Source organism: Psychrobacter sp. PL19, assembly GCF_017875835.1.
Classification (GTDB): Bacteria; Pseudomonadota; Gammaproteobacteria; order Pseudomonadales; family Moraxellaceae; genus Psychrobacter.
This window is the reverse complement of sequence record NZ_JAGING010000001.1, coordinates 1384110-1499452: the sequence shown is the minus strand read 5'-3', so window position 1 is coordinate 1499452 and position 115343 is coordinate 1384110. Positions and strand designations below refer to the sequence as shown.

Genomic DNA, 115343 nt, shown 5'->3' with positions numbered 1-115343 from the left:
GGCATTCTCATCGAGCTCTGGCCACTCAAACTCGTCAGACTGCTCGTCAACAATGTCATCATAAAAGATCACATTAGGCAGCTGCGCTCTAACTTCTTCATCAGGCGGAGTCATACAGACGAAATGCTTGACGGTGGTTAGATGGTCTTTGACACCCATCACCAATGGTAAGAAAGTTTTTTCGAAGAACAGCACTTGATCTTGGGCGTCATTGATGACGTAGATGATCTGTTGCGGAAACAAACGTGGATTAATTGTATGGCAAACCATACCACTACCAGAGACCCCATACCAAATCTCAAGGTGACGACGGTTGTTCCAGGCAATGGTAGCCAAGCGGTCACCCTGCTCTATACCGAGCTTAGTCAATGCATTAGCAAGGCGTTTGCTGTTGCTGTGCAAGGTTGCCCAGTCAGAATGAGTAGTAGTGCCATCAGTCTCTCGCGAGATAATTGGGGTGTCGCCATGGTATCTGGCGGCATGTTGGATTAGATGGCTAATCAATAACGGGCGGTGCATCATTTTACCGAGCATAACTTCTTCCTTGAAATAGACGTTCTGAATGATTGAGATGAGACGGAATGATTATTAGACTGCAAGATACCAAATCTACAAGTTTGATTGTTTTTTGCCCCAAGTTTTATCGCTGTCATTCCTATGACGTTGTATAAGCATTAGAATGATAGCAGCCTGATGCTTAATACAGCGACACCTCACACCTGTATTAAACAACTTAAAAACCAATATGACCACTATCAGCCATACTTACAAACATATTACCAAACGACAAGCCTTTAAAACTAACCTAGTTTCACACTAGGTTCAAGCCTTTTGACTGACCATTTGCATCTATCTTAGTGACTTGCCTGTCACAAACTTAGAATTGACTAATGTTCTTAGTGCACCTGTTCTTCTGCTTTTAAGCGTAACAAATGATTTGCACACTATAGTCAATTGAAACTGCGCTCATCAATCACGTTAATAGAAGAAAAAATATCGGAAAATACACCTTCCAGTGGCAGTGAGGGATTAGTCTTGGTGGTAGAGTGCACTAACGATATCATGTGCTACAGGTTTAATAGTATACTGCTTTTCAAAAGACTCAAATGGTACCGATGGGCAAAAGTAAGATTTATTATTGCAATATGAGGTAGGAAGACTGAATAATTAAAATTAAGTGAGGATTTATAGTGAGCATATTAGTAACTGTCGCCTGTGATTAGTGACAGACAACTCAATATTTGTTTGATAAATTTTTAATTATTTGGTAGGTTATGCTATCTTGAATATAGCTCATGCTTACTGTACATAATGTGACTCAACGTTATAAAATTGCTTCATAATCACAGATTATTAGCATTACCTTAAAACGGGTAAGACCCATCACTTTCAAATACAATTTTCGAAAATTACTGACTAACATTGAAGGATCGACCATGAAAAAAATCTTAACCTTGACTACCTTGCTTGCTACGTTTGCTCTAGCGGGATGCGCGACGCCAGGATCAAATACAAACTCAGGCAGTTCTGTTGGTACTGCCTCCGGTATTGGTATGAATGTATTCAAGGCCGCTGTTAATAACCAATGTCGTATCGAGCTTGAACAGCAAAGTGCTTGGCGCGTTGCTCGTACTGCCATGACAGTGGAACAAGAGTCAGCAATACAAAATAGAATTTGTAGTTGCGTTAGTGAGCAAGCCCCACAGCAAGTCACCATCGTTGATATGACCAATGCAGCCATAGATTCAGAATATCGCACACAACTGGTCACTAAAGTAGCGGTTAGGTCGCTACAAAGTTGCTACGGAAGCTTCATTAAGTCATAAGTTAGGTTATAAGTGATAGGTTTGCTTAAAAAATGACATAGGGTGCGCCAGTTAACCATGACGCACCCCACTTTTGATATTCAGAAATTCAACTCATATATATAGTTAAAATACCTTAAAAACGCGACGGTACTGCTGGTTTAAGCTTTTTGCAGCCTCTGTCTGCGTAGGCACAGCAAGCAAAAAAACTTATGCCAACAGTAGGTTATGTATCGATATTACTTTTCATTGACTATAGATAATATGCAGCTGTCCGTTCAGTATGAAATAAAAGCATCTCAAGCAGAAATATTAGCCTTCACTTATGGTAGCTAGTTATGGCTCTGAAGATGCTGTCAAAGGCAAAGGCCCTGTTGAAGGTAAGACCATATTGCGAAAGTATTTGGACTCACTATCAAGAATCTTGTTGACTTCTTTGACTAAATCGTCGATAACATCATCATAAATCCCGTGATTCAACTCTTTGTCAAAAGAGGTGAATGGATGTTTACGAGCCGCTGCTCTGACATCAGTCACCCCTTGCTTGGTATAAAAAATATTGACTCGACCATCACTATTCAATACACACTTTAGATCACCCTCTTCAACCACCATTGCCACACTCTCGGGCATGAAAATATAATCATCCACATCAAGCAGTTCTTTTTCTATTCCTCGTTTTAAAAACGATTTGATATCAAACATAGATACACTCCTAAAATTTGCAAACTTAGTCAATTCAAAATAACTTTTACATCAGCTATCCTTTATCAATCTATCCTACATAAGCCAGCTGTCTTTTTTAAGTTGTAAAATGTAAAGCTACGTGTGACATTGGCAATCATACAGAAACCGTAACCTGGGTTAGCAGAAGCGTAACCCACGGTTTTTTATGCCTTATAATTTGAGTTTTATCGCACTGCATCCACTCTGAACTTGGCGATAGAAAACCTTAACAAGGTACAAAGATAAAACTATAGGCTTAATTTCTTTAACTGTTCTCTTATTCTGCCTAACTCTTCTACAATCAGATCCTTAAAACCGTCACTTAATTCATAAGCTCTTAGGTCTATAAGATTGGTTGCTATTATTTCACGACTCCCAAAACTATAATGAGCGGTGATTGAGAATTGCTTAGATAATTTGCTATCAGAGTCACCAAATATAAGAAAAATCCGAGCTAATGCAAAAATTGATTGCTGATTAAAATTCAATAACGCTAGTTACTGTACCAAATGTGCCTTTAGTTCCAACACTTTATCACGGGTTTTGGCGGCATCCTCGAACTTTAAGTCACGCGACATCTGCTTCATTAACTTTTCGAGACGATTGATTTCTTTAACTAGCAAATCAGGACTGCGTAAGATACTAATATCGACATCGGGCAGGTTGCTCTTGACTGGAATCGCTTGGTTATCATTGGCATCGAGGTCTTCACCCGTATCGATTTTGTCGGTGACGTTCCGGCGTGCGCCCCTTGGGGTAATATTATGCTCGAGGTTAAAGGCCACTTGTTTTTCGCGGCGACGATCGGTCTCTTCAATCGCTCGCTCCATACTGGGCGTGATGCGGTCAGCATAGAGGATAGCCTTACCATTAATATGACGGGCAGCGCGACCAATAGTCTGAATCAAGGCACGCTCAGAACGCAAGAAGCCCTCTTTGTCCGCGTCAAATATCGCTACCAGTGACACTTCGGGCATATCGAGACCCTCACGCAGCAAGTTAATACCGACCAATACATCATGCACGCCTGTCCGCAGCTCATGAATGATTTGCATGCGCTCGAGGGTATCAATATCTGAATGTAAATAAGCGACTTTGACATCGTATTCTTTCAGATAACTGGTCAAATCTTCTGACATGCGCTTGGTCAAAGTCGTAATTAAGACCCGCTCATCTTTTTCGCGGCGCTTGCTAATTTCTGATAGTACATCATCGACTTGAGTCAATACCGGACGAATCTCAATCTCGGGGTCAATCAAGCCCGTTGGGCGCACCAATTGCTCGACTACTTGCTCGCTATGCTCCAACTCATATACTGCAGGCGTTGCACTGACGTAAATAGTGGTTGGCTTGATACGCTCCCACTCTTCAAACTTCATCGGCCGATTATTCATCGCACTTGGCAGGCGAAAACCGTAATTGACCAAGTTTTCTTTACGTGATCTATCGCCTTTATACATCGCGCCAATCTGCGATACCGTTACGTGTGATTCATCAAGGAACAGTAAGGCATCCTCTGGAATATAATCAAACAAGGTTGGTGGCGCCTCCCCTGAGGGACGACCAGATAAATGCTGTGAGTAGTTCTCAATACCGTTACAGTAGCCGAGCTGTTGAATCATCTCTAGGTCATACTGAGTACGCTCTTTGAGACGCTGCGCTTCAATCAATTTATTATTATCACGGAAATATTCAAGACGCGGCTCAAGCTCAGCTCGGATAGTGTGAGTTGCCGCTTCTAGCTTATTACGCGGGGTCACATAATGCGACTTGGGATAAATGGTAATACGCGGCACACTGCGTACTGTTTTGCCGGTTAATGGATCAAACCAGGTGATTTTTTCTACTTCATTATCGAACAGATGCACGCGTACAGCCAGCTGCTCAGACTCTGCTGGATAAATGTCTAGTAGCTCACCACGCAAACGATAAGTACCACGACCAAAGTCTAATTCATTACGCATATATTGCATTTCGACCAAACGCTTAATGGTCGCGGTGCGGTCAATGCGGTCACCGACTACGATATGTAGTAGCATTTTGAGATAACTTTCTGGATCACCCAAACCATAAATGCACGATACTGAGGCGATAATGATGGCATCACGGCGCTCTAATAGCGCACGGGTAGCAGAGAGGCGCATTTGGTCAATATGATCATTAATCGCACTGTCTTTTTCGATAAAAGTATCGCTGGCTGCCATATAAGCTTCAGGCTGATAGTAGTCATAATAACTAACGAAGTACTCAACCGCATTATTCGGAAAAAACGCTTTAAACTCACCATACAACTGCGCAGCAAGGGTTTTGTTATGCGCCATAATGATGGTTGGTTTTTGACATTCGCTAATAACTTTTGCCATAGTAAACGTCTTGCCGGAACCAGTAACTCCTAGCAATAGCTGCTCATCCATGCCAGCGTTAATGCCATTAACCAACTTTTCAATCGCCTGCGGTTGATCCCCTGCTGGCTCAAAGTCAGTGATCATCTCAAAGGCGCGGCTCGATATTTGCGTTCCTGACGCATTAACACCACTAATTTCAGCTTCGCCTTGTAGCTGAGTGGCTAATTGGTTTAACTGACGCGATGAGCGCGGTTCGGGCATACGCATAATGGCTTTCTTCTTCTTAAGGTTTATAACAATGTGGGGGCTGAGCGGCTATTTTTAAAGGACAATCGAGTGCTTTATCCTTACGTAAGTGGATGATTTTTATGATGGATAAATCCAGTTACCGAGGTGCTCTGGTAAGGGCAGCCCCTAAAGACAGTCCCTTTAACATCTGTGTTCCTGTTCATAAGCAACCAATACAAACCTAACTTAATAAATCATCAGGACCTTTCCAATCTGCAACCTAAAACCTTCTAAACAATACAATATAGTGAAATATGTATCTAGAGACTCGCGTATAGTCGAGTTATATTCAATCAAGGAAAAACTTATGAAAGGCAATTGTCTGTGCGGTAACGTAACGATTGAAGTAGAAGATATCAATACCTTTGAGGCCTGCCACTGCACGATGTGTCGGCGCTGGGGTAGCGGTCCGCTGATGGCTGTCCATTGCAACTCGAAAATAGATATTACTGGCCGAGAGTCCATGACCGTCTATCAGTCATCAGCATGGGCGGAGCGCGCATTTTGTCATAAATGCGGCACCAATTTATACTATCATCAGCTTGGCTTTGATACCTATGTTTTATCTCTTGGACTGTTTCAAGACCACACCAACTTTAAATTTGAAAGCCAAATTTTCATCGACAAAAAACCAAGCTATTACGAATTTGCTAATGACACTACCAATTTGACTCAGCAGCAATTGTTTGACAAATTTGAAGAAAAAGGCATCACACCAGCTGAATGATCGTCACAAGGGATAGTAGGATAGTGATTTATTGATCAAGTATTATCAAACACCCCTTTATTCCTGATTCGCTTTACAAAGCTTTTCACGTTTAACAAAGTCGTTACACGACCACTCAATAAAGCCTAACGCATAGGGGTTCCATCATTGACATAAGCTGTTATTATCGATACTGAATTAACCATTAACAGCACTTACTTACTTATTACTAGTTACTAGCACCGCGCTTAATATACATTGTAGACGGCAATGCTAACTATAATAATAAAGTGTGAGAAGGTGCTTCGTAGATTCACAACACTGCATTTACAAGCACTATATTTAGATTCGATATAACACTTTTAGCCCACTAATAATTAGATAATGGAGCAACCTATGAGAGAACGTTACGCAAGTGGAATAGACGATGCTACTGCAGCAAAAATGATAGATTTATTGAATGCCAATCTAGCCAACGTCATTGATTTGACGTTAGATGGCAAACAGTGCCATTGGAATTTACAGGGTACTGGCTTCATTGGTGTGCATCAGTTACTAGATGATACTGCAGAGCGTATTCGCGAAGTATCAGATGCGATTGCAGAGCGTATTGTTATTTTAGGTGGTCAGCCTAATGGCATCGCTAGCCGAGTAGTCAAAGATTCTATTCTAGAAGACTACCCGACTGATATCACTGAAGTTGATGAGCATGTCCGTGAGATTACTAACCGCTATAAAAAAATAGCTGTTAAATTGCGTGAAGCTATTGATGCTGCTGGCGATGCTGGCGATGAAGATACTGCTGATTTATTTACTGAAGCCAGCCGAGTCATTGATAAAGATGCTTGGTTCATTGGTGCCAATGCGCCAAAGAACTAATAACACTAAAAAATTAAATTAGAACAAGTTTAACTTATCTGCTGAATAGAAAAAGGTCGCCGCTATGGTGACCTTTTTTATGAACTATAAATTTTATGAGCTATAAACTTCGAAATTTGACAATAAATCCTAGTGCTTGTTCGTTAAGCGGGTAGTATTTTAGAGCCTATATAACTCTTCTTAGCCATATTCCACCAACTGACCTACTCTATAAAATGCCACGCGTAATTATTGGGCTACTTACTGACCTTCTAAGCTTAAGGTTTCAGCGTTAGGAATCGACAAGGTCAAAATAGCCTCTTGGAATAACGGGTTAGCACGGAACTGATTTTCGATATCTTCAAATTTGTGGGCGATGCTGTTTTCTGGCTGATTGCCGACAATATCTACCGCAGCCACCATAAATATCTTGGTAGGCCCTACCCATTCTAGATGTAGATACGACACACTATCGATATCCGGGTGATCTAGCAGCTCTGCCAAAATATAATGATGTATTTTGTCTGTGACTTTATAACCCACTAAAAAGTCACGGTTACGGCTGATTAAAAATATCGCCACCACCCCTAATAACAACCCCACAATGATAGAACCCAGCGCATCCCAAAATGGCTGGCCGGTATACGCGTGCATACCCATAGCGGCAGCCGCAATAACCAGACCCACTACGGCAGCCAAATCTTCAAAAAATACCCCGCGCAGGGTCGCGTTGGAAGTATCGACCACATAATCAATAGCACTAATATTGAGCGCCTTACCATGCTTTTTACTTTGCCGATAGGCTTGTAGTAATGATGCACCCTCAAGTACAAAAGCAACCGCCAAGACAATAAAACCAATGGTGTAGTTGGTCTCAGATTCAGCAGCATTCCATTCTGTAATTCCGGTATAAATAGAGACAATAGAGCCTGCCATGAATACACCAAAAGCCGCAATCATCGACCAGACATAAGATTCTTTGCCATAGCCTAGTGGGTGGCTTTTGTCAGCAGGTTTGACTGCCTTTTTTTCCGCAACGATTAGTAACGTGCCATTACCTGTGTCCGCCCAGGAGTGTGCCGCCTCTGCAATCATAGAGGCTGAGCCGGTCATAAAAGCAGCAACCGTTTTGGCGATAGCGATGATCAGGTTGGCACCAACTGCAATCAATACTGTAATCAATGAGCTAGAGTGCTTATCATCACCAGGTACAGAATTAGAATTATTATTAGACCCAGAACTGGCATCATCATTTGCATCGAAGATAACATGACCAGCACCACGGGCACGACCGTTCGGCGTAGGCACGGGATGCTTGAGATCAGGCGGCGGATTGGCAACAGACGGCTTTAAACTCATGCTAAGCTCAATAAAATGACCAAAAACATCCTGATGTTTAGGATGTTAATATTTAGATTAAAAGATAGCTTAGCCTAAAATAAGTTGCTTATAGTATCAATAGCTTTTTAGTGAGTCGCTGTTTAGTTTGTTAGTACTTTGAACAGTTGGTTGTTACTGTATTTATTGCCGCACTAAAGCGTGTTTCCTGGCTCACCAACCATGGTGGAGATTTCACAGCTTGGGCGATTTGAACCTTCCGTATGCAAACGCTTGCGCTCTAGGGCGGCGTCAAAACGGCATTGCTGCATCGGGGTGTCTACTTTGAGTGGTGGAATGAGTGTTGGTTTACCATTGTCATCAATAGCGACCATGGTAAAATAACAGCTATTAGTATGACGAATGGTGCGCGCTCGCACGTCTTCCGCCTCAACGCGGATACCAATTTCCATCGAGGTTCTACCAACGTAGTTGACACTGGCTGCAAAAGTGACCAACTCGCCCACATAAATGGGCTTACGGAACATCACTTGATCCACTGATAATGTCACGACGTAATTACCGCTATAACGACTGGCACAGGCATAGGCAACTTGGTCAAGCATCTTGAGTAAATCGCCACCATGGACATTACCGATAAAGTTAGCCATATCGGGAGTCATGAGCACCGACATATATAACTCATGGTTTAAAGGTGCTTTTTTGGCAGTTGAAGTGGTGTTAGCTTGAGGCATAGCATTCCTTACGAGCATTTGAGATTTGTTTATTTGGAGGCATATTTATACAGCAGCACGCATGATAGCGCAACTTAATAGCGATTGGATAAACGCCTCGTATACCAAGTGGTCTTTTCATAGTGGTTTTGATTTATGACTCAGTAAGAGTTTTTATTTAAGAATAATCATGGGTTTGAGTTGACGGGACTAAATTAACAGGGCTGAATTGACAGGGCTATATATGAACTACCCACTACCTAAGAGGTAGGGGTTTCTTGGGTAATACCCATACTTAGTACGATGTTCTGCACCAGCGGTTAGGTAAATTTACCAAGCTAACACCCTTGAACCAAGGGTTTTTTGAGCGTTTGCAAGCATCGCAACCCTTCATTTAGGATATTGATGCTGGCGTTAATGTCGCGATCATTTTTGATTTTACAGCTTGGACAACACCACGCTCTATCACTTAGCTTAAGCTCACCTTTGCCAAGGATATGACCACAGCAAGAGCAGGTTTTAGACGAAGGATACCATCTATCAACCTTGATAACGGTCTTGCCGTACCAGTCCGCTTTATAGGTCAGCATATTAGTAAAGGTTGACCATGAACTGTCAGCGATTGCTTTAGCAAGCTTATGGTTTTTGAGCAACCCTTTGACGTTCAAATCCTCAATCGCAATAATGTCGTGGTTTTTGACGATATTGAATGAGGTTTTATGTAAGAAGTCAGTGCGGGTGTTTCTGATCCGCTCATGAATTTTAGCGACGTTGGTATTCTGCTTTTGGTAATTGCAACTTTCGGATAATTTACGATTGGCAGCCTTTGCCACCCGCGCCCGCTTGGATAAAATACGTTGCGCCTTGGCAAGCTTGCCTTGAAGTCTCGCTAGAAACTTAGGATTAGCAACTTTTGTGCCGTCCGATAAGACGATAAAGTCTGTTAATCCTAAATCAATACCGATATTTGATTGGGTTTTAGGTAGATCGACGGCTACCGTTTCAACCAAAATACTGACAAAGTATTTACCAGTCGCGGTCTTGGTAATGGTGGCGCTTTTAACCAGCCCTGTAGTTTTTCTCTCAATGTTCGCTTTGATATGACCGATTTTTGGCAACTTAATACGGTTCAAGCCAACCGCAATCGTGCCTTTTTGATTGTTGGTGGTATAACTGTCTTTTTTACCTTTGTGTTTGAAGTTTGGGAAGCCGAAAGTAGGTGATTTGAAGAAGCTTTGGAAGGCTCTTTGCAGGTTAATTTGCACATTGGCCAATGCCAAGCTATCCACTTCTTTTAGCCATTCAAACTCTTTTTTATACTGAGCGGGTGTGTTTTTTAAGCTTTCTTTATGACAGTCATAATGTTTTATTTTATCAGCAAGCATTCTATTCCATATAAAACGAGCGCAGCCGAATGACTTAGCAAAGTACACTTGCTGGTCATCAGTCGGGTACAGCCTGAATTTGTAGGCTTTAAGAATGGGTTTGCTCATTTTGAACCTTGCTCAGTAATATATTTTTTAATAACCTCTAATGGCGCACCGCCTGTCGTAATCAAACAAAAAGACTGCGCCCAAAACTTATCTTTCCAGAGTTTTTGTCTGATCTGAGGAAATTCTTTTTTAAGTAGTCGGCTGCTTGCTGATTTATAGCTGTTAATAAACTTGCTTATCTCGGTTTTTGGGTGCGCTTTGAATAAAATATGCACATGGTCTTTATCGTGATTCCATTCAATACACTCAATCTTATAATTAGGGGAAATAGCATCAAAAATAGCGTTGGCTCTATTTGACACCTCGTCATCAAACACCTCTCTTCGATACTTAGTAACCAGTATTAAGTGGTAGCTGAGCAAAAAGACTGAATGAGAATTTGTGTCTAAGACCATTTTATTGCAATACCTTTGTCTTTTTAGACTGAGTTGATATTACCATAGTGATTTATGTCGTCATAGTCAATAATGCATTCATCCCGCTACTTTAGAAGTAGGGGATTTCTGCGGAACTTTTGTTAAATATAAGCCAGCTGATTTAAGTTAGCTGAGCCAATGGAAGCGATAAGCCAACCATGCCACAATGGCACTGACAGAACCAGTCAATAACCCACCCCATACAAAGTCGACTAGTGCCGTATCTAGGGTAAAGCCTTTGTACAATGCTAAGTTAGTAAAATCATACGTTCCATACGCCATCAGCCCAATTAGTCCACCTAATAAGAAAATATATCCAACTGAGTTACCAGCTTTGATTTGTGGGTACAATACCAGTATGCATAGCGCCAATACATAGAACATATAAAAAACGCCAGCTGCGAGCATATTTGGTTCATCAGCAAGCAAGTGTCCGATACGCTCCTCATAAAATGCGCCTTTCATGGTCGTCAGCCAGACCGCATCGACACCTAAAAATATGACAACAGCTGCAAGATAAATAAATACGTAAGCCATGATAATGTCCTTTTATAATGACATGCTTTAAGCATGATGCTTTTTTGTAGCGTTGGTTGTGATGATAGCGCTTCATCATAACAATGTTTGCCTACTCTTTCTATGCTCCCCCACTCAACCGACTATTATGCTGCTGGCAAGTCGGAAAAGTGTAGCGTATCTATATTGTCGGGTTTCACCGCAGTGACCTGTACCACACCAATAGTACGCTCCAAAAACCCCCCTTCACAATAACAGAAATAAAACTCCCATAGGCGAACAAAGGCCTCATCATAGCCAAGCGCTTTAATCTCTGCACGCTGCGCCATAAAGGTCGCACGCCAATCCCGCAAAGTATAAGCATAATCAAAACCATAATCATGTAACTGCTTGACGACCATATCCGTTTGCTTGGCAAATTGTGTGGTCAGTTCCTGGTTGGACAATAAGCAACCACCAGGGAAGATATGAGTCTGAATAAAGTCGACAGATTTTACATAATCGCTATAATTTTGATCATTAAAAGTAATGGCTTGTAGCACCATCAACCCAGTTGGCTTGAGGAGATCATTACATTTGGCAAAAAAAGTAGGTAAATACTCGTGTCCAACCGCCTCAATCATCTCAATACTGACCAGTTTATCATAATGCCCGGTCAGCTCACGATAGTCCTGTTTTAGCAGAGTAATGTTATCAGAAAGCCCAGCTTCCTCGACACGGCGGCGTGCTTCTTGGTACTGCGCGTCAGAGATAGTGGTGCTGGTCACCTTGCAGCCATAATGTTGCGCCGCATAAATCGCAAACCCACCCCAGCCTGTGCCGATTTCAATCACATGATCCTCAGCTTTGAGTTGTAATCGCTGACAGATGAGCGCCAGCTTGTGCTGCTGCGCCTGTGCCAGTGACATATCAGGCGTAGGATATACCGCTGATGAATACATCATGGTTGGGTCTAAAAACCGCTGATACATCGCATTGCCTAAATCGTAGTGTGCCAAGACATTTGACTTTGCACCCGTCTGATCATTACTACGTAACTGATGCTTGGCTTTTTCAAAAGTCTTACTAATGCTGGCAAAGCGATTCTCTAAATTATCAATTACCGCTAGGTTGCGCGCTGATAGACGTATGAGCCCCGTTAGATCATTAGTGTCCCACTCCCCATTAATATAACTATCGGCCAAGGCAATAGAACCCCCAAACAACAGTTGACGATAGACATTGCTATCATGAATATTCATGGTGATATGTAAGGGATGTCGACCAACCGCCGAGCTACTACGCACTTTTGAATGATTGGAAACTGAATTTTTGGTAGGGTCGCCAAAGGTCTGAACGACAGGTGTCACTTCGTCAGAGTCCTCAATGATAGTGATACTGCCAAACTGAATATGCTGCAGTGCACGAAATATAGCCTTTCTTGCCAGATAGTTCACACTATTATTTACAGGTTGCAAGACTGCGCTGTTATTAACGGCTTGGCTTAATCGTGCCGTAATTTTTCCAACAGTTGAAGATGGTGTACGATCGGTTGGGCGTGCTGGCATGGTCTCGTTATCCTTGTCTATATATTTTGTATTCTGTGACTGGACTCCTGAAGCATCCAGAGTGGTCTTTTGAGAGTGACTGTTTTTGTCATCATATTTATTGATATCGACTGCTTGCTGTTGGCTATCTGCTAACTTTTGATCATAACTAATGTAGGGCACTTTTTTAATGGCATACAGTTTAAATGCGTGCCAATAAATGCGGGTCAATGAACTGATATTCATCAACGGATTTTGACGTAAGCTTTGTTGGACACTGTCAGCAGTCATCGGAATGCCGGTCATTTTTACCCCAGTTTTTAATACCTCACCGCGCACATCGCTGATATTGATTGCGATACGAACCTGCAAGCAATCACCTTTCCCATCATTTATGCCGGTAGTTTTAGGCTCTTCGATGGACTGATTTTTTACCGAAACCTGCCATTGGTACCGTTGATCGATAGGATTAAAAGGTGAAACATGAAAATCCTTATCATGACAAAACTCAGTATTCGCACCCGTCAATAAAAATCCATAATAATGGCGTTTATTCCACGGGGTGTTAGAGACTTCTGCCAACAAATGAGTAGGCGTCTGCTCACTATCGAACCCCAAATAAAAATTTACCGGGCTAAAATATATTCCTGCATTACGGCAGACTACCAAGCCGATCATGTCACCGGTCGGCACGCTACCTGCATACTGGTTAAACGCCTGATGTAGACGCTGTGTCAGATTTTGCGCTGAAGTTTGCGCTGACAGTGGCACTGATGACGCTGGTTGTTCGACCTTACTGCCATGAGCAACATCAACACCAATGTCAGTATCATTGTTGTCGTCATCGACGCTATCCCTGACTTTTGCATCATCATTTAGACAATCGGCATGTAGAGAATCAGCAGGTAGAGAAGGATTATTTAAATAATTGCCCTTTAAATAATTGCCCTTTAAATAATCTTCAGCGTAAAACTGCTGCAAAGCGCTATGCTGTGCTGAAAATAACGGTAGCCCTTTCAGACCTTTATGCTGACTAAATGTTGGTGTCGCTACTTCTGGCAGGCACTGGCCTGCTGCTAATGCGCTAATATTCACACCCCAATAACGATAAGGATAAGTGAATTTGTGCACGCTTGGTAATAGGCGACTGTGCCAAGTCGTACCCTCAAATAACTGATGAGGATAGCTTGGCGTCGAAGCCGATTCGGACGGATGAGCAGTTGTGGACATAAGGCTCTCTTTAAGTGTTGCAGCTAGCAAATGTTGCAGCAATATTAATTATCTTAGATACCACTATTAAAATATAAACTATTGTTGAACTATAAGTTGTCGTTACTAATTAGCCAGTATCGACATCCTATTGTGCTTTACGACGTCTACCAAACAAGCCCCGTTTTTTCTTGCCACTGAATTCATGAATGGTTGGTTGTAGAGTGGCAATATAGTCAACCAACTCTTGGTTAGTAGTCGCGGTAACCACCTGACGTTTTTTAAGTTTCCGCGGCTGCTTGTCTGCCTTTACTGGCAAATCTTGATAACGAAATGGCGTATGGGCCGTTTGGGCATCAGGTAAATGGCTAGGGTCAACCTCATCTTTAATCTCAATATCACGACCCAACGCTTGGCAAACGCGCAGCCCACTTCGCACGCCGTCTTCATGGAAGCCATTGAACCAATACGCCCCACAAAAGTGCGTATGTAAGCCATTACCAGAGATGCTGGTCCACTTTGTTTGAGCGGCAACCATCGCTTGATCAAACACTGGGTGACTATAATACATACGCTTTATAACCTGAGCGGGATCTATATCATGATTTAAAGTGACCAGATAATTATGTTGCTTCGTCAGCCGCTGCAAAATATTCATATGATACGTGAGTGCTGGTTTGACCGGCTGTTGCTCACTCTTATTTTCAACATCATTTTTTCGATTGGGCTTTTTATTTGCCTTATTATCAATAAGGTAATTCCAACTTGCCCATGCCAATGGTTTTTTGGGTAACACGCTAGTATCAGTATGTAGGACAGCGGTATTTTTGGTAAAGTGGAAATGGCTTAGCACTTCGGTCTCATCTTCGCTGGCATCGCTTAATAGACGCAAAGCGGTATCGGCATGGCAAGCAAAGATCACTTCATCAAATATTAAAGTTTGCGAGTCACCGCTAGTTTTAACATTTGCATCAGTATTCGCATTGGTATTTATATCAGTACTCACACTGGTATTTGCACTAGTAGTTACAAAACTTATGGACACCTTGCCATCATGACGTTCAATAGACTGTACTGGGCTATTAACTCGCACGGTGCCGCCCGCTTTGACAAAACGGGGCACCAGTTTATTAACATATTGCTTAGAGCCGCCCTTGATAGTAAACCACTGCGGACGATTAACAACCTCAAGTAAACCATGGTTATCAAAGAACTGAGCAAAGAACACCAGTGGAAATCCTTGCACTTCTTTCAGATTAGTTGACCAAATCGCGGACACCATTGGTAATAAATAATTATCAGTGAACAACTTACCATAGCGCTTACTGGCTAGATAACTACCCAATGTTTGTTCTGTAAAGGCACTGACATCTTGTCCTTGCTCGCGTGCAGTATCGTAGTCTTTTCGGATCTGCAAGATATGCTTGTTAAACTGCAAAATATCTTTGATAAATTGCCAAAACTTGGGGCTGAGTATGTTTTTGCGTTGCGACAATAAGGTGTTGAGCGTATGACCGTTGTACTCGAAATTACGCGCGGTATTTTTAACCGAAAAGCTCATGTCCGTTGCCTGAAACGGTACTTGTAAATCGTGAAGTAAACGAAAAAAGTTAGGATAAGTACGTTCATTAAACACGATGAAACCGGTATCTATCGCACTGCTTTCTGTTTTGCTGGCTTTTGATTTTTTGCCATCTTGTAATGCCACATCGATAGTATTAACGTGCCCACCGATATAGTCATTGGCCTCAAATACTGTCACCTCATATTGCTTCGCCAAATAGTGCGCGCAAGTGAGACCTGATACCCCTGAGCCGATAATGGCCACTCGTTTCTTAGCTTGAGAATTAATGGCATTAGAATCAATGGCATTAGAATCGACGCTTGTTTCAAGTTCAGATTTAGACTTCGTTGATTGCGATATTGATTGCAACTTTACAGATTGAGCTGGTGCAGGCTCACGCTTGCGGCGGATAAACGACATAAACACTTTCCTTTGTACTCTATGTAGATATTCTATTTGGTGGTGTATTACTGACTATTTTTTATTCATTTTTTTGCTGACTTGCTGCCAGATCATATCGGGTAACGCCCCCAAAGTCTTTAGTGGTAAGGTCAGCTTTTTGGGAAATTCAATGACCTTATTGCCATTCTCAATCCCAGCACGGATAGCGCGACTGGCTTGCTCTGTAGTCTGAAGGAAGGGCATTGAGAAGTCGTTTTGCTTGGTCATTGGGGTTTCCACAAATCCGGGCACCACTAAACTCACCGCAACACCCTGAGGCGCTAAGCTAATTTGTAAGGTTTTCATTAGATAGTGAATCGCCGCTTTTGAGCTACCATAAGCTTCTGCTCGTGCAAAAGGCACATAAGCAGAGGCTGAACCAATACCAACTAATCGGCCTTTGGATTCAATCAGTTTTGGTAACACGCCTTCAATAGCATGCGATAAAGTGCCCATATTGACTGACAATACCTTCATAAACACACTGCTATCAAAGTCTGGCATATCTAAATATTCGCACATGCCAGCACCACAAATCGCTAGGTCAACCTGACTTATTTTATCAAAGGCCTCAATCACCTTATCGCGGTCCATCAAGTCCAGATTAATCGTCTCTGCTCCCAATTCTTTGAGCGCAGCTAATGCCTGATCATCACGTCCAACGGCATAGACTTTGTGGCCTGCTAACAGATAATCTTTAGTCAATTGGTTACCAATACCAGAGGTCGCACCAGTGATGAGAATATGAAGTTTTTTAGGAGAACTGGTCATCGTGAACATCCTTCTTTTGATCGTTATTTATTGGGATTCATTATAGTTTATCACTAAAAATTGCTGTATTTACCGCATAAGTGATTAATTCTTTATGTTCTTTTAGAACCTGTTTCTAACAGACATATTATTAACCCTCTTTTAATAATTTAGGTTTTCTATTTAGAGCATCTAACCAATTATAGTATAAGGTAAGACAACTGTTGTTGTAACTTCGCAAACCATTGCTTAATTGTAGATTTTCATTGAGTGTTTTTCTCAGATTAATTTAGCAATTGGTGTAATCAACCCCTATATATTTAGGGCAGGACAATAAATATAGGTTGTTGCTTTTCTGTTGCTAGCCACCTAAGACAGCCTGATAGCAGCATGCTACAATACTAAAACGGAACCTGTTTACTGAACCTATTGATAGTGACCATTAAAAGAATATTAGGCAAACTCATAAGTAGAACTATAGATTTTTATTTAATCGTTTCATAATGATCGAATAACTGTTAACAAATTTGATGTAAAACGCTATGAAAACTATCAAAGCATGATGAAAACCATTAAAACGTTATATAATCGGTATTCAATTTTTCCAAGCCCCACTCACAGATAAAAAGGATCTCTCATGAGCGAACTGCAACTGTCTGACCGCGTCAATAATATTAAGCCGTCACCGACCCTTGCCATCACCAACAAAGCCAAAGAGCTTAAAGCGGCTGGCAAAGACATTATCGGTCTGGGTGCAGGTGAGCCTGACTTTGATACCCCAGAACATGTTAAGCAAGCAGCAATCAAAGCAATCAATGATGGCTTCACTAAGTATACTGCCGTTGATGGTACCCCAGAGCTCAAAAAAGCAATTATCGAAAAGTTCAAGCGTGATAATGACCTCAGCTATGAACTCAATGAAATCTTAGTATCAGTCGGTGGCAAGCAGTCATTCTTTAATCTTGCCCAAGCTTTTATGAACCCCGGTGATGAAGTCATCATTCCAGCCCCATACTGGGTCAGCTACCCTGACATGGTTATCATCGCTGAAGGCGTGCCGGTCATCGTAAAATGCCCTGCTGAGCAGGACTTCAAAATCACCCCGGAGCAATTAGAAGCCGCCATTACTGACAAAACCAAAATGTTAGTGTTGAACAGCCCTTCTAACCCTACCGGTATGATTTATACTTTAGATGAACTAAAAGCACTGGCCGAAGTACTCAAAAAGCATCCACAAGTCTATGTTGTTTCAGATGATATGTACGAGCACATTCGCTGGACCGGTGATAAATTTTATAACATCTTGAACGCTGCCCCTGAATTAAAAGAGCGGGCGATCATCTTAAATGGGGTATCAAAAGCCTATGCGATGACCGGCTGGCGTATCGGCTATGCCGGTGGTCCAGCTAAATTGATTGGCGCGATGAAAAAAGTACAGTCGCAGTCAACCTCATGCCCAACGTCAATCAGCCAAGTGGCTGCCGAAGTGGCTATCAGTGGTGATCAAAGCGTCCTTGTGCCGATGGTAGAGGCCTTTGAGAAACGTTGTGACCTAGTAGTTGATGGCTTAAATGCTATTAAAGGTATCACCTGCTTACGTCCTGATGGTGCGTTCTATGTTTATCCTAATATCGTACCGTTAATTAAAGCTGCTGGCTTGTCTTCTTGTACCGAATTCTCAGAATGGTTGCTAGAGAAAGTTGGTGTTGCGGTCGTTCCTGGCGATGCATTCGGCCTCGGTGGTCATATGCGTATCTCATACGCGACTGATGAAGCAACGCTAAAAGATGCGCTAGCACGTATCGAAAAAGCAGTCGCTGATTTAGACGTTGTCGAATAAGTGTTAAAAACCAGCTGTTTTAGGAACTGGTTTTAAAAAACAGTCGCAAAAACGAGCTTAGCAGAGAGTGTTTAAACTAAAAAAGACGTCCTATCCTAGGCGTCTTTTTTGTCATAACTTTATAGACACTTTATTTTTATAGACACTTTATTCTTGTAGATGCTTTATTGGAATTTTAGAGATATTTTATCTTTGCTGTTATTAGCGCTGTCATTGATGAAACCTAACCTTAAAATAGTGTATTCACGCGAAAATAACGCTAATGGTTATTAAAAATAAAAAAAAGGCTTGACCTATTTTTTATCTTTGCTAGAATACGCACCTCTTAGCAAGAACTCGTTAGAGTCTGCGCTAAGCTAATTGTGAAAATGTTAACTTTCACAACTTATTCCTCAATAGCTCAGTTGGTAGAGCAACGGACTGTTAATCCGTGTGTCCCTGGTTCGAGCCCAGGTTGAGGAGCCAAATTTTAGTAATAGCTAGTAAATAACTTGAGTCACCTTTGATTCGATTATGGCATATGCCAAGACCCTCATCACTTTGATGGGGGTTTTTTTATAGCTGTCTCTTTATAGCTGTTTAGAATCACTTGAGCCCTGCTATAAACCGCTGTGCAACTATAGTTAAAATACCTTAAAAACGCGACGGCACTGCTGGTATAAGCTTTGTGCAGCCTCTGTCTGCGTAGGCACAGCAAGCAAGAAAAACTTATGCCAGCCGTAGGCTATGTATCGATATTACTTTTCATTGACTATACTGGCGTCAGAGGACTGTTACTAAACATGATTAGAGATAATAATGTTGCACAGAAATTATTTATTTAGCAACTGAATGGATATTTTTACACGATACAAACTTCATATTAAGCTTAGTAATGGGCTTTTATCTGCTCTTAAAGAAGAATCTCATAAAGTTACTGATAAATGACATCTTAAGGTTGACAGCTAATCGCTACTTGGCTAGAATATGCACCACATAACGCGAACTGGCTCAGCATTTATGCTCAGTAAGTCCGTGGTTATCACCGTTTATTCCTCAATAGCTCAGTTGGTAGAGCAACGGACTGTTAATCCGTGTGTCCCTGGTTCGAGCCCAGGTTGAGGAGCCATATTGTAAGAAACCTTCATCACTATCCGATGAAGGTTTTTTTATGGATGCTGTTTTGGCGTGGCCATAGTGTTCTTTTGGGCCGTTTTGTTGTATGGTAGGTACTACTGCTCACGTTTGGTCAGTAGCGTCTATCTTCAGCATTGTCGGACGTTGTCAGCGCTTTTAACAAATAGCCTAACCGCTATTTATATAAGACCTATCTATAGTTTTCGTTCAAGTTCTTTATTCCTACTCACTACTAGTAATGGTTTATTATGATACCTGCACGCATAAAAAATAAATTTTCTGATCATCCGCAAAAAATCATGCGCCCGATTAGTATTCGTCTCTCTGAGGAGATGATTGAGCTGTTAGGGGCGACTTCATCAGAGCTTGGCTTTAAACGTATTCAAGGGCTGATTCGTTTGTATATTCGCCAGGGTCTTGATCGTGATCATCAAGATTATACCTTAGCACATGACGAGGTCTTCATTGAAACGCTACGTAAGCGTGGTGTCAGTCAGCATATTATTGATGAGGCTATTGTCGTCACTCATAACAATAATACTACCCACCCATTATCTGAGCTTCAAGATGATGATTAGCCTTCCTGCTCATATTCTCGTTGTTATTAACAATCGCATTACTGTGAAAAATCACTGATAAAAACAGCTGTTGATAAAAAATACGTCAAGGTTAAGCTTACCAAGTAATGCTTAACCTTGACGTATTTTATTTTCTGATACGCTTACCTGCCTCTTGTTTACTTTAAATCCTTGTTTTTTCAGTCAGCCATTATGGTTTCTTAGCCCTTATCTTGCAAAATTTAACACAATATTCAGCGATAGTTGAGCGCACTAACCCGTGAAACACAGTATATTAAGACTAATGGTCTACTTATAGATCATAGTATATTTTCGCTCGGACCAATTAATTGATCGCATTGCTAACACTGTTAAATGATATAAGAATATCTTAGTCCAATCGTAAAAATCTATAATGACGCACTGACCGTAAGCATATACTTAGCTGAGTGTTGACCTAGATAGACGCTCACAATAGCTAGACACTCGCAAAGACTCAGTACTTGTAATGGCTCATTACTTGCGTAGTGACCTATACCTAGATGCTGATGAGGAGGCATATGATGGTAAATTTCTCAAGTAAGCAGTTAATAAATCGCTGTCACGCGGTAATACACTGCCTTGATATATTGCGCCCAGCGCTAGCCGGTAAGGGTATCCCTAAGCGTATGAGCAGCGTTATGCTGCTGTTGCTGTCTTTGGGTATGGCACCGGTCTTCAGTGGCTGCACTATGCCCCAATCTGATCCCAGTAAGCAAGTCATTCCTACTGACTCTGATCAATGGCAAAAAAAGCTAGGTGATAGCTTTGAGCAATTACCTGAGAACGATCGTCAGCTTCTCAGCCGCTATATGCTGCGTATGAAACTTAGTGATGCTTACAAATCAGGAGCCAATACACGTACGTCTATTAAGCAGGCTCTAGTACAGCAACGTGAGTATGAACGCCTCCACCCTAATAATCCAACGGGCAAAAAAAGCCCAATCGTCGCTAGTAGACAAATGGGAGCTGTTAATGCCCAAACTTATCCAGTTGCCCTACTGCCAGTCAAGACTAGCGATAGTGACAGCCTAAACCAAGTTAAACTACCGTTTATGCTTTCCAATCATGGCACTGTACCTATTAAGAGCTTTAAAGGCTCGCTACTAATGAAAGATGCTAGGCTAACTAAGGGGAAACGCTTTAACGTGCCGCTTACTCAGTTCGTACCACCCATCTTGCCTGAGCAGTCGGGTAAAGTAGTTATTGAGAGTAGTATTGAAGACCTCAACGTCATGCGCGCCATTAAAAACACGCAAGACGTAACCATAGAGATTAGTGAGGGCACACTGATGCTTGCCGATGGACAAAAAATTGAGTTTACCGATATCCTAGAAAAATGATGGTGGATATTAATCTTTGGTATTTACTAATCATAAGGTTAAAGCATAAAACTAAACCATAAAAAAGCCCCAATCAATGAATGATTGGGGCTTTTTGAATTTGGAGGAGACGGAGAGATTCGAACTCTCGAAGGGCTACGAACCCTTGTCGGTTTTCAAGACCGGTGCATTCAACCACTCTGCCACGTCTCCATTTGTGCATCATTATAACGATCTGAAATGAGAATGCAAGGGCTAATGTAAAAAACCCAAACTATTTTGCCACTAACCGCTGTTTGCTGGCCTGTTGTTTACTAGAAGCGAGATGCAAGCACATATCGAGCAGCCGGTTGGCATAACCCCACTCGTTATCATACCAGGCAAAGACCTTATATTGATTGCCGATTTGCATCAGCTGCTGACCATCAATAATCAGCGACTCAGGCTGGTGAATAAAGTCGCTTGAAACCAATGGCTCATCAGTATAGGCCATAATGTTGGTCAAATTATCGTCGCTAGCAGATTTGAGCGCCTTACGCAGCGCTTCTACACTGACATCCGGCGTACTAAATACAAAGGTCACATCAATCGCCGCGACGTTAATCGTCGGTACTCGGATCGAGTGGCCGTTTATCTTCCCTACCATTTTCGGTAACACGCGCTCGGTCGCCGCAATGCTACTAGAGGTAGTAGGAATAATATTGTATCCCGATGCACGCGCCCGTCTCGGATCTCGATGTGCTTGATCAAGCACAGTTTGGTCAGCAGTAACCGCATGAATCTCGGTCATCATCGCCGACTCCACTCCAAAGGCTTTATCAAGGGTAGCGATTAGTGGCACTAGTGCTTGAGTCGTACAAGATACGCTGGAAATAATTGGTAGATCATTGGTCAGTTCGTCACTATTAACCCCCATAACGATACAGGCATCGACATCATCAAAGGGTGCTGCACCAATGATAACTTGGCGTGCACCCGCTTCAATGTGTAGATATGATTGCGCATAGGAGCGAAAATGGCCAGTGCATTCTAGTACCACGTCTACCTGCAAATCTTTCCATGGCAATGTTGCTGGATCAGATCTTGATAATAGACGGATGCAGTAAGTAAGATTGTTTTTGGTCAAGCACAGCTGAATGTCATTCTTTGCTGTCGCACAGGGTTTTTGCTGACGATCGGTGATGCCTTCTTGTACTATATCAGCAGTAACGCCCAATCGGCTCAAGCGTCCATGCGTGCTATCGAACCTGAGTAGATGCAATAAGGTCTCAGCCGGCGCTAAATCATTAATAGCAACCACATGAATGGCACGACCAAGCACCTCAAAGCGCTCCAGTAGCGCGCGTAGTACGTTACGCCCTATACGACCAAAACCATTAATAGCAATTCTGAGCGGCTGGGTATGCTCGCTGGTCGCATGAAGCGCCGCTGCTATCGCGGGGTCAGACGTCAGACGATAAGTGGCACTAGAAAAATCAGGCATAAAAAGTTATCGCTATAGATATAGGAGCAGGGAGATTTAGGCGTTGTAAGGACCACAACAAAATGATGTCAGAATACTAGTACGCAGGCTTAGGAACGCGAGCTTCTAGGATAGTAAGCACTTATAGTGTAAAAAAACCAGTATCTTACGGTGTGATAAAAATTAGGGCCAAACGGATAATGTTATAATCGATGCTCTGCTTGAGGTGCTCAAAAACGGGGCGCAATTTCACATTGCCATCGTCATGAAAATCATTAGGATTGTTGGCCACTTTAATAGCCACATAGGCATTACCGACCGCCGTCATCACCTCATCTTCAGGGCGCAGATGATCACAAGCAAGGCTTGAATCTTGGCGTTTAAGATCACTAATATGGCGCATAATCGTCGATTGTGCAAGCCCGCGTGTCTGTGCAATTTCAGCTATGCTGAAACTTTCTTCCAATAGTAGCCGTGTTGCGAGTAAAGTACTCTCTGATTTGTCGGCAACTTGATTGCCTAATTTTTGCTTTTTATCTTGCTGTGCTTGCTGCTGTTCCCGGCGCTTCTTTTGCAGATTAGCGTAAGCATCAATCACTGCTTGGTTGAGAGTACCACCCGTTTTTAGAATGAACTTCTCATGTGCTTGTTGCATGCTTTTTTCGTCAAGCATCGCATAGTTGGCATCCGCTTCATCAGAAAGTACTAAGAACCGTTTATCTGCCCCGCGCGCTAGAGGGTCTAGCTGTAAGCTCATATCGTTCATGCCAAGCAGCTGTAGGCCTGCCAGAGACTTTAGCCGCGATAATGCTACATATCCCTGCCCAAGCTCAAAGGTACGGGATAAATCGATTTCAGCGGCATCTAGGGTCATCCCTTGCGATTTATGAATAGTAATCGCCCACGCTAGACATAGGGGTACTTGTAAATAGCTGGCCAGCACTTCACCACTTTCATCCTCAATCATCCACTCTTCAGGCTCAGCGACCACTTCACGTCCTGTATTAAGCCGGACCACTGGCATTTTTTGCGGTGCAGGTTTCTTGGTTTTAGCTTTAGCTTTTTCTTTTGTTTTAGTGCCCGCCTTAACATTAGTGCTATCGTTAGCGCTTAGTTCCTCGCTATCTTCATTAATTAAAGCATCGTTTTTATCTTTGCTACTATCATCAACTTTTACGGCTGCAAAACCAATCAACTCGCCCATCGTACCATTAGAGACCCCAAGCTCAGTGTTGTTTTTGATAAACATCACTTTCGCACCGACTTTCAAAATAAGCTCGTCTTGGGTACGCACAGTTTTCTTTAGGGTATCTACTAGTTTATCGTCGCCAGTCGAGGTCGCGTCGAAACGCATCATCTCGCCAGATAAGTCTGCCAGCTCTTTATCATTAATTTTATTAACGTTGAGATTATGGGTGTATAGACGAGTACGTTTGATGTCGACATCTTGATCGTAGGTAGCTTCTAGAGCCGTAATTGCCTCAAAGGTCACATGCTGACGGCGAATTTGGTTCAAGATATCGTCCAAATCGATACCACCATTTGCCGCTTCACTGACCTGCCGATGCTGCTCACTCAAATAGCAAACATGAAACTTAGCATCCAACCACGCCTCAGACATAAAGGCAAACTTTTCTCTATTACTCTCGCCCTTACTACCAATGGGTGGCAACTGAAAAAAGTCCCCTGCGACCACCACCTGAATCCCGCCAAATGCGGTGTCATTTTTACGGACGTGCTTGAGCACTTGACTGACTAAATTCAGCTGCTTGGCATGCAGCATGGATATCTCATCAATGATAAGTACTGCAGTGTCTTTCAGTCTATCCGCTAAAAACTGTTTGCGAGATAAATTGGTCAAATCGCGTTCGCTCAGTTCATCCTTAATGCCAATCCCTGACCAACTATGAATCGTAGTGCCATTCATGTGGGTAGCAGCAATGCCAGTACTGGCAGTCACTGCGACTGGCACTCGGCGGGCACGCAAATAATTGATGTACTGGTTAAGGGTATAGGTCTTACCTGAACCTGCCGAGCCCGTCAAAAAGACGTTTTGACCTGTTTTTAAGATATCGAGAGCAGAAGATTGACGCATAGATCCAAACCAACCAATAATATGAGAAAAGAAGAGAGCTGCTATTGAAAACATTCAATGGGTAGCGGCCTAAACATGGTAAAAAGTAGAACTGTCTGACTGTCTATTGAACAAGTAGACTGTTAAGCCCACAATTATAGCAGCTGTGCGAACTTTGCGAACCTCTTTAAGCACCTAACAACTAATAACTTAAAGTTATTATTAAACTAAATTATTATTATTAAAAGTAACTATAAGTCAGAGCGAAAGATTAGTAGGATAGAGTGGTAACACAAGTCAGGCAGATCAGGAAGATCAGAAAACCAAGCAGTCAAATATATGTAATTTCGACACCAGCGAACCGAGCGCGAGCGATACACAGTTATGGCAAGCTCGACTAAGACCGTTGCGAAACTATAAGTATTTGGCTATATATACAACCAAGGAGTCTTTAATGTTATACGCCAATCCCAATACCGAAAGCAGCCCCGTACAATTCCGCAAAAAATACGACAACTTTATCAATGGTGAATGGACCGCACCAATTGATGGCGAGTATTTTGACAATACCAGTCCTATCAATGGCCAAACTATTTGTCAAGTTGCCCGCTCTAAAGCCGCCGACATTGAAAAAGCCTTAGACGCCGCCCATGCTGCCAAGGATGCTTGGGGTAAAACCAGTGTCACTGAACGCTCAAATTTGTTACTCAAGCTCGCCGATAGCATCGAAGCCAACCTTGAACATATCGCTATCGCCGAATGCTATGAAAATGGTAAACCCGTCCGCGAAACCCTGGCTGCTGATATTCCATTAGCGATCGATCATCTCCGTTATTTTGCCGGTGTCATTCGCGCCCAAGAAGGTGGCATCAGCCAAATTGATGACGATACCGTTGCTTATCATTTCCATGAGCCCCTTGGCGTGGTGGGTCAAATTATTCCATGGAACTTCCCAATTTTAATGGCCATATGGAAGATTGCTCCGGCACTTGCTGCGGGTAACTGTGTCATTCTCAAACCTGCCGAACAAACACCTGCCTCTATTATGTATTTACTTGACGTCATTGGTATCGCTGATATTTTACCCAAAGGCGTACTCAACGTGGTTAATGGTTTCGGTGTCGAAGCCGGTAAACCTCTCGCCTCAAGCCCGCGTATCAATAAGGTGTCCTTCACTGGGGAGACCACAACGGGTCGCCTGATTATGCAATATGCTAGTGAAAACATCATTCCAGTTACCTTGGAGCTGGGTGGCAAAAGTCCCAACGTATTCTTCGCCGATATTATGGATGAGGACGATGACTTCCTAGATAAAGCAGTTGAAGGTCTCGTACTGTTTGCCTTTAACCAAGGTGAGGTTTGTACTTCTCCCTCACGTGCTCTAGTACACGAAAGTATCTATGATGAATTTATCAAGCGCTGCGTTGCACGGGTAGAGGCCATTAAACTGGGCAATCCGCTAGATACGGACACGATGGTAGGCGCTCAAGCGAGCTCTGATCAGCTAGAAAAAATCCTCTCTTATCTCGATATTGGTAAGAAAGAAGGGGCTAAAGTTCTGGTGGGCGGCGAACGCGCTCATCACGATGGCGATATGGCAGACGGTTATTATGTGCAGCCGACTATCTTTGAAGGCACTAACGACATGCGGGTGTTCCAAGAAGAGATCTTTGGTCCTGTGCTGGCTGTGACGACCTTTAAAGATGATGAAGAAGCCATGACCATCGCCAACGACACCCTATATGGGCTTGGTGCTGGCGTATGGACGCGTAACGGTAATCGTGCTTATCGCTTCGGTCGTGGTATCAAAGCGGGTCGCGTCTGGACCAACTGCTATCACCATTATCCTGCTCATGCAGCCTTTGGTGGTTACAAGCAATCAGGTATGGGCCGTGAGAATCATTTGATGATGCTCGCTCACTATCAACAAACTAAAAATATGCTGGTTTCTTATAGTAATAAAGCGATGGGGTTTTTCTAAGTCATTCACTCACAACATTTTATATATCGAATCATAATCGTAAAACCATAGCATAAATATTTTTTGACCCTTTAAATCAAATTAATATAACTAGGAAACATTATCATGAGTAATAAAATGAAAGCGGCTGTCTTACATGAGTTTGGACAACCTTTACAGATTGAACAAGTTGACATACCGACACCAGGTGCTGGCGAGATTGTCGTCAAGATGCAAGCGTCTGGCGTTTGCCACACAGACTTGCACGCCATTGAAGGGGATTGGCCTGTTAAGCCCAGTCCACCGTTCATTCCTGGGCACGAAGGTGTCGGCCTAATAACCGCAGTTGGCGACGGCGTCACCCATGTCAAAGAAGGCGACCGTGTTGGGGTTGCTTGGCTGTACTCTGCCTGTGGTCACTGTACCCATTGTTTAGGCGGTTGGGAGACTTTATGCGAGAGTCAACAAAACTCTGGCTATTCAGTTAATGGCAGTTTTGCAGAATACGTGCTAGCCAATGCCAACTATGTCGGTATTATCCCTGATAGTGTTGACTCTATTGAGATTGCACCGGTTCTATGTGCAGGTGTCACTGTATATAAAGGTCTTAAAATGACCGACACCAAGCCAGGCGATTGGGTCGTTATTTCAGGTATCGGCGGATTGGGTCATATGGGCGTACAGTACGCGATTGCCATGGGTCTTAACGTGGCCGCTGTCGATATTGATGATGACAAGCTTGAATTTGCCAAAAAGCTAGGCGCCACTGTCACTGTTAATGCTAAAAATACCGATCCTGGTGAGTATCTAAAAAAAGAGATTGGTGGTGCTCATGGCGTGCTAGTGACCGCTGTGTCCTCTAAAGCGTTTGATCAAGCACTAAGCATGGTAAGACGTGGTGGTACCGTGGTCTTTAATGGTCTACCAACAGGTGATTTCCCAGTATCGATTTTCGATACCGTTCTGAACGGTATCACCATTCGTGGCTCAATCGTCGGTACACGTCTTGACTTGCAAGAGTCATTAAATATGGCAGCAGCAGGAAAAGTAAAAGCGACCGTCGCTGCTGAACCGTTAGAGAATATCAATGATATCTTTGAGCGTATGCGTGCTGGAAAAATCGAAGGGCGTATTGTCATCGATTACACTATGTAGCTGTATCATAGCTCGATGTGGCTATAGAGTTTAATATAGTTGCATCGTTTAATATAGTTACATTGTTTAATATAGTTACATTGTTTAATATAGCTACATTGTTTAATAGTTAATACGCTTGGTCATAAATAATGGGTTGTATTATCTCCAGTCACATACTACTAGTCATGTGACCGGATGTGATACGACCTTTTATGTTTTTACACGGAGCGCTTATCTCTAATAAAATGCACGTTTTAATGATAAGGAGTACGATATGAAACTCGAAGCTACAGAATCCTGTAAGGAGCTAATCGAATTACTGAAATCTAAACATGGCGAGCTGATGTTTCATTTATCAGGCGGCTGCTGTGATGGCAGCTCTCCGATGTGTTATCCATTAGGTGAGTTTAAGGTGGGTGGTCAAGATGTGCTGATCGGTGAACTTGCTGGCTGTCCATTTTATATGGGTAAGCCGCAATATAACTTATGGCAACATACAGACTTAACCATCGATGTAGTCAACGGTCGCGGTGCGAGCTTTTCGCTAGAAATACCAGAAGGCAAACGCTTTATGGTGCGTTCAGAAGTGTGTGCGGTTGAAAGTGATACTGAATCTGCTAAATAATTAAACTATTATATAGCAACTTGTTATTAGCTGATATTCACCACTCCACGACACTTTGGAAACTGTGCAGCCAGTAGCAAATGCTTTATCAATTATTAACTAGCTATTTCCCAATTTTGGTAATGCTAATTATTTTCACAACATATAACTTTAATAATACACGACAATCAAATAGGTGTAGTACGCTATCGACTCGTTACTCGCTGTAAAAAGCTGGCCAAATTTTCATATAATTTCGTGAAGATTGCCCTTTGGATTATAAGAATGAATGCACCTAATACTTCTTTACTTAAAATAACCCTGACTGCCTGTTTGTTAATATCAGTACCGGTAATGGGTTTAGCCTCCACCAACACCCCGCAAAAGTGGAAGATGGATGTACCAAAAACCAACGTAGACTTTAAAGTGGCCTATTTAGGAAATGGCACTATTGACGGTCAGTTTAATAAAGTTAACGGTTCAATCAATTATGATATGAAGAATCCAACGGCTACTACGATAAATTTTACCGTGCATACCCATAGTGTCGATGCAGGGGGCAATCTACGGAATGCTTTGTTGCGCCGAAAAGAGCTACTTAACATTGCGCAATATCCTACTATGACCTTTGTATCAAAAAAAGTTAATATGATTAATGCTAAAGAAGCGAACGTAACGGGTGATTTTACCGTTTTGGGTCAAACCAAACCTTTAACCGTTAGAGTGACGCTAGCAAATATGAAAAATGATCCCGTGACTCAAAAACCTATTTTAAAGTTTCGGGCAACGGGCATGATTGATAGGTTTACTTATGGGGTAACGGCTTTTCCAAGCATCGTCGGCAATATGATACCCCTTGATATAACGGGTAGCCTCGTGGCTGCTAACTAAGAGTGACAAGCATAAAAAAAAGAGTTGCTAGAATATTCTAGCAACTCTTTTTTAATTCAAACTATTAGAACCTCTTAAACCAAACTATTCACCGCATCAACGACCGCTTCAGTGGTAATACCAAACTCTTTATACAAGTCTGTCGCAGGGGCTGACTCGCCATAAGTGGTCATACCTATTACCTTGCCATCTAAGCCAGCGAACTTGTACCAGTAGTCCACATGTGCCGCTTCTACTGCGACACGTGCGCGGATATTAGCTGGCAATACCGCTTCACGATAGCTGGCATCTTGCTCGCTGAATATTTCAGCACATGGCATAGAGATTACACGAACGCTAACGCCATTTTCACTTAAGGTCTTATACGCTTGCATGGCAAGACCGACTTCTGAGCCAGTAGCAATAATGATAGCTTGTAATCCTTTATCACCAGCCCCCTGCTCTTTTGCTAATACATAGCCGCCTTTAGTGATGTTTGCCACCTGTTCGCTATCACGCTGCTGATGCGGCAAGCTCTGGCGACTAAAGATCAATGCTGATGGATTATTTTCTGATTTGATGGCTTCAACCCAAGCGCTAGCAGATTCTGTCGCATCACACGGACGCCATGTACGTAGATTAGGCGTGGTACGTAGGCTAGTCAATTGCTCAACTGGCTGATGGGTAGGACCATCTTCACCAAGACCAATCGAGTCATGAGTGTAGACATGGATAATACGCTGCTTCATCAATGCGCCCATACGGACGGCGTTACGTGCGTATTCCATAAACATCAGGAAGGTTGCTACGTAAGGGATAAAGCCACCATGTAGCGCGATACCATTAGCAATTGCGGTCATACCAAATTCGCGCACACCATAATAGATATAGTTGCCTGCGGCATCATCTTGAATACCTATGGCGTCTTTAAATAGCGTTAAGTTCGAGCCAGCTAAATCCGCTGAACCGCCCATGAGTTCTGGCAATAATGGCTGTAAGGTATTAATCGCGTTTTGACTGGCTTTACGACTGGCAACATCACCGCCTTGCTCTTGAGTTTGCTGAATGTAGTCTTGCGCTTGCTTATCAAAGTCAGCTGGTAGATCACCATCTAGACGGCGTAATAGCTCAGCTGCTAACTCTGGATAAGCTTTTTTATAAGCTGCAAAATCCGCATCCCAGTTCTTCTGCAGTACATCGCCTTTTGGCTTGCCGTCCCATGCTTGATAGATTTCGTCGTCTAGATCAAAGGGCGCATGTTTCCATGATAGGGCATCACGGGTTAAAGCGATTTCGTCATCACCCAATGGCGCACCATGGCTAGACGCTAAGCCTTGTTTATTCGGGCTACCCGCGCCAATAGTGGTTTTACAAATAATGAGGCTAGGTTTGATGCTCTCTTTGATCGCTGCTGCTGTCGCTGCGGTAATGGCATCGGTATCATGACCATCAATTTTTATAACGTGCCAGCCGTAAGCTTCAAAACGTGCTTGCGTGTCATCAGTGAACCAGCCGTCAACATTACCATCGATAGAGATGCCATTGTCGTCGTAGAAAAGTACCAATTTACCAAGACTTAAGGTGCCAGCAAGTGAGCAAACTTCGTGACTGATGCCTTCCATCAAACAACCATCACCTAAGAAGGCATAAGTATGATGATCAACGATATTATGACCATCACGATTGAACTGTGCGGCTAGCGTTTTTTCTGCGATAGCAAAACCAACAGCGTTGGCAATACCTTGGCCTAATGGACCGGTAGTGGTTTCAATACCTGGGGTATAACCCAGCTCAGGATGGCCCGGAGTCTTTGAATGCAGTTGACGGAAGCCTTTTAGGTCATCAACACTAACGTCATAACCTGATAAATGTAGCAATGAATAAATAAGCATCGAACCATGGCCGTTCGATAACACAAAGCGGTCGCGGTTATACCAGTTAGGATCGGCAGGATTATGCTTTAAAAATTTGCGCCACAAAACTTCAGCAATATCGGCCATGCCCATCGGCGCGCCAGGGTGACCAGAATTGGCTTTTTGAACCGCATCAAACGACAGTACGCGGATGGCATTGGCTAATTTACGTTCGCTAATTGGAGCAGGCATAGAGTGTCCTAATATTCGAATGAGAGGTATTGAAGATAAGAGGAGAGTTTACTCAAGGGTAAGCAAATAAGGACGCTAAATGCGCCCTTAAATAATAGGCTGTAAAATTAAAGCGCAATCTTAACATATTTGGCACCAGCCACACCAAAAATTGGCATGATAAGACCATGTATATTTAACAATAACTCATATCAGTTTTATTAAATGAGTATCAATAATAAGCGTGAAATTATCAGGCTATAGTGCCTAATTTTCGGCTACTCATTAAACAGAAATAGTTTCTGCGCCGCCCATAAATGGACGCAACACTTCTGGAATGGTGATACTACCATCCGCGTTTTGATAGTTTTCCATGACCGCGAGCAAGGTGCGTCCGACTGCCAATCCCGAACCATTTAAGGTATGAGCCAGACTGGTTTGCTTACCATCTTTAACACGAGTGCCCATACGCCGTGCTTGAAAATCGCCACAGTTTGAGCAGCTAGAGATTTCGCGGTAAGTGTCTTGGCTGGGCAACCATACTTCAATATCGTAAGTTTTTTGCGCACTAAAGCCCATATCACCGCCACATAGCTGCACAACACGATAAGGTAGATTGAGCTGTTGTAAGATATCTTCTGCTTGGCCAGTCATTGCCTCAAGCAATGCATCAGATTGCTCAGCAGTAGCGATATTAACCATTTCAACTTTTTCAAACTGATGCTGGCGAATCAGACCACGGGTATCGCGACCATGCGAGCCCGCTTCGCTACGAAAACAGGGCGTATGGGCGGTGAATTTTAAAGGTAACTCACTGATGTCCAAGCGCTCGCCGCGTACCAGATTAGTCATCGGCACTTCAGCAGTAGGGATCAGATAAAAATCCATTCCCTCATTATGCGTGTGATTGGTTAGCTTAAACAAATCATCTTCAAACTTCGGCAGTTGTCCGGTACCTTTTAAGCTGTCTGAACTGACGATGTAAGGCACATAAGTTTCGGTATAACCATACTTCATGGTATGAGTATTAAGCATAAATTGAATCAGTGCCCGATGCATTTGCGCCAACTGACCGGTTAGCACGTTAAAACGGCTACCCGTAATCTTGGTGGCCGCTTCAAAGTCCAGCATACCCAAAGTCTCACCAATATGGGTATGGTCTTGAATCTCAAAATCAAACGCGCGAGGCGTGCCCCATTGGCGCATTTCCACATTATCGTCTTCTGAGGTACCAATTGGTGTATCTGCTGCGGGGATATTTGGTATTTGTAATGCCGCTTGAGTGATACGTTCTTGTAAGCGGCGCAACGCGTCTTCAGCCGCCTTAATGTCACCACTCACACTCTGCATCTCGGCTAACAAGTCGCTAGCATCTTCACCTGACTTTTTGAGCGCGCCCACTTGCTTGGCCCCTGCGTTACGACGCGACTGCAACTCTTCAGTCTGCATTTGTAACGATTTACGTTCGTTTTCGATGGTTTGCCAAAAGTCCATATCCAACTCATAGCCACGGGTGGCCAATTGCTGTTTTAAATCGTGTAAGTCGCCGCGTAAGAGTTTGGGATCGATCATAATATCTGCCTGTAGCGCTGAGAGTTAATAAAAAGTTGATAAAGAAAAACAATAGAGTCATTAAATAATGAAGAAAGAATTAATCTTATATGCTTGTTAAGCTATTATATCTAATGTGCAGGTCATAATGGCGCATGCTAGCTGCTATGATACCAAGACCTAGCAAATTTAACTACATTTTCACGCGTTTTAGTCATCGCTTGCCAGGTACTTTGCTGCTTTAATGTCAGCGTAATTTTATGCTAACCTTACTATGTTTGACGTTACTCATCCGATGTAATCTATAGCATATAGACCGATTAGTACTGTCGCCTGTAAATCTAACAGTGAGTTGATCGGCTTATATGTTTCTTTTAGAGACACTTTTCGGTAAGATAAGCGCATAGCTTCAATCCACTTCCAGCCAAGTACGGCGTAATCGATCACGCCTAGCGCTTTTAAACCAACGCCTTTAATATAAGTATTTGAGAAACCTTTATGGCCCTGTACCCCTACACCCTACAACCTGTCGCCTTAAACCTGACCGAGGCTGAATTTTATCAAGCGCAATATGAGCTATTTGCTAGTGCCAGCCCTTCTTTTGGTCTAAAGAGTCTCAAGACTAAAGAATGGATCATTATGGCAGTGGTTGTGATACTAGCGCTTGCAGGACTAGTCTTTGTGACCGGTTACTCAACGATTATTTTTTGGCTAATGCTAGTCGCTGTGGCGATTTATCTACTGGTTCGCACTCTAGGCTTTAAATGGTATGTCAAAAGAGAGTTTGAAAAGCAAGTTGCTGAACAAGAAATGCCCGATGAAATGCGCCAAATGAAGCTAGGTATACAGAAGCATGGATTGGTTATGGTGATGCCAACCATTCAACCCGATTTAGCAAAAAACTCACAAGCGCGCGGCATGCAGATGCGTGCTGGTAGCACTCAGCAAGCCATTGTTCCATGGACCGCAATCAAAAGCTGGGATGAAACTGACGACTTTATCTTTATGATGTTCGAAATGAAAGGCCAGCAAGGTAGCCAAATCGTACCCAAACGTCTACAAGCCCAAAAGTTCCCTATTGCGACCGTACGCCAGCATTTAGAAGAGGTAGTACCAGTACGAGGCTTACAAACCGAACAATTACAGCCACCCGCATAATTATGATGAGAACGCCTAAAAGATATATTGGTTTTACAAAACATAACTGCGTTTTTGATTTAATTAACTTAACTTATCGCTGATAGCTTGCTATGATAGTAAACATCAGAGGTAAGGCCACTCACCCACTACTTTTATATTCACCCTTTTTATATTCAAACCTTTTATAATTAGATTCTTATAACCAAAAATTTTATACTTACACCATAAGGATAACACTATGAGTAACTCTACTAACAATACCACTAATAATGATAGCACCAATCAAATCGGTTTAGAAAAAGCTGAAGTAAGTCAAGTTATTGCCAAATTGAATGGCTTATTGTCTAGCTACCATGTGTTTTATATCAACGTGCGTGGGTATCATTGGAACGTCAAAGGCGAACACTTCTTCTCGCTACATCCTAAATTTGAAGAGCTGTATACCGCATTGCAAATGCAAATTGATGAGATTGCTGAGCGTATCTTGACTCTAGGTGGCACGCCATTCCATGCTTACAGCGATTTTGCCCAACATGCTGGCATTCAAGAAGATAAGAATGTGAAAGATGGCAATACTTGCGTCAAAGGCGTGGTAACTGGTCTACAAGAGCTTATTGAAGAGCAACGTCAAGTATCTGCCCTAGCAGCAGAAGCTGAAGACCAAGGATCAGCGGATCTGGTTGATGCTTATGTACAAGAGCAAGAGAAACTGGTTTGGATGTATAACGCCTTTTTAGGCTAATAGCTGTATAACCATCATTATTTATTAATAGACTCTCAAATAAAGAAAAGCACCTCATTTAGGTGCTTTTTTATTGCTTAAATATCGCTAAGATTAAAACAGTTCAACTTAGAACGACAACAACTTAGTTGCTGCTGTTTATTTTTGAGCCCATTGGCGCATCTTTTCACGCTCAGCTGGGGTAGCATTGAGCCATAACTGCATGAATTGGTCTAGGGTGTTGGTAGATGTACTAACACTGGTCGTTTGCTTGACAGTAGCCACTGCCCCCGTATTAATGGCAGCTTGATTGACGCCGCCTTGAGTGGTCGTGGTGGCAGGCTGACCTAATGCAGCAATGGCACGCTGATTTTGTAGTTCAGCATTACCGTTGCCACCGAACACCCCGCCCAAGGCTTTACCCAGTCCAGAGAATAGTCCGCCGTCATTGCCACCAATACTTTGTTGCTGTGCAATAATGGTATTATTCTGTTGTACCGCTAGTGTTGGTAGTTTGGCATACTCCTTAGCAGCCTCATATCTTTCTGGCTGATTGGGCATGGTCAAACGGTAAGTTTGGTTATCGGTCAAATCTGCCGCGACACTGATATTCCCTGAACGCAAATAATCATGCTCATCACGGGGCAAATTATATAAACGATCATATTTAGCGGTGATCACGTGCTGGCCAGGCTGCAAAGTGAATTCTTTAGTCGCTGACTGAAAAATACTTTGCTTGAGTTCTTGTCCATTGATGGCGGTGACTTTGATATTATCATCAACCAACAAGGTAACTGCGGCGTGGGACAGCATAGATACTGAGCCAGCACCAAGTAACAATGCACTGATGGACAGTTTTTTTAGCGAAGAAGCAGTATATTTCATAAGTTATCCTATCAATGGTAAAATTTTTCGAATAGAAAAAGTAAATATTATTTAGTTTAAAATGTTTTTAGTTTAGAGCGTCTTATAATGTATAAAGTTCTAAAAATCTAATGGTATCGTATGTTGTTCTTGACTGGCTGTGTCATTATCTACCTGGGTCTCTTGTGCAATATCAGCAAGTTCGGCAGCTAAAGTCTGCTCGTCAATCGTACGTAGCGCATCACTGATAACTGCTTTGGAAATATTACTACGCCCAAGGTTAGAGAACATCGGCTGAATATAGTTCAAAACTTCCATCATCGCACCGATACGATGCGGGCCTTCATGCAGCAAGTGATGAATAATACGCTCATCAAACTGCCAACCTCGGCGACGCAAAATAGATTGCAATAATGCTTGGCGATCGGCCAAATCACGACCGTTGGGTACTTTAAAAGTAGGTGCTTGCGCCAACCTAGTGAGTAAATCTGTCAAGTGAAAAGGCAGTTCACTGGCCGGCTTGTTGGCCGCGAATAATAACTGACGTTGCCCTTCACGACTACGGTTGATCAGGTGAAATAAAGCTTCCTGCCATTCGCTGCTATGCTCAAGTACCTCTAAATCGTCAATAGCAATGACATCAAAGTTCTCAAGCGAAGACAGTACATTGACATCCGTATGTACCAACTCATCAAGCGATAAACAAATCGCTGACTTGTCCATTTCGATAAATGATTCACAAATAGCGGATAACAAATGAGACTTACCAGTCGCTGGGCTACCAAAAAGGTACAGCTGACCGATCAGGCCGACATGTAATTGCCGCACTGCATCAATAATCGACATCCAACCTGGACCTGCAAAGTCGCTGAGACTCGCATCATGTTTGATGTCTAGATTGAGACTTAGCTGCGCTTCTGCCATGAATCATCAACTCGGTTCGGGTATGGTAATATTTGCATGTGGTAATAACAGTAGTGTCATGAATATGAAGCCAAACACTAGCTTGTATTTTTTAAAGCGTCTTCGAAAATGCCTGACATAGAGTTATAATATTTTTCTATGGGTAGAATTATTCTGTAGTTCTGGCACGCAGTGCTTGCTACCTACAACGTATCACTGCATTACTCATTCAAAACTGACCCAATAATGGCTAGTATCACAAACTCCGCGTCTATATATACCATATTTGCAAAATGACTGACAAGTCTTTTACGTCTCAACGCTTATTAGTCGCTATTTTACCGATAAGTTTTGAAATGATTAGCAACTAGGGTAATTAGCATTAAAATGCTGATTTAAGCTAAAAAATACCCTACCTACTGTTATAAACGAGTTATTTTTTTTCAAATAAATTTAGCTGCTTGTGGCCCTTGTAAGAATCAGTGGTCTGATAATGAGCGTATAGATGACGGAATAGTACATTGAGGACCGCAGATACGGGTAGCGCAATCAGCATCCCGACAAAGCCTAATAAACTGGCGCCTGCCAATACTGAAAAGATCACCCATAGGGGTGACAGACCAATCTTATCACCTAATAGTAATGGCTGCAGCACATAGCCTTCAGCCGCTTGCCCGATTAAAAATGCGCCGACAATTAAAGATAAATAAAACCAGTCCAAACCAAACTGAAATAAACTAGCGATAACAGCAGCAATAAATCCAAGACCAAAACCCAAATACGGTACAAAGCTGGCGATACCGGCCCCCATGCCAATAATCAATCCAAGCTCCAGTCCAATGAGCTGTAGCTGAACGGCATAAATGATGCCCAGTAGCACCATAACCAGTAGCTGCCCTTTCACAAACCCCATCAATGCGCGATCACATTCTTGCGCGATATCAATGACTTTTTTGCTGTAAGCCGCAGGAATGGCCATCTTCCAGCTATTCAAACGTTTGTCCCAGTTGAATAAAAAGTAAAAGGTCAAGATCGGTACCAACACAATCAATCCGGCGCTATTGATAAAACTCATACTAGAGGCAATAACTTGACTCATTAAAGTGCTGGCATCTTCAAATCTATAGTGGCTCTGCATATACTCTAATAGAGTCTCAGAAAAGCCTTTAGTCTCTAGTGGGGGCAAACGAATGGGGCTGTTATTATCAAACCACTCACGCAGTACTTGATTGTACCAAGTCAATATCTTTGGCAAATACTCCCAAGCCGCTTGCAACTGGTGCCACAGAGTCGGCACCAGCCACCATAACAGCAACGCCACACTCAAGGTGATGGTAGAATAAACAATAATAATAGCTATCCAACGCTTGACGTATTTCGACAAGCGTTTTACCAATGGATTAAACAAATAAGCCAGTACAAAAGCAAATACAAACGGTACAATGACCGGCATCATCAAGTATAGCAAGACCAGCCCCACCACAATGGCAACGACGATAAATAAGCGCCGAAAAAAGGGATCTATTGATTGATTAATCATTAATGGCAATCCTACAGTTAAACTGATGTCAATGACTTAGAGATGTCGAGGGCCGTTCTATTGCTACGGCATCACTCTCGCGTTATATTGAGTATACAAATTCCAATTGCTTTATTATCGCAGAGTAAACAAAAAAAGCAGTCTCTTTTTGTTTCTTAACTTTTTATTTGGCTCATATGTTCAATGTTAGCGGAATATTGGTAAGTTGCTTTGCGAGTGTAGGCTGTTTTTGGGTATAATGCGCGCATTAAAGTCAAAATCCAAATGACTGACCTCCATTACCGATCATAACTACTGATTCTAATCCCAATCACCTATCCAATTGTGAGATGACCATGAGCGACAAGCCTTCTTTAAGCTACAAAGATGCCGGCGTTGATATTGATGCTGGCGATGCGCTGGTTCAGCGTATTAAGTCAGTGGCAAAAGCCACTACTCGTCCTGAAGTTGTGGGTGGGCTTGGCGGCTTTGGCGCGCTGTGCCGCATTCCGACTGGTTACACATCACCCTTATTAGTTTCTGGAACTGACGGTGTAGGTACCAAACTTAGGTTGGCATTACAACTTAACCGTCATGACACTATCGGGATTGATTTGGTAGCAATGTGCGTCAATGATCTGTTGGTTTGCGGCGCTGAGCCTTTGTTCTTTTTAGATTATTATGCGACTGGTAAACTTGATATTGATACTGCTGCTACCGTAGTCACTGGTATTGGCGAAGGCTGCAAGCTTTCTAACTGTGCGCTTATCGGCGGTGAGACGGCTGAGATGCCAGGAATGTACCATGATGACGATTACGATTTAGCCGGATTTTGTGTGGGTGTGGTTGAAGAAGCAGAAGTTATCACGGGTGAAAATGTCGCAGAAGGTGATGTATTGATTGCCTTAGCTTCCAGTGGCGCGCATTCAAACGGTTATTCACTCGTGCGTAAAGTCATTGAAGTCAGCGGTATTGATGTGACTAATAGCACTGAGCAACTAGATGGTCAGTCTATTCAAGACGCACTAATGGCCCCTACTCGTATTTATGTTAAAGCCATTAAAGCCTTGCAAGATAGCCTTGGCAATCAGAATCTTCATGCTATGTCACATATTACCGGTGGCGGCTTAACAGATAATTTACCCCGTGTCCTACCTGATAGTTTAGCAGCCAGCATCGACACCAACAGCTGGCAGTTTTCAGAGCTGTTCACTTGGCTCCAAACGCAAGGTAATATTAGCCAAAGCGAAATGTATCGCACCTTTAACTGCGGTGTGGGCTTCGTGATTGTGGTTCCTAAAGACCAAGCTGAAACCGCTATTAAAACCTTAAATGACGCCGGTGAACACGCTTGGCAAATCGGTGAAATGATCAGCCGTGCAGCGGATGCAGTGGTGTACCGTTAATGTCTGTTGATGACTTAAAGCAACCAAGCCAGCAGCAGCGGACAGGCCCGTTACGCATTGCAGTATTAGTGTCCGGCAATGGTAGTAATTTACAAGTATTAATAGATGCGATACAAGCGGGTGCGCTACCGATTGAGGTTGTCGGTGTCATCAGCAATCGTGATGATGCTTATGCTATCACGCGCGCCCAACAAGCCCATATTCCTGTTGCCGTGTTGTCACATACTGACAGTGGCAAACGCATGGGGATTAAAACCTTTGAGACCCATGCTAGCGCGCAACTTGTGGCATGGCAACCTGACTTAATTATACTTGCCGGCTTTATGCGCGTGTTGAGTGCAGCATTTATTAATAACAGCACAGCGACGATGATCAATCTACATCCGGCCCTGCTACCTGCTTATAAGGGGCTTAATACCCATCAGCGTGTCATACAGGCCGGCGAACGTTATCATGGCTGTAGTATCCATGTAGTCACCGCTGAGCTTGATGCTGGGCAAGTACTAACCCAAGCCTTGCTGAATGTTAATCCCAAAGATACGGCTGACCGCTTACAGACACAGGTGCAATCGATGGAACATCAGCTATTGCCGTGGACTGTCTTATTATTAGCGAAAGGTATTCTACCTCTTAATACCAATAAAATATCAGCCGAGGCGAAATCTTATTTGCCAACTTTACCTTTAAGACTTTTTTTAGAGAGTTAAATTTTTAGTCAGATAATTGAAACTTATTGTTCAAGCTAAATACAATCGCTATAAGCTACAGCCATAAAAAACCCCCACTGTCGAACAGTGGAGGTTTTTTATGGCTTATAAGTTATATTTTATAAATAAGGGTAGCTTAGCAAGCTATAAATAAATATCAAGGCTAAGCAGATTTTTTACCCACTACATGTACCGCTTTAATGTTAACAAACTCTTTTATACCGAAACCACCATGTTCACGGCCATAACCCGAATTCTTCACTCCGCCAAATGGCAGTCCTGGGTTCACTAGGTCATAACCATTGATATAAACCATACCGGTATCGAAGTACTGTTGGGCTAGGCTAATCGCTTTGTCTTCATCTTTAGAAAAGATAGCACCGCCTAAGCCATAACGGCTATCGTTAGCGATACGTAACGCATCGTCTTGGTCTTTGGCACGGATTAACGAGGCCACTGGGCCAAACAATTCATCTTTGTAAGCAGGCTGATCCGGCGTAATATTTTCTAAAATAGTGGGGGGATAAAAAGCCCCGGGCATATCGGGCACCTCACCGCCTAGAGTAATGGTTGCGCCTTTACTGACACTCTCTTGAACTTGCTGGTGCAAGTTATCGCGTTGCTTGGCACTCGATAGCGGCCCGATATCAGTTGAATCGTCCATTGGGTCGCCGACCTTATAGCTATTGAATTTCTCAATAACCAACTTACGGAACTCATCATAGACACTATCCACCACCACAAAACGTTTGGCAGCAATACAGGTTTCACCATTATTATATAAGCGAGCATGCGCGCAAGTTGCGGCAGCTAAATCTAAGTCTGCATCGTCTAACACAATGAAGGCATCATTAGAGCCAAGCTCCATGACTGTTTTTTTAAGGACTTTAGCCGCCTGCTGGGCAACTACTCTACCCGCTACATCACTGCCTGTCAGCGTAACGCCCCTTACTTTATCGTGTTCAATCACTTTTTCAGACTGATCATGGCTGATGAGAAGGGTACGGAATAAAGCATCTGGTAAATCAGACTCATGGAGTATTTTTTCAATCAACAAGCCAGAGCCAGTCACGTTTGAAGCGTGCTTTAAGAGAATACTGTTACCGGCCATTAAGTTGGCAATGGTATAACGGAACACTTGATAGGCTGGAAAGTTCCAGGGTTGGATACCATAAATGATACCGATAGGCTCATAGCTGATAAGCCCTTTTTTTAGGCCTTCAGTTTCTCGTTCATCTTCAGCTAATGCCGCTGCCCCTTGCTCAGCGGTAAAAACACAAATCGCTTTACATAGATCAACCTCTCCTAAGCTGGCCTCATAAGTTTTGCCGCGCTCTTCGGTCATTAGTTTGGCGAGCTCTTCTTTGTGCTTCAGCAAGGTGTCACCGATAGAGGTGATAACTTTTGCACGCTGTTCGTGGCTAACCTGACGCCATTCTAAAAAGGCCTGATGAGAAGCGTCGATGATCTTATTGACTTCATCGCTGCTCATATAATCGTAATCTTTAATATCTTTACCCGTAGTTGGGTTTACAGTCGTAATATCTGTCATGGTTATTGTCCTTTTTGGTATTGCGTGTTTGGTTTTATTAAAATTTATATTTGTCTAGTAATTTTTTTAGTTATGCGTTTTGTTGGTATTTTAGTTTTTAGTTTTTAGTTTTTAGTTTTTTTCACTACAACTATCATAACAAGATATTTGATTTGAAATTTTACAAGATATTATGAAATGTGTTGAAGATGTTAAGAATGTGACTGCCTTTAAGAGCAATGTATTTAATCGCCACAATTCACAGATAATAAAAAACCAGCACAATGGCTGGTCAAATATTAAGTGGCAATTTAATTTTAAGCTTTTACAACATGCTATCTAATGTCAGAACAAATGATTAATCACTGGAATATCTTCTTGTGTTTGATGCTCTTCGTCAGCAACCACTTGCCGTGCGACGTGCATGATTAATTGACGCAACCAACGATGTGCGGGATGGTGCTGTAATAACGGTGACCACGCCATCGTTAGCTCAAACTCAGGGATAAAAAATGGTGGCTCAACCATCATAATACTGTCATTGTTTGCTTGCATCCGTGCCACCCGGGTAGGCAGGGTTGCAATCAAGTCTTTATTTGCCGCTAGCATAGCTGGCATTTGGTAATGACGGGTAAACACACTAATTTTTCGTTTTTGTCCCAAACGCTGCAATGCTTGATCGATAGACCCTAGACCGCCAGACTTGTCTGGATTGACCCCAAAGCCCACCCCCATACCCGTTTTTGACACCCAAACGTGCGGTGCTTTAAGGTAGTTTTTAAGATTAAAGCGATGAGCATAAGGACTATCAGAAGATAACAAGCAACTAAAAGTATCACGCCAAACCAATACTTGATGGAAACTTTGCGGTATTTCATTAAAGCGATTAATAGCCAAATCTACCCGGCCCTGCTCCATATCACGGTAAGAAACATCCGATGGCGTTAAGAAATCTAAGATAACGTTCGGCGCTTCTGAACGTAATGCTTTGACCAATTTCGGTACCAGCGTTGCTTCAGCATAATCTGAAGTCATGATACGAAACACTCGCGAAGTACTATAGGGTCGAAACTCCGTTCTTGGCTCGAGTACTTGGGTAAGATCAGCAAGTATTTCACGGATACGGGGTTGGAGCTCGAGTGCGCGCTCGGTCGGGGTCATACCTTCAGATGAACGCACTAGCAATGGATCATTAAATAGTTTACGTAGACGACGCAAAATATTGCTCATCGCCGGTTGGGTGATTCCCAACTGTTCAGCGGCACGTGTCACATTTTTTTCTCTTAGCAATACATCTAAATGTACCAATAAATTCAAATCAACCCGCTGCAAATTCATATATTTTTCTCTTTGCTATAGAATAAATGCTACTTAAATTTTGGCAATTTTGCGCACTATTATAGTTTTTACATCGCATTAAACAGTATGATACCACTGTTTTTTTAACTGGATTTCACCTGAATTAGGATAAAATGTACCAGCGTCAATGTAAAACGACTGTCTCAAGCCTTTGTTTTTATTATACTATAACCAAATAAAATACCCAAGATAATAATCATAAACTAGATAAATCTTGGCAAGGCAGTTATAGTGAGTAATATAGATGAGTCAAAGCACAGATGATAAATTCTATGTTGGGTTGCTAATTACTTATATAAATTTCTAGACACTTATGAGCCGCGCTAGACTTCAATGACTAACGTATGTATTTTAACAACGCGGCAATTGCCTATACAATAGTTGCTTATACAAGTGTTACTGATATATTTAGTGTCAGCAGCCTCCAATATTTAGGTCGTTCATTGTTAAGTAAACGCCCGGTTATTATAGCATTTCTTGCTGGCGAGTAGTGATACTGCTACTTCCTAGTATTATAAAAGGCATGTTAAATACAACCAGATCACCTTCTCAAGTCTGATAGATAGCAATGGCATGCAGTTGAACCTCGTATCGCACTACCGAATATCAATTACCCTTACATGCTTACTAAAACTTAGGTCCCATGCGACACTGATAGCCGATGGTCTTGTCCTTATTTATGTCAGAAACTAAATATAGATAATGCGGTATTTAGATAATGAGTATCATGGTGGTTTATAAGTAACCAACTATTTTTTAGCAATCAAATCAAGCAAACCACTTGTATTTACCAGCAGGTTTGTTTAGGGTAATGGGGCTAAGATTTACGATAAATTACTATTTGTGGTTTATGGATCGAACTTCAATATATTCTTAGTCATGCTTAGCCATGCCAGCAAACATTAAATTTAGATCTAATCAATGCAATCGTAATCCCAGCAAATCCTATACAAAGAATGCAAGCATAATGGTGATGACTTTTATCACCCGGTTTTTTGTGCATTAGTATTTAATACCCCACCAAGGAGAAGTCTAGATGTCAACTTATACATCTGCGTTAGAACTAGTACGTGAACTAAAGCAAAAACATGGCAATTGGGAAAATATCAGCGAAACTGATGCCGCACGTATGATGGTACAAAACCGCTTTAAAACCGGCTTAGATATTGCAAAATATACGGCCGATATCATGCGCCAAGACATGGAAGAGTACGATAACGACACCTCTCAGTACACCCAGTCTCTAGGTGCTTGGCATGGTTTTGTGGCCCAACAAACTATGTACGCCAACAAAAAATACTTCAACACCACTTCAAAAAAATACATCTACCTTTCAGGTTGGATGGTTGCCGCTCTACGTTCAGAGTTTGGTCCATTACCTGACCAATCTATGCACGAAAAAACTGCCGTACCTAAGCTAATCGAAGAAATCTACACCTTCTTGCGTCAAGCAGATGCTAAAGTGCTCAACGACTACTTCCGTGAGCTCAACGATGCTGAAGAAGCCGGTAAAGACACCCAAGAAATTCAAGCAAAAATTGAAAACTTTGAATCACATGTCGTGCCAATTATTGCTGACATTGATGCCGGTTTCGGTAACGAAGAAGCGACTTACCTATTGGCTAAAAAGATTATCGAAGCGGGTGCTTGTGCCCTACAGCTCGAAAACCAAGTATCTGATGCTAAGCAGTGTGGCCATCAAGCTGGTAAAGTTACCGTACCGCATGAAGACTATATCGCAAAAATTAACGCTATTCGTTATGCATTCTTAGAGCTAGGTGTTGAAAACGGTATTATTGTTGCTCGTACTGATTCTGAAGGCGCGTCACTTACGCAAAAAATCCCAGTATCAAATGAGCCAGGTGATTTGGCTTCTAAATACATCGACTTTATCGAGATGGAAGAAATCACTCTTGATCAGGCGCATGAAAATGACAGCTTGCTTAAGCATGATGGCAAATTGGTGCGTCCAGTACGCTTGGCAAATGGTCTATACCAGTTCCGTGAAGACACTAACATTGATCGTGTTGTCCTTGACTGCGTCACGGCACTTGAAAATGGCGCTGATCTACTATGGATCGAAACCCCAACGCCAGATATCGAACACATCAAAATGATGGTCGATCGTATTAGAGAAGAGCAGCCAAAAGCGAAATTGGTCTATAACAATAGCCCATCGTTTAACTGGACCCTAAATTTCCGTAAGCAAGTAGTCGCTAAATGGGAAAAAGAAGGCTACGACATGTCGCAATACAACAAAGACGACTTGATGAGCTCTGATTACGATGGTACTGAACTCAATACTGAAGCTGATAAGCTGGCCAAAGACTTCCAGAAAGATGCGGCACGTGAAGCGGGTGTATTCCATCATCTAATCACCCTACCGACTTATCACACTACTGCACTAGAGATGCATAAGCTTGTGAAAGGTTACTTTGGTGAAGACGGTATGCTTGCTTATGTCGCTGGCGTACAACGTAAAGAAATCCGTGAAGGGGTATCAGCTGTTAAGCACCAAGCAATGGCAGGTTCTGACATCGGTGATGATCATAAAGAGATCTTCTCAGGTGACAACGCGCTAAAAGCGGGCGGCGGCAAAAACACGATGGATCAGTTCAAATAGGCACTATGCTATAAGTAAGCCCTAGAAGTAAAAATAACAGCCGCCCTACAGCATGTAGGGCGGCTTTTTTGTTGCAGATTGAGTAATATTAGCCTTAATAAATAGCTATTACCTGGATTCGTGTGATATTAATTAGATGTAGATCTTTGCCATAATAATAAGCAATCAAAATCATAGGGAAAATACCATGCAAGAAATAGAACTTAAATTTTTAATCCCTCAAGCGCGTCTAAAAGGCCTAATGCGCCAAGCAAGGGTAAAGTCGTCACAACTCACACACATGGCCGCCCATTATTATGATACCTCTGAGCAAGATTTGGCACAGGCTGGTATTGGGCTGCGTATTCGTCAAGAAGGCGATGTTTGGGTACAGACTATCAAGGCCGGTGGCGATGGTATCGCTGCGCGCTTAGAGCATAATACGATATTAGATAATGAACACGTACAAGCGATGCTAGATACTAATGAATTGATGCCTGATTTAACACTTTATAAAGACACCGCTATCGCACCAGCACTGGCTGATTTTAAACTCAAAAAACTAGCAAAAAAATTAACACGCCAATATCTGACTGATGTGGCGCGCACCACGCGCCTGCTAATAGAAGACAGTAATGAAGAAAACAGTAGCAAGGAAAGGAGCACGATTGAAGTCGCTTATGATCTTGGACAGATTATCCACGGTAGTGACGACTCTCAGTGCCAAGATATCCACGAGATTGAGTTTGAGCTCGTATCAGGTGAGCTGGCGTTTTTATTTGCGACTGCTAAAACCTGGTGTAAACGTTATAAGCTGTGCTTGTCCACCGTAACCAAAGCTGAGCGCGGTGGTTTGCTGGTTAAAGGACACTCATATAGCCCAGCAGTTTGTGCTGACCTTGGGCAGTTAAATGTGAATCAACACAGCAGTAGGCCTGCCTTTGTACGCGCAGCGGTACACAACTGTCTATTACAGATACTTCCGAACAGCAGTGCTATCGCGGCAGGTAGCCGAGATGATCAGCACGTCTTACAGCTGCGTATTGGCATCCGTCGCCTGCAGGTCACCCTAAAAGCTTTTGAAAAATTCTCAGATCAACTCAATGCCGAGTGGCATTCGATATTAAAACAAACCGCGGCTTTACTCGGTGATTACCGCGAGCTTGCTCATCTAGCAACGACTATTGAGCCTGATCTTCGGCAACGAGGTGCACCTAGCATCGATTGGGCTATAGACCTTGAACGAATTAAAATCACACCTATGGATACGGTACGTGCCAATGACTTTCAAATTATTCTTCTTGAGCTCATTGAATTTACCATGAGCGATCCCAGCACTGAGCCCCAAGCAAACAAGCTCGCTATGGATAAGCTGCCGAAGATATTAGCTAAAAAACATATAAAACTACTCGAAGCTGAGCAGGATTTTGAGGATTTTCAATATAATGACTCTAAACGCGATGGCTTAAAAAACAGCGACTTAGTAAATAGTGACTTGGAAGATAATTCTGTAGAGCAAGACAATCTAGAGCCTAGTCATTCAAGTAGCAATCCTGTACATAAAGTACGCCGTCATCTTAAAGACTTACGCTATGTGAGTGAGTTTGCCGCGCCGTTGTATGCTAAAAAGAACAGCAAACGCTGGCTTAAGCGCTTAATAAAGGCGCAAAAAGCGTTAGGACAGTATCAAGATCATAACTACTATCAACAGTGCTATCAGCAAAAGGCATTTACCGACCCTAACGCGTTATATGGAGCAGGATGGTTTGCCGCACTGTTAAAAGATGACGGTAAACGCATGCAAAAGCGGCTGGCTCGTATTCAAGATAGTGCGATGTTTTGGTAAAATGCTGACCCAGAAAAATAAAAAAGACAGCCCAAGTTAATGATGCTGTCTTTTTTTATTTCTCTAACGCTATAGCAATTTTTTAACTTGCTGATCTCAATCAACCAATCCAAACACCTTCATGCGCTCATTAAGCGGCTGATAGCTTTTTTCGCCAGCAGGCTCGAGGATATTGCCAAATGGCATTTGTGCGATTAGATCCCAATTTTTGGGAACCGAAAATGCTGTTGCGACGTCATCATCAATCAGTGGATTATAGTGTTGAAGGCTGGCACCAACCTCTAAGGTGCTAAGCTCGGTCCACATGGCATACTGGTGCATCGCTGAGGTCTGATGTGCCCATAAAGGGAACTTATCGGCATATAGCGCAAACTTATCTTGCAACGACGTCACAACTTCTCTGTCTTCAAAGAACAGCACTGTTCCTGCCCCAGCACGGAAGCCATCTATTTTCTGTTTGCTACTCGAAAAGTCTCCATCGCCGACAGTCTGACGCAGATTGGCTTCGGTAATGTCCCATAGCTGTTGATGGTGCTCACCAAATAATACTATCAGTCGCGACGACTGCGAATTAAAGCAAGAAGGTGTCTGTAGTATTACACGTTCAGCGATATCAACAATCGCCCGTGGGTCTACTGGCAAATCGTTGCCTAGAGCATAAATAGTACGGCGTTCTTCAAACGCTTGTTGTAGAGTCACTAGGCTGGCTTTGGTCATTATTGTTATCCTTGTAATAATTATTACTACGTTTGGTAAATTAGTATTATGGTTTGATTGCTATGAATTTGAGGGTTATCGCTGCTTCAAGATAAATAACCCAAATAGAAGTCTTCATAAGACATCGTAAGTACCAATATCCTTAAGTACAAATATTGAGCCTTTACTCACAATCTTGAAGGCTACTATAGCAATTAACTTAACAAACATTGGTTACTGTTAATTTTATTTTATTAATAACCTTGTAAATAAGCCTTGTGAACGTGGCTTTTCTAACATCAAAGATCTAATGAATGTCTATAACCATACGCTTTGCCGATTACCAAAGCTGTCACCTATTTATTTAATGCTAGTGATGTCGCTAACATCACTAATAATAGAAACAGCAGTGCCCTCGTCTACCTGCGCGAACATTGTGATAATGTCTTGATTGCGCATACGTACACAACCATGTGAACGCGGTGAACCCATAGGTTCGCTATCAGGTGTACCATGAATATAGATATAACGCTGGAAGGTATCACAGCCACCTTGACTATTACTGCCTTTGTTCACACCGATCTCAAGTCCGCTCAGCCACAAAATTCGGCTTAATATCCAATCACGTTCAGGCTGCTTAGCGCCTAGAGCAGCGCTATAAATTTCTCCTGTAGCCACGCGCCCGATAAATACTGTATTGATAGCCTCACTACCCCCTATCTTTTGGGCAATGACGTGTGCCCCAAGTGGGGTACGGCCACTGTCTTGCTGACTACCAATGCCATTCTTAGCAGTAGATATCGTATAACGGCAAACCTCAGTATGCTCTTGAAGTAAGGTCAAGGTTTGCTCAGCAATATTAATGATTAGCTGTGTGCTTGGCTGATTATTTGGTGTCATAAAGGGCTGTCCGGCTGTTATTTAGAAGTATTGTAGCTACAAACTCTCATGAATTAATAAAAAATCTAATTTTAAGGGATTGTATCAAGGCAGTTGGCACCGTAATATAGGGGCTCACTTTTTGATGCTAGCAAATTATGACGTCTATTTCACCGACACGTGTGTCGATGTATGATTTTTTATATCAAGATACTCAGCCTATGGTGTCGTTGTTGGCAGATGCGGCCCAGCTGTCATTACCCCAAACGCAGCTTGCGCTCGGTGCCAGCTTGCAAGCAATCGTCAGTGCTTTGCTCGCCTATCAGCAGCGCTATCAAGGTCAAGCGGTTCGAAAAAAGCTTTTTGGTCGTAGCGCAGTTAAAGAGCTGCGACACTATAACGCCATGAACTTTGTGACCATCAAGGCCACTTTGTACCATCGTCATGATACCGCTAACGCCTTATTTGGTGATAGTGCACAGGTCATTAAGGCCAGCGAGCATATTGCGACCCAAATTGATGCGACCACGCCACAAGCGCAAACTTTACTGACTTGTCTGTGTGTCATCGTCTTACGTGAGTTGGCTATCTTAACCGACTACAGTCAGATTGATAATGATGAGATGGATAAATGGTTTGCATTGCAGCCGCAGTTTTTATCAGTAGGCCGTCTGACCACTATTGGACCGATAACAGTAACAGATGCTGTTAAAAAAGACATGAGTATCGAAGAAAAAGCTGCACCCTCAGAATCAATAGCGCCAGAAATAAAAGATCCTTCTTTAGATTCTGAGCGGCTAGTGTCTAACCAGCTACTGAGCGCGCCGCCACCTTTTGACCCTTACTGGTACGAGTTGACCACGTTTAAACCTGATAATCATGAACCTAATAATCATGAACCTGTACAAGACATGCAGGAAGCCACGGCAGATTACTTAAAAGTCATTGGTCGCTCATCAGAAAATATCCAGCAGGGTCGACATAACGACTTATTGATATTTGCACAGATGCGTGCCATCACATTACCGCACCAACGCTGGCTATTGCAACTTGCTAAAATTTCAGACATTTACTTGCAGCAAAATCGGCTGCGTATTACCTCTGAGCCACCCACCCCACCGACCGTGCCACTGGTGACTTTAAGGTCAATTGGTGACAATGATGACAATATCCCAATTGCTACTAGCGAGACCCCTATTGAGCATAACGCGCCGACACCCCTATGGAAAAACCCTATTATTCTTATTATTATTCTAGTGATTGGTAGTCTTGGCGCACTGGCTACCCTAAAGTACCAAATGAAGAAGTCTAATGGTGCGATACCAGCGACTGAAGTAGTCTTAGAGCAGGACCTCGCTGAAAAGCGACAGCAGCAAGATACAGCAGTTATAAAAGAGGATGATACAGATAAAAACTAGACCTAAAGCACTAAAGCTATAGTCAATGAAAAGTAATATCGATACATAACGTACTGCTGGCATAAGTTTTTCTTGCTTGCTGTGCCTACGCAGACAGAGGCTGCAAAAAGCTTATACCAGCAGTACCATAGCGTTTTTAAGGTATTTTAACTATATTAGTGAATACCCAACCCTAAAAGGTAAAATCAACGGCAATAAAAAAACAGAGACGTGATGTCTCTGTTTTTTTATTGCCGTTTTTTCGCTACTCTATTTAGACAAATCACGACCACGGCTGGCTTCGATCGCCAAACGTAAACCATTTAAACGAATGAAACCTTCCGCATCTTTTTGATCATAAGCACCGGCATCATCTTCAAAGGTAGCGATTTTTTCATCAAATAGTGAATCGTCTGACTTACGCCCGACTACACTGACACTACCTTTATATAGCTTCACGCGAACCGTACCGTTAACATATTCTTGTGACTTATCAATTAAGGCTTGTAGCATCATACGCTCAGGGCTGAACCAATAGCCATTATAGATAATTTTCGCATAGCGCGGCATCAGCTCATCTTTTAGATGCGCGGCTTCACGGTCTAGCGTTAATGATTCAATACCGCGATGCGCTTTTAGCATAATGTTACCTGCTGGAGTCTCATAACAGCCCCGTGATTTCATGCCCACGTAACGGTTTTCTACAATATCCAAACGGCCAATACCATGACTGCCACCAATTTCATTCAGCTTAATCATGATTTCATACGGCTTGAGTCGCTCGCCATCAATAGCAACCATGTCACCTTTTTCGTATTCTAATTCTAAATATTGCGCTTGATCTGGTGCTTGTTCTGGGCTCACTGACCAACGCCACATGTCATCTTCTGCTTCAGCGTATGGGTCTTCTAAAATGCCACCCTCATAAGAGATGTGTAATAAGTTGGCATCCATTGAATAAGGCGACTTGGTCTTATTACCCGCATAGTCAATAGCAATGTTATGTTCTTTGGCATAGTCCATCAAGCTTTCGCGGCTAGACAAGTCCCATTCACGCCAAGGCGCAATAGTAACGACATCTGGGGAAAGAGCAACAGCACCCAGCTCAAACCGTACCTGGTCATTACCTTTACCGGTTGCGCCATGGCTGATAGCGTCAGCACCATGTTCTTTGGCAATCTCAACCAAACGCTTAGCAATAAGGGGACGCGCAATAGAGGTGCCGAGTAAATACTCGCCTTCATAAATGGCATTGGCGCGGAACATAGGGAACACATAATCACGGGCAAACTCTTCGCGCAAGTCTTCAATATGAATACTCTTAATGCCCATCGCTTCTGCTTTAGCACGCGCCGGCTCGACTTCTTCGCCTTGTCCGATGTCAGCAGTGAAGGTAATCACTTCAGCATCATAGGTGTCTTGTAGCCATTTGGCGATAATGGAAGTATCTAGACCTCCAGAATAAGCCAAGACAATTTTATTGATATTTTTTGGGTCAAGCTGAGCCATGAATAACTCCTAATATGAGAATTTAGTTATAGAGTATCAAAACAATACGGAAGAATCAGTCAAAAGTTAGTTTGCCTACTCAGTGTACATCATATTTACTATGGGCAAAAGTGTAACCACCATGTGGCGCTAGGTTTTAGCTTAAATCTGAACTTGGACTGGGTCTTCATTTGACCCTGACTTTGATTGTTAAAGTATTAATCTCTCATGGTAAGTTCAGCAGTCAATTCAATGGTCAATTCAGCGGTCAGTTAAAAATGTGCTAATAAATTATGGATAGAACAAATTATGTATAGATAGTTAGGCGCATATTTAGTCAAGCAGGCAAATCTGTTATCATAGTCGCACATCAAACACTATTATTATCAGTCCTGTGCCACTTCCTTTTACCCCCATATTTTATGATATAGAGCGCTATGACACCGATTATTGATTCAATTAAAGAGTTAACCATTCTCCAACCAGACGATTGGCACATCCATTTGCGTGACAATCAAGCGCTAGCAACCACAGTACCTCATGCCGCCAATAGCTTTAACCGCGTCATCTGTATGCCAAACCTAGTGCCGCCGGTCAAAACCGCTGATGATGCCCGTGCTTATCGAGAGCGTATTTTGCAGCATCTACAAGCCAGCGATCTAACGGCCGAACGCAAAGCAGCCTTTGACCCACGTATGACCTTGTATTTGACTGACCGTACCACCGCGCAAGACATCGAACTGGCTGCGCTGTCCGGTATCGTACAGGCGGTCAAGCTTTATCCTGCTGGCGCAACTACTAACTCCGCTGATGGCGTCACCGACATCAATGCCTGCGTTGAGGTATTTGAAGCACTAGAAAAATATAATTTGCCGTTGCTGCTACATGGCGAAGTGACCCATGATCATGTTGATATCTTTGACCGCGAAAAGCGTTTTTTAGATGAAGTACTAGCACAAATTATTATGAAATTCCCAACATTAAAGATTGTGTTGGAGCATATCACCACCAGTGATGCCGCTGACTTTGTGTTGGCTCAAGGCAATCATATTGCGGCAACTATTACCCCACAGCATTTGATGCTCAACCGCAATGATTTATTACTTGGCGGCATCAAGCCACATTTTTATTGTTTGCCCATTTTAAAGCGTGCCTCGCATCAAAAAGTATTATTAGATGTGGCAACCAGTGGTAACCCTAAGTTTTTCTTGGGGACTGATTCAGCGCCGCATGCGACTGATAAAAAAGAAGCGGCTTGTGGCTGTGCAGGCTGTTATAGCTCAGCAACGGCCTTGCCGCTGTATGCCACCACTTTTGATAGCGTGGGTAAAATTGATAGGCTTGAGGGCTTTACCAGTCGCTTTGGTGCACAATTTTATGGGCTACCTGTGAACGAGAGTACCGTTACTTTAATCAATACGCCGATGCAGGTACCGACAGACTACCCTTATTTTGATGGGTCAACGCTGACGCCACTGATGGCTGGTGAAATACTACCCTGGTCTCTTAAAGTGTAGCGAACGACTCGCCATTACTACCCGATTTTTCCCGATGGCATTAATGACATATTTATACCATCAAATACTGGCCTTACCTCAATATGTCTGTACGACCGATAAAAGCGATTTAACCTGATATGACTACCCCAAATAACACTGATTTGCTTACCAATGATTCATTAACTGACCCAGTAACGGGTCAAATCGATAGTACGTTAGATAAGAGCGCCAGCCATAACCACACCGTTAATGCTGATAAAGAAAGCTCGGAAGACAAGACAGAAAGTGCGGCACCGATGACTATAAAAGAGCGTTTTCGTAAATTCTTGCCAGTCGTTGTCGATGTCGAGACGGCTGGCTTTAATGCGCAAACCGACGCCCTATTAGAGATTGCCTGTATTCCTATTTTGCTCGATGAGCATGGGGTATTTTATCCAGGAGAGGCCATTAATGCCCATATCGAGCCTTTTGAGGGCGCGAATCTAGAGCCAAGTGCGCTGGCCTTTACCGGTATAGACCCCAATAACCCCATGCGTAAAGCTATTGCCGAAGATGAAAAGACCGCGTTACGGCGAATCTTTAAAGACCTTAAAGACGTGCGCCGCGATACAGGTTGCCGTCAATGTGTATTAATTGGTCATAATGCACATTTTGATTTGGCTTTTTTAAATGCCGCTGTGTTACGTACCAATAGTAAAAACCACAACCCTTTCCATCAGTTCTCGGTATTTGACACGGTAACTCTGGCGGCACTGGCATTTGGTCAAACAGTACTAGCACGCGCCTGTAAAGCGGCAGGCCTTGATTTTGACGGTAAGGATGCTCATTCTGCATTATATGACACGCAAAAAACTGCTGAGCTGTTTTGTCATATTCTTAATCACTACCCTATGCTGCCTAATGCTTTACATACTGAACAAACCAAGGTAGAGTTGATTGATAACGACAAGCAATAATTAACAAATATAGCCGTTTTTTATAGTTATCAATAAATACTCATTTGTAGGTACTGGTTGGTAAATATTAAGCCAATCAGCGTCATGTTTACCATAACGATCCATAAGCTACTTTGTTAAAATTTTGACTTTGCCATCTTGATTTCGAAATCAATAAGGATATGATTGATACGATGATAAGCAAGTCAACTGTCAGCCCTGATCTTGTACTGTCTAAATGGAATTGATAGTTCGATTACTTGTTACTGTCCCGAGTTGCAATGACGCAATAATATTCTGTAGATGAGTTAAGTCGCCCACACCGCCTTGATAGCCAGCGATGCGCTATTTATTTGGTTTAATAAAAGGGACTTTACTATGCAACCAGATCACATTATATGGGGAACAATTCTTGGTTATATGCTGCTCGCTTTAACCATTAGCGCTTGTACCACCTTATGGATTCGCCATCATCTAAAAAACAACGACTTGCACCCACAGCGTGCGATTAAAAAGAAATATTTAACTTTAAAAAAAAATCGAAGAAAATAGCTTGACAGAAAACCACTATCCTACTATTATATGCACCACTTCAACGTAAACGGTGAAAGCAGTTGAAGCGCGTTTCTAGTCCCCATCGTCTAGAGGCCTAGGACACCGCCCTTTCACGGCGGTAACGGGGGTTCGAACCCCCCTGGGGACGCCATATATTAAAATGTTGTTAATAACAGTATTTTCAAAACTCTCAAAATCTATAAGATTTTGAGAGTTTTTTTATGCCTGATTGTTTTTCTACTTATAAGCTTTTTGCAGCCTCTGTCTGCGTAGGCACAGCAAGCAAGAAAAACGTATGCCCGCAGTAGGTTACGTATCGATATTACTTTTGATTTTCGTAATCAATGATTCAATAATGTTTCTATCAATCAACCAGGCGGGCGAACAGGCGCAAATAACGCATTACCATATTTCGAGATTGACACTATAGCGGCTTTATAGTGGGCAAACTGTACCGAGTATATTATGCCTTCAATCTAATCTTTATAAAATTCGCGGCTGCAAAACACAAAAAAACAGCAATATATGCTGGTTTAAAAAAAAGAGGTTATAAATAAGTCATTTAAAACTTATCTGATAGCAGAACCCATAATAACGTTAATACAATAGCTAGACCTAATACCGTTTGAATCAAAAAGAACGCTTGATGCTCGCTCACTACTCTACTTAACGTTGGGCCTAATGCACTATATTTTACGGGCTGAGTATCAATATCACCGGTCTTTTCTTGCCCTGTGTAACAGCCTTGCAAAATATCTAAAAATTGGTGATGCTGATCATAACTCCAGTTATAAGGCTCAAATGGCATCAGTGCCTTAACTTTAGCATCATTATTCATCCAGTGTTCAAGCTCAATAGAGCGTAGCGACCAACCGGTAAAGCGACGCTTAGTCAGTGCTGAGAATTCTAATATTTTTAGGTCTTTGTGTCGATTGTCTGTCAACAAACGATTTTTAAGATTAGTCAATACTTGCTCAGTGCCTTCAATACACTGAAAAAAACAGCCGTTGCCATAACAAATAATACCCGTCATGTTATCAGCTTTGTTATTTTTTATGGAAACTTCTGCGATATCATTGAGAGTACTGGCGCCTGACAGACCAGAAGGCGTTATACGGCTGATGTAGATAAGCTCGTAGAGGTCTAGTGTTACTGGATTTGTCGAATTATTATTAATTGCTGACATTCAGTTTCTCCCCATTATTAGGCAAATCTAGCTAAGATAACTGTATGAATGTAAAAAAGAAACGTAAAAAATATGAAGACAAAACGAACGAGCAGGATTGTGGCGTTGGTTTTCACGCGTTACGAATATTTATACTAATTGTATTAAGTTAGTTACATCATAGGTTAGTTTAGTCATCAAAGCAAATTATTACCAGAAGACAACAATAATTTATTATAATTTAATAGCTAACTAATATTGCAAAGAAATTACATAGTAAAGAGATGGAATGAAAAGCCAGTGCAAGTGGTAGGCAAGCTATGAGCAACGTAAAAAAGACATAAAAAAAACGCTGACACGAGTGCGTAGCGTTCAACGATTGTATTACACAGTGGTATTACACAGTGGTATTACACAGTGGTATTGATTAGTAATGTTAATAGCTTATAAGGCTGACGATTGTGCCATGAGAATGGCAGATAGCAAAATCGCATCGTCAGGGTATGTCAGCTTGATATTTTGGCGACTGCCAGTAACGAGACGGATAGGCAAACCTAAATGCTCGAAGGCGCTCGCTTCGTCAGTAATATGCAGCTTGTGTTCAGCAACATGAGTGAGCACTCGATGTAATTGATCAATACGAAACACCTGCGGGGTTTGTGCCTGCCATAGACCATTACGATCAATAGTGCGCTCGACATAATCATGGCTGTTGGCATTATTCTTGCCTATAGGCTTTGATTCAGTTTTTGATTGGGTGTGCGGCTGATACTGGGATTGTTTCAGAGTATCTGCGACCGGTGTGGCTAAGATAGCGCCATACTGTTCGAGCTTTGCCGCTTCAATAACATGATCAATATCACGACTTGGTACCGCAGGGCGCGCCGCATCATGAATCAAAATTAAATCATCACCCGCGCCCCCTTTTTTAATGATGGCGTCTAATCCCGCATAGACTGACTGCCAACGCTCAGCGCCACCAAGGGCATACCATACGGGTAGTGCAAAATCTAAGTTTTGAGGCCTGGTATCATCTGCTGCAATAATCAACAGACAATCTTGAATATAAGCGCTACCTGCCAGTCTTGCGACACTATGCTGTAGTAACGTTTGACCATTGAGTGGTAAATACTGCTTGGGTACAGACGCCCCAAAACGGCTACCACGACCAGCAGCGACAATCATGGCATACACACGGGGGGTATTGTTCATGGCTAGACATTCAAAGTATGGATGGGGGAAAATAGAGTGCTAAACGGTTTATGATAAATAGAAGATATTAATAAGCCATTATAACTACCAATAGCGACTTATTAATAACGGCTATGAGTCGTTGGTGCGGTTGATACTTGTACAAAAGTCTCATTAGGCTTGATGAGTCCTAAATCTAAACGCGCATGCTCTTCTACCGCTTCAAGTCCGTTTTTTAGATCATAAACATCTGTACGTAACAGGTTATTAGCCCCAACTTGATTGTCATTTAGCTGCTGTTGGTTGTTGATTTTAGCAAGTAGTTTATTACTCTCAAAGTGGCCATTTTCACCCAACCAATATTGGTATTGCAGCCCTAATAGCACCGCAACGGCCAAAGCAAGTAACAAGAACTGGCTAAAGTATTTCATATGAGAACAACGCCAAACGAGATAGAAGTAAGGTTAAAAGGCTAAAATAAACAGCACTCTAGCACTAGGATTTTAAATTAGACAGTCTATGACCATAAAACAATCGTAGACTGTCTAACTGTAAACCAAGCTAGCTAGCACTCAAACCAATAAGTCTTAACTAAACGACCTGAACTGCTTTAGAATAAATGGTTGAGTATGCACGCTTCAAACTTAACCACGTAGACCGATGAACTCTTCGCGGCCACGATAGCTTGCACGCACTTGCTGTTCGATACGGAGCAATTGGTTGTATTTTGCGACGCGATCCGAGCGGCATAATGAACCGGTTTTGATTTGACCCGCTGCAGTACCGACTGCTAAATCAGCGATGGTGCTGTCTTCGGTTTCACCTGAACGATGCGAAATAATGGTCGCATAGCCATTTTTCTTCGCCAGATAGATGGCATCTAAAGTTTCAGATAGCGTACCAATTTGATTAAATTTAATCAAGATAGCATTAGCGATATGCTTATCAATACCTTCTTGTAAGATAGCAGGATTGGTCACAAACAGATCATCACCGACCAATTGCACTTTGTCGCCGATTTGTTCAGTCAAATATTTCCAACCATCCCAATCTGACTCATCAAGACCGTCTTCGATAGAGATAATAGGATATTGACGCGCAAGACTCACTAAGTAATCAGAGAAACCCTGGCTATCAAAAGACTTATTACCTTCGCCTGCCAAGATATATTTACCATCTTTGTAAAACTCACTAGCAGCGCAATCTAGGGCTAGGTGAATATCTTCTCCTGCCTTATAACCAACCTGCTCAATCGCCTGCATAATGACGGTGATGGCTTCTTCATTGCTACGTAAGTTGGGGGCAAAGCCGCCTTCGTCGCCTACTGAAGTGCTGAAGCCTTGAGACTTTAACACTGACTTTAAGCTATGAAATATTTCAGTGCCAGCGCGTAGTGCTTCTGAAAAGCTACTAAAACCGACTGGTTCAATCATAAACTCTTGGATATCAACCGTGTTGTCCGCATGTTCGCCGCCATTGATGATGTTCATCATCGGTACAGGCATGGTCAGCGAGGTTTGATTGCGCAGGTTGGCGATATATTGATATAGGGGTAAATTTTGTGATTTTGCCGCCGCTTTAGCAGTAGCAAGCGATACCGCTAGCATCGCATTAGCGCCTAGATTGCCTTTATTATCCATACCATCAAGGGCAATCATAGCATCGTCGACGCCCTGCTGCTCAGTCACGTCTTTGTCCATTAAAGCGCTACGAATTTGGCTGTTTACATTGGTAACGGCTTTTTTGACCCCTTTACCCATATAACGAGCTTGGTCACCATCACGCAGCTCTAATGCTTCACGTGAACCCGTTGATGCGCCACTGGGTGCGGCGGCACGTCCGATAGTGCCATCGGCTAAGATCACATCAGCTTCAATCGTTGGGTTACCACGCGAGTCTAAAATTTCACGGGCGCGAATGTCTTTAATTGCGGTGACGTTGTTGGTTTCTTCAGCGTACATAGTGTCTGTTAATTCCTTTGGTCATGCCAAGTTTGCGGGATAGAAAAGGGACAATCAGTTATAACAAAGGTAGGGTAAATAATCGTACCACTCGCACACTAAAAATAGCATTAAATATCTATTTAAATTGCAATATATAAGTGCCTTTAGATGTCGATTGAGTATATCAATAATCGGCTACAATGCTTGGCATCATAGCATAAATCGAATTAAACATCGCCTATCTTAATGCGAATCATTATAGATTATAACTGATTGTTCGACCCATTTTTAAATGTGATATTAGCGTTGATATCTTTATAACGTTGATATCTTTATAACGTTGATATCGTTATGAGTATCAACCCACGCTCAGCCAATTATGCAGAAACTGATTGTTGTGCGTCTGGCTTAGACGTGGTCACAGTATTCTCCAGCTCAACCTCTGTTTTGAAGCGCGTTAAGCGCAGCGCATTCATTAATACTGATATGGAACTGAGGGCCATTGCTGCCGCAGCAATCATTGGGTTTAAAAAGCCAAAAGCGGCTAATGGAATACCCAGACAGTTATAGATAAAGGCAAAAAATAGATTTTGTTTAATATTACGTACCGTTGCATGGGCGATTTTTTGTGCGGCATCGATATGCATTAATGATTCACCCATCAAGCGCGCAGAGGCACTATGCTGTGCCACATCAGTACCTTCAAACATGGCAAAACTGGCATCAGCAGTTGCCATCGCTGGCGCATCATTAACCCCGTCCCCTGCCATAGCCACTTTGCGACCCGCCGTTTGTAATTTAGCGATTTGACTGGCTTTATCGCGCGGGCTCATTTTACCATAAGCAGCTTTAATGCCCAGCTGCTCTGCCACATGATCGACCACTGACTGCTTGTCTCCACTCATCAAGATCACATCGATACCCGCCTCTTGTAGCGCCGTGATTGCTTGTGGAGTATCCGCCTTCAAATCATCAGCCAAGGCAAACGCGCCCAGTGGCTCATCATTAATGCTGATTGCGACGGTACTGGCGATTTGCCATACTTTTGGCATCATCTTTGGCAGTGTTAAATTGGCAAATTCTGCTGTGCCGACCTTCACTATACCCAGACCTGCAATGTGCGCTTGAATGCCAGCACCTTTAATAACGATGATGTCGGTCACCGATAATAGCGGCAATTGACGATCGTTGGCGGTATTGATTAATGCGGTAGCCAATGGGTGGCTAGCATGAGCTTCCACACTAGCTGCTAGTTGAAGCACATCGTCAACGGATATTGATTGATCGACCATCACTTGATCGACGATGGTGGGTTTGCCAATAGTCAATGTGCCAGTTTTATCGAGCACTACAGTGTCGATGTCGCCAGCAGCCTCTAAGCTTTGTGCGTCTTTAAACCATACTCCGTGACGTGCCGCTACCCCCATACCTGCCATAATCGCAGCTGGCGTCGCCAAACCGAGCGCACAAGGACAGGCAATGACCAATACCGACACGGCATGCATTAAAGCGATATCGACCATACCGGTCAACCACCACGTTAGCCCAAAGGTCACAAGCGCAATGGTGACCACTACAGGGACAAAGATAGCCGTTACTTTGTCTGCAAGGCGAGCCAGCTTCGCTTTAGAGCCTTGCGCATCGCTAAGCGCTTGTACCATATCGCCCAATTTAGTATCGCTACCCTTAGCGCGTACGCGATATAGTAAGCTGCCATTTTCGACCAAGGCACCTGCCAGTAGCTCATCGCCTTGTTGTTTTTTGAGTGGTACTGATTCACCGGTTAAATGACTTTCTACACACCAACCATTACCATCAATAACTACCCCATCGGTTGCTACGCGGCTGCCTTGCTTGGCGCGTAAAATATCATCAACTTGCACTTCTTGTAGCGCCACTTGATGGAAGTCACCATTAGGCTGCTGCTGTTCAACTTCATCTGGCGTCAGTGTTAGTAATAAATCAATGCTATTGAGGCTATGCTTTTTAGTGCGTTCTTCTAGGTATTTACCCGTACGCACAAAAGCAATGACCATCACGCCAGCTTCAAAATACACTTCTGCGCCGTTACCGCCACTATGAGTAGCACTTTGTAGCAGGCTGGCCAAGCTGCCATCACCATGAGTCAGCCAAATGTAAGTCGAATAAGCCCAAATAGTTACGGTGCCGAGGACCACCAGCACATCCATATTGGCCAGACCACCTTTAATCGATGCCCAGGCACTACTATAAAATGGTAATGCAAAGCCGAACTGTACAATAGTGGCTAAGACGAACTGTATCCACACTGGCGGCATCCACATCATACCCTGGCCGACCACCATACCTGCCATTCCAACCAAAAATGGTAGTAAACATAGCCAAAGCCCAATCAGTCGCCACGGCAGTTGGGTAGCAGTATCTTTATCCGTTTGGGCAAATAAACTATCGCTCTCTTGTAAGTTGGCAATGAATCCGGTCTTATTAACCCATTCAGTCACTTCCTCTGCCGTAGTCTGCGTGGGATTATAGTCCACGTTAGCAGTCTCGCCAGCAAAGTTCACACTCACCTCATAAATAGCCGGTTTTTTATTCAGTACTTTTTCTATTCGCGATGCACAGGCCTGACATGACATCCCATCAATCGCTAACTGCAAATGCGCACGCTGCGGTTGGGTTTGGGTATTCGATTGGATATCAGTTTCGACGTCATAAGAAGGGTCAGATGCTGTACTGGTAGAATCATTCATAGATAAAACTCGTCATGGCGATTATAAAATTCTAGAGGCGGTAAATGAGTGCTGTAAATAAGTGCGGCAAATAAGTGCGGTAAAAAATATACTAAACCCATCAATCAGTATCCAACCCATCGATCAGTCATTATCAATCAATCATTCTCAATCAACAGTTACCAAAATAAAGTCAGATAACAGAAGCGACTTAACTTGAAATGAGTTTATTACTTAACTTTTCAAATTAGTATGCGTTAACCCTATTACTATACTAAAAAACATATTGATAATACATATTAACTGCTTATTATTGATAAATATTAGGAGCGTTTTTTACTTTAACCAATAATTTAGTTTAGATAATTTAATAAATCAGTTGATTATACGCTATAGCTGGGCTGTCTATGACGCGTATGAGCTACTGTTTTTCTTAATATTCATGCGTTAAAAAACCAGCCGTGATAGCTGGTTTTATTATAAATATTTCTTAGTTCAAGAATTTGCGACTTCAGTTTCATAACCCGCATCTTCAATTGCGGCAGCGATTTTTTCAGCGCTGGTTAAGCTATCGTCAAAGGTCACGGTAGCTTGGTTGGTTGGCAGCTCTACAGTCAGGCTAATTAGCCCATCAATATCTCCTGTAACGCTATGTACACTCTCAACACACTTAGCACAAGTCATGCCGTCAATTTTAATAATACGCGTTTGATGTGCCATGTTAGGCTCCTTGTTATTATTTACTAATTTAATATCTATTGATGTAATTATAAGCTAACTAATAATAATTATGAGTTAACTGCTTATACGTTAAGCGATATCGGCTCTAACATCAAGCCAGTTTGGTAGGTGGTTTATTACCAACTTAATAATCCCTAGGATAAGGCGTAGCACTACTAAACAATCAGAATTAAGCATTAGACATTAAGCATTAGCAACCCTTACTCATAGTAACGTGGGTTTTGCGGCGCATCAATGGGATACGGCTGAGTGACATAATCGACCATACTAATTGCTGCTGTAAACGCATGGATGGAGGTATCGGTATCCTCATAGCGCACCAAAGCGCTACTACTGGCAGGATCAAGTTCAATAGCCGTTACCCCAGTGATGTTTTTGAGTGCAGTCATCACGCTGTCCAAGCCTTCAGTATCATCGATATTTTCGATACTTACTTTTGCAACTTTAATCGCCATAACCCTATCCTCTTATCGTTATTGAGTATCTAACCCTTTGACCAAATCATCAATCTGTTTTAGTTGCTGTAAAAATGGCTCTAGTTGACTCATACGCAGCGCACAAGGGCCATCGCATTTTGCAGTCTCGGGGCTAGGATGCGCTTCTAAGAACAGCCCTGCTAGACCAGTTGCCATCCCAGCGCGTGCAAGGGTCGTTATCTGTTCACGACGTCCACCAGCGCTATCACTACGTGCACCTGGCTGCTGCAAGCTATGGGTCACGTCAAAGAATACAGGCACATTCATCTGTTTCATGGTGTCAAAGCCAAGCATATCGACGACTAAATTATTGTAACCAAAGGCACTGCCTCGCTCACATAAGATCAGCTTGTCATTACCGGACTCCAGGCACTTATTCATGATATGGCGCATTTCATGGGGCGCTAAAAACTGGGCTTTTTTAATATTAATAATCGCGCCAGTCTTGGCCATAGCCTCTACCAAATCGCTCTGTCTCGATAAGAAGGCTGGCAACTGAATAATATCAGCGACTTCTGCCACCGGTGCTGCTTGATACGGCTCATGCACGTCAGTGATAATCGGCACTTGATACTTCTCTTTAATTTGTCCCAGCCAATCAACGCCTTTTTCTAAGCCAGGTCCACGAAATGAATGCAGGCTTGAGCGATTGGCTTTATCGAAGCTGGCTTTAAACACATAGCCAATACCCAAACGCTGGCAGATATCGATATATTGCTCAGCGATCTCAAACGCCAGTTCTTTAGACTCTAAAACATTCATACCACCAAACAATACAAACGGCTGATCGTTGCCAATATTGATGGGTTGATTGTTAAGAGGCTTGTTACCAAGGCTATCGAGCTGGATATGCGACTGTGCGGTTAATAAGTTGTCCATAAAGAGCTATCCTAGTTATTATTTTTGGATGGTGTATCAAAAAGTATGCTGAGTAAATAAAGGAGGGGTGCCAGCCAAAGCAAAGATGCTATATTTGAGGTTATGAAGACACAAATAGAGATTAATTGCCCCGACTGCCACAGTCCTAGTCTAAAGAAAAACGGTATAAAAGGCTATGGTAAACAAAACTACCAATGCAAAGACTATAAACGTCAATTCATTGGCGACCACGCCATTACCTATCAGGGTTGCCACTCTAAAACAGAGTATAAGATACGACTGATGATAGTACGAGGCTGTAGTGTTAGAGACATTGCCACTATCACCTCTGTCAGCATTGGCAAGATACTAAGCACCATAGGCTCATAGATCTATAATATCTCACCAAAGCAGCCTTACTACTCGCGTTTAGAAGTTGATGAGTTCTAGACATATGTACGTTGCAAGAAGCAGAAGGTATGGTTAATCTACGCCTATGACCGTGATACTGGTGAGATTGTTGCCCATGTCTGGGGTAAACGTGATTTAGCTACGGCCAGAGCGCTTCGAGCTCGTCTTAAGAAACTTAAGGTGAGCTATGGTTCAATCAGCATTGACAACTGGGATAGCTTTAAGACTGCCTTCAAGGCAGACCCTAAGCAGATTGGTAAAAGATATACTGTTGGCATAAAAGGTAATAATTGCCGTTTAAGACACCGGTTGAGACGAGCAGTTAGAAAGACTTGTGCTTTTTCTAAGAAACTCGACAATCACTTTAAAACGTTCAATATGCTGTTCTTTTATATCAATTATGGTTATGTCTAATGCTAGCATACTTTTTGAAACACCACCCGCTTTATGACCCCCAATCAGCGCCACACGGGTGAAGATGTTGAGATATTAGCTCAGCGTAAGATGACGATGGATCTCGCTAAAGCTAAAAACCCTATACGTTAGGCTAAACAGGTAGTGAGAAATTGCTCACCAGTTGGGCCGACGACATTGAACCCAGTAAAAGAGCAGAAACAGGGTAAATTAAAAGCTGCTTAAACCGGCTTATGGTGACAACTAGCTTGATAAACTCCGCATCCAAAAGATGGTAAAATGTCACTTCAGCTGGTTGCAACAGTATCTAATGAGTTAATGCTTTTCAGGTATTGTCTAATAACATTACGAAATATTGAGCTAATACTTTATATACATTGTTACTGTTTGGTCGCTAAGCACTACTAGCAGTGCGAAGTCTTTAAGAATTTCCTTGAGAGCCAGTTATGTATGCTCAATTCTATGGAAGTGATAGATATGAATAACCGCTCATTCGGCTTGCTCATAGCTTAGAATAATTATATCAAATATCAAATTTCATTTTTCTAGAAAGGAAGACATAGAAGCGAGCAAAGCATCTTGATTCATCCCTTCTCCTATAAAAACAATAACTCCAGGCGTAGAGTTTGTTTTCTCAGAAGGTAAAATCTCGGGTTGCTGCATTATTCTACGAACAGATTGAAGCAAGAGCGCACCTTCGTCCGTGCTCAAAACGCCTTTGACGCGTAAGATGGTTTCACCTCGAGCATGCAGCAGTGCAGAAAGCCAAACTGTGAACTCAACCCAATCTATTTCTTTGGGAATCGGAAGCGAGACGACAGTCGTCGGTGGCCCGACATTACCAATAGTGGATTCATAGGTCTCTGTTGGCGGCGGCAACCAAGGTACCTGACTCTCGACACCGAATGTTGATAGAGAAACTGATGCGGCTGGGTTGATTTTCGTCACAGTTGAGACAAGATTTGATAAAGACTGTACATGCACATCTTCTGACTTCGAAATAACGATGCGATCGGCTGAAAGGATTTGCTGTCGACACAAAGCATCACTCTTCAACGCCACATGAAAATGTAGTGCATCGGACATAATGATGGTTTCTCTGAGCGCGAAATGATAAATCAGAATTGGGTGTTCTTTAATAGCAATTATAATCTCAGCGGGGTCAGCCAGGCCGCTAGTTTCTATGATAAGAGTGTCTGGCCGATTGGTAGACTGCCCGCTCGTTCGAGACTCTGCAACCTCAAGCAACGCTGAGATGAGCTCATCTCTACCTTCAGGAGTTCCTGCCTTTCCAGTCAGAACCTTGACACTCACCGCTTTATCTAGGAGCAAGTCATCAATTGGCTGTTCGGCTGCTTCTTGAACAAAGACCTGGGCATTGCCAAACACCTTTGTAAAAAGTGCATGGCGCAGCCATGTCGTCTTGCCCGAACCCAGATAGCCACTCAACAGGATAATATTAAGACGGTTGTCTTGTGGTGTTTGCATCAGCGTAGGGCCTGCGTGGTCGATTTCAATGGATCCACTAGAAAACCTTGGATGCGCTCCACTTCAGCCCAAAGCTCTGTCAAGTTGTTAACCATCACTCTAGCCCCTCCTGGGCATATAAGTTGAATCTGCGGGATCACACCATCAGCATAAGCTGAAAACCCATAAGGTTTTAGCACCCGCTTCAGTACCGATATTCGATTAAAAACAGCCCTAAGGCGGATACCACCTTTTTGAGCCCCTGCTTCTGTCCAGTGCCCTGGGGCGGCTGGGTTTCCACAAGCATTACACATATATTTTCTCCATATAGTTAAGTTAACCTTGGCGACAATGCCGCCAAGGTTAATAGCCTTAGATGACCTCTGGTCGTTCGCCACCTTCAAACGGGAAGCGTTTGCGGAAATCTGTAGCAATATCTTCGAATGGCATCCAAACGACACCTTCATGACTGTTGATGTAGTCAATCAGTCGTTCAAGCATCATGAGTACATGTGGACGTCCAGAGACATCGGGGTGAATCGTGAAGGGAAACACAGCATAATCCATATTTCGATATACCCAGTCGAATTGATCACGCCACATTTGCTCGATATCACGTGGATTGACAAATCCATGGCTGTTAGGGACATTTTTCATGAACAGCATTGGTGGTAAATCATCCACGCACCAGTTGGCAGCAATCTCAACCAGATCAATCTCGTCGCCATGGGTCATAGGATGCATCCATTCTTCTGCGGTTTTTGAGTAGTCGATAACGTTCCAATCATCGCCAACTCGAGCATAGAAGGGCTGGAAATCACGGTAGCCTTGGCTATGGTCGTACTTAAAATTATACTTAGCAAGAATTTCAGGGGTAGATTTAGACATTTCCCACCATGGTGCTACGTAACCACGTGGACTTTGACCAGTGAGATTTTCGATGAGCTCAACGGATTTTTCCATCACGGCTTCTTCTTGTGCACGGGTCATAGCAATAGGGTTCTCGTGCAGATAACCATGCGCGCCTACTTCGTGACCATGATCCACAATCATTCTGGCAATATCAGGAAAGGTTTCGAGACTATGACCGGGGACAAAAAACGAGGTACGTAGATCGTACTTTTTAAATAACTTTAACAGCCGTGGTACGCCAACTTCTGATGCCCAAACCCCGCGTTGAATGTCTGACGGACTTTCGCCGCCGCCATATGATCCAATCCATCCTGCTACTGAGTCGACGTCAACGCCGAAGCCACAAATAATAGTTTTAGACATAATTCATTCCTTTGATAGTTTTAGTTGTGTTTCATTCCTTTATTTATTAGTCTTAACTCCGTTTTCCTCCTTTAATAGATGAATGGTATAAGTTTTGGGCTAGTACATTTTCAATGGAGAGAGCCGCCGCTAATAACTCACTTTCCCTTCCGCCAGACATTGACAGTAAAAGGCTAGTAGGCATTTGGTTTTGATCTATGCCATTAGGTAAGGCGACGCCACACCAGTCCAGAAAGTTACCGAGCGATGTGTTGCGCAGCATCAATTTATTCGTACGCAAGTACAGATCATCATCTTGTTCAAGTGGTTCAATTTCAGGAGCAGTAATAGGAGTCGTTGGAAACAGGACAATCTGATCGCTCAGAGCTTGGTAGTTTTCTTTTATTAACCTTGCTCTTGTTCTTTGGATCACGATAAAGTCGCGAGCCGACATCTTTCCAGCATCAAGAATGCGAGCAAGAACTCGTGGATCCATCCGAGCTGCATCTTCAGAATGGACAAGATCCCAATGTAGATCTAACGCTTCTGGGCCCGTTAAATAGCCATGCTCAGTAGAGAGGGAGTTTATTTTATCAAACTCGGTAAACGCCTTACGGATTACTGTGGCCCCCGCCATTTCAAGTGCACGAACACTAGTCTCAAAATTTTGAAGCACAGCGTCTTGCACATCGTCAAAAACGATATTCGTGGGAATAATAAATTTCAACTTGTATATGGGTGTCGGCTTGGGTATTGCGACAGCTCTCCCATTCAAAATTTGTGCGGTACCGATGCAACTTCTAATATCAGCAGCAAGCGGACCAAGCGTGTCTAACGTTTCTGATAAGGGAAACGCGCCACCTTTTGGAAACGCTATATTGGAACCTTTGTAGCCGACTACCCCGTTTAACGCCGCAGGAATGCGTATAGATCCACCAGTATCGCTACCGATCGCTAGCGGCACCAATCCTCGAGCGACAGCAACCCCGCAACCTGAGGATGAGCCTCCAGGGATTCGAGCCGGGCCAGTACCATTTGGGTTTTTGGGTGTTCCAAAGTGTGGGTTAAGGCCAAGACCTGAATAGGCAAATTCGGTCATGTTGAGGCAGCCAACTGAAATAAGACCAGCTCGAGTGGCATTCACAATAACATCTGCATCACGAGTAGCAGGTGCATTGGACTTAAGCACAACTGATCCTGCAGTTGTAACACGCCCCTCGATATCAAAGAGGTCTTTCCATGCGATTGGGACACCATCCCACGGACTCAGCTGTTTACCTTCGCTACGCCGTTGTTTTGAAGCATGGGCCTCTCTAAGTGCCCGCTCTTCAAGTAGCACTGTAAATATAGAAGGATCAGAAGACTTGATATTGGCGAACGTCTCCTCAACAAGCTCAATCGGACAAAGGCTCCCTTTTTCAAGTCCTACTGCCATCTCTACAGCTGAGACAGGTCCTTTTTCTATCTGGTTCATAATCCGCTCCACGTTATTGATCTTGTCAGAAATTATATTACTAATCTTTAGTCAAAAAAAGACCGTAGTCAATGCAATTTTGTTGCCAAGCTTGCTATCCATGCAGTGGACTATAGAGGCCTTTTAATAAACCCCTAATGTGTAAACTATCATTTGATATACTCAATATTTGTCCGTTCAATTAAAGTATTACATGCAAAGATTAAAATATTTTGGAATCTTAAAATTCCAAGATGATTAGTTAATTTAAACTACATCACGTCGCCGCTATTAGGCCCAAGAGTTTGGCCAAGATATAGATCGCCATCTGGTGAAGAGGCTAACATTAACGCTGTAGGCGCTACCTCTTTAGCTTTTCCAAACTGTAGTGGTCAACTAATTTAGGACAGCTAGTAAGAGGTTTTGGTTGAAGTATCGTTTCTCTTTCTCTGCTGGTGGCAAATAGCCATTAAAACTGTGGGGTCTCACGGTTTGATAGTAACCCCAGATATAATCAATAATGGCGCTTTTAGCCTCAGATATGTTCTCGTAACCACCCTTTGGCATCCACTCCGTTTTAAAGCTTCTGAAGAAGCGTTCAGTTGGCGCGTTATCCCATGAGCGAGGATTAGTAAAGCACTGCTTTGCCCGAGTGCAAGTTGAAGGACTATGCCCGTAGTTGTTACCTTTTCGGCTCATACTCTGTGTCATACCGTCACAATCAGCGACTGATTCGGCGAATTTCTTACTGGTGTAGTGCGTCCCTTGATCAGAATGAAACAGCACACTACTGGGTTTGAGTCTAGTGTGATACGCCATCTGTAGCGCTTTAGTTGTCAGCTTGCTGTCAGGCGAATCTGATACGGCAAAGCCCACTACACGCCGAGCATATAAATCTAACACCACAGCAAAATAATACCAACCGCCTCTGATACGAGTATAAGTGACATCGCCTGTCCAGATTTGATTGGGCGCTGTTGGACTGAAATTTCTATTTAAGATATTGTTATACGTTTCATGCGGCTCATCAGCGTGCTTATATTTGTGCGTCTTTCGCTGACAGCTTTTAAGTCCCATTTGTGACATCAGTTTACTCACTATATAGCGAGTTAGCTTGATGTCATGTTCATTCATTAACATAGCAACAATACTGCGAGCCCCTGCTGAGTGCTTTGAGTCGTTGAATATTTGACGTATTAAGGCCTTGTGTTTAAAGCTTTTAAGTTTAATTGCCTTGCGCTGCCATCCATAATAATAGCTGCTCTTGATAACGCCAAACAGCCTACAAAGTCGACTTTTACTGACCTGTTTGTCTTGCTCTGCCAGATGTCTTATCAACGATAGCCGTTCAGACTGTCCAATGCTAGCAGAGCGGAGGCCTTTTTTAAAATGTCGCGCTCCATCCTCAAGCGCTTATTCTCTTCACGCAGTTCTTGTAGCTCTCGCTGCTCGTCAGTTAAGGCATTGCCAGTTATAGGTGCTTGGCCACTTATTTCTTGACGGTATTGACTCAGCTATTTCTGCAGGGTGGATTTACCAATACCCAGCGAGCTTGCCACATCGAGTATTTTATTTTTGTAATCAACGACTAAGCTAATGGCTTCTAATTTGAATTCTCGGGTATATTGGTTGCGCTTGTTGGTCATACTATCTTCCTTCTTTGGGTTAGTATAATCTCTTAGGTGCTGTCCAATTTAATTATGCTACTACAATTCTTCTTGGTGTGTTTATCACGACAAAAAGAGTAATTTTTTGATTCATGGCGTTGATTCCTTGCAAATGTAGACAGTATATAGCGTTAAGCTATACACCAGCATGAAAAATGTCCATTACACCTAATTATTCATTATGGAATCATAAGTGTAAGGCATCATATCCTTACATCCTTGATTATCTAAACCAAATTCTTTCAAATATCTTTTGAATACACTTGTTTTATAATTGACTTCGTTTACATCATCTTTTGTCAAAAAACTTCCTATAACCTGAGGATTTTTCCCAATAAGACTCTGGGATTTTTCTAGAGCTATTACTGTTATACATAGTGATTGGGCAGATGTAACATATAGTAATTGAAGGTTATCTGAGTTCACATTAGGCTCTTTTGCTAATTTATTTAATTTATCGACTTCGCTAAAAAAATTAGTAGATTGAATTATAAAAGTAGTATTTAGCGAATCAAACTTTTTCATGAAATCATTTTCATCATATGAAAATGCCGGGTTAATCTGAAAAAATATTAAAAAAGCTATAAATAATATTTTCATGCCTTACAACCTTAATTTAAAAAAAATGTTGAACAAAATAACCATTATTGCACGGTCTAAATCTAAGAAAGGATTGAATCATATTACCAGCTAGCCTTTATAAATTTAACAACTCGCAATGAGCAATGATTCTGAAAGAGTTATCCGATAAATAAAATTACTAAGGATTTAACTCAGCAGGATCAGTAATCACATGCATTACTACAGTTTTGCGATCTTTACCTACGACTTGCATCGCCTCTGCCACTTGCTCTTCGACTCGCTCATTACTATTTACCGTAATACCATGAGCGCCAAAAGACTGCGCCATCAAAGAAAAATCAGGGTTTTGTAGCTGTGTACCTGACACCCGATCCGGATAATGAGCCTCTTGGTGCTGACGAATAGTACCAAACTGACCATTATCCATAACAATAATCAAAATGGGAGCCTCATAACGTACCGAAGTAGATAATTCCGCCTCGTTCATCATAAACTCACCATCGCCGGTAACAACAACGGATAAACGCTCAGGAGACTCTAAGGCAGCAGCGATACCCGCAGGCACACTATAGCCCATTGCCCCATTTCTACTGCTTAACTGACTTGGAAACACCTTCGTTGGTAGAAACTTCTGCGCCCACAAACAATGATTGCCTGCACCGAAGCTATATACGGCATCTTCTGGAAGCAGTTTGATCAGCTCTTTCATCACCAAAGTCATACTAGCATATTGTTCATTACTATTAGAAGAAAGAGTAATTTCTGGGAAAGCGCTATCTTGACGCTGTTGTTTATGACAGTAGTTGAACCATGAAAGACGTGACTTAGCCCCAAGTTCGTCGAATTTATATTCAGCAATTACCTTTATAAAACTAATAGGACTTGCGGCAATATGAGAAGTGGTAGTGCCGCTATGACCGCGTAAACTGGTATCTAAATTGACAACATAATTGATTTGATCGAATGATTGACGCAAGGTGTAACCATCACTAGCCACATCGCCAAGTACAGTACCTATCGTCAACAAAACATCCGCTGAATCTAGTAAATCTGCACATCCATCTGCTCGACCATACCCTAAGTAACCTGCATGAGCGGGCGAATCAAATGGGATTCTGTCAGAGGCTCGCCAATCATGTATGATGGGGATATGGTTATCTTCGGCAAACTTAGTTAGTTTTCGACATGTTTGAGCGTCCCAATTTTGACCACCAACAAACATTAAAGGTTTTTTAGCAACAGATAGTGCATCAATTATTGATTGCAACTCTGATTGTGTAACTGCGCCTTGAGCTACAGGAATAACAGGGTGCTTCTGACCTTCAAATGGCTGCTGAATAATATCTTCAGGTAATCCAACTACAACAGGTCCTGGTCGACCTTCTAAGGCAGCATGAAATGCTTTGGCAACAATTTCTGATGCCCTAGAGACTTCGTCAAGAATGAAAACCTGTTTGCATTGACTACTGAACCACTGTATCGGATCAAACTCTTGGAATGACTCACGCTGCCTATCAGCAACTGGTATAAGTCCGACAAATAATATCAACGGCACACCGTCTTGCCAAGCCGTATGAATGCCAGTATAAGCTTGCGCAGCGCCGGGACCACGGGTCACCATGGCAATACCAGGCTTACCCGTAAATTTACCATGCGAATCAGCCATATAAGTACACGCAGCTTCGTGACGGCAAACAATGATTTGAATATCAGAGTTATAAAGGCCATCAAGTACTGCTAAATAACTTTCACCCGGTACTATAAAAGCTCGATCTACTCCGTGTTGCTCAAGGCTATCTACAATAGCTTGACCGCCATGTTTTAAATCACTCATCTTTTACCCCTAAACTATTTTAAAAAATTTAAGCACAATGCCATTATTGAAATTGTGAATTATCTGATTACCCTATGAGTTCCTTTGTTAGGATAATCATGGGACAACCACTTCAAATACTAGGGCGTGTTGAACATTGGCGATAAAGTGTTGGCAAAAAAATAGCGACGCAGTAATCTTTAAGTTCTCATACCAAAAGATCCTGTTCGCTATACCTCGCACCATGCTCAAAGATGAACACTGGACCAGACTAAGACCTATCTTACTAGAACTGAATATTTATGACAAAGCAAATCTGAGACGTACCGTCGAAGGTATTCTTTATCGGATGCGGGTTGGTTGCCCTTGGCGTGACTTACCCGAGTATTTTGGTAAGCCCAATACCGTCTACAAAGCCTATCAGCGTTGATTTCGTAGCAATAAGCTCATTGCCCTGTTTACTTTATTAATCAAAGACTCAGACTGTGAGTGGGTTTTTATTGATGGTACTCATATTAAAGCGCATAAGCATAGTAGTGGTGGTCATGAGAACATGCAAGGTATCAGTAAAAGCGCGGCAGGACGTGCAACCAAGATCCATTTAGCGGTTGATGCTCATGGTGACCCAATCACTTTTATCTTATCAGATGGCACCACTCATGATGTGAAGATATCACCTGAATTAGTTGATAAGATAAATTTAAGCGACACAGTGACCGTATGTGCTGATAAGGGCTATGGTTCTGATGCATTACGATCTCATCTTAAACAAGCTGGTTCCTGTGATAACATTCCTCGCAAACAGAACACTAAGTTCACTAACAACCATATAGACTGGCACTTGTACAAGGCTCGACACTTAGTAGAAAACGCTTTCGCTAAACTAAAAAACTGTAGAGCGGTGGCAACTAGATTTGATAAGCTCAAGCAGAGTTATGAGAATACGGTAGCTCTTGCTTGTGCTTATCTCTGGCTGAAGTTATAAATGTTCAACACGCCCTAGTTATCATTTTTGAGTAAAAAACTATACTTGAGCAAAGAATTTGTCAGTTACTAAATATTACTACTATTATCACTAGTCATTAATGACACAAAAATAACTAACAAAACTGAAATTGGAAAACCTATAAATATCGGATGCAAACCAAATGGATGTCCAAGTATTTGCCAAGTTACTGCTACGATTAAACCAACCCACATTGCCACTGTTCCACCTAAGCGAGTCGCTTTTTTCCAGAACAAGCCGGCAATGACTGGTGCTAATAAGCTTGACACTAACATAGCTGCACCTGTCACCCATAAACTGACTAATTGCGGGATAGATAGCGCTAGTAGTAAAGAAAAGATTGAAACTAGGACAACTGAAAGACGACTATACTTTAACAAGCGGCTATCAAGATCCGGGGTCTCTTGTAGTCTTGGTTTAATGATGTCGTTTATAATTGAAGAGGCACCAGCCATACAGAAAGAGTCAGCTGTTGATATAACCGTTGCAAGTAGGGCAATAATCATCACTACAACCATTGGAAAACTAAATACGTCTCCAATTACTTTATAATAAGTGAGGCTGGAATCAATTTCTCCTAAGTTCAACCCAAAGCGAGCCATAACACCAATAGTAATAATCATAAAGGCGGTTAAAGCACCTAAGATAATAGCTATCCAATATCCATTTCTAGCTATTTTAGCGCTGCCAGCAGCCCAAAATCTTTGCCATAAGTCCTGTCTAAGGAACTGATAAGCCCCAATGGTTAATAGATAAACAAACACTTCAGAAGGCGAAATACCAAGAATACTTAAAAATTCACTTTGGTTAGCAAGTGCTGCTTGGTTAGACACTTCTTGCAAGCCACCGGAAGCCAAGATTACGGCTACAAATAAGATAAAAATACCGATTGTCTGTATCGTTCCATGAAAAGCGTCTTGCCAAATTACTGACATCATTCCACCGTAGTAGGTCTTTAACGTAAGTAGAACCCAACTGATTAAGATACCAGTTGTTATATTTAGTCCCATTGTCAAATTAAGTATTGTGGCAATGGCTGCAAACTGCATTCCTGTCAATGAGCTATTAGCAACTAAAACACTTACAACTGTAGGAATTCTAGCACCCTCACCAAATCTTAAAACAGTGAAATCTGCAATAGTTACCATTTGATACTTTTCGCCAATTGCCCGAATTTTCTTTAAAAAGAACGCCAGCATCAGCACACCTGAAATGAAAATCGCGAAATTTAGCCATTGTTGCCCCATTCCATATAGAAAGCCATTCTGCATAAAACCTAATAACGTCGCACCACCAACCGCAGTGCCTACAAATGTTAAAATAAGAGGAAAGATCGATACAGATCTTCCCGCAACGTTATAATCGTCATATGTCTTAATACTTTTCTTATTAATATAAAACGATACACCAAATAAAAATAAGAAATATATAACGACTAAAGAACCTAAAATTAAACTTTCATTTGAATTATACATAATCAACTTCCCTCTAGATTGTTGCATATCCTGCAATAGTGATCGCTCCAATATCGATACCGAAATGAATGCCGAAGCAACTGATCACTTTTAGAATGGAAGTTCTCATATTGAACATCCTTGTTTTATTATTAAATCGAGCGATTACCCTAAAAATCCTTTATATAGGTAACACTTAAGCATTCATTGACAATTAGTCATTATTACTTTTCTTCTGAGATGAATCCTGATAAAAAAGCTTGAAAATTGTCATTAAGTTTTTCAATACAATAGCCACCTTCAACTAAAACAATTAGTGGCTTATTTAATTCTTTTAGCTTTTGTGCTAAAACCTGAAAACCTTCGGTACTGACCTGACATTTAGCCTGTGGATCGTCTTTGTAAACATCAAAGCCTAATACATGCACGATAACATCTGGATTAAATAGCTCTACAGTAGCCAGCGCTTTGTCTACATAGTCAAAAAAACCTGCTTCATCAGTGCCGTGTGGCATAGGAAAGTTAAGGTTATATCCATAGCCTTCACCTTGCCCTCTTTCATGCTCATGACCTGCCACAACCGGATAAAAATTAATAGGACTGCCATGAACTGACGTATAAAGTACATCTTTACGATCATAAAATATCTCTTGAATACCCTGTCCATGGTGCATGTCAGTATCTATAATGGCTACCTTGTCATATTTTTTAAGCAAATACTGAGCGATAATAGCGGCGTTATTAAGATAGCAAAATCCTCCTGCAGCACTCTTGCGTGCATGATGCCCAACAGGTCTTGTAATACAGACCTGCATTTTATTTTGCTTTGTCTCTTGAGTTAATAAATTTTGAGCTGCATTCAGTGCTGTCTGTGCTGACCAGTAAATAGACGTCCATGAGTATTTACCTATGGGCGCACTGCCATCTGCTTGATATTTAGCCGCTTTGGCCAAAATACCAAGACCTTCATTGTTATTTGGCATATAGATAGTGGTTTGAACTTCCTCGCCCATATCTTCATCTACCGCCATCCATTCATCATAACTGTGCTTCAAAAAATCCACATAGTCCAAATCATGTACAGCTAAAATCGGCTCGATTCCTATATCTTTAGCAGTAATTACGGTTAAACCTAATGCTTTCGGTGCTTTTAATAGCTCAACCAGTCGTTCAGGCTTTTCTTGCGGCTGACGCATCTTACCGCGCGAAAAATAGGTTTTAGGTTGATGAAGCATTTGGTTTTCATGGCTATAGATTTTCATTTTTATATTCCTTGTTGTGTTTATCCTAGTTTCATTAGTGCATAAATCAACATACTAAGTTAATTCATTAAATAAACAATAGTTGTCTGTGAATATCATACTATCGCTAATAGCTTGACTAATTTAGTTTTTACCATTGTCTATGATAGCTGTCTCTAAAACAGCATGTAACAACACATTAGTGCCTGCGACCGCCCAGTCAGAGGAAATCTCTTCATTTTCATTATGCGATATGCCATCTACGCAAGGGCACATAATCATCGCAGAAGGTGCTACGTTTGCTATCCAAAAGGCATCATGTCCAGCACCAGAGCAAATATTAATATTCGAGTAGCCTAACTTGCTGGTTGCATCCCGAATGATATTCACTAATTTGCTGTCAAAGGTTACGGGATCTTTGTGCCCCACTATCTCAATTGAACAGCCCACATCAAGCTCTGATGATATTTGATGAACCCTGGCTTTTATCTGATTACATAACTCATCAAATTTATCTTGCGAAGCTGCCCTGATATCTATGGTAAATACCACTTTACTCGGAAGGACATTACGAGAATTTGGAGAAACGTCAATCTTACCAACTGAAACTGCAGTATTAGGTTGATTGTCCATGACCAAATCATGAGTGACATGAATTATTTTTGCCATTGCCAAAGAAGCGTTTGACCTCATGGTCATCGGTGTCGAGCCAGTATGCGCAGCCTTACCTGTCAATGTCACCTCAAGAGCAGCCAGACCTTGACCATGCGTCACAACCCCTATCAATTTATCTTCTGCCTCTAAAATGGGACCTTGTTCAATATGATATTCATAATAAGCATGTATCTCAGGCTTCCCTACGGGCATATCGCCCAGCCAACCTGTACGTATTAACTCATCTTTTATACTAATGCCGTCTGGGTCTGTGCAACTGTATGCGTATTCGAGATCATATTTACCAGCATAGACGCCTGATGCAATCATGGACGGTGCAAAGCGTGAACCTTCTTCATTTGTCCAGTTTGCGACGACGATTGGATGCTTAGTTTTAATGTTATGCTCATTAAGTGAACGTACAACTTCTAATCCAGCTAAAACGCCTAAAATACCATCATATCTACCGCCCGTAGGTTGCGTATCGAGATGAGAGCCTATCATGACGGGTAGTGCATTTGGGTCAGTGCCCTCTCTAAAAGCAAACATGGAACCAAGTTCATCAGTTTTTACCATCATATTCTCAGTTTCACACCAATTCTTGAAAAGGGTGCGACCTTCATTATCTTCATCTGTTAGTGCCTGTCTATTGCTGCCACCAGCAATACCTGGACCAACCTTCGCCATATCCATCAAAGATGCCCATAAGCGACTCTCGTTGGCAGTAATTTCAGTATTTTTAATCATTTTAGTCCCACCTATAATTAGGTTCTAATTTCGCTAGATAGTTTAATGAATAACTAAGAACTGACTACAGCGACTCTTTAATAATTGCCAAGCCTTCTTCGAGTAATTCATCTGAAACGGTTAGCGATGACTTATGCAGGAAGTCTAGCCATCAACACGATTAAGTCAAAGCTTAAAACTTACGCAAAAAGCGCTTACTAAAAACTAGGCTTTTAATAACTTACCAATAATATCGAGGCCTTCTTGCAGTATTTCGTCTTCAACAGTCAGCGGCACCATGATGCGAATGGCATTGCTATGCATACCACAAGATGCTAACAACAAGCCCTGCTCAAAGCACTTCTGCTTTAGATTAGCAGTGGCATCAGCATCTGGCTGGCCGTCACTGTCAATTAATTCAAAAGCCAGCATGGCACCTTTATGGCGGATGTGACCGATGCTGCTAAGATTTAAGTCTTTTAAGAATGACTCGATTTTGTCGCCAATCTCAATGCTGCGCTCAAGTAGGTTTTCTTCTTCGATAACTTCTATTACTGCTAAAGCCGCTACACAAGCGAGTGGGTTACCCGCATAAGTACCGCCCAACCCACCTATTTGCGGGGCGTTCATGATGTCAGCGCGACCGATAACCGCAGATATCGGATAACCACCAGCCAAACTCTTAGCGCTAGTCATTAGGTCAGGCTCAACACCCAGTTGTTCAGTAGCGAATAAGGTACCGGTTCTAGCAAAACCGCACTGCACTTCATCAAAGATCAACACGATGCCGTGCTCATCACAGATAGCGCGTAACGCTTTGGCAAATGATGGCGTAACTTGATGGAAGCCGCCCTCGCCTTGTACCGGCTCAATAATCATCGCTGCTACTTCACTCGGATCAATTGAGGCCTGGAAGATCATCTCAAGGCTATGTAGCGCTTGCGCCTCAGTAACATTGAGCTCTTCAGCAGGAAATAGCGCATGAAACACAGGACCTGGCATTGGACCAAAATCTTTTTTGTACGGAATAACCTTACCGGTCAAGCTCATACACAATAATGTACGACCGTGCCAGCCGCCAACAAAGGATATAACCCCTGGACGACCAGTTTTAGCACGAGAGATTTTGACTGCGTTTTCGACCGCTTCAGCACCAGTGGTTAAAAAGAAAGCTTTTTTGTCACCACTAATAGGCACGGCTGCACAAAGCTTTTCAGCGAGCTCAACATAGCATTCATAATTGATCATTTGCGCGGCAGTATGAGTGAATTTATCTAGTTGCTCATGCACACGCTGAGTGATTTTTGGATGGCTATGACCGGTATTAAGCACTGAGATACCGCCAACAAAGTCAATATAACGATTGCCTTCTACATCCCAAATTTCCGAGTTTTTTGCTTTGGCAGCAAATATAGGAAACGCCACACCAAGTCCGGTCGGTAAAACCGCTTTACGGCGCTCAAGCAAAGATTGATTGGTAATTTTAGTCGTAGTCATGAGAACGTCCTTTTCTTTATATTTAAAGTAAGCGCTATGTCGTTAATAGCGGTTTATGTAATAGGTGCTAAACGATAGAAATAATCCTATCTTTTAGCACCTTAAACTAAGTTGATTACTGGGCTAAATGAGCAAGACTAGCTGATATCAGAGCACCAGTATTTGGTGACAACATATTCTTCTAGACCATATTTTGAGCCTTCACGGCCAAAACCTGATTGTTTAACGCCACCAAATGGCGCAACTTCAGTTGAGATCATGCCAGTATTATGACCAACCATACCGTATTCTAGGCCTTCAGTGACCCGCCATGCGCGCGCAAAGTCGCTGCTATAAAAATAAGCTGCCAAACCATAAATCGTATCATTAGCGGCGCGTATAGCTTCTTCTTCGGTCTCAAAGACAAATATGGAGGCGATAGGACCAAAAATTTCTTCGCTAGCAATATCCATATCCGTACTGATATCAGTAATAACGGTGGGATTAAAGCTCAACTCAGAAGCCTCATTGGTGTCGCCGCCGGTTACTAATGTCGCCCCTTTATCAAGCGCGTCTTTTAGAAGTGCCTGAACTTTTTCTAACGCATCTTTATTGATTAAAGGACCAATATCAACGCCTTCAGTCATACCATTACCGACTTTAAGTGCTTCTACTTTTTTGACAAAAATCTCTAGGAACTTGTCTTTGATACTGGCTTGTACGTAGACGCGGTTGGCACAGACGCAAGTCTGACCAGCATTGCGATACTTGGAGGCGATTAAGCCATCAGCCGCTTTTTCTAAATCGGCATCGTCAAATACGATGAAAGGAGCATTACCACCCAGCTCTAGTGACAGTTTTTTGATGGTTGGCGCGCATTGTGCCATCAAGGTGCGACCTACTTCAGTAGAGCCAGTAAATGATAGTTTTTGAATGCGAGCATCACCGGTTAAAATATCGCCGATGACCGAAGATTTACCGGTGACGACTTGGATAACGCCAGCAGGAATACCCGCTTGCTCTGCTAATGCGCCTAACGCGAGAGCAGAAAACGGGGTAGCAGTAGCTGGCTTGATGATCATGGTACAACCCACAGCCAGTGCTGGTGCTGCTTTACGGGTAATCATTGCCGCTGGAAAGTTCCAAGGGGTAATCGCTGCACAAACACCAACTGGCTGCTTGAGAACGACATAGCGTAGCTCTGACTTGGCGGATGGAATCACATCACCATAAACGCGCTTACCTTCTTCGGCAAACCAGCGGATAAAGCTATTGGCGTAGCCAATCTCGCCGCGTGACTCACCCAATGGCTTACCTTGTTCGGCAGTCATTAAAATAGCTAAATCTTCTTTATTGTCATCAATAAGATCAGCCCACTTCTGTAATAGCACCGAACGCTCTTGAGCAGTTTTTGCCGCCCATGTTACCTGTGCTTCATGAGAGTGAGTAACGGCATCATTGACGTCTTGATCAGTCAGTCTTGGAACAGTACCGATAATCTCGCCGTTGAATGGATTAGTCACATCGAGAGTGGTGGCATCACTAGCATCATGCCAACTGCCTTTAATCAGGCATTGATGTTTGAGTAAGTCTGGATTTGATAGCTGTGGCGTAGTTTTTGGCATAGTAACAATCCTTGTCTTTCGTTAAGCTCATTGCTTATTTATAGTTATTATTAACAAAGCGAGCATCGATAAAATAAACGAGTAAACTATAGTTTAATTAACGATTTAAATTCCGTTTATTGTTCAGTATGATGAACATGTATTTTATATATGGAACGTTAGTATAAGAACGTAGCCTTATGCTTTGCAACCCCTATTTTCATTTTAATTGTTATCCTGATCTATTTTCTATTTTTCACTTCTCTTTTTACTTACATATAGGTACTTTATGAGCACAACAGCTGTTCCTGCATTAGATAAAACTTTTCAAATTTTAGATTTAATTACCGATAGCTCACAGCCACTGACAGCGGCTCATATTGCTAAACAGCTAGGTCTACCTCGCAGCTCAACCCATAACATTCTACAAAGTCTGCTGACCAAGCATGTCATATATAGAGACGCCGATAGTCGCTTTCATTTAGGCTCATATTTACTTTATTGGGCAGGTAAGTACGAACAGCAGCAAGGGGTCATTCAGTTATTTAAGGATCTGATCGTTCAATACCCCGTGCTACTACAACATACTGTCACCTTATCTAAACTAGACTTAGGCGAGGTAGTGTTTTTAGCCTGCCATGAAGCACCTGCTCCACTCGGCTTTACTTTTCGCGCTGGTGTCCGTGTACCTGCGGTGTTTTCAGCGACAGGTAAAGCCATGTTGTCTACCTTGTCTATGCATACCATCCAATCGTTGTATAAAGGCGACTTTCCTTCGCCTCTAACCCCCAATGGAGTGAGTGACTTTGACACCTTAGCTACTGAGCTGAGGATTATTCATAGCAGCCGTATCTCGCTAGATGATGGTCAGCTGCGTGATGGTATGTACTGCTTGGGCACGTATATCCGTAATGCATCGGGCAATGCGGTCGCGGGTATGGCAGTCAGCTTTTTGCAGGTAGAATACGAGTCTAAGCGTGATGAGGTCAGTACTGTACTGATTGAATTGGCCAAGAAAATGGAGCAACGTTTGGGGTTTCTTCCTACCCACTCAGTGTAAAGTAGCCTTTTTTTATAAATAGACCTCTTGCAAAAGTGGCATCATGAATTAGTGAACCGCCCCGACTTTATCGGAGGCAGATTTACTTGAGTCAGGCAGCAATACCTGACAGGGTTAAACTATCATAATATCGTTTTTCAAACTCAAAAGGTGACACATAACCAATCGTGCTATGCAGTCGTATTTTGTTAAACCAGTCCACCCATTCAAGGGTTGCCAATTCAACGTCGTTCACGCCATGCCATTGTTCTTTTAGATACTCAATCACCTCAGACTTATAAAGTCCGTTGACCGTTTCAGCCAATGCATTGTCGTATCAATCCCCAGTCGTGCCAACAGAAGCGATAATACCAGACTCCGTCATTTTATCGGTATAGCGAATGGATAAATACTGAACCCCTCTATCACTGTGATGAACAACATCCTTAGGATTATTCCTATAGCCAAGCTCTTTTAAAAATGTTATAAACTAAATCAACTAAACCATTATTATTATAAATAGCCATGACTTATTCACTAGATTTTCGCAAACAAGTACTCAAAAGTTTGGATGACGGTATGACTTATGCTCAAGCAGTTGAGTTCTACGATCTTAGCCCAACCACCATACAAAACTGGAAGAGACGTGTCCATAGCAAAGCAACAAGGCAAACTAAGCCTCATAAAATAATGGATGACGTTCTACTCACTGATGTCAAAGAACATCCTGATGATTACCAGTATGAGCGAGCCCGTCGATTAAACTGTAGCAAAACGGGCATTTATCACGCTCTAAAAAGGCTGAAGATTAGTAAAAAAAAAGACCCTAGAGCATCCTAAAGCATGCCCAGTAAAAAGAGCTGACTATCTAAGTAAGCTTAACAACTACATCGAACAAGGCTTTCCTATTGTATACATGGATGAGAGTGGCTTTGAGCATGAGACCCTGCGCCTTTATGGTTATGCTCCCATTGGTACGCCTTGTATCGACAGCTATAACTGGCAAGCTAAAAAGCGAACCAATGTTATTGGTGCTTTATATGGCAAAGTGCTGTTTGCGCTTGATTGCTTAGAAACAAATATCAATGGTGATATATTTTATGACTGGTGCAAATATACACTAATACCAAAACTTGCGATTAAATGTGTGATTGTAATGGATATGAGCGAGGAGAAAGCAAAGCACTGCTTTGCCCGAGCGCAAGACGAAGGCTATGCCTGAGTGACGAGCTTCCATAAACGGGTTCAAAGGCTGCTTAATAGGCATGGTCATCGTTTGTTATTTCTACCGCCATACAGTCCTGACTTGAATCCTATCGAGAAGAAGTGGGCTCAGGTAAAGTTTCTACGCCAAGGCTGGATGGAAAATGACTTATCTAAATTATTTTATGATATTAATCCTCGTCATAACACTTTTATTTTGAATTGACTATATCTGTTATCGCTTGATTTAACGCTGCCATCACCATATCGGTATTCATGCGATTAGAGACTTTCCAGCCTACAATAGCGCGGGCAAATACATCAATAATAAAAGCAGTATAAACCCAGCCGCTCGTCGTCTTGATATAGGTGAAGTCAGCAACCCATAGCTGATTAGGACGATGGGCATTAAAGTTACGATTGACTAGGTCGTCAGCACGCTTTTGGTCGTCACGGCTGTTGGTGGTAATCTTGCCTTTGCCACGCCAAACCCCTTGTAACTCATACTGCTTCACTAAACGCTCTGCAGTACATCGAGCAACCTTTATGCCATTAGTTTTCATCTGTTGCCATACTTTACGAGCGCTATAGCGGCATTTGCTGTCCTGCCAGATGCGCCTAATTTCACTGATGTAAAAGTTGTCATGCTGACTACGTAGTGAGCGCTTTTCAGGGCAGCACTCTAGGTCTTTGCACGGTGATAGGTTGACGGGGCAATCGGTAGTACTCTACAGATCAGCTCGACCCCATAAAGGTGTTTGTTGTCATCGATGAATTGAATCATGATTTTAGTCAGCGGTCGAGCTCCGCTTGGGCAAAAAAATCGGCAGCCTTACGTATAATCTCGTTGGCTTGCTTGAGCTCTTTATTCTCGCGTTCAAGCTCTTTAATGCGCTCTTTGTCACTTTGCGCTTGCACCGATGCAGGAATGGTTTGATCGATATGCTTTTTATGCCAGGACCTCAGGGTTTCAGGCGTGCAGCCAATTTTAGGGGCAATGGCTTGAATAGCTGACCAGTTGGATGGATAGTCGCCTGCGGCTTCAATAAGCATGCGAACAGCACGTTCTTTAATCTCAGGAGTGTAGTTTCGTGTTTTCATTGTCGTATTCTCTCAGAATGTTAAGTCTCCGACAATACCGGGGCGGTTCAGGTATGGTTATTCTAATTTATGAGGCTACTTTTGCAAGAGGTCTATTACTTTTCATTGACTATAGTATAGAATTTAGATAAAAAAAGACCAATCCGTAGATTGGTCTTTTTTTATGACACATTAGCCATTCAACTATTATTTATTCAGCTCATTCGTACAAGTCATTTAAAACCGCTACTTATTATCACTATAATTTTGGGCCGCTTTTACGAAGCTGTTAAATAACGGATGACCGCCGCGGGGTGAGCTGGTGAACTCAGGATGGAACTGCACCGCGATAAACCAAGGATGATCGGCCAGTTCAATCGACTCAACCAAATGCTGCTTGGCAGAATAGCCTGAAACAATCATACCCGCCTGCTCTAATGGTTCGATATAGCGACTGTTCATCTCATAACGATGGCGATGACGCTCAGTGATTATGCTCGCGCCGTAGATTTGGCTAAGCTTACTACCCGCAACTAACTCTGCTTGCTGTGCGCCTAAACGCATCGTACCACCAAGATCTGAGTCATCGGTACGGATTTGTAGCTCGCCGCGCTCATCTAACCATTCAGTAATCAAGCCAATAATAGGTTCGGCAGTCTTACGGTCAAACTCAGAAGAGTTGGCATCAATATTAAGTACGTTACGGGCGTATTCAATCACTGCCAGTTGCATACCCAGGCAGATACCCAGATAAGGGACTTTGTTTTCGCGGGCATAAGTAATGGCTTTTATTTTACCCATGGTACCGCGCTCACCGAAACCACCAGGCACTAAGATGGCATCAGCATCACTCAAACGGGCGAATAAACTGTCATTACTCTCCAAGTGTTCGGCATCTATATAATCAATCTTGACCGCTGCTTTATGAGTAATACCCGCATGTAGTAATGCTTCATTGATAGACTTATAAGCATCTGGTAACTCAACATATTTACCTACCATTGCTACTGTCACAGTAGTCTCAGGATTGAGCTGGGCCGCGACTACTTTATCCCAATCGCTCAAATCTGCTTCAGGCAAATCAAGACCGAAACGCTCACAGACCAAATCATCAAGATCTTGCTCATATAGAGTACGCGGTATCTGATAGATACTTTGAGCGTCTTCACACATGATGACCGCACGCTCTTCGACGTTGGTAAATAGCGAAATCTTGCGGCGGTTATCGAGTGAAATATGATGTTCTGAGCGGCAAATCAGGATATCAGGCTGCAGACCAATAGAGCGCAATTCTTTGACTGAATGCTGAGTTGGTTTGGTTTTGGTTTCACCTGCGCTGGCGATATAAGGAACCAAAGTCAGATGCATGAGCATAGCGCTATTACGACCCAGCTCCACTTGCATTTGACGCACTGCTTCCATAAAGGGTAACGACTCGATATCACCAACCGTGCCGCCGATCTCGATGATAGCGATATCATAGCCTACGCCACTGGCGATGATTTTACTTTTGATTTCATCGGTGATATGCGGAATAACCTGCACCGTACCACCAAGATATTCGCCACGGCGCTCTTTATTAAGGACGTTCTGATAGATGCGACCACTAGTAAAGTTATTACTCTTGCTCATCTTTGAGCGGCGTAAAAAACGCTCATAGTAACCTAAGTCTAAATCAGTCTCAGCGCCGTCTTCAGTGACGAACACTTCACCATGTTGAAATGGGCTCATGGTGCCTGGATCGACGTTAATATACGGATCCATCTTGGTCATGGTGACGTTGACACCGCGTGCTTCGAGTATCGCAGCAAGAGACGCTGCGGTAATACCTTTTCCTAGTGAGGACACTACCCCACCGGTCACAAATATAAACTTGGTCATAGTACTCTATCGGTAATTGGTAAAAGAGGATTTTACTAAAAATGCGCTTTAAAATATAGGGCAAAACTCAAACTTGCTTGAAATTCGAGGTTTGACACTGGTCCATTATGACATGCTGAGCGTTTAAAAGGGTCATAACAAAAAAACTCACCCCGAAGGATGAGTCTTTTAGCATACTAGCTATATATAGGTTTGATTTAGAAGATGTATTCTAGACCGCCACCAGCTGCGAATAAGTCATAATCACCAGTAGCCTTGGCATTATCAATATTTGCTGAGTTCTGGCCAACATAAGCATGCATAATCATGTTCTTTTTAAACTGATATTCGCCGCCGACAACGATCTGATCTGAATCAGAGTTGGCATCACCGAAGAGGTTGTCAGTGTTGTTGTACTGAACATAAACGGCTGCTGGCTTGGCAAAGTTACTTAGACCCATTTTAGCGCTAAGAACATAACCTTTTTCGTCTTTAGGAGTAGCGTCAAAGTCGGCTACCTGATATAACGCACCTACTGTCACAGGATAAGGAACGAACTTGCTCATATCAACAGTAGCGGTACCACGGATAAGATCACCTTCCAAGTTCACATCTTTGTCATAAGCCAAGCCAAATGTAATACCTTTGCCTGGATCAAGCATCGCTGAAGCGGCAAAACCGTTATCAGTGTCACCATTGAATGACTCATCAGCTTTGTACATAAGGGCAACATCTAGCGGTATGCCGTTGTATCTAGGCGCTTTCCAGATAAGTGAGTTATCGATACGGCCGCTATCAGCTAGGTTAAAACCTTTTTCGTTCTGAGCAAGATTGTTTGTTCCTAAGTTATCCCAGTAACCACTGCCTGACGTCACGACATTGTTTACGTAATCAACAACTGAGGTGTTACGACCAAAGCGGAACTGACCATAGCTTTCGTTATCGAATCCTAGGTAAGTATCACGGCTTTTAAATGCCACACCATTATCACCATTGTCACCATCAACGTTAACACCATACTCTAACTGATAGATCACATCAGTATTGGCTGTTATCGCTTCAGCACCTTTGAAGCCAATACGTGACGAGTACGAGTTGATTTCGAAGGTATTTTCGTCTGAATCAACTGGTCTTTTACCAGCTGGAATAGGAGTACCGCCAGTTACTTTCTCTTCTGGGAAAAAAACTTGACCGTCAATCTCGGTATTGACATAGTCCATACCAACGAATGCTTTACCATATACAGTCGGTGCTGCGTTGGCTGCAGATACAGATAGAGCCGCGATTGCTGTAGCTAAAAGTAGTTTTTTCATGGGTAGATCTCCACTTTACAATTTTAGTAATGAACCCGCTAGGATTAGCTGATGCTCATAATGGTATCGTCACAAATCCTCAAAGATATAATGTGCAACTGCTTACCGAGATTAGTCATAAACAAGTATGGCGAAATTTTATTACCGTAAGATGAAAAAACTATTGCTTACATAATGGGATGTAACTAGGTAATCATTATGTAATATTGAGTCTTAAACGCTCTATTCTGTAACATCAGTTACCAAACTCATACTTCGAATACAATCATAACAACTCTGACATAATTTGCAACACATTTCTGAGTTTTTAATGTCAATAATAGATAAAGACAATATGTAGTAATTTGGCTGACTTAAGTCTAGCAATACACAGAAAAATACCCCTACTTTCCTGAGAAAATAAGGGTATTAATGGTAGCTGTCGCTATGAAGGACATGGGAAATACATGACAATCATGTTAACAACTAGGGTATTAACGCCTTAAATAAAGCGCTGAGCACTATTAATAATAACTATTATTTATTTAGATATCAGTAGCCCTTAATGGTTAACACTTATTAATGCTCATGGTCATAGAATAAATATAACTTAACATTAGTTCTGTCAGCGTATTAAGTTAAACGCTCGCTTTTAAATCTAGACGCGCTTGATGTAATAATGGCTCGGTATAACCGTTAGGCTGATCGCGACCTTTAAGCACTAAATCGCAAGCCGCTTTAAAGGCATAAGAGTGCTCAAAGTCAGGGGCCATTGGCTGATAATCAGGATCATTAGCGTTCTGTTCATCGACGATTTTTGCCATACGTTTCATGGTATCCATCACTTGCTGCTCACTGATGATGCCATGGTGTAGCCAATTGGTGATGTGCTGGCTAGAAATACGTAAGGTAGCGCGATCTTCCATGAGGCCAACATCATTGATGTCAGGTACTTTTGAGCAGCCGATGCCTTGGTTCACCCAGCGTACCACATAGCCTAAAATACCCTGAGCATTGTTATCAAGCTCTTGCTGTTTCTCTGCTTCCGTCCAATCAGTATCTTTGGCTAGCGGGATAGTTAGGATATCGTCTAGGTTCGCGCGTTGACGCAACTTTAGACTGCTTTGCACCTCAGCGACATTTACCGCGTGATAGTGCATGCTATGCAGCGTCGCCCCTACTGGTGACGGTACCCATGCCGTATTGGCACCCGCCTGTGGATGAGCAATTTTGGTCGCAACCATCTCCTTCATATCATCAGGACGTGCCCACATGCCTTTACCTATCTGAGCATGACCTTGCAAACCAGTCTCTAGACCAATATCGACGTTCCACTGCTCATAAGCAGACTGCCATGCTTGCGCCTTCATCTTGCTCTTACGTACGAACGGTCCGGCATTCATACTGGTGTGCATTTCATCACCCGTACGATCCAAAAATCCCGTATTAATGAAGATCACTCGCTCTTGGGCTTGGCGAATGGCTTCTTTGAGGTTGACCGTCATGCGACGCTCTTCATCCATGATGCCCATTTTTACGGTATTGCGTGGTAGGCTCAATACATCTTCTACGGCCGCAAACAGCTCATTGGCAAACGTCACTTCATCAGGGCCATGCATTTTTGGCTTGACGATGTACATAGAGCCTGTACGCGAGTTTGATAGCTCGTTTTTGCCTCGGATATCATTCAACGATAACAATGGCGTCATTAAGCTGTCCATTATGCCTTCGAAGATTTCTTCTGGACCATCGCCTAAGTCAACCATGATAGACGGGTTTTGCATCAAGTGACCGACATTACGAATGAGTAAGAGCGCACGACCCGGTAACACCAACGTGCCGCCATCTGGTGTCGTATATTCGCGGTCTGGATTTTGCTTACGGGTCAGGATTTTGCCATTTTTCTCAAAACTTTCTTGCAGATCGCCATTCATAAGGCCGAACCAGTTGCGGTAAGCGGCGACTTTTTCTTCAGCATCGACAGTAGCAACAGAATCTTCGCAATCTTGAATCGCGCTTATCGCTGATTCTAGTAACACATCTTTGATAGAGGCTGGATCATCTTTACCAATAGGGTTATTGGCATCGATTTGAATCTCGACGTGCAAGTTATTGTTCTTTAGCAAGATACCCGTTGGGCTAACCGCTTCGCCGACATAACCGGCAAACTTAATACGGTCTTGTAGCTGAGTGCTACCCTCACCTTGAGCAATCTCGAGCTTGCCATCAACGACCTTAAAGCCTGTGACCTCATTATATGAGCCTGACGCTAACGCAAAGTTGTCATCTAAGAATTTTTTGGCATAGGCCACCACTGCTGCGCCGCGAGTGGCGTTATAGCCGCCCGTGCTCTCTTGACCATTGTCTTCGCTAATCACATCTGTGCCATATAAGGCATCGTACAAGCTACCCCAGCGGGCATTAGTAGCGTTCAGAGCGTAACGTGCGTTTAATACCGGGACCACTAGTTGTGGCCCAGCAATATCAGTAATCTCTTTATCAACGTTTTCAGTGTTAACCTTAAAGTCAGCGCCTTCTGGCAATAAGTAACCAATGTCTTGCAAGAACTGCTTGTAGGCTGGGTAGTCAATCTCACCATTTTTGGTAGGATTGTCTAAATGCCATTGATCAATCTGTGCTTGCATCTCGGTTCGAATAGCCAACAGTGCCTTGTTGCGCGGGGTAAATTCTTTAATGACTTTTTCAAAACCTAACCAATAGCTGTCTGAATCAACGCCAACTTTAGGCAGCACTTCATTTTCAATAAAGTTGTACAACTGCTGGTTGATTGCAAGAATCCCTTTTTGGATGCGATTAGCGTGAGAAGACTGGCTCATATTGGTGTCCTTAAGTGTACGTGAGATTTATTGGTTTTAATTTATCGACTTGGCGCTTTACACTGATGGTAGCTCGGTATTTGTAGTCGCTTTGCACTAATGATAGCTCGGTATTTGAATGGAGACCCTGAGCAAATTCGGTGACGGCCCCTGTGTTACTTAACGACATGTTCTTAACTATTAACAACGAGACAACAATAGTAAGATAAAACCACAAAAAAGCAAATATCATCCTACTATCAAATATTAAAATAAACAATAAAACACCATTCAGCAAATAAATAACGTACTTTTATATTCATGATAGGCTATAGCCCATCTGTGTTTGGCAGTACAATAGCCATCCGGTGATAGCATGACTTATGGGTAATTATAAACTGTAAGTAATCATTACAAGAGAGCCTTATACTTAATTGTTATCTATTATGGTTGGCTCTCTCATGTTGCTATGAATTATCTTACGTGTATCACTTAAGCTAATATTACAGGGCTATTGATGGATAACACTCTTATTACTGACTATATAGATAAAATACTTCATAGCAGTAAGCTCAATAACCATCACGACCCTTTAAAACACCTAACACTACTCTGGCAACAAACCCTCTTTAATAAAGACTAAAAATATTATGAATATTAGTGATTACGATCATAAAACTGTCTCCTTATCGGCCGATCAGGACCTCAAGGAAATTATTGAAAAAACAGACCCTAACCAACCAGAAGATAGCGTCGATGTTACCCAACTGCGCACACCACTAAAGGTTGATTTGTCTCCCATTTATGAGTTTTTGGGCTGTCGGACCACCCAAACCTGGGTCGAGGCCGCGCTTAATAATTTGCCAATGATTATTCAAGATCATGCCAACTGCGAAAAAAAGGCCGCAGGTACGGCGATGAATCTGATATTTCGTTATGAGTTTTCTTATGATTTGCAGCGCAAACTGGCACAGCTGATACGCGAAGAAATGCTGCATTATGAGCAAGTACTGGGCATCATGCATGAGCGTGGTCAAGATTGGAAACATCTGAGCGCAGGACGTTACGCTAAAGGCATGCTTAAGCACAAGCGCACTCATGAACCAGCAGCGATGATAGATATATTGATTATTGGGGCATTTATTGAAGCGCGATCTTGCGAGCGTTTTGCGGCGTTGGCAGAGGTGACAGAAGATACGCGATTAGCAAAATACTATCGCTATCTATTAAAGTCAGAGAGTCGCCATTTTGAAGATTATTTGACCCTAGCGCAGTCGTTAGCGGATGAGAGCATTGATGATCGGGTGGCACTCTTTAGAGAAGTAGAATCTGAGTTGATTGCCAGTCCAGATTCTGAACTACGCTTTCATAGTGGTGTGCCTGGTTAGCAGTTAATGACTGGTATTTAAAACCTATTAATTGCAAGTTATTGCTTATAGATTACTGCTTATAGATTACTGCTTATAGATTACTGCTTATAAATGATTGTTTTGAACTTATGGCTTGTCTGTCACTGACTGATTATAGAAGCGAAAAAAAAGAGTCGCCCCAAAGCTCTCGTTTACTTTTGAGAACGTTGGGGCGACTCACAGCAGTACTAGACTTTTGCCACGGAGGCTTTTATAAAAACAAGTTGTAAAAGCGATAAGTTATAAAAGCCACCTTGCCATAGAGCTAAAACCGTCTACTGACTACTTTTGTGCAGGAAGCACTTTTTCAATACCTTTAAGGGCGCAGCTTTCATCTTGTACCGCTCCGCCAGCACCGCCTGCAGCGATAGCACCTATCACTTCGTTACCAAATTTTAAGGGTACACCGCCACCAATAAGCAACAAGTCATCTACCGTGTTTAAGTTATTAGAATCTGGATTGGCACGCGCAATATCAGCAAGCTTGCGTGAAGATGTTTTGGTAGATAATGCAGTAAATGCCTTACGAATAGCAGCATCTGTATTATGCGGGCCAACACTATCATCACGCTGTAGAGCGATTAAATTACCAGCGCGATCAACGACCGCTACCACAGCTGATTTCCCTTCTGCATGACAAGCAGCCATAGTGGCATCAATCAATTCATTGGCCAGTGCCAAAGAGACATTAGGCTGTTGCAATACTAGACTGGCTTTGGCAGCAGTAGGATTGGCAGCCAAAACACTGGTTGAACAGCCTATCACGGCTACTGCTAATAACGCTTTAGATAAAATATTTGGCATTAACGTCATGAAAAATTCCTAGAGTAATATTATTTGTACACATGGTTGTTGAATCGGATGATACAGCATTCTATCTAACAGAACGTTATGTTTAGTAAAACGTTGATATAGGCCCTGACTATAGTCAGTTCACAATAAAAAAATTGTGTATAGCAACGTGCCGCTGGTATAAATTTTTCTTGCGTGCTATTCGCAAGCGTGACAGAGGCTGCAAAAAATTCATTCCAGTAGCATTGTATCTTGTTTAAATTGAATCGACTATATCAGCACATTGCTATGAACGACTGTCTTTTGTTTTGAACGGACTGGAGCAGTAGGTCTGGAGCAGTAAGCCTGGCTACTTTTATAAGCGCTTTAATGTGCTGATAAAAGCGTGTTTTGAAGATACCCATCAAGTTATTTATTACCATCGGTCAAGCTTATATCATCATGCGCGTGATCTTTTGTGACGTTATGTGGGTCATAGTCAGGAGCGGCTATTTCAGCAGCAACTGTATCAATATATTTGTACTTTTTAATAACGTTTGTACTGTTTCATACTTTGTTTATAAATTTAATCTTTTTCGCCAGAGTTCAAAATACGAGTTTGCGCATTATCAATATTGGCATAGCGATTCATGTCGGTAATACCTTCACTCTTAGGCGCGTCACTGGTCCTACTATGTTCATTAATGCCTTCGTCGAATGGATTGCCTTTTTGATCACGACGGTCGGGCAGACGCGCTTCATTGTCGCCAGCATTAACATGTACTGAACCCACTAAACTGTCTTGAAAAGTGTCCGTGCCTTTATTGTCCGTGCCTTTATTGTCCATGCCTTTATTGTCCATGCCTTTGTTGACAGTAGTTTTTTCTTCGATTTTATGGTCGGTAGACATAACGTTATGCTCATTATGGTGAATATCTTCGTGAGTGTGATCACCATGCTCAACATCATCACTAGCATATTGTGTACCAATGACTGTTTCTTGCAGGGTTTGGGTCCCTTTTTGCTCAGCAGTACGGTCGACATTATCAACATTGCCCGCTTTATTCTGCTCATGCACGGTATTGGCATCATTGGCATCAGTATCAGCCGTAGGGCTTTTGCTTGGTGCAGGATCTTTGGTTTCCATTGTCTTGTCCTTATAATATGTTGTCCTTGAAGCAGCGTATTTAAGCATACTGAACCACTGTTATTAAGGACTAAATGTATGCTTTAGTTGAAATCTTAAAGCATGATCTCAAAAATGTATTGTTAAAATAGTTTCAGCCCTAGGAAGCTTGAAAGAGTTTTATTAATACATTTCTAAATCTCATTACCTTTTTGGCTCAAGTCGTGGGCATCCAAGTCCCCTACGTTTTTACCGCCTGCTGGTAAGTCCTCTTCTTTACGTGGATCAGCATAAATCTCATCCGTTTCTTGTGATTTCTGCTGCGGACCGTCTATTTCTGGATCGTACTTACGCCCTTCATAGCTGTCTTCTGTGTTTTTCGGTTTTGCGGTAGCTGAATCACTAACGGGCACTATCTCTTCATTATTTGGGCCTTTAGTATGCTGGCCTTTATGATTAACATTGTCGGTTGTCATATTATCGATTGTCATATCGTATACCTCACATTTATAGTATAAGAATTTAAGCAGTCATTCTAAAAATATCAGTGAATCTAGGATGACACTTACTTATCGGTGCGTACGGTCTCATCAATAAAGGGTGTTTCTTCTTCCTTAGTCAATTCTTCGGGCGCCTCAACCTTTTTATCGTCTTTTAGGTTTTTGTCGATTTGTGGTGCATTAGCAGGTTCGGCAGCTTGCTTACTATCTGAGGTGTCACTGTTAGTATCACTCATGAGACAAATTCCTATTTTTTATGATTAATTATTGGCCTAGCAGTCTCTATAAGGTGGTCTCTGTAAGTAGCAATTTCTAACCAGGTCGAGCATTTGGGTAGTCATTTATCAGAACATAGTTCTAAATTAGCTGTCAAATACTTGTCGTAAATACCTGTCGTAAATACCTATATAGTTAATGAAAAGTGATATCGGTACATAACCTACTGCTGGCATACGTTTTTCTGGCTTGCTGTGCCTACGCAGACAGAGGCTGCAAAAAGCTTATACCAGCAGTACCGTCGCGTTCTTAAGGTATTTTAATCATAGGACTCATATTAATTATAGATAGGTCAATCACTATTTCACCAGTGTACTGCCGTATCATTGTGTGAATAATTGTGAGGTTACTAGGCAGTTTGTAATTCTTATAGCATTGCAAAGATAAAAAAACCAAGCGCAGGTGAATTCCCACGCTTGGTTCATTATTAAGCAAAGACTTTGGTTTAGAGCATCAACTTCGTTAGAGTCGCACCTTTGAACAGCTTTACTAGTCCGTATTGCTAGAGAACTTAATTAAACGGAGCCACCAACATGGTTGATCGTCTTTAGTAAATAATCTTGCGCAATGTGCAATGGTTCACCTACTGCAGGCTGGGTTTGTTGCCACTGGCCATCACCACTCAGTAGCCAAGCCTGAATGTTGTCTTGTAGATAGTTTAATAGCCCATCTTGGTAAATTTGTTCGAACAGCTTTTTATCTTCAATCGGAAACGCGACCTCAACCCGGTGGAACAAGTTGCGATCCATCCAGTCGGCACTACCGCAATACAAACGCTGCTCGCCGTCATTGTAAAAATAATAAATGCGGGTGTGCTCTAAAAATCGCCCAATGACCGAACGTACAGTAATGTTCTCAGACAGGCCTTGCACTTGTGGACGCAGGCAACACATAGAGCGTAAAATCAGCTCAACCTTAACCCCTGCTTGCGAGGCATCATATAGCTTGTCGATCAGCCGGCGTTCTGTCAGGGCGTTGGCTTTGACGATGATGTGCGCTTTTTTGCCAGCTTTGGCATGAGCAATCTCATCGTCAATGAAGCTCATTAACTTGTCATGCAAGGTAAACGGCGCATGCAATAACTTTTTGAGATTCGCCGGTTTGCCCATACCGGTAAGCTCATGAAAAATCTTGTGGACGTCTTCAGAAATATCAGGATCGGCGCTGAATAATCCGTAGTCGGTATAAACCTTGGCATTCGCTGCATGATAGTTACCGGTGCCTAGATGCACGTAGCGGCGAATTTTATCGTCCTCACGGCGCACGATGAGCATAAGCTTGGCATGGGTTTTATAACCGACGATACCGTAAACCACTACCACGCCTGCTTCTTGCAGATAGTTGGCCACTGCAATATTGGAGGCCTCATCAAAGCGGGCACGTAGCTCAATGACCGCAGTGACTTCTTTGCCATTACGAGCGGCTGCGGCCAGCGCTTGGACAATCTCTGAGTTGGTACCTGAACGATATAGGGTTTGCTTAATCGCCAATACTTTTGGATCGTTGGCGGCTTGCCATAGCAAATTGACAATCGGTGAAAACGCATGAAAGGGATGATGAACCAAGACATCGCCTTTACGCATAGCGGCGAACATGCTGGTGGTAGCGTCTAGCTTATCGAGCTCACGGCGAAAGGGTTTGGGAATAATATGAGTAAAAGGCTTATAACGCAGCTCTGGAATATTAAAATCAAATAGCAGCCGTGTTAAATTCACCGGTCCATTGACCCGATACAGCTGGTTGTCATGCAGCTCAAACTCATTAAGTAGATAATCGCAGATATTAGTAGGACATTCGGTGGTGACCTCAAGGCGTACCTTGTCACCAAATCGGCGGTTTTCGAGCTCACCTTCAAGGGCCTTGGCGATATCCTCGACATCGTCTGCCAAGTCTAAATCAGCATTACGCGTCAGCCTAAACTGATGACAGCCAGTCACATTCATACCTGGGAACAGCTCGCCGACATGCTCATGAATAACAGCTGATAGCATAATATGATGTTCTTTACCCCCAGTCAGCTCATCAGGCAGACGAATCACTCGCGGTAGACTGCGTGGCGCCGGGACAATCGCCAAATTGATATCACGACCAAAGGCATCTTTGCCTTCTAAAGTGGCAATAAAGTTTAGGCTCTTATTGACCAATCTAGGGAATGGGTGCGCCGGATCAATGCTAATCGGCGTCAGTACTGGTGCGACCTGCTCGATAAAGTAACGCTTCATCCATGCCGACTGCTCGGCATTAAGCTCGTCGCGCTTTAGATAACGGATATCCCGCTCAGCCAGTGCCGGTAAGATGTCTTCATTCAGAATGCGGTATTGCTCATCAATGGCATTATGAGTTACGGCTGATATCTCATTAAGGATTTCACTGGGGCGCATACCATGAGCACTGGTCGAGACATCACCGATGTTCAACTTTTGCATAATACCTGCAACCCGAATCTCAAAAAACTCATCTATGTTTGATGAAAAAATCATCAAAAAGAATAGCCGCTCAAGTAAAGGATGGTGCGGACTGGCCGCTTGCGCCAATACGCGCAGATGAAACTGTAATAAGGACAAGTCGCGATTAATATAACTATTGGGAGAGTAACTACCATCTTCTGAACGCTGCCAGCCAATTTGGGCAAGAGTGTCACTGCTCTTAACATGGCTCTGATTAACAGTTATATTATCTTTATTATTAATACTGGCTTGGTTATTAGTACTATTGTGGATATGGTTGTCGTGGATATCCTGCTGATTGTTAGTGCCTACCATGCCACTGCTCCCTTATTATTATTGATTACTATCAACAGTAACTATAGTCCATATTACCGCAACTTGACCACACTACAACTGTATATCTTAATGGCGTCACCGTTATTACTTTACTGACAGTATCTTACTGATATTATTTTATTAATATTATTTTACTGATATTATTTTATTGATATTATTTTATTGATATTACATTTTGAGTTTGAAGATTAAAAGAACTAAGCAGTTTGCGGTAGTACGGCATTTTTCATACGTTTTTTGATAATACGTTGTTTATTACGCAGGCTTCTGTCACTGCGGTTGTCTTCGTAATATTTCGGATTGGTGAGCATGCCAATGAGTAACGCTGACTCATCACGATTTAGGGTGGCGGCAGACTTATCAAAATAATGATGGGCGGCGGCGTCAATACCATAGATACCATTACCAAACTCGGCCACATTCAAATAAGCAGTTAAGATGCGCTGCTTGTCCCACAAGGTTTCAATCATTACGGTAATAATAGCCTCTTCGCCTTTACGTACATAAGAACGGTGCGAGGTTAAGAATAGGTTTTTGGCCAATTGCTGAGTGATGGTCGAGCCACCTGCCGACATTTTGCCAGACGCTTCATTTTTTTTCATGGCTGCTGAAATACCATCAAAATCAAAGCCGTTATGTTGGCTAAAGGTCGAATCTTCACTGACGATAGCGGCTTGCTTGGCTGATTTGGCAATCGCGTCGTACTCAGCCCAGGTTTGGGTCACACTACCACCAGTGAGCCGATAGGTCAGCATAAACATACTATTGTTAATCGGCTGAGTCTTCCAAACGATCAGCAACCCCGCGACCAGCACATGAAAAGCTACGAATAATAGCACTGCTGCTAAAAATAGCCGTTTGATAAATCTGCCAGAACTTGTCATGTGCGCAATATCCAAATAATTAAAAAAAGTGTCAACATAGTCAAGTAGATAAGACCATGTTTGAGCAAATAGAACAGTCGGACAAATAGTATTGCAATACTTTTACTGATGCCATATTGTTAATATTATTTTGCCAATACTATGCTGCTACACTCAGACGGTAGCCGGGCTTCATGAAGTCGCTTCGTCGAGCACAGGTGACACGATAGCGGATTTATAGGTCTTTGACTATAACAATAAACAGCAGGCTATCTTACCTAATCTCACAATCACTGTCATTATTTGCCCGGTTTCTTTATCATATACCAATAACCCAGCGGTATTAATTTCTTGATATTTGACTATAGCTCACAATAAAAAAACTCTGTTTTGGGGTAATTGCTAGCCAAAATACCTACCTAACATACCCAGCTACAATAGTTATCTACAATGCCAATAAAAATCTGAATCCAGATATGAGTACCAACATGAACGTAAATATGAATAGCCATGACTCTATAAAACAACTAAGAGCGCGTATTATTCAGGCCTTACCTAATCTTGACACGCCAGAACATAGTAATGACTGGTGGTTATTAGGTACGTCTGGCTGTCATTTATGTACTGAAGCTGAAAACCTTATGCTACGTTTTCAAGCGGTGCAACCGATTACTTACCAACATGTCGATATTGCCGACTTCGATGAACCATTAATGATGGCCTTTGCTACCACCATACCAGTACTGCTGACCCCCTCTAGGCGATTAAACTATCCTTTTTCAGTGATGGATTTGCAGCAATTATTGTAATCTGACGTTTAACTGAATTAAGGGTTATTCGACCACTCTAGCCGCTGCCACAAGCGAGTGATCACTTATCTGTTATCTGTTATCGCCTGTTCAAAATAAAATAGATACATTTGTGTCAGGGTACTACTGGTATAAATTTTAGACTTTTATTATCTTGACGCTCTAGTCAGCTTTTTATGCTAATTAGAAAAAAATCTATGCCTATCAAACTCTTAACTTTCGATCAGTTCAGTATAAAAAATACAAGTTTAATGAAGTCTAATAGCTGGCCTATTAATAGCTACTTTTAAATCTAGACATCCTTAATATTTTAACAATATTGTGGTGCTGTGCGCAGCTGTTACCGCTAGTAACTCATGCGAAGTTGGTGCTATAGTGAGCCGTTGTAATGGATTACAATAGATTTAACGCTAAAAAATAGTCATCCTGACTTCAAGCTTAGTAACAATAATAAGCTGGTACATATATCAACAAGGATTGTTAATAATGTATACCTTTCTGGCCTTAGCGCCAATTTTAGTTGTTCTCGTACTGCTGGTGGTCATGCGACTACCGGCCAAAATATCTATGGGCGTTGCCTATTTAGTGACCGCGCTGTTAGCCCTATTCGTATGGCAGGCCAGTGGTGCCCAAGTGGCGGCCGCTACCGTCAATGGGATCATCGTCGCACTCACACTTTTGTTTATTGTATTTGCCGCTATTTTATTGCTGAATACTTTAAAAGAAGGGGGTGCTATTGTCGCTATCCGTAAAGGCTTTATGGATATTTCACCCGATAGACGTATTCAAGTAATCATTGTGGCGTGGTTATTCTGCTCGATGGTAGAAGGCTCATCAGGATTTGGTACGCCATCTGCTATCGGTGCACCACTACTGTTGGCTTTAGGTTTCCCAGCGATGGCGTCAGTTATGGCGGTGCTAATCATTCAATCAACACCCGTATCATTTGGGGCTGTTGGCACACCAGTATTACTTGGCGTTTGGACTGGCATCAATGATAAGCAAGATATCACTCAAGCTATTGCGCCACTCTCAGCTGAAAATTATCTATTACAAATTACCGGTAATATTGGTCTGATACATGCGCTAGTCGGCTTTTTGATTCCGTTACTTTTAAGTGGATTTTTGACTCGGTTCTTTGGAAAAAAACGCTCCTTTGTTGAAGGGCTCAAAGTATGGCCCTTTGCTATATTCGCCGGTCTCAGCTTTACCGTTCCTTACTTTTTAGTGGCCAAATATCTAGGTCCTGAGTTCCCATCGCTGGTTGGTGGTTTCATTGGTCTGATGATCGTACTTCCAGCAGCGAAACGCGGCTTTTTGATGCCTAAAGACACCTTCGATTTTGCGCCACGCGCCAAATGGGATAAAGACTGGCTAGGCTCGCTACCTGAAGAAAAGTATGATGATACCGTTGCGCCGAAGTTTTCTTTGGTTCGGGCGTTTTCTCCTTATCTTATCGTTATTGGCTTATTAATTATCACTCGAGTGATTGCACCGCTTAAAGCATTTTTGACTGGCGATTTGACCACCATAGAGTTTAGTAATCTTTTTGGTACGACTATTTCTAGTAAAATACAGCTTGCCTACTCTCCAGGTGCCATTCTAATTATTGCTTCCTTAACCTGTATCTTGCTGTTCAAAATGAATGGACAAGCTGTAAAACGTAGTTGGAGCAGTTCGGCAAAAACCATGGTAGCGGCTGCACCAGCCTTGCTGTTTTCGGTACCTATGGTACAAGTATTCATCAACTCTGGTTCAGCCGCTGAAGTAGCGACAGCGCTACCCGCAATGCCCATATTACTGGCTGAAAGTGCTGCGGGTGCCTTTCAAAATGCCTGGCCATTAGTGTCGCCATGGATTGGCGCGATGGGTGCGTTCATTGCAGGCTCCAATACCGTCAGTAATATGATGTTCTCTTACTTTCAGTGGTCCACCGCCAGTCAAATTGGCTTCAATACCGACCTTGCTGCACAAGTGGTAGCCCTACAAGCGGTAGGCGGTGCAGCTGGTAATATGATTGCGGTACATAACGTAGTTGCTGCTTGCGCAGTGGTTGGCCTGATGGACAAAGAAGGCTATGTTATTCGCAAAACCTTGATCGCAATGACCTACTATGTTGTTCAGGCAGGATTGATCGGCATGGCTATTATTTTTGGTCAAATGTGGTGGTGGGTCTTGGCTGTCATCTGGCCAATAGCATTCTTTGGACTCATGGCCATAACCGGTAAAAAAGCCGTTGCCCAATAAGAGAACGCTGTACTAGAAAACCAGTTGAACCGTATCAATTCATCATAAGCCCTTATACAGACGCTATTATATTCATTGTGATAGCGTCTGTTTTATGTCATAGATACCATAGTGTAGTTCAATAATTAACGATAGAATATCAATGACAGCGACAGCGACAGCGACAGCGACAACATCATAATTATTAAGTGGTCACCACATCAGCACCAAGGAAGATTCCATGAAAGATTTGAGCAAAATTACTGAAATTGAAGACTTACGGCGTGTGGCACAACGAAAAATACCGCGCATGTTTTATGATTATGTCGACTCAGGCTCATGGACCGAGACCACCTACCGTAATAACGAAACTGACTTTGACCGTATTAAACTGCGTCAGCGGGTGTTGGTCAATATGGAAGGGCGCTCACTTGCTACTGAAATGCTGGGTACACCAGTAAAAATGCCGGTTGCTATTGCACCGACTGGCTTTACTGGCATGATGTGGGCAGACGGAGAAATTCTCGCAGCACAGGCAGCAGAGAAATTTGGCGTACCGTTTTCACTATCGACTATGAGTATTTGCTCTATTGAAGATGTGGCAGAACATACCAGTGCCCCCTTTTGGTTTCAGCTATACATGATGCGCGATATGGACTTTATAGCCAATCTGATTCGCCGCGCCAAAGAAGCCAATTGCTCAGCGTTAATCCTGACCGCCGATTTACAAGTACTCGGCCAACGTCATAAAGACATCAAGAATGGTCTGTCTGCGCCACCAAAACCAACGCTTGCCAACATCTTAAATCTGATGACCAAGCCCGAATGGTGTATGAATATGTTGGGCACCAAGCGTCGTACCTTCGGTAATATCGTCGGTCACGCTAAGAATGTCGAAGATATCTCATCACTATCAGCGTGGACGGCTGAGCAGTTCGATCCTGCGCTGAGCTGGGACGATGTTGCCCGAATCAAAGACATGTGGGGTGGCAAGTTAATTATCAAAGGTATTATGGAGCCGGAAGACGCCGTACTGGCAGCTCGTAGCGGTGCCGATGCGCTGGTGGTCTCCAATCACGGTGGCCGTCAATTAGATGGTGCGCCCTCTTCCATTTCATCCTTAGCCGATATCGTACAAGCGGTGCGCGCTGAGGACAGTCAGATTGAGATTTGGCTCGATAGTGGTATTCGTTCTGGGCAAGATGTACTCAAAGCGATGGCGTTAGGCGCAAATGGTACAATGATTGGCCGCGCATTCTTATATGGTCTTGGCGCCTATGGCGAGGATGGCGTCCGCCGAGCACTTGAGCTGATTTATAAAGAATGCGATATCAGCATGGCATTTTGTGGTCATACCGATATCAATGAAGTGCGCGATGATATCTTAGTCAAGGGTACCTACGAGCACCTTAAAACTGCCTTGCCTTATGTGGCACCTATGCGCTGGTAGCTGTAAACAAGATAGGCACTGAGACGTTTTGATAGCTTTCTTTATACTATCCATACCCTTTATACTCTACCTATACCTTTTGATTGATATCTCGTTTTATGACTATCCAGCAACTGTTCAAAACCGCACCTATCACTACTTTATTATTAATCAGCTTTGTCGGATTATATATCGTACAGGTGCTGTCTGGTGTTGATGCTAATAATCCGTCAATAGCGGCATTATTGAAGTGGGGTGCCAATGCCCTACCCTATACTATGGGCGATGAGCCTTGGCGACTGGTCAGTAGCGGGTTTTTGCATATTGGCTTGATGCATCTACTGTTCAATGGCTTTGCCATGTACTTTTTTGGTCAGATTGCAGAGCCGATGTTTGGTTCAGCTAAGTTTTTGGCATTGTTTTTATTGGCAGCAATTGGTGGTAATCTGCTCAACAGTTATGTCACATGGCAAGGTATTTTAGACGAAACGGCGCAGCCCGGTATATCTGCTGGTGCGTCTGGTGGCATCATGGGTATCGGAGCGGCGTTATTGATAGCGACCTTCTTTAAAATGTCTGTGAATGGCATGATACTGAATCTAAGAAGTCTTATTTTTATTATGGGTATTAACCTAGTTTATGGCTTTGCAGTGCCCGGTATCGATAATGCAGGGCACATTGGCGGGGCGATTACCGGTCTGGTAATTGCGTTATCCGTTGGTATTGCTTATCGACAGCGTGCGGCTGCACTACAAGCATCTATAGTGAATTATCAGACCTATTATAGAAGTCATTCGTATAGTAGCAATATTGATAATGACTCTATTGATAATGACTCTGTTAATAATGAATATAGAAACAATAGTACTATTTATGCTGATACTGACAGCAATATCCCTGTAAACTTGGATGACAATACCAGTGTAAATACTCAGTTTGATGCGGTTACTGTTAATAATATTTCTGTTAACAAAGACAATAGTGCCGATTTTAGTGTCAACAGTAACTCTAAAACCATAACGGCTGCAGCAATCAAGCCTGCCATCGTTTGGCAGATACTTCCTTGGATAACCATGCTACTAGTCACCATCGGTTTTATCTGGTGGTGGCAGGACATTCACAACCAAATGCTACAAATACTGGCAACCATTAAGTAAGTAACTGCGTTTAATTATTACTGCTAAGCGCTCAATATTGAGTAATAAAAGAAGCCTAATTTAATTTTCTCCTACCTGCTTGTGAGACCTGACTATGTTTAAACTATCACTATCAACACCCTCTATTATGAGCAATCGCACCTTGTTTGCTACTTTGACAGCAACTGCCTTGTTAAGCGCGACGGGTATGGCGAATGCTGCGCTCTTTGACAACAACCTACCGGCTGATCCCGATGCAGAATTAAGTGTTGGATTAAATGTCATGGTCACAGACTCAGCCTATGATACAGACGGTACAGAAGTACGTGTACTGCCGAGTGTATTCTATGATAACAACAAGATCTACGCACGCGGTGCACAAGCTGGCGCGTACCTAATCAATGATGGTATCAATGAGCTGTCCGCCTACGCCCAACTTGCTGGTAGTGAGTTTGATCCTGATGATGCTGACGGCGCACTTTCCCGTCTTGATAAACGTAAAGCGTCAGCTGCTGCCGGTATAACCTATTTGCGCCGCACGCCTATCGGTGGCTTCCGTGGTCAAATTGCTACTGATATTTTAGGACGTAGTGATGGTAGCATTGGCCGCTTGACCTACCTTACTAAATTCACTAGAGATAAATTAACCGTTTATCCAAGCATTGGTGTTGAGTGGAATGATGAAAATTATAACGAATATTACTATGGTGTTAGTAACGAGGAATCATCACGTACCGGTGTAGCCGCTTACTCACCTGATCAAAGCTTTAGTCCCTATATTAGCGTCAGTGCCAACTACGATATCAACGATAAATTGGCAGGATTTGCCAGTCAGAGCTTTAACTACCTCTCTGATGAGCAATACGATAGCCCGCTAGTCGACTCACGTACTGAGTCAAATACTACGATTGGTTTGTTGTATAAGTTCTAAAATATTTTTTAGATACTCAGCATAAAAAAAGACCTTGCCACACAACGTGACAAGGTCTTTTTTGTGCTCAATAAACGATTCAATAGCTTAAGAAGGATGGACCATATCTTCAGGCGTTACCCACTCATCAAACTGCGCTTCAGTCAGCAAACCTAATTCTACGGCCACTTGCTTAAGCGTTTTGTCTTCTTTATAAGCCGTCTTAGCGATTTTTGCTGCATTTTCATAACCAACATGACGGTTCAATGCCGTTACTAGCATCAAAGAGTTATGTAGATAGTAGTCAATCTTTTCTTTAACAGGCTCAATACCGGCAGCACAGTTTTCATTGAAGCTATTGCAAGCATCACCCAATAGCTTAATAGACTGCAATAAGTTAAAGGCAATCACTGGTTTAAAGACGTTTAGCTCAAAGTTACCAGACGCGCCAGCCATATTAATGGTGGTGTCATTACCCATTACTTGAGCGACAACCATGGTCATGGCTTCTGACTGAGTTGGGTTGACTTTGCCCGGCATAATTGATGAGCCTGGCTCATTTTCTGGGATGGTAATCTCGCCGATACCGCAGCGTGGACCTGATGCCAACCAACGCACATCATTAGCGATTTTATTTAAGCTACCCGCTAAGGTCTTTAGTGCACCTGAAGCAAATACTTCGGCATCACGAGCAGCCAGTGCTTCAAATTTATTGGGTGAAGTGACAAATGGTAATTCAGTCAGCGTAGCCAGTTGTTCAGCTGCTTTTACCGCATAATCAGGATGCGCGTTAAGACCCGTACCGACCGCTGTACCGCCTAATGGCAATTCATATAGACCTTGCAAGGCATTATCAATACGTACCAATGAATGGTCAAGTTGGCTCACATAACCGCTAAACTCTTGACCTAAAGTCAAAGGCGTGGCGTCCTGTAAATGCGTACGACCAATTTTGACAATGCTCTCGAACTCTTGGGCTTTTTTGTCCAGAGTATCGCGTAGGGCTTTTATCGCAGGAATAAGTAGGCCGTTGATTTCACGGGCAGCAGCGACACGAATAGCAGTTGGGAAGCTGTCGTTGGTTGATTGCGCATGGTTGACATGGTCGTTTGGATGAATCGGCTGATAGCTACCACGTTCAGAACCGGCAATTTCATTGGCACGATTCGCCAACACTTCGTTCATGTTCATGTTCGACTGCGTGCCAGAACCGGTCTGCCATACCACTAAAGGGAATTGATCCGTCAAACCGCCATTAATCACTTCATCCGCCGCTTGCACAATCAAATCGCGCTTATCATCGTCGATACGCTTAAGGCTGGCGTTGGTAATCGCAGCCGCTTTTTTGACCATTGCCATCGCTTCAATCATTGGACGCGGTAGAGTCTCACCACCAATCTTAAAGTTTTCGCGGCTGCGCTGAGTTTGCGCGCCCCAATAGGCATCAACTGGGACTTCCACGTTGCCCATAGTGTCTTTTTCGGTACGAGTTGCCTGATTCTGTGTCGACATAACTGCCCTCTTTGCTGGTTTGTTGTTGAGTAGCGGATCCGTGAAAAGTGCAACACCCGCTGCACATAAAGGAAAATAGGATGTAAAGCGCCATTATGATAGCATGACTTATCACAAATTTCTCAATGTCCGTGAGGGTAACTGATGTCTAAGAACACCAGCCAACAACAATTTGACCCGCTACTATCAGACTCATCAAATGATACAGGCGTCATAACTGATACCTTGATAAACACGACTGCCAGTGGCGTAAAGAGTAACCCATCCAGACGACAATTTACCCGTCAGCGTCGGCAACTAACGACTAATGAGCGTCAACGGTGCGCACGTGATGGCAGTTTATATTTGACCAAGCTACAGCAGCGCTTGCCAGCTAACGCGCGTGTTGGTTTATATTATGATGGCTTTGGTGAACTGCCGACTCAGCCGCTATTAGATTGGTGTCAGCGTTTAGGCTATCAGCCTTATTTGCCAGTGGTCGGTTCATTAGGTAATAAGGATAAGCGGCTGCGTTTCGTACCCATTTATCATACAAAACTACTGAACATACCGACCCGCATTCATAACTTAGGCATGAAGCAAAATCACCATCGTAGACTGTTATGGGCGCGCGAACTGGATATGATTATTTGTCCATTAACGGCGGTCGATACTAGTGGCAATCGTATGGGTATGGGTGGCGGTTTTTATGACACCACTCTTGCCAAAGGCTATCAATCGGGCTATAAAAAACCCTTAAAGATAGGCTGGTGCTATGATTTTCAAGTGGTCGAACAACTTCAGTGTCAGCCTTGGGATGTGCCACTTGATGGCTTGATTACCCCAAGTGGCATAAGGTGGTTTTAATAAAGCAATTATTATAAAGGTTAAAATACAGAGGTTAAAAATCATTATGAATAAATCAGTCGCCGACTATGTGGATGAGCATCTTAAAGCTCAAGATGAGGTCTCAGAAACAGATACTAAAAGTATCAACACGAGTAATAATAGTGGCGACTTTAGCGATACTGAATTGGCGGCTAGTATAAATCCTGAGCGCTTGAATGCCCTACTACATGAATGCGATAATTTTTTAGCTTTAGCTGAACACGATATGGCTGATTTTGATAATACCACTGTCGAAAGTGTTGAAAATGTTATAAATCTAGATAAAAAAACGAGTGTAAGTAATAAATAACTCACACCCGTTAATAGCGATAATATTTAAACTCAAGATACTTGGGCATTCCCGGTAGAAGGATAAAAACTACAATACCATCGCCGCAATCCAGCCGAACGCCAATAATGGAATATTATAATGAATGAAGGTCGGTACCACGCTGTCCTTGATATGGTCATGTTGCCCATCAACGTTTAGACCAGACGTTGGCCCAAGGGTCGAATCCGAAGCTGGAGAACCCGCATCCCCTAGTGCGCCAGCAGTACCGATAATCGCGACCGTCGCTAATGGTGAAAACCCTAAAGAAATACATAACGGGACGTAAATCGCTGCCAAAATAGGAATGGTCGAGAATGACGAGCCAATACCCATGGTCACGATTAGACCAAGCAATAGCATAATAAATGCTGCCATCGCCTTATTGCCTCCGAATAATGTGGTCGCACCGTCAACCAATGGCTGAATCTGCTCGGTCGCTTTCATCACTTCAGCAAAGCCCTGCGCGGTTATCATAATAAAGCCAATCATCGCCATCAGCTTGATACCGTCGTTAAAGACCGTATCTGCCTCACCCCATTTGACTACGCCAGTGGCCATAAAGACCCCAAAGCCAAACATAGAGCCGAGCAATAACGAATCAGTATAGAGCTGCACCACAAAGGCGGTGACAATGGCCACTATGGCCACTAGGGTTTTTAATTTACTTTGTGTTTGTGCAGTTGCTGCCGTTTTACTTAATGCATCGCCCTCTACGACATTGTCCTGTGCCGCTTTATCGATTGCCAGTTGCTTATACTCACGCGGTTTTCGATAGCTAATGAATATCGCCGTCAGCAGACCCACGAACATACCCAATGCCGGTATCGCCATCGCTTTGGTGACTGAAATATCAGTAATATCAATCCCAGCTTCACCAACGTTTTTAAGCATAATTTGATTGAGATAAATATCACCAAACCCATATGGAATGAACATATAAGTGGTTACCAGACCAAAGGTAATCAAACAGGCAATCAGACGCCTATCAATCTGCATGCGGTTAAACGCCAATAATAGCGGCGGTACTAATAATGGAATAAAGGCAATATGAATGGGAATTAAGTTTTGGCTAAAGCAGCTCATCATCACCAGACCAGCAAACAAGGTATACTTAATCATACCGCTCGTGCCGCCAGCATCAATACGCTTGATAACCGCGCCTGCCAGCGATTGTGGCAATCCTGAATGAGCAATCGCTACTGCAAAGGCTCCCAATAGTGCATAAGACAGCGCAATTTGTGCCCCATTTCGGATACCTTCCTGAAACGCCGCCAAGGTATCTGTCACACCTAAGCCCGCTATTAGCCCACCTGCCAATGCCCCAATAAGCAAACTTAGCACCACGTGTACCCGCGCTAGTGACAGCCCCAGCATGATGACTACCGCCAGTAATACCGCATTGATTGTCATGTTCTCGTCCCTTTTCCTTTAATCTCTAACCAGCTCTTTAATGTATGGCTTATTTGTATGGCTTATCAATGTATCGCGCATTGTCTGACCTATTCGCTTCGCCCTATGGTCTCAAGACTTCAAACTGCTATAGTTTGTAACCACTATTAGGACGCGCGCCATTTTACCTGATTTTCGCTGCAAAGCCTATGCGCAGAGCTTAATAGATATGCGCCAGCAGATGGTAGCCAAACGCTATTTTCTATACTGTTGAATGGCAAGCCTTGCAATTTTTTATGGGGACACCATTTATATAAACATGAGCCACGAACTTGACTTTACAAGTCTGGTTAACGAGGAAGGGATACATATGAGTAATAATGAAAATAACCTAAAAAAAGACGATCTTGAACAAGAAATCGTCGATCAAGAAAACAGTGATAAAGACAATATTGAGCAAGAAAGTGCTGAAAAGAAAGACACTCAACAAGAGACTACTAATCCAGAAAGCGCTGACTTTGAACACTCGGCTGAGTCGATAAAGGACGCTGAGCCAGATAATGATATAGACAGCTATCTGCCGCTACTGGCGTTGAGAGACGTGGTCGTCTATCCGCATATGCAAATTGCATTATTCGTAGGGCGTGCGCCTTCAGTCAAAGCCGTTGAATTGGCACAAGCTGAATATGGCGATAAAGTGCTGGTCGTTGCGCAAAAAGATTCGCTGACCGAGGATATTGACCAAGACAATTTATATCAATACGGTACCGTTTGCCGCATCGTTAGTACCATGCCGCATGACAGCGATGAAAATTGCATTAAAGTCCTGATCGAAGGTCAATACCGTGCGCGAGTCGATACCCTAGAAAACCACGACGAACTATTGATGGCCAGCTTTGAGCGTGCTGATATTAGCGTAGCGATGGACGACAGCCAACAAAAAAACACCATGAAAGCGCTGACCAGCTTGTTTGAAAGCTATGCCGATGCCCGTCTGCGTAATGCCCGTGAGCTTACGCGCGTCGCTAAACGTATCGATGACCTGCTTGAACTGGTGTACTTTGTCTCTACCCGGGTCTCGATGGATCTAGACGTCAAGCAGTCGTTTTTAGAAAATGATGATCTAAAAACGCATATTAATACTTTGACAGAATACTTAGTTAAACAGAGTGCTGAACAAAATATCGAACAAGATATTCAAGATGCCGTCCGCCAACAGATGGAAGACAATCAGCGCGAGTATTTTTTAAATGAGAAAATGAAAGCCATTAAAAACGAGCTGTCAGATATGAGTGACGGCGCGTTTGATAACGATGATGATGTTGGCGAACTTGAGCAACGTCTTGAAAATGCTGATTTGCCCGACGATGTCCGCAAAAAAGCAGAGCAAGAGTTTAAAAAACTTAAAATGATGCCACCCGCGTCTTCTGAATCTTCGGTAGTCCGCAACTATATTGAGTGGATTTTAGACACGCCGTGGAATGCAACCACCAAGGTATCTATCAATCTAGAAAAAGCCAAAACCACTTTAGATGAAGATCACTACGGCTTACAAGATGTCAAAGACCGTATCTTAGAATACTTAGCAGTGCAGTCGCGAGTGAAAAAGCTTCGTGGTCCGATTTTATGTCTGGTCGGTCCTCCAGGGGTTGGTAAGACCTCACTGGGTGAGTCAATCGCTCGGGCAACCGGTCGTAAGTTTGTACGCATGGCGCTTGGCGGCGTCCGTGATGAAGCAGAAATTCGTGGTCATCGCCGTACTTATATCGGCGCAATGCCAGGTAAAATCGTGCAATCACTGGCGAAAGCAGAAGTCAAAAACCCACTATTTTTATTAGATGAAGTCGATAAAATGGCACAAGACTTCCGCGGCGATCCTGCATCAGCACTGTTAGAAGTGTTAGATCCCTCACAAAATGATAAGTTTAACGATCATTACTTAGATATGGACTTAGACTTGTCGCAAGTGATGTTTATCTGTACCGCTAACAGTATGGACATTCCTCCAGCGCTACTTGACCGGATGGAAGTTATTCGTCTGCCAGGTTATACCGAAGAAGAAAAAGTTAATATTGCGCATAAATATCTAGTGCCAAAAGCCATCAAGCAAAATGGTCTCAAAGAAGGCGAAATTGAGATTGTTGAAGCGGCTCTACACAGCATCGTGCGTAGTTATACTCGTGAAGCGGGTGTGCGTAACCTCGAACGTGAAGTCAATAAAATCTGCCGCAAAATCGTTCGCGGCTCAGTTGAGAGTCATGGCGCACGCGCACCGAAAAAAGATGAGCGTAAGCTGGTAACGGTCGATGAAACTAATATCGATGACTATCTTGGTGTGCACCAATATGACTACGGTCTGGCAGAAGAAGAGCCCGAAGTTGGTCGCATTACTGGTCTGGCATGGACGCAAGTGGGTGGCGAACTGCTCACTATTGAAGCCGTTGCCATGAAGGGTAAAGGCGAACTTACCTTTACCGGCTCGCTTGGCGATGTGATGAAAGAATCAATTCGTGCCGCCATGAGCGTGGTTCGTGCCCGTGGTGATAGCTTAGGTATCGACTATGAAACGGTCAAAACCACCGATATCCACGTACATATGCCAGAAGGTGCCACACCAAAAGATGGTCCATCTGCTGGTGGTGCGCTAACGACAGCGCTGGTATCTGCCTTGACTGGTATTGCTATTCGCCCAGATATTGCTATGACTGGTGAAATCACCTTGCGCGGTAAAATACTACGCATCGGTGGTCTTAAAGAGAAGCTATTGGCAGCGCATCGCGGCGGTATCAAGCACGTATTGATTCCAGCGAGCAACGAGCGCGATCTAGTAGACATCCCTGATAATGTTAAGGCCGGCCTGACTATTCAGCCAGTAGCGACCATTGATGAGATATTAAAAGTCGCATTAGTAAGTATGCCACAACCGCTTAAGCCTGCTAAAGTGACTGTAGATACGACCTCTAAAAAAACGCTACATAGCTAATGTTATAAGTAATCTAAAGCTTAATAACGTTAATACCCTAAAAAGGCCGCCTACTATAAATAGTAGGCGGCCTTTTTTAATGAGCTTTTTCAAAAAATTTTAAATGTCACAATATCTTAAGTCTAAGATTAAGACTTGACTGTCACTTTTGGCTTAGGTGTTGCTGGCTTATCATCCACTTCAGCCGACATTTTGCTGTCAGTTTTTGTGGCCACTTTTTTACCAGATTTTGAGGGTTTTTTACTCTTAGCTGTTGATGGGTTAGTGCTACCGCCATCTGTTTTTAGCAGTTGACTATCAAACTCTGCTTGCGACTCTTGTTCCTGTATTGCCTTGCTTTTGGGAGACTGCACTGCATCAGTATCGGCCATATTATTGTTTATGCGCTTGATGTGGAAGTCTGACTCAACAATCGTGGTAAGACGGCGGGTGAGCTCGTCTAGTGGCCATGGCCATAGAATTGGGCGTCCATCATCATTAAGATACCAGCTATTACAGCCACTGGTCCATACGGTCGTGCCCAAGGCTTCATTGACTTCTTCATAGAAGGCATCGGTGGCTTCTTGAGTCGGTTCAATCTCGCTCAGACCCTCACGGCGCATACGATCCATCCACTTAATCACGTACTCAGCCTGTGCTTCAGCAATCGGCACCAATGATGAGTTACCAATCGGGCTGTTTGGACCCATCAGGGTAAACAAGTTCGGGAAGCCCGGAATCATAGTAGTGTTATGAGCAATAGGGCCTTCATTCCATGCCGTATCTAACGGTAATCCGTCGCGACCAGTCACTTGCATCGGACGCATATAAGATTGCGCATGAAAGCCAGTAGCAAATACTAAAATATCAAACTCGTGCAATTGGCCGTCGGTAGTAACCACACCTGTTGGCTCAATACGGTCAATATGAGCCGTGCAGATGTCAACATTGTCCTGTTGTACCGCAGAATAAAACTTGGGTGACGTAATCATGCGCTTACACATGGGTGCAAAATCAGGCGTTAGGTTTGAACGTAATTTATCATTATTGACTTTAGACAGGCTGAGTTTCGCGCCTATACTGAATATACTGCGCTGCCAGCCAGGGCTTAATGGCGCACGGAATAGACTGGTGAATAGCTTACCAGAGGCGTTATAAGCTAAACGCTGTAAGGCCGGTACTTTTTCAGCGAGCTTGCGCAGTGATTTGGGAATCACTGGGTTCGGGGCACTAAATACCCATTGCGGCGTACGCTGAAATAACGTGACTTGCTGACATTGCTGAGACAGTGCGGTTACGATCTGCACACCTGTTGAACCATTACCGATAACCCCAACACGTTTGCCATCTAGAGGCACATCATGATCCCAGCGTGCACTATGGAAGCTTGCACCCTTAAAGGTATCAATACCTTTAATATCTGGTATGTTTGGGTGATGTAAAACGCCCGTGGCACAGATCAAGACATCTGCTTCATCAGTGTCCCCTGATTTAGTTTTGATCTTCCAGCGACCCTCTTCGAACGTGGCTTCATCAATCTCACTATTGAACTTAATATGTTCCGTTAGCCCACGCTTTTCAGTGACATTTTCAAAATATTCACGTAACTCGCTGCCTGGTGCAAAGACGCGGCTCCATTTTGGTGACAGGTCATCTTCGTAACAATAAAAATGCGCAGGCACATCACAAGTTAAGCCGGGATAAGTATTATCCCGCCAAGTACCGCCAACTGAATCAGCTTTTTCATAAACCACAAAATTATCTGAACCGGCCGTTTTCAGGGTTTTTGCCATCGCAATCCCTGACATGCCGGCACCAATAATGGCCACACGAGGCAGTGGTTTTTCTGGCTTATACTTCGGGAACTCGCTCGCCTTAAGTCTCAGCATCTTAGTGGTGAATAGACGGTCTATTATACCTAAGGTTAAAATACCCGGATGCCATACACGAACCGGCTCATAAGCCACCGCATATAGCAACATATGCACACCCGCCTCAAGCGATAGCTTGGGATAACCACGCCACGCGTTCTGAGCGGGCGCAATCATCGCAGTCTGAGTTAATGGCAAGTGAACCGTCGTCCAATTGATACCATCATTATAAGTCTCAGCGGCAACGCTTTCAGCGAAGCCGTCCAACGCAGACTTTGAGCCAATGTAAGCACTAAAACGTGGGGTACCTGTCAGCTGGGTGCCCATGGTTGAGATATTAATCACATGCCCACCAGTACCCGCAATACGCATCTGATCCACCAAGGGAATCGTTAGATTGATCGCACCAAAGTAGTTGATACTCATGACCCGTTCGTAATCATGGAGACGATCAGCTGATTCATAAATAGAACGGCGAATCGACCGACCAGCGTTGTTAATAATGACATCAACACCACCATGCTCATTGATGATTTGCTTGATCAGTTTTTCACGGTCTTCATCAACACTAAGGTCACAGGTATAAATAAAAGCCTTACCCTCATAATCAGCGGCTTCTGCGGCCACTTCTTCTAGTAGGTCACTGCGACGTGCCACTAGCAAGACATGCGCGCCCGCTTCTAATAACCCTAATGCTGCACCGCGACCAACCCCAGAGGAAGCACCAGTCACTAATATACGTTTTCCTCGAACTTTATGACGCAGATGGTCCTCAAATGAGTGCCCTGCTATTATTCTCTTCAGTCGATTGAACTGATAGGTGGGTTCTGCGGTCAAAAGAATATCTGCTAGACGATCCTTGGTAGAACGTTGAGGTGCCTCTTTAATATCCATATTAAAATTTCTCCATGCGTGTTCATTAGCAGCTGCCAAACAAATAACTGCTAAACAGTAAAAAAGCAAAAATCCTGAGACAAAAGAACAGGGAAACCAGACTTATTGGCATGTTAGCAGATCAGCAAAATAAAGATAATGAACAGTAGTTGAATAACGTAAAAAAGGGTTTGTACCAAATTATAGAATGATATGGACCTTACCTTGTGATAGATTAGAGTTTAATTAGTAACTATTTGTTGAGTAAATTACTCAAACAATCATCCAGATAACTTAGTATAGGTTAGCTGTTTTAATTAAACAAGTTATCAACTTGTCCGCTTAAGTA

The 115343-nt window shown here is 42.8% G+C and carries 86 protein-coding genes, 4 tRNA genes, 6 pseudogenes and 1 other annotated feature (1 of these 97 only partly in view); of the genes and pseudogenes, 37 read left to right on the top strand and 59 right to left on the bottom strand.

Annotated features, from left to right (window positions below; genetic code table 11):
• Positions 1–534: the beginning of a long-chain-fatty-acid--CoA ligase gene (locus H4W00_RS06145; protein WP_209956707.1), read on the bottom strand. Its footprint begins 1107 nt before the window's first position; the window shows 534 of its 1641 coding nt (coding positions 1–534); it begins with the start codon at positions 532–534; the stop codon falls past the left edge of the window.
• Between the two features lie 902 nt (positions 535–1436).
• Here H4W00_RS06145 and H4W00_RS06140 point away from each other — a divergent pair.
• On the top strand, positions 1437–1826 hold the full coding sequence (locus H4W00_RS06140) for a hypothetical protein (protein WP_209956706.1): 390 nt from the start codon (positions 1437–1439) through the stop codon (positions 1824–1826).
• 315 nt (positions 1827–2141) lie between these two features.
• Here H4W00_RS06140 and H4W00_RS06135 read toward each other — a convergent pair whose 3' ends face one another.
• On the bottom strand, positions 2142–2510 hold the full coding sequence (locus H4W00_RS06135) for a hypothetical protein (protein ID WP_209956705.1): 369 nt from the start codon (positions 2508–2510) through the stop codon (positions 2142–2144).
• Between the two features lie 518 nt (positions 2511–3028).
• Entirely contained in the window at positions 3029–5143 is a 2115-nt protein-coding gene (gene uvrB / locus H4W00_RS06130) for an excinuclease ABC subunit UvrB (protein WP_209956704.1), read from the bottom strand.
• A gap of 328 nt (positions 5144–5471) precedes the next feature.
• Between uvrB and H4W00_RS06125 the strand changes: the two genes are divergently transcribed.
• On the top strand, positions 5472–5891 hold the full coding sequence (locus H4W00_RS06125) for a GFA family protein (protein ID WP_209956703.1): 420 nt from the start codon (positions 5472–5474) through the stop codon (positions 5889–5891).
• Positions 5892–6266: 375 nt separating this feature from the next.
• The gene (gene dps, locus H4W00_RS06120; protein WP_209956702.1) at positions 6267–6749 is read left to right on the top strand and encodes a DNA starvation/stationary phase protection protein Dps; all 483 of its coding nucleotides are present in this window, start codon (positions 6267–6269) and stop codon (positions 6747–6749) included.
• Positions 6750–6989: 240 nt separating this feature from the next.
• On the opposite strand, the gene H4W00_RS06115 is transcribed toward dps, so the two are convergent.
• The 9 genes and pseudogenes from H4W00_RS06115 to H4W00_RS06075 form a co-directional block, all read right to left on the bottom strand.
• A complete protein-coding gene (locus H4W00_RS06115; protein ID WP_209956701.1) occupies positions 6990–8087 on the bottom strand; it encodes a cation diffusion facilitator family transporter in 1098 nt (365 codons plus the stop codon).
• A gap of 173 nt (positions 8088–8260) precedes the next feature.
• On the bottom strand, positions 8261–8800 hold the full coding sequence (locus H4W00_RS06110; protein ID WP_209956700.1) for an acyl-CoA thioesterase: 540 nt from the start codon (positions 8798–8800) through the stop codon (positions 8261–8263).
• Between the two features lie 317 nt (positions 8801–9117).
• Positions 9118–10272 carry an IS200/IS605 family element RNA-guided endonuclease TnpB gene (gene tnpB / locus H4W00_RS06105; protein ID WP_209956699.1) on the bottom strand — a complete coding sequence of 385 codons (1155 nt, stop codon included), beginning with the start codon at positions 10270–10272 and terminating at the stop codon, positions 9118–9120.
• Positions 10269–10667, bottom strand: a complete 399-nt coding sequence (gene tnpA / locus H4W00_RS06100; protein WP_209956698.1) for an IS200/IS605 family transposase — start codon at positions 10665–10667, stop codon at positions 10269–10271. The genes tnpB and tnpA overlap by 4 nt, the downstream gene beginning before the upstream one ends.
• Before the next feature lie 147 nt (positions 10668–10814).
• Complete coding sequence (locus H4W00_RS06095) at positions 10815–11225, bottom strand: DUF2177 family protein (RefSeq protein ID WP_209956697.1); 411 nt, start codon at positions 11223–11225, stop codon at positions 10815–10817.
• A 125-nt stretch (positions 11226–11350) separates the two neighbouring features.
• Positions 11351–12445, bottom strand: a complete 1095-nt coding sequence (locus H4W00_RS12715) for a class I SAM-dependent methyltransferase (protein WP_442966459.1) — start codon at positions 12443–12445, stop codon at positions 11351–11353.
• A 423-nt stretch (positions 12446–12868) separates the two neighbouring features.
• Positions 12869–13960: pseudogene (locus H4W00_RS12710) on the bottom strand (DUF1365 domain-containing protein); the annotation flags it as partial.
• 127 nt (positions 13961–14087) lie between these two features.
• Positions 14088–15923 carry an NAD(P)/FAD-dependent oxidoreductase gene (locus H4W00_RS06080; protein WP_209956696.1) on the bottom strand — a complete coding sequence of 612 codons (1836 nt, stop codon included), beginning with the start codon at positions 15921–15923 and terminating at the stop codon, positions 14088–14090.
• Positions 15924–15977: 54 nt separating this feature from the next.
• Positions 15978–16715: an SDR family NAD(P)-dependent oxidoreductase gene (locus H4W00_RS06075; protein WP_209956695.1), complete on the bottom strand. Its 738-nt coding sequence runs from the start codon at positions 16713–16715 to the stop codon at positions 15978–15980.
• 616 nt (positions 16716–17331) lie between these two features.
• On the opposite strand from H4W00_RS06075, the gene H4W00_RS06070 reads away from it, so the two are divergent.
• The 5 genes from H4W00_RS06070 (at position 17332) to H4W00_RS06050 (ending at position 21589) form a co-directional block, all read left to right on the top strand.
• Positions 17332–18534, top strand: coding sequence for a pyridoxal phosphate-dependent aminotransferase (locus tag H4W00_RS06070; RefSeq protein ID WP_209956694.1), 1203 nt, complete (start codon positions 17332–17334; stop codon positions 18532–18534).
• 389 nt (positions 18535–18923) lie between these two features.
• A tRNA-Asn gene (locus H4W00_RS06065) sits at positions 18924–18999 on the top strand.
• Positions 19000–19566: 567 nt separating this feature from the next.
• A tRNA-Asn gene (locus tag H4W00_RS06060) sits at positions 19567–19642 on the top strand.
• A 256-nt stretch (positions 19643–19898) separates the two neighbouring features.
• Complete coding sequence (locus tag H4W00_RS06055) at positions 19899–20228, top strand: CopG family transcriptional regulator (protein ID WP_209956693.1); 330 nt, start codon at positions 19899–19901, stop codon at positions 20226–20228.
• Between the two features lie 539 nt (positions 20229–20767).
• Positions 20768–21589, top strand: a complete 822-nt coding sequence (locus H4W00_RS06050) for a hypothetical protein (protein ID WP_334684888.1) — start codon at positions 20768–20770, stop codon at positions 21587–21589.
• A 101-nt stretch (positions 21590–21690) separates the two neighbouring features.
• Here H4W00_RS06050 and H4W00_RS06045 read toward each other — a convergent pair.
• From H4W00_RS06045 to H4W00_RS06035, 3 genes are all read right to left on the bottom strand, one after another.
• Positions 21691–21781, bottom strand: a tRNA-Ser gene (locus H4W00_RS06045).
• Between the two features lie 61 nt (positions 21782–21842).
• Positions 21843–23051, bottom strand: coding sequence for a type I glyceraldehyde-3-phosphate dehydrogenase (locus tag H4W00_RS06040; protein ID WP_209956692.1), 1209 nt, complete (start codon positions 23049–23051; stop codon positions 21843–21845).
• A gap of 145 nt (positions 23052–23196) precedes the next feature.
• Positions 23197–25125 carry an AAA family ATPase gene (locus tag H4W00_RS06035; RefSeq protein WP_209956691.1) on the bottom strand — a complete coding sequence of 643 codons (1929 nt, stop codon included), beginning with the start codon at positions 25123–25125 and terminating at the stop codon, positions 23197–23199.
• A 433-nt stretch (positions 25126–25558) separates the two neighbouring features.
• On the opposite strand from H4W00_RS06035, the gene exaC reads away from it, so the two are divergent.
• The 4 genes from exaC to H4W00_RS06015 all read left to right on the top strand — a co-directional run bounded on the left by exaC (position 25559) and on the right by H4W00_RS06015 (position 29696).
• Positions 25559–27085 carry an acetaldehyde dehydrogenase ExaC gene (gene exaC, locus H4W00_RS06030; protein WP_209956690.1) on the top strand — a complete coding sequence of 509 codons (1527 nt, stop codon included), beginning with the start codon at positions 25559–25561 and terminating at the stop codon, positions 27083–27085.
• Positions 27086–27190: 105 nt separating this feature from the next.
• Positions 27191–28219, top strand: a complete 1029-nt coding sequence (gene adhP / locus H4W00_RS06025) for an alcohol dehydrogenase AdhP (RefSeq protein ID WP_209956689.1) — start codon at positions 27191–27193, stop codon at positions 28217–28219.
• Positions 28220–28475: 256 nt separating this feature from the next.
• Positions 28476–28826, top strand: coding sequence for a DUF779 domain-containing protein (locus H4W00_RS06020; protein ID WP_209956688.1), 351 nt, complete (start codon positions 28476–28478; stop codon positions 28824–28826).
• Positions 28827–29090: 264 nt separating this feature from the next.
• On the top strand, positions 29091–29696 hold the full coding sequence (locus H4W00_RS06015) for a YceI family protein (protein WP_209956687.1): 606 nt from the start codon (positions 29091–29093) through the stop codon (positions 29694–29696).
• Positions 29697–29770: 74 nt separating this feature from the next.
• Here the strand turns inward: H4W00_RS06015 and tkt are convergent, their stop codons facing one another.
• Both tkt and serS read right to left on the bottom strand, forming a co-directional pair.
• Positions 29771–31780, bottom strand: coding sequence for a transketolase (gene tkt, locus H4W00_RS06010; protein WP_209956686.1), 2010 nt, complete (start codon positions 31778–31780; stop codon positions 29771–29773).
• Positions 31781–32044: 264 nt separating this feature from the next.
• A complete protein-coding gene (serS, locus tag H4W00_RS06005) occupies positions 32045–33331 on the bottom strand; it encodes a serine--tRNA ligase (protein ID WP_209956685.1) in 1287 nt (428 codons plus the stop codon).
• A gap of 477 nt (positions 33332–33808) precedes the next feature.
• On the opposite strand from serS, the gene H4W00_RS06000 reads away from it, so the two are divergent.
• Positions 33809–34468, top strand: a complete 660-nt coding sequence (locus H4W00_RS06000; protein WP_209956684.1) for a YcxB family protein — start codon at positions 33809–33811, stop codon at positions 34466–34468.
• A 220-nt stretch (positions 34469–34688) separates the two neighbouring features.
• The gene (locus H4W00_RS05995) at positions 34689–35192 is read left to right on the top strand and encodes a Dps family protein (protein WP_209956683.1); all 504 of its coding nucleotides are present in this window, start codon (positions 34689–34691) and stop codon (positions 35190–35192) included.
• Positions 35193–35330: 138 nt separating this feature from the next.
• Here the strand turns inward: H4W00_RS05995 and H4W00_RS05990 are convergent, their stop codons facing one another.
• From H4W00_RS05990 to H4W00_RS05980, 3 genes are all read right to left on the bottom strand, one after another.
• Positions 35331–36056 carry a DUF2057 family protein gene (locus H4W00_RS05990; protein WP_209956682.1) on the bottom strand — a complete coding sequence of 242 codons (726 nt, stop codon included), beginning with the start codon at positions 36054–36056 and terminating at the stop codon, positions 35331–35333.
• Positions 36057–36155: 99 nt separating this feature from the next.
• Positions 36156–36959 (bottom strand): DnaA regulatory inactivator Hda, encoded by an 804-nt coding sequence (gene hda, locus H4W00_RS05985; RefSeq protein WP_209956681.1) that lies wholly within the window; start codon positions 36957–36959, stop codon positions 36156–36158.
• A 412-nt stretch (positions 36960–37371) separates the two neighbouring features.
• On the bottom strand, positions 37372–38478 hold the full coding sequence (locus H4W00_RS05980; protein WP_209956680.1) for an AI-2E family transporter: 1107 nt from the start codon (positions 38476–38478) through the stop codon (positions 37372–37374).
• A 335-nt stretch (positions 38479–38813) separates the two neighbouring features.
• On the opposite strand from H4W00_RS05980, the gene purM reads away from it, so the two are divergent.
• Entirely contained in the window at positions 38814–39863 is a 1050-nt protein-coding gene (purM, locus tag H4W00_RS05975) for a phosphoribosylformylglycinamidine cyclo-ligase (RefSeq protein ID WP_209956679.1), read from the top strand.
• The gene (gene purN, locus H4W00_RS05970) at positions 39863–40570 is read left to right on the top strand and encodes a phosphoribosylglycinamide formyltransferase (RefSeq protein WP_209956678.1); all 708 of its coding nucleotides are present in this window, start codon (positions 39863–39865) and stop codon (positions 40568–40570) included. Before purM ends, purN begins: the two co-directional genes overlap by 1 nt.
• A gap of 163 nt (positions 40571–40733) precedes the next feature.
• Here the strand turns inward: purN and H4W00_RS05965 are convergent, their stop codons facing one another.
• On the bottom strand, positions 40734–42122 hold the full coding sequence (locus H4W00_RS05965; protein ID WP_209956677.1) for an NAD-dependent succinate-semialdehyde dehydrogenase: 1389 nt from the start codon (positions 42120–42122) through the stop codon (positions 40734–40736).
• Between the two features lie 324 nt (positions 42123–42446).
• A complete protein-coding gene (locus H4W00_RS05960; protein WP_209956676.1) occupies positions 42447–43439 on the bottom strand; it encodes a LysR family transcriptional regulator in 993 nt (330 codons plus the stop codon).
• Positions 43440–44496: 1057 nt separating this feature from the next.
• Between H4W00_RS05960 and H4W00_RS05955 the strand changes: the two genes are divergently transcribed.
• Together H4W00_RS05955 and H4W00_RS05950 are read left to right on the top strand one after the other, a co-directional pair.
• Positions 44497–46083 carry an isocitrate lyase gene (locus H4W00_RS05955; protein WP_209956675.1) on the top strand — a complete coding sequence of 529 codons (1587 nt, stop codon included), beginning with the start codon at positions 44497–44499 and terminating at the stop codon, positions 46081–46083.
• A gap of 187 nt (positions 46084–46270) precedes the next feature.
• Positions 46271–47908: a CYTH and CHAD domain-containing protein gene (locus tag H4W00_RS05950; RefSeq protein ID WP_209956674.1), complete on the top strand. Its 1638-nt coding sequence runs from the start codon at positions 46271–46273 to the stop codon at positions 47906–47908.
• A 96-nt stretch (positions 47909–48004) separates the two neighbouring features.
• Here H4W00_RS05950 and H4W00_RS05945 read toward each other — a convergent pair whose 3' ends face one another.
• A complete protein-coding gene (locus tag H4W00_RS05945; RefSeq protein WP_209956673.1) occupies positions 48005–48625 on the bottom strand; it encodes a nitroreductase family protein in 621 nt (206 codons plus the stop codon).
• A 339-nt stretch (positions 48626–48964) separates the two neighbouring features.
• Positions 48965–49504 carry a L,D-transpeptidase family protein gene (locus tag H4W00_RS05940; protein WP_209956672.1) on the bottom strand — a complete coding sequence of 180 codons (540 nt, stop codon included), beginning with the start codon at positions 49502–49504 and terminating at the stop codon, positions 48965–48967.
• A 137-nt stretch (positions 49505–49641) separates the two neighbouring features.
• Between H4W00_RS05940 and H4W00_RS05935 the strand changes: the two genes are divergently transcribed.
• Positions 49642–50901: a hypothetical protein gene (locus H4W00_RS05935; protein ID WP_209956671.1), complete on the top strand. Its 1260-nt coding sequence runs from the start codon at positions 49642–49644 to the stop codon at positions 50899–50901.
• A gap of 249 nt (positions 50902–51150) precedes the next feature.
• Here H4W00_RS05935 and H4W00_RS05930 read toward each other — a convergent pair whose 3' ends face one another.
• On the bottom strand, positions 51151–52389 hold the full coding sequence (locus H4W00_RS05930; protein WP_209956670.1) for an argininosuccinate synthase: 1239 nt from the start codon (positions 52387–52389) through the stop codon (positions 51151–51153).
• A 416-nt stretch (positions 52390–52805) separates the two neighbouring features.
• Between H4W00_RS05930 and pyrC the strand changes: the two genes are divergently transcribed.
• The 4 genes from pyrC (at position 52806) to H4W00_RS05910 (ending at position 55508) form a co-directional block, all read left to right on the top strand.
• On the top strand, positions 52806–53885 hold the full coding sequence (gene pyrC, locus H4W00_RS05925; protein WP_209956669.1) for a dihydroorotase: 1080 nt from the start codon (positions 52806–52808) through the stop codon (positions 53883–53885).
• A gap of 278 nt (positions 53886–54163) precedes the next feature.
• On the top strand, positions 54164–54823 hold the full coding sequence (rnt, locus tag H4W00_RS05920) for a ribonuclease T (RefSeq protein ID WP_334684995.1): 660 nt from the start codon (positions 54164–54166) through the stop codon (positions 54821–54823).
• Positions 54824–55180: 357 nt separating this feature from the next.
• Positions 55181–55354: a hypothetical protein gene (locus H4W00_RS05915; protein ID WP_209956667.1), complete on the top strand. Its 174-nt coding sequence runs from the start codon at positions 55181–55183 to the stop codon at positions 55352–55354.
• A gap of 78 nt (positions 55355–55432) precedes the next feature.
• Positions 55433–55508: transfer RNA gene (locus H4W00_RS05910), tRNA-Glu, on the top strand.
• A gap of 411 nt (positions 55509–55919) precedes the next feature.
• Here the strand turns inward: H4W00_RS05910 and H4W00_RS05905 are convergent.
• From H4W00_RS05905 to kdsA, 8 genes are all read right to left on the bottom strand, one after another.
• Positions 55920–56543 carry a BLUF domain-containing protein gene (locus H4W00_RS05905; protein ID WP_209956666.1) on the bottom strand — a complete coding sequence of 208 codons (624 nt, stop codon included), beginning with the start codon at positions 56541–56543 and terminating at the stop codon, positions 55920–55922.
• Positions 56544–56966: 423 nt separating this feature from the next.
• Complete coding sequence (ispD, locus tag H4W00_RS05900; RefSeq protein ID WP_209956665.1) at positions 56967–57734, bottom strand: 2-C-methyl-D-erythritol 4-phosphate cytidylyltransferase; 768 nt, start codon at positions 57732–57734, stop codon at positions 56967–56969.
• Between the two features lie 101 nt (positions 57735–57835).
• On the bottom strand, positions 57836–58144 hold the full coding sequence (locus H4W00_RS05895; RefSeq protein ID WP_209956664.1) for an FtsB family cell division protein: 309 nt from the start codon (positions 58142–58144) through the stop codon (positions 57836–57838).
• A gap of 213 nt (positions 58145–58357) precedes the next feature.
• Entirely contained in the window at positions 58358–59674 is a 1317-nt protein-coding gene (gene eno, locus H4W00_RS05890; RefSeq protein WP_209956663.1) for a phosphopyruvate hydratase, read from the bottom strand.
• A gap of 359 nt (positions 59675–60033) precedes the next feature.
• Positions 60034–62385, bottom strand: a complete 2352-nt coding sequence (locus H4W00_RS05885; RefSeq protein WP_209956662.1) for a heavy metal translocating P-type ATPase — start codon at positions 62383–62385, stop codon at positions 60034–60036.
• Positions 62386–62859: 474 nt separating this feature from the next.
• Entirely contained in the window at positions 62860–63084 is a 225-nt protein-coding gene (locus tag H4W00_RS05880; protein ID WP_209956661.1) for a heavy-metal-associated domain-containing protein, read from the bottom strand.
• 221 nt (positions 63085–63305) lie between these two features.
• Positions 63306–63560 (bottom strand): hypothetical protein, encoded by a 255-nt coding sequence (locus H4W00_RS05875; protein WP_209956660.1) that lies wholly within the window; start codon positions 63558–63560, stop codon positions 63306–63308.
• A gap of 18 nt (positions 63561–63578) precedes the next feature.
• Positions 63579–64460: a 3-deoxy-8-phosphooctulonate synthase gene (gene kdsA / locus H4W00_RS05870; RefSeq protein ID WP_209956659.1), complete on the bottom strand. Its 882-nt coding sequence runs from the start codon at positions 64458–64460 to the stop codon at positions 63579–63581.
• 102 nt (positions 64461–64562) lie between these two features.
• Here kdsA and H4W00_RS05865 point away from each other — a divergent pair.
• Positions 64563–65264, top strand: a pseudogene (locus H4W00_RS05865) (IS1 family transposase).
• Between the two features lie 537 nt (positions 65265–65801).
• Here the strand turns inward: H4W00_RS05865 and H4W00_RS05860 are convergent.
• The 7 genes from H4W00_RS05860 to H4W00_RS05825 all read right to left on the bottom strand — a co-directional run bounded on the left by H4W00_RS05860 (position 65802) and on the right by H4W00_RS05825 (position 73521).
• Complete coding sequence (locus H4W00_RS05860) at positions 65802–66752, bottom strand: CobW family GTP-binding protein (RefSeq protein WP_209956658.1); 951 nt, start codon at positions 66750–66752, stop codon at positions 65802–65804.
• A gap of 351 nt (positions 66753–67103) precedes the next feature.
• Positions 67104–68006 (bottom strand): polysaccharide deacetylase family protein, encoded by a 903-nt coding sequence (locus H4W00_RS05855; protein ID WP_209956657.1) that lies wholly within the window; start codon positions 68004–68006, stop codon positions 67104–67106.
• Between the two features lie 52 nt (positions 68007–68058).
• Positions 68059–69459 (bottom strand): amidase family protein, encoded by a 1401-nt coding sequence (locus H4W00_RS05850; RefSeq protein ID WP_209956656.1) that lies wholly within the window; start codon positions 69457–69459, stop codon positions 68059–68061.
• A gap of 375 nt (positions 69460–69834) precedes the next feature.
• Positions 69835–70800 carry an IS3 family transposase gene (locus tag H4W00_RS05840; protein WP_334684994.1) on the bottom strand — a complete coding sequence of 322 codons (966 nt, stop codon included), beginning with the start codon at positions 70798–70800 and terminating at the stop codon, positions 69835–69837.
• Between the two features lie 152 nt (positions 70801–70952).
• Complete coding sequence (locus H4W00_RS05835) at positions 70953–71084, bottom strand: transposase (protein WP_209956654.1); 132 nt, start codon at positions 71082–71084, stop codon at positions 70953–70955.
• A gap of 189 nt (positions 71085–71273) precedes the next feature.
• Positions 71274–71705, bottom strand: a complete 432-nt coding sequence (locus tag H4W00_RS05830) for a hypothetical protein (RefSeq protein ID WP_209956653.1) — start codon at positions 71703–71705, stop codon at positions 71274–71276.
• A gap of 160 nt (positions 71706–71865) precedes the next feature.
• Positions 71866–73521: a thiamine pyrophosphate-dependent enzyme gene (locus H4W00_RS05825; RefSeq protein ID WP_209956652.1), complete on the bottom strand. Its 1656-nt coding sequence runs from the start codon at positions 73519–73521 to the stop codon at positions 71866–71868.
• A 211-nt stretch (positions 73522–73732) separates the two neighbouring features.
• Between H4W00_RS05825 and H4W00_RS05820 the strand changes: the two are divergent.
• Positions 73733–74485 (top strand): annotated as a pseudogene (locus H4W00_RS05820) (IS5 family transposase).
• Between the two features lie 68 nt (positions 74486–74553).
• On the opposite strand, the gene H4W00_RS05815 reads toward H4W00_RS05820, so the two are convergent.
• The 5 genes from H4W00_RS05815 to H4W00_RS05795 all read right to left on the bottom strand — a co-directional run bounded on the left by H4W00_RS05815 (position 74554) and on the right by H4W00_RS05795 (position 81682).
• Positions 74554–75981: a sodium:solute symporter family protein gene (locus H4W00_RS05815; protein ID WP_209956651.1), complete on the bottom strand. Its 1428-nt coding sequence runs from the start codon at positions 75979–75981 to the stop codon at positions 74554–74556.
• 203 nt (positions 75982–76184) lie between these two features.
• On the bottom strand, positions 76185–77222 hold the full coding sequence (locus tag H4W00_RS05810) for a histone deacetylase family protein (RefSeq protein ID WP_209956650.1): 1038 nt from the start codon (positions 77220–77222) through the stop codon (positions 76185–76187).
• 123 nt (positions 77223–77345) lie between these two features.
• Positions 77346–78602, bottom strand: a complete 1257-nt coding sequence (locus tag H4W00_RS05805) for a Zn-dependent hydrolase (protein ID WP_209956649.1) — start codon at positions 78600–78602, stop codon at positions 77346–77348.
• Between the two features lie 204 nt (positions 78603–78806).
• Positions 78807–80078: a 4-aminobutyrate--2-oxoglutarate transaminase gene (gene gabT, locus H4W00_RS05800; RefSeq protein ID WP_209956648.1), complete on the bottom strand. Its 1272-nt coding sequence runs from the start codon at positions 80076–80078 to the stop codon at positions 78807–78809.
• Positions 80079–80215: 137 nt separating this feature from the next.
• On the bottom strand, positions 80216–81682 hold the full coding sequence (locus H4W00_RS05795; RefSeq protein WP_209956647.1) for an NAD-dependent succinate-semialdehyde dehydrogenase: 1467 nt from the start codon (positions 81680–81682) through the stop codon (positions 80216–80218).
• Between the two features lie 268 nt (positions 81683–81950).
• Here H4W00_RS05795 and H4W00_RS05790 point away from each other — a divergent pair, with 268 nt between their 5' ends.
• Entirely contained in the window at positions 81951–82721 is a 771-nt protein-coding gene (locus H4W00_RS05790) for an IclR family transcriptional regulator (protein WP_209956646.1), read from the top strand.
• 91 nt (positions 82722–82812) lie between these two features.
• On the opposite strand, the pseudogene H4W00_RS05785 reads toward H4W00_RS05790, so the two are convergent.
• Positions 82813–83160 (bottom strand): annotated as a pseudogene (locus H4W00_RS05785) (integrase core domain-containing protein); the annotation flags it as partial.
• Positions 83161–83225: 65 nt separating this feature from the next.
• Between H4W00_RS05785 and H4W00_RS05780 the strand changes: the two are divergent.
• Positions 83226–83540, top strand: coding sequence for an IS630 transposase-related protein (locus H4W00_RS05780; protein ID WP_209956645.1), 315 nt, complete (start codon positions 83226–83228; stop codon positions 83538–83540).
• 76 nt (positions 83541–83616) lie between these two features.
• Positions 83617–84129: pseudogene (locus H4W00_RS12575) on the top strand (transposase).
• On the opposite strand, the pseudogene H4W00_RS12570 reads toward H4W00_RS12575, so the two are convergent.
• From H4W00_RS12570 to H4W00_RS05745, 4 genes and pseudogenes are all read right to left on the bottom strand, one after another.
• Positions 84116–85004 (bottom strand): annotated as a pseudogene (locus tag H4W00_RS12570) (IS3 family transposase). The pseudogenes H4W00_RS12575 and H4W00_RS12570 sit on opposite strands and share 14 nt — an antisense overlap.
• Positions 84613–84729: a sequence feature (AL1L pseudoknot), on the bottom strand. Its footprint overlaps the pseudogene before it by 117 nt.
• Positions 85005–85229: 225 nt before the next feature.
• A complete protein-coding gene (locus H4W00_RS05755; RefSeq protein WP_209956641.1) occupies positions 85230–86864 on the bottom strand; it encodes a CTP synthase in 1635 nt (544 codons plus the stop codon).
• Between the two features lie 197 nt (positions 86865–87061).
• The gene (locus H4W00_RS05750; protein WP_209956640.1) at positions 87062–88156 is read right to left on the bottom strand and encodes a porin; all 1095 of its coding nucleotides are present in this window, start codon (positions 88154–88156) and stop codon (positions 87062–87064) included.
• Positions 88157–88773: 617 nt separating this feature from the next.
• Positions 88774–90972, bottom strand: a complete 2199-nt coding sequence (locus tag H4W00_RS05745; RefSeq protein ID WP_209956639.1) for a malate synthase G — start codon at positions 90970–90972, stop codon at positions 88774–88776.
• Between the two features lie 629 nt (positions 90973–91601).
• Between H4W00_RS05745 and H4W00_RS05740 the strand changes: the two genes are divergently transcribed.
• Entirely contained in the window at positions 91602–92339 is a 738-nt protein-coding gene (locus tag H4W00_RS05740) for a tRNA-(ms[2]io[6]A)-hydroxylase (protein WP_209956638.1), read from the top strand.
• Between the two features lie 303 nt (positions 92340–92642).
• Here H4W00_RS05740 and H4W00_RS05735 read toward each other — a convergent pair whose 3' ends face one another.
• The 6 genes from H4W00_RS05735 to mtgA form a co-directional block, all read right to left on the bottom strand.
• On the bottom strand, positions 92643–93173 hold the full coding sequence (locus tag H4W00_RS05735) for a GlcG/HbpS family heme-binding protein (protein WP_327192168.1): 531 nt from the start codon (positions 93171–93173) through the stop codon (positions 92643–92645).
• A 544-nt stretch (positions 93174–93717) separates the two neighbouring features.
• Entirely contained in the window at positions 93718–94278 is a 561-nt protein-coding gene (locus H4W00_RS05730; RefSeq protein WP_209956637.1) for a hypothetical protein, read from the bottom strand.
• Positions 94279–94451: 173 nt separating this feature from the next.
• Entirely contained in the window at positions 94452–94748 is a 297-nt protein-coding gene (locus tag H4W00_RS05725) for a hypothetical protein (protein WP_209956636.1), read from the bottom strand.
• A gap of 74 nt (positions 94749–94822) precedes the next feature.
• The gene (locus H4W00_RS05720) at positions 94823–94993 is read right to left on the bottom strand and encodes a hypothetical protein (protein WP_209956635.1); all 171 of its coding nucleotides are present in this window, start codon (positions 94991–94993) and stop codon (positions 94823–94825) included.
• A 555-nt stretch (positions 94994–95548) separates the two neighbouring features.
• On the bottom strand, positions 95549–97795 hold the full coding sequence (ppk1, locus tag H4W00_RS05715) for a polyphosphate kinase 1 (RefSeq protein WP_334684887.1): 2247 nt from the start codon (positions 97793–97795) through the stop codon (positions 95549–95551).
• A 218-nt stretch (positions 97796–98013) separates the two neighbouring features.
• Positions 98014–98700, bottom strand: a complete 687-nt coding sequence (gene mtgA, locus H4W00_RS05710) for a monofunctional biosynthetic peptidoglycan transglycosylase (protein WP_209956634.1) — start codon at positions 98698–98700, stop codon at positions 98014–98016.
• Positions 98701–99167: 467 nt separating this feature from the next.
• On the opposite strand from mtgA, the gene H4W00_RS05705 reads away from it, so the two are divergent.
• The 5 genes from H4W00_RS05705 to H4W00_RS05685 all read left to right on the top strand — a co-directional run bounded on the left by H4W00_RS05705 (position 99168) and on the right by H4W00_RS05685 (position 105210).
• Positions 99168–99488, top strand: a complete 321-nt coding sequence (locus H4W00_RS05705; protein WP_334684886.1) for a glutaredoxin family protein — start codon at positions 99168–99170, stop codon at positions 99486–99488.
• Positions 99489–99974: 486 nt separating this feature from the next.
• Entirely contained in the window at positions 99975–101735 is a 1761-nt protein-coding gene (locus tag H4W00_RS05700) for an L-lactate permease (protein WP_209956633.1), read from the top strand.
• Positions 101736–101955: 220 nt separating this feature from the next.
• The gene (locus H4W00_RS05695; protein WP_209956632.1) at positions 101956–103164 is read left to right on the top strand and encodes an alpha-hydroxy acid oxidase; all 1209 of its coding nucleotides are present in this window, start codon (positions 101956–101958) and stop codon (positions 103162–103164) included.
• Positions 103165–103262: 98 nt separating this feature from the next.
• Positions 103263–104300, top strand: coding sequence for a rhomboid family intramembrane serine protease (locus H4W00_RS05690; RefSeq protein ID WP_209956631.1), 1038 nt, complete (start codon positions 103263–103265; stop codon positions 104298–104300).
• A gap of 94 nt (positions 104301–104394) precedes the next feature.
• On the top strand, positions 104395–105210 hold the full coding sequence (locus H4W00_RS05685; protein ID WP_209956630.1) for a MipA/OmpV family protein: 816 nt from the start codon (positions 104395–104397) through the stop codon (positions 105208–105210).
• Between the two features lie 87 nt (positions 105211–105297).
• On the opposite strand, the gene fumC is transcribed toward H4W00_RS05685, so the two are convergent.
• Positions 105298–106701 (bottom strand): class II fumarate hydratase, encoded by a 1404-nt coding sequence (gene fumC, locus H4W00_RS05680; protein WP_209956629.1) that lies wholly within the window; start codon positions 106699–106701, stop codon positions 105298–105300.
• Between the two features lie 144 nt (positions 106702–106845).
• Between fumC and H4W00_RS05675 the strand changes: the two genes are divergently transcribed.
• Together H4W00_RS05675 and H4W00_RS05670 are read left to right on the top strand one after the other, a co-directional pair.
• On the top strand, positions 106846–107547 hold the full coding sequence (locus H4W00_RS05675) for a 5-formyltetrahydrofolate cyclo-ligase (RefSeq protein ID WP_209956628.1): 702 nt from the start codon (positions 106846–106848) through the stop codon (positions 107545–107547).
• 46 nt (positions 107548–107593) lie between these two features.
• Complete coding sequence (locus H4W00_RS05670; protein ID WP_209956627.1) at positions 107594–107878, top strand: hypothetical protein; 285 nt, start codon at positions 107594–107596, stop codon at positions 107876–107878.
• 69 nt (positions 107879–107947) lie between these two features.
• Here H4W00_RS05670 and H4W00_RS05665 read toward each other — a convergent pair whose 3' ends face one another.
• On the bottom strand, positions 107948–109309 hold the full coding sequence (locus tag H4W00_RS05665; RefSeq protein WP_209956626.1) for a Na+/H+ antiporter family protein: 1362 nt from the start codon (positions 109307–109309) through the stop codon (positions 107948–107950).
• Between the two features lie 349 nt (positions 109310–109658).
• On the opposite strand from H4W00_RS05665, the gene lon reads away from it, so the two are divergent.
• On the top strand, positions 109659–112271 hold the full coding sequence (gene lon / locus H4W00_RS05660; RefSeq protein ID WP_334684885.1) for an endopeptidase La: 2613 nt from the start codon (positions 109659–109661) through the stop codon (positions 112269–112271).
• A gap of 128 nt (positions 112272–112399) precedes the next feature.
• Here lon and H4W00_RS05655 read toward each other — a convergent pair whose 3' ends face one another.
• Entirely contained in the window at positions 112400–115015 is a 2616-nt protein-coding gene (locus H4W00_RS05655; protein ID WP_209956625.1) for an SDR family NAD(P)-dependent oxidoreductase, read from the bottom strand.
• Positions 115016–115343 lie beyond the last annotated feature (328 nt).

Excerpts from the sequence above, each read along its gene's own strand:
- H4W00_RS05675 (WP_209956628.1), top strand. The coding sequence starts at position 106,846 with ATGTCTAAGAACACCAGCCAACAACAATTTGACCCGCTACTATCAGAC.
- H4W00_RS06110 (WP_209956700.1), bottom strand. The coding sequence starts at position 8,800 with ATGCCTCAAGCTAACACCACTTCAACTGCCAAAAAAGCACCTTTAAAC.
- H4W00_RS05805 (WP_209956649.1), bottom strand. The coding sequence starts at position 78,602 with ATGATTAAAAATACTGAAATTACTGCCAACGAGAGTCGCTTATGGGCA.
- tnpB (WP_209956699.1), bottom strand. The coding sequence starts at position 10,272 with ATGAGCAAACCCATTCTTAAAGCCTACAAATTCAGGCTGTACCCGACT.
- H4W00_RS05930 (WP_209956670.1), bottom strand. The coding sequence starts at position 52,389 with ATGGCTCAGCTTGACCCAAAAAATATCAATAAAATTGTCTTGGCTTAT.
- H4W00_RS06015 (WP_209956687.1), top strand. The coding sequence starts at position 29,091 with ATGAATGCACCTAATACTTCTTTACTTAAAATAACCCTGACTGCCTGT.
- uvrB (WP_209956704.1), bottom strand. The coding sequence starts at position 5,143 with ATGCGTATGCCCGAACCGCGCTCATCGCGTCAGTTAAACCAATTAGCC.
- H4W00_RS05705 (WP_334684886.1), top strand. The coding sequence starts at position 99,168 with ATGAACGTAAATATGAATAGCCATGACTCTATAAAACAACTAAGAGCG.
- hda (WP_209956681.1), bottom strand. The coding sequence starts at position 36,959 with ATGGCAGAAGCGCAGCTAAGTCTCAATCTAGACATCAAACATGATGCG.
- H4W00_RS05725 (WP_209956636.1), bottom strand. The coding sequence starts at position 94,748 with ATGACAATCGATAATATGACAACCGACAATGTTAATCATAAAGGCCAG.
- serS (WP_209956685.1), bottom strand. The coding sequence starts at position 33,331 with ATGATCGATCCCAAACTCTTACGCGGCGACTTACACGATTTAAAACAG.
- H4W00_RS05745 (WP_209956639.1), bottom strand. The coding sequence starts at position 90,972 with ATGAGCCAGTCTTCTCACGCTAATCGCATCCAAAAAGGGATTCTTGCA.
- H4W00_RS05735 (WP_327192168.1), bottom strand. The coding sequence starts at position 93,173 with ATGACGTTAATGCCAAATATTTTATCTAAAGCGTTATTAGCAGTAGCC.
- H4W00_RS05720 (WP_209956635.1), bottom strand. The coding sequence starts at position 94,993 with ATGAGTGATACTAACAGTGACACCTCAGATAGTAAGCAAGCTGCCGAA.
- H4W00_RS06020 (WP_209956688.1), top strand. The coding sequence starts at position 28,476 with ATGAAACTCGAAGCTACAGAATCCTGTAAGGAGCTAATCGAATTACTG.
- H4W00_RS05995 (WP_209956683.1), top strand. The coding sequence starts at position 34,689 with ATGAGTAACTCTACTAACAATACCACTAATAATGATAGCACCAATCAA.
- H4W00_RS05940 (WP_209956672.1), bottom strand. The coding sequence starts at position 49,504 with ATGACACCAAATAATCAGCCAAGCACACAGCTAATCATTAATATTGCT.
- H4W00_RS05685 (WP_209956630.1), top strand. The coding sequence starts at position 104,395 with ATGTTTAAACTATCACTATCAACACCCTCTATTATGAGCAATCGCACC.
- H4W00_RS06075 (WP_209956695.1), bottom strand. The coding sequence starts at position 16,715 with ATGACCAGTTCTCCTAAAAAACTTCATATTCTCATCACTGGTGCGACC.
- H4W00_RS05700 (WP_209956633.1), top strand. The coding sequence starts at position 99,975 with ATGTATACCTTTCTGGCCTTAGCGCCAATTTTAGTTGTTCTCGTACTG.
- H4W00_RS05950 (WP_209956674.1), top strand. The coding sequence starts at position 46,271 with ATGCAAGAAATAGAACTTAAATTTTTAATCCCTCAAGCGCGTCTAAAA.
- mtgA (WP_209956634.1), bottom strand. The coding sequence starts at position 98,700 with ATGACAAGTTCTGGCAGATTTATCAAACGGCTATTTTTAGCAGCAGTG.
- H4W00_RS05790 (WP_209956646.1), top strand. The coding sequence starts at position 81,951 with ATGAGCACAACAGCTGTTCCTGCATTAGATAAAACTTTTCAAATTTTA.
- H4W00_RS05830 (WP_209956653.1), bottom strand. The coding sequence starts at position 71,705 with ATGAAAATATTATTTATAGCTTTTTTAATATTTTTTCAGATTAACCCG.
- H4W00_RS05915 (WP_209956667.1), top strand. The coding sequence starts at position 55,181 with ATGCAACCAGATCACATTATATGGGGAACAATTCTTGGTTATATGCTG.
- lon (WP_334684885.1), top strand. The coding sequence starts at position 109,659 with ATGAGTAATAATGAAAATAACCTAAAAAAAGACGATCTTGAACAAGAA.
- fumC (WP_209956629.1), bottom strand. The coding sequence starts at position 106,701 with ATGTCGACACAGAATCAGGCAACTCGTACCGAAAAAGACACTATGGGC.
- ppk1 (WP_334684887.1), bottom strand. The coding sequence starts at position 97,795 with ATGGTAGGCACTAACAATCAGCAGGATATCCACGACAACCATATCCAC.
- H4W00_RS06125 (WP_209956703.1), top strand. The coding sequence starts at position 5,472 with ATGAAAGGCAATTGTCTGTGCGGTAACGTAACGATTGAAGTAGAAGAT.
- tkt (WP_209956686.1), bottom strand. The coding sequence starts at position 31,780 with ATGCCTGCTCCAATTAGCGAACGTAAATTAGCCAATGCCATCCGCGTA.
- H4W00_RS06095 (WP_209956697.1), bottom strand. The coding sequence starts at position 11,225 with ATGGCTTACGTATTTATTTATCTTGCAGCTGTTGTCATATTTTTAGGT.
- H4W00_RS05695 (WP_209956632.1), top strand. The coding sequence starts at position 101,956 with ATGAAAGATTTGAGCAAAATTACTGAAATTGAAGACTTACGGCGTGTG.
- H4W00_RS06115 (WP_209956701.1), bottom strand. The coding sequence starts at position 8,087 with ATGAGTTTAAAGCCGTCTGTTGCCAATCCGCCGCCTGATCTCAAGCAT.
- H4W00_RS06070 (WP_209956694.1), top strand. The coding sequence starts at position 17,332 with ATGAGCGAACTGCAACTGTCTGACCGCGTCAATAATATTAAGCCGTCA.
- H4W00_RS05955 (WP_209956675.1), top strand. The coding sequence starts at position 44,497 with ATGTCAACTTATACATCTGCGTTAGAACTAGTACGTGAACTAAAGCAA.
- H4W00_RS05655 (WP_209956625.1), bottom strand. The coding sequence starts at position 115,015 with ATGGATATTAAAGAGGCACCTCAACGTTCTACCAAGGATCGTCTAGCA.
- H4W00_RS05855 (WP_209956657.1), bottom strand. The coding sequence starts at position 68,006 with ATGTCTAAAACTATTATTTGTGGCTTCGGCGTTGACGTCGACTCAGTA.
- H4W00_RS06000 (WP_209956684.1), top strand. The coding sequence starts at position 33,809 with ATGGCCCTGTACCCCTACACCCTACAACCTGTCGCCTTAAACCTGACC.
- ispD (WP_209956665.1), bottom strand. The coding sequence starts at position 57,734 with ATGAACAATACCCCCCGTGTGTATGCCATGATTGTCGCTGCTGGTCGT.
- rnt (WP_334684995.1), top strand. The coding sequence starts at position 54,164 with ATGACTATAAAAGAGCGTTTTCGTAAATTCTTGCCAGTCGTTGTCGAT.
- H4W00_RS05885 (WP_209956662.1), bottom strand. The coding sequence starts at position 62,385 with ATGAATGATTCTACCAGTACAGCATCTGACCCTTCTTATGACGTCGAA.
- exaC (WP_209956690.1), top strand. The coding sequence starts at position 25,559 with ATGTTATACGCCAATCCCAATACCGAAAGCAGCCCCGTACAATTCCGC.
- H4W00_RS06035 (WP_209956691.1), bottom strand. The coding sequence starts at position 25,125 with ATGCGTCAATCTTCTGCTCTCGATATCTTAAAAACAGGTCAAAACGTC.
- H4W00_RS05780 (WP_209956645.1), top strand. The coding sequence starts at position 83,226 with ATGACTTATTCACTAGATTTTCGCAAACAAGTACTCAAAAGTTTGGAT.
- H4W00_RS05730 (WP_209956637.1), bottom strand. The coding sequence starts at position 94,278 with ATGGAAACCAAAGATCCTGCACCAAGCAAAAGCCCTACGGCTGATACT.
- H4W00_RS06135 (WP_209956705.1), bottom strand. The coding sequence starts at position 2,510 with ATGTTTGATATCAAATCGTTTTTAAAACGAGGAATAGAAAAAGAACTG.
- pyrC (WP_209956669.1), top strand. The coding sequence starts at position 52,806 with ATGACACCGATTATTGATTCAATTAAAGAGTTAACCATTCTCCAACCA.
- H4W00_RS05880 (WP_209956661.1), bottom strand. The coding sequence starts at position 63,084 with ATGGCACATCAAACGCGTATTATTAAAATTGACGGCATGACTTGTGCT.
- H4W00_RS06080 (WP_209956696.1), bottom strand. The coding sequence starts at position 15,923 with ATGTCGTTTATCCGCCGCAAGCGTGAGCCTGCACCAGCTCAATCTGTA.
- H4W00_RS05825 (WP_209956652.1), bottom strand. The coding sequence starts at position 73,521 with ATGAGTGATTTAAAACATGGCGGTCAAGCTATTGTAGATAGCCTTGAG.
- H4W00_RS05815 (WP_209956651.1), bottom strand. The coding sequence starts at position 75,981 with ATGTATAATTCAAATGAAAGTTTAATTTTAGGTTCTTTAGTCGTTATA.
- H4W00_RS05905 (WP_209956666.1), bottom strand. The coding sequence starts at position 56,543 with ATGTCAGCAATTAATAATAATTCGACAAATCCAGTAACACTAGACCTC.
- H4W00_RS05665 (WP_209956626.1), bottom strand. The coding sequence starts at position 109,309 with ATGACAATCAATGCGGTATTACTGGCGGTAGTCATCATGCTGGGGCTG.
- H4W00_RS05835 (WP_209956654.1), bottom strand. The coding sequence starts at position 71,084 with ATGACCAACAAGCGCAACCAATATACCCGAGAATTCAAATTAGAAGCC.
- H4W00_RS12715 (WP_442966459.1), bottom strand. The coding sequence starts at position 12,445 with ATGAATATTCATGATAGCAATGTCTATCGTCAACTGTTGTTTGGGGGT.
- H4W00_RS05875 (WP_209956660.1), bottom strand. The coding sequence starts at position 63,560 with ATGGCGATTAAAGTTGCAAAAGTAAGTATCGAAAATATCGATGATACT.
- gabT (WP_209956648.1), bottom strand. The coding sequence starts at position 80,078 with ATGACTACGACTAAAATTACCAATCAATCTTTGCTTGAGCGCCGTAAA.
- H4W00_RS05795 (WP_209956647.1), bottom strand. The coding sequence starts at position 81,682 with ATGCCAAAAACTACGCCACAGCTATCAAATCCAGACTTACTCAAACAT.
- H4W00_RS05690 (WP_209956631.1), top strand. The coding sequence starts at position 103,263 with ATGACTATCCAGCAACTGTTCAAAACCGCACCTATCACTACTTTATTA.
- dps (WP_209956702.1), top strand. The coding sequence starts at position 6,267 with ATGAGAGAACGTTACGCAAGTGGAATAGACGATGCTACTGCAGCAAAA.
- H4W00_RS05850 (WP_209956656.1), bottom strand. The coding sequence starts at position 69,459 with ATGAACCAGATAGAAAAAGGACCTGTCTCAGCTGTAGAGATGGCAGTA.
- H4W00_RS05860 (WP_209956658.1), bottom strand. The coding sequence starts at position 66,752 with ATGCAAACACCACAAGACAACCGTCTTAATATTATCCTGTTGAGTGGC.
- H4W00_RS05895 (WP_209956664.1), bottom strand. The coding sequence starts at position 58,144 with ATGAAATACTTTAGCCAGTTCTTGTTACTTGCTTTGGCCGTTGCGGTG.
- adhP (WP_209956689.1), top strand. The coding sequence starts at position 27,191 with ATGAGTAATAAAATGAAAGCGGCTGTCTTACATGAGTTTGGACAACCT.
- H4W00_RS05980 (WP_209956680.1), bottom strand. The coding sequence starts at position 38,478 with ATGATTAATCAATCAATAGATCCCTTTTTTCGGCGCTTATTTATCGTC.
- H4W00_RS06040 (WP_209956692.1), bottom strand. The coding sequence starts at position 23,051 with ATGCCTGATTTTTCTAGTGCCACTTATCGTCTGACGTCTGACCCCGCG.
- H4W00_RS05935 (WP_209956671.1), top strand. The coding sequence starts at position 49,642 with ATGACGTCTATTTCACCGACACGTGTGTCGATGTATGATTTTTTATAT.
- eno (WP_209956663.1), bottom strand. The coding sequence starts at position 59,674 with ATGTACGCTGAAGAAACCAACAACGTCACCGCAATTAAAGACATTCGC.
- purN (WP_209956678.1), top strand. The coding sequence starts at position 39,863 with ATGTCTGTTGATGACTTAAAGCAACCAAGCCAGCAGCAGCGGACAGGC.
- H4W00_RS05670 (WP_209956627.1), top strand. The coding sequence starts at position 107,594 with ATGAATAAATCAGTCGCCGACTATGTGGATGAGCATCTTAAAGCTCAA.
- kdsA (WP_209956659.1), bottom strand. The coding sequence starts at position 64,460 with ATGGACAACTTATTAACCGCACAGTCGCATATCCAGCTCGATAGCCTT.
- H4W00_RS05755 (WP_209956641.1), bottom strand. The coding sequence starts at position 86,864 with ATGACCAAGTTTATATTTGTGACCGGTGGGGTAGTGTCCTCACTAGGA.
- H4W00_RS06050 (WP_334684888.1), top strand. The coding sequence starts at position 20,768 with ATGATGGTAAATTTCTCAAGTAAGCAGTTAATAAATCGCTGTCACGCG.
- H4W00_RS06140 (WP_209956706.1), top strand. The coding sequence starts at position 1,437 with ATGAAAAAAATCTTAACCTTGACTACCTTGCTTGCTACGTTTGCTCTA.
- H4W00_RS06055 (WP_209956693.1), top strand. The coding sequence starts at position 19,899 with ATGATACCTGCACGCATAAAAAATAAATTTTCTGATCATCCGCAAAAA.
- H4W00_RS05945 (WP_209956673.1), bottom strand. The coding sequence starts at position 48,625 with ATGACCAAAGCCAGCCTAGTGACTCTACAACAAGCGTTTGAAGAACGC.
- H4W00_RS05810 (WP_209956650.1), bottom strand. The coding sequence starts at position 77,222 with ATGAAAATCTATAGCCATGAAAACCAAATGCTTCATCAACCTAAAACC.
- H4W00_RS05990 (WP_209956682.1), bottom strand. The coding sequence starts at position 36,056 with ATGAAATATACTGCTTCTTCGCTAAAAAAACTGTCCATCAGTGCATTG.
- H4W00_RS05960 (WP_209956676.1), bottom strand. The coding sequence starts at position 43,439 with ATGAATTTGCAGCGGGTTGATTTGAATTTATTGGTACATTTAGATGTA.
- purM (WP_209956679.1), top strand. The coding sequence starts at position 38,814 with ATGAGCGACAAGCCTTCTTTAAGCTACAAAGATGCCGGCGTTGATATT.
- H4W00_RS05740 (WP_209956638.1), top strand. The coding sequence starts at position 91,602 with ATGAATATTAGTGATTACGATCATAAAACTGTCTCCTTATCGGCCGAT.
- H4W00_RS05965 (WP_209956677.1), bottom strand. The coding sequence starts at position 42,122 with ATGACAGATATTACGACTGTAAACCCAACTACGGGTAAAGATATTAAA.
- H4W00_RS05750 (WP_209956640.1), bottom strand. The coding sequence starts at position 88,156 with ATGAAAAAACTACTTTTAGCTACAGCAATCGCGGCTCTATCTGTATCT.
- tnpA (WP_209956698.1), bottom strand. The coding sequence starts at position 10,667 with ATGGTCTTAGACACAAATTCTCATTCAGTCTTTTTGCTCAGCTACCAC.